Below are 87066 nucleotides of genomic sequence, written 5' to 3' on the forward strand. Positions count from 1 at the left end.
CGATACAACCTGCCGCATAAAAGTTTGATCATACTTAAAGGCCCTACCGCCCTTTTTACGAACTAATACTGTGTTTTTATCCATGTTTTACACTTTTGAAGGTGTAAACCTTTTTTAGGACGTGACCTAGTATACAGGGCAGATAAATGGCTTAATTATAGTGGCTGAAGAGGGAGATGCTGTTGAAGGGAGTGACACAACGGGGGTTGAACAGAAATACTTTTGCTGGTGCCCCTATTGCCTGTTTTATACCCTTAGCCAGTCACAATCAACAGCATAGGCATATACCCAATCTTAATACAGTGTAGCAGTATTGCACAAAGGTTTTTGGGGTTTTGTAGGATATATTCGTTTATATCGTATTTTTATGCCCATTTTAATAACTACATCATAAGCTATATGAGTAAAATTACAGCCGCCATTACAGCGGTGGGTGGATATGTTCCGGAATACGTACTGACGAATAAGGAACTCGAAAAAATGGTTGATACGACGGACGAGTGGATCATGACGAGGACCGGCATCAAGGAAAGACATATCCTGAAAGGTGAAGGCAAAGGTACATCCGACCTCTGTGTTCCCGTAGCTTTGGAGATCTGTAAGAAGAGGGGCATTGAGCCCGACGAGATCGACCTCTTGATTGTGGCTACTGTAACGCCCGACATGGTTTTCCCCAGCACAGCTAACGTAGTTACTGATAAAATAGGTGCTAAAAAAGCCTTTGGCTTCGACATCGGCGCAGCCTGTTCAGGCTTCCTGTATGCGCTGGACACTGGCGCACGTTTCATCGAGAGTGGCCGTTACAAAAAAGTAATGGTTATTGGCGCCGACAAAATGAGTTCTATCATTGATTATACAGACAGAACTACCTGCATCATCTTTGGCGACGGCGCCGGCGGCGTACTGCTGGAGCCAAACGAAGAAGGGCTGGGCCTTGTAGACAGCATCCTGCGCAGCGATGGCCATGGCCGGGAGTACCTGCACATGAAAGCTGGTGGCTCTGTTAAACCAGCCAGCCACGACACGATCGATGCACGCGAACACTTCGTTTACCAGGAAGGTAAAATGGTGTTTAAGTATGCGGTATCTAACATGGCCGGTGCTGCTTCCGAAATCATGGAGCGTAACCAACTGAAAGGCGAAGACGTAGCATGGCTGGTACCTCACCAGGCCAACATGCGCATCATCAGCGCCACGGCAGCCTACCTCAACGTTCCGGAAGAGAAGGTGATGGTAAACATTCACCGTTACGGCAACACTACCGCAGGTACTATTCCTTTATGCCTGTGGGATTGGGAAAAACAACTGAAAAAGGGCGACAACCTGGTACTGGCTGCATTTGGTGGCGGTTTTACCTGGGGCGCGAGCTACATTAAATGGGCTTACGATTCTAAATAATAATACGCAAAACATCATATTTAAAAAGACCTCCGTCGCGTTAAGCCATGGAGGTCTTTTTTTTGTGCTAAAAGAAGCCGGGAGCCTCGTTAATGAAATCGTCGGTCTGGTAAAACTCATACAGATCTGTTCCGCAAAAGGGGCAGAAGCGGATGTTGATGTGCATCACCTTCGTATCGTCGTGATCGTAGCCCGGGGTAAAGTAAAAACGGTATAGGTTCGTTTTGTCCAGCCTCCCCTCCGGACTATACTTTACTACCCTGAAATTCATACCGGTCTCTCTTGGGGCATTGTGCCTGATGCCCAGCCTGGCGCAACAAAAATTCTCCATCGATTAAGTGCTTTGGGTTAGGATTAAATGGCGTGATCTGGTATACAAGCGTATATCTTATGCTTCCACCAGCCACCTCCCGGTTCTGCGGGGATGGGTGTAACAGGTGGTAAATAAGGGGTTTACTCTAAAACAAGATCCGTAACAGTTTGCGTTTATAATTGAGTGAAAACATTCTAATTTAACTAAAATACGTTTTTTACAATACAAAACACATAGCTATATCAACTTATGGCAGGGTTTGTTACCAGCGGGGGAGATATGAAGGAATCCTAACGGAAGAGGGTTGAGTTAGTGGGGTGATGACAGGTAACAATCAGTAAGAACTGGCAACGTAGATATATTGGGGGCACTGGTGGTGTTAACACAAACTCACGCTCTGTCTATGGTGCAAAAAAATGGCGGTGTATACACCGCCACTCTGCTATTCTATCAATTTCTGTTTTTCAAATGTTCGTATCATCCCGTTATCAACCTTCGCCGCCTCGGGTACATACCGTGTTTCTACCGGCGTGCCCTGTGCCATACGGCCAGTAGTGGCTAATGCCGCCAGGGCTTTCTTTACGCCATCCTCATTCTCGTTCCCGAAGTCGTACCGGGGATCATCCTGCGCGGCTACCTCTGCCTCCATGCCCTCAAAGTATTCTGCATTACCGGCGCTGTTCTTAATCAGGAAGCTCGACATGTATACGGAGTACTTATCGATATTGATGGCGAAGAAGCCTACCGGTTTGCCGTAAGTTTTGGAGCCGATGGTTTTAACGTTCAGGTAAGGTTTTAAGGCATTGATTACCAGCTCGCTGGCCGATGCTGTATTGCGGGTTACGATGAAGTACACATGGGTAACACCTTCCAGCGCTCCTGCTTTGGCAAACTTCATGGTATTATCTGCTACCGAAAACGATACGTTGTAGTAGGTAGCGGTTTCGCCGTTGCTCAGTTTCCTGGGGGTACCATCCTCATTATACAGTATCTGCTGTTTAAGGATAGGTGCTTTTTTGGTACGGAGCAGTTCATTATAGGACTCTGTATATGCCACTTTATCGTTCAGACTTGCGGGCGCTATCAGGTTTAACAGGTGTTCCGCGGTGTTAACATAACCGCCGCCATTATAACGAAGGTCTATGATCAGCTTTTTCACACCTTTCTGACTAAAGTTGGCAAACGCCGCATCCAGCGATGCCTGAGCTTTAGACAGGCGCGAGAAACGGGCTATGGCAATATAACCAACGTTGCCCGTCAGCACGGCCGACTTTAACACCGGGTTACTGGTATAACTGGCCTTAGACAAATTATAAGCCGCTACGCTGTTATCAGCTTTCTGCACGGTAAGCGCCATCGAGGGATTATTAAACGCGGTCGTCAGCGATGAACTGGATGAAGTAACGGGTACACCATTAATTGTAAGTATCTTATCTCCCCTTACCAAACCTGCACTGGAAGCGGGCGATGCGGGATTTACGAATAACACCCGGATATCGGTAGTGGCTACTGCGCCCAGTTCAAATCCAAAGTCATCCCCCTTTTCCTCGAGGCTTACACTGCCCATACGACCACCGTTAACGCCTTCTTTATTAACCACATAGGAATATTTGGCGTTCGCAGGCGAGAAGGTATTGTATTCGTATGGTTTATTGGTAGCAGGGTTCACGGCCAGTTGGGAAATGGCGAACATCTCCTTGGTCAGGCTGGCCAGGTCGGTGCTTTCGGTATTATATTTCCGGGGAGTAAAATCACTGTAGTTGGCGGGTATCTTATCATACCACAAGTACACTTCTCTGGCATAGAGGTAAAGGGAATCCAGCGAAAGTTCGCTCCGTGTGCCTGTTGTTGGCGCTCCGCCGCCTCCATTGCTGTCATCGTCGCCCGGTCCGCTCTTTCCTTTCTTACAGGCTATGGCCGCGCTTAATAACAGGAAGCACAGGCCGGTCTTAAAAGACTTCATTTTCAGTCGGTTTAAATAAATCATATTAACCTTTATAAAGATAAGGTATCCGGGGCATATTACTCCTCTCGTAATACGGGAAAGCCTCCCCAACAGTTGCTCTCCGTTAATAACGCAGAATTACGGCAAAAAATATATGCAGAAAGGCCCCGTTTAAACCAGGGCCCTTCTGCTTGGGGTAACAGCTAAAAAAGTACAGAATAAATCTACTACTGCCTGTAATACCTGAAGGTCAGGTAAGGGTAGTTAGTAGGCAGGTAAGTAGCGTTCGGCGTGCCGCCAGAGTAAATGTCCTGCAGCTCTACAATGTAGATCCTGCTTGGAGAATACGTGATCCTAAGCGTCAAAGGCTGACCGTTTTCTACGAGTGGCAGCGCTTTGTGATTGGAAAAATCGTAGTTATACCAGCCTGGTGTGGTGGTGTTAACCGTGAAATTTGTGGTAGATGTACGGTTGAAGCCGATTTTTGCTCCAGTACCGATAAGGGTCCAACTGGTGCTGCCGCTGATGCTGCCAAAAGCAGTAGTAGTATACTCCAGGGTAGCAGTAGTATCTACATACACGTCAGCATTAGCTGTACCGGTAAAACGGAGGTCCCAGTCTACAGCGTTAGTACCATCATTGGTAGCAAAGCTGTAGTAGTAAACCTGGTTAGCATTGTGGGGAGGGTTACCTGTACCGCCGGCAGTACCCTGCAGGAAGTCGGTTACCTGGTAAACTTCACCATCGCAATCAAGCGCCAGTGTACCGAAAGTATTGGTGTAAGTAAACGCTGCACTTCCGCAGGGTGATACGGATACGGCTGTTTCATCGGATAAACGCAGGCTCTCGGGGGTAGCATCGCTCTCTTTTTGACAGGAAGCGGAGAATACCATAATTGCGCTAACTGCGATTACACTAAACAGTCCGCCAGCTTTTTTTGTAGTTTTGCCCGCTGATACGGGGGCTTTTTCCAGGATTTGCATTTTTTTGAGAAATTTTAATGTTTAAATTCAGGTGATGTTCGCCCGGATCAATCCGGGAATCCTGCACTGCAATGCGGGGTTCCTTTTTTATTTCCGGGTAAATGGTTCTTCGCTGTTACCACCGGGGTATATTGATTTTACTGTACGCTTAGGTTAACCTCGTTTTTCGATAAGGGTTACTGAGGTTCTCAAAAATCCCGGCAGCCGGAGCCGCCGGGCTATTAAATGTCTATTCTATTACTGTTAATATTGGTCCGGGACCAGTTACACGCACCCACGTAAGTACGTCTTTTATTTTATACCCTATTTCTACCCTATTGTAAGCACCAACCGGCGAACCAGCGGATATACGATAGGTAAGAGAAGTGGCCGATGCGCTCACCAGTTCCAGCGGGTAATACACGAAATCATTGATGTTCCTCACCTGCCCGTTGGTTACGTTTTCCAGGCCGGTGCCGGTTACGGTAAAGGTTTCGCCTACTTTCAGCCTTAATGAGGCGGGCAGTGCGGCGGGTACTGGTACGGGCGGGGGAACTTCATCCAGATAAATGAAGCTGCGGGCGCTGGTTGCACTACGGCCACCGCTTACGATTTTCAGTTTATACCAGCCTGTATCCAGCCCTGTAGCCGGTACATCGGCCGTAAGGGTTACCGCTTCGAGGTTGCTGTTGCTGATGGTTAATATTTTCAACTGTTTCATGTCGCCTTCAGCAGGCACCAGGTAAACTTTGGTCACATTGGTATCCGGCAATACACCTGTAAGGTAACTGCCCAGATTAAGTACCGACTTCAGCGTGCCCTTAATATCGGCACCTTCTTTAATCGTTATATCAGGCTGACTTACTACCAACTGCAATGTATACGTAGCGGTTTCGCCGTTTTCGGCAGTAACGGTATACACCACGCCACTGGCAGGTACTATGTTTTTACCGGAAGCCGGGCTGATCACCGCATTCTCCGATACGGTAATTTGCGGGGCCAGCGAGTCGGGCAGGGGCAAATGTGATGGCCAGTAGAGATAAATTTTACCATCACTTACACCACCAGTTAATTTGGTGCTGGCATTGGCATTTACACTAAAAGCCGTTATCTCTTTAAAAGGATATTTTTCGTATTCGGTTTCCTTTGTGCAGGCGGCCACTATCAGTAACGAAAAGGCCAGGAGCGCAATATACTTGTTCATGGAAAATGTGTTAAGGGGCGATGATTTTTACTTTGTTTTTTAACGTTACTTCCCTGGCGTAGTTACGCACTTTAACGGTGTATAATCCGGGAGCGGCTTTGTCCTGCATAGGCATAATGAACGTAAACTCGGACAGGTTATAACCGCTGGTGTTTACGCCAGAGTGACCGTACATCGGCACTTCCACACCCGCACTATTTATAAAAATCACCTCTGGCCTGATATAAGGAGCCGCCAGTTGCAGAAAGTTCTTACCAGTAAGCTTCACATTCGTTTTTACATCGGACGATACACTTGCTTTTAGTTCCACCGGGTTAGCCGCATCAGGCGACAGTTCATCTACCGCAATATCCGGCTGATGCACTTCCACAAACAAGGTGTAGTCGGTTGATCCCCCATTTTTACCTGTCACCTTGTATTTAAACGTACCGGGGTTAAACACCTGGAACAACACACTGTCTACGATAGTGCTGCTGCCTGGAGTTACAGTGGCGCCTTCAGACACTTTAATTTCCGGCTGCAGGATGTTCATAAAGAGGTGATACGGCAGGTATACTTTTACTGATTTCTCCGCATCATTAATCACGCCGTAGATCGGATCGCCGGAGAGGTTCACGATCTTATACTCCAGCATCCTGCTGGTAGAAGGAGCTGGCGGCTCTACCACATCTGTTTTGGTGCAGGCGGAAAATATACAGGCCGCCAGTACGAAAAAGAGATATTTACAATACTTCATGAATGAAATTGGTTTTTATTTGATATCCAGAATCTTAGTGCCATCCTTTTGTATGGCATACTTAAAAGAAATGTAACCAGGTTTGTAAGAACGGGTAGGCAACATGGGCGCGCCTTTGTACACGCTGTACACCACCAGTTTTGCGTAGTTGCCTTTTGCAGTACGTACAATCACTGTACGGGGCAAAGTGTAGGATACGTGGCCAACAGAATCTGCTGGTTTATCAGGAAATAGTTGTCCGTAAAAATCATAGTACGCCCAGCCATCTTCACTGCCGCTGAAATAATCCAGTCCTATTACTTTATTCGTCTGGAACTGATCGTCCGCAGGCGCTACTTTTACTTTCGTAAATGCTTCGTCGAACAGGCTGCGTGCCGGTACGTTTTTGATGGGCTTATTAGGTGCATCATAATACTGCGCATCAATCTCCGCATCTTTTACCAGGTATATACCACCTTTTCCGGGACCGCCATAACCTGGCGAGTACAATGCTTTACCGTTATTGCAGGCAATATTGCTATTGTAAGTACCATTAAAGGCGATGTCCCAGTTCGCTGTTTGCAGCTGGTTTTCCGGTATCACTTTGTTATCCTCCAGGCTATAGTATAAAGGTTTCGCCTGCGATCCTGAATTAGCCACAGTATCTGCCGCTACGTTCGCAAGTGTGTATACGCCGGTTTTTACGATCGTGGTATCTACCGGACCCGTACCTGGTTCTATTTCGTCTTTATCACCACTGGAACAGGCGCTCAGGGAGATAATAGCCCATAGAAGTAAAGGGAGTGTTCTTAAATTCATCTTATCAGCATTTATATTTTTACTACGGTGTTTTAAGATTGCGGCTGCCATCTTCCTGTACAAAATACCGGAAGGTGAAATAAGGCGCGGGCCAATGCAGATCTGTAACTGCAGGCGGATTGCCCTTATACACATTGATCAGTTCCAGTTTGGCGAACTTACCTTCTGCTGTAAGCAACACGAACGTGCGGTTGCGGATAGCAATGGCGAGGTGTGTTTGCAGCGAATAGAAATACCAGCCATCGTTATACGGTTGTGGATATCCGTCCCATCCCACAAAACCGAGATTGTTCGTTTTCATTTCTGCTTCGGTGGGCGCTTGTGTTACCGAGGCGTAGGGCTTATCTACCATCACTATTAAACCTTTGCCCGCACCACCATAACCAGGGTTACGGCCATCGGTGCCACTGTTGGGATACACCAGTGCATTGTATACGTCGGTAAAGGCAATGTCCCAGCTATTGCTTTGCCGGTTGGTGGCGCTGCTGTCCCACGACTGTTGTTTGCCATTAAAGCGGAAGAAAAAGGGCTTGAAGGGGCGCATCACTTTACCATCGGCGCCTTCGCCAACAGAGGCTTCTGTATCACCCGCGAGGTCGTATATCACCGTGCTTACGCCATCTTCGTAAGTATCTTTTTTAACATTATTATCTTCTTTTTTGCAGGCCGCAAACAGGAGGAGTGTTGCCAGCAAAGCTGTTCTGGTATGCATATTTTATTCTTTTATCTGGTTGATCCGTTGGGTGTTACCCGTAAAGCGCCATTTGGCTCCCAGCATTACGATGCGGCCGGGTTGTGCGGGCATCAGCATATCGGTATAATCCATCAGGTTGTCTACCGTCAACTGTACCGATAGTTTATCTTTCACCAGTTTCTTTTCCAGCGATGCGTTCAGCAGGTAATATCCATCGATGAACGTATCGTATTTGTCGAGAAAGCGGTTGTTATTTGCGTCGTCGTACCCGGCCTTACCACGATAGTTCACACGAAAGGTGGCGCTCATACCCAGTGGCGCGTATTCATAAAACACACGCACATTGCCCATGTGCCGCGAGCGGTTTTCGAGACCGATATAATCAGACGCTTTTGAGGCGCGGGTTTCACCGGTTTCGTTGTTGCGAACTTTATTATAGGGATAACGGCCGCTCTTCACAGAATCGATCATGCCCCTGTCTTTTGCATATAATAACTGGTAACCGGCGCTTACTTCAAGACCTTTAATACCCGCCCAGCTAACATTGGCTTCCATCCCACCAGTAAATGATTTCTTCAGGTTGATGTACGACCATACCGGCTGAAAGTTCGTTTGCGTAGCCACCTGCACCGTATTAATAAAGTTGCTCAGATCGTTGTAAAATCCGCTCACCTCTATTTTCACCATTTTAACCGGCGTGAGTGTAATACCCAGGTTGTACGATACAGATGTTTCGGGCTTGAGGTCGTTACTGATCGTTTTGGCAATGGGCCTGATCTCACTGATTTGTCCATTTGCCTGCATACTGGCCAGCACACTTGCTGCCTGCTCTACCCCCACTACCGTGTAACCCGCCTGTGGATTGGTAAACACCTGGAAACGTTCTTTAAAACCGGGTGTTTTGTATCCCGTACCTACCGCTGCTTTAATGTCTAAAAAGGAGAAGGGCGAATAATTAAATCCAATACCTGGGTTGATGCGCCCTCCGTAATAATTATGATAATCGTAGCGGAAACCCAGCCTGGCGCCGGCTTTAACGCCAGGCTTCCAGTCGCCCTGCATATAGGCAAAAGCGGCTGACATAGCGTTCCCATTTATGAATTCGTTGTGCGCCATGGTTTCCAGGTTGCCGCCTACGCCGCCTGTTACCGAAACCGTGTTGCTGATGTTATTAACCGTTTGTACTTCGAGCCGGTGGAAATATTGGGCAAACTCGTTGCGCTGCAAAGTAGCTTTGCCGTTGCTTACCCGCTGGTTGCTTTCATAACGCGTAAGGTAGTACTGCGTTTTCAGCTTCCAGTTGTTACTGATGGACGATAACAACGCTACCGATCCATTCAGGTCACTTTCGTTCATTTTGTCTTTGTTCGCCGCCATGCCTGTGCCATACACCGATTCGTTTACCGAGGTACGTAAAGCACCCCTGCCCGTAAAACTTAACGTGTGTGCCGGCCCCAGTTTATAGCGCATGCGCCCCTGCATACTGTAACTATTGTAAGGCGGGGCTGTTACACCCTGGGTCAGGTACGGGTTTACATTAAACCCATCGGTATGAAAGAAGTTAAGTGATAACGAGGCATCCGCTTTACCAGCCGCAAAAGGTGTTTCTCCTTCCAGCGTGATATCGGTATTATTCTGCGTTCCATACCTTACCTGCGCCATTGCCTGGCGGCCATTGGTAATGTTTTGTCTGGTGATGATATTGATAACGCCTCCCAGCGCTTCGCTGCCGAACAAACAGGAAGAGGCGCCCTTTACGATCTCGATCCGTTCGATTTCCGATACAGTAATGCGCGACAAATCAAAGTTGCCACTGTTACGCCCGATCATGGGCTGCCCGTCGATGAGCACCATGATATAGGCCGAACCTAAGCCCTGCATTTGCACGCCCACTGCTCTGGAACCAGCGCCAATGTCGCTTACCAGGGCAAGGCCCGTTTGTTCGCGCAACACTTCGTCCAGCCGGCGGCTGCCCATCATGTCGAGCGCTTTTTTACTGATAACAGTTACTGGCATGGAGGCTTTACTGGTAAGAGGCTCCATACGCACAGCCCTAACATCAACCCCCTGCAATGTTTTCACATGCAGAGAACTGTCCTGGGCATACGTTTGGAAGCAAACCAAGCAAAGCAACATGCATTGCAGAGATTTGTCAATACGCATTATGTCGGAAATTACAACCGGCGGAGGCTGGGCTAAATTGAAATTCCAGAATAGCAGGCGGATGCTACAATGGTCTTATCGGGTGTTCGGGGCGGAGTATTTGAACGATGCAAAAATAGGAAGCAGGTTATATAGATCCTATGCGAAACGGGAAAACGATTTACGCGATCGGGAAATCTTTGTCGTAAATTAGTAACCTATTATTTCTTTTATGACAAAAACAGACGCTCCCAAACCCGCAAAACTCTGCTACAATCATATTGGTGGCAAACTAGGTACCCTGCTACTCGAAAACTTCATCGAAAAAGGCTGGATTGCCAAAGGCAATTCGGAGGATAAACATTATGAGATAACGCCTGAAGGCGAAAAGGGCTTCAAGAAACTGGGGATTGACCTGGCGGAGGTGAAGTAGCGTATGTGCGGTATGCTTCGCTTAGACGTGGGTTGCAGAAGCCTTAGATGACCGGTGTATACATGGCGTGATGCCTAATGTCTTTGACTAGATGATGAATCTTTAGGAACAGGCGGTGTATACATCACGGTAATATATAAAGACCGGCGCCACTCAACAGCACCGGCCGTATAAATGATCTTAAATCTCAAACACCATCCCGCGCTGCATCAGCTCACCATACTTCGACTTGTCGAACCGGTAAAGGTTCGCTCCTTTTTTGGAAGTACTCTTATCCTTCTCATCCAGCTTCTCTAAAATATCCATCGCTAATATCTTTTTTCTGAAGTTACGTTTATCCAGCGGGCGCTGGTAAATCTCTTCGTAAAGGTTACGCAGCTGTGGTAAACTGAATTTCTCTGGTAATAATTCAAACCCGATCGGATGGAAATGGGCTTTGTCGCGCAGTTTCATCAATGCATCGGTTATCATCTGCCCATGATCAAATATCAGATCGGGGATTTCCTGTAAAGTAAGCCAGTGCGCATCATATTCAGCCGATAGCTGTGGTAAATGTTCGCTGATACGGATTAAAGCATAGTAGGCAACAGATATTACCCGGCCGCCTGTATCGCGGTTTACGTCGCCATAGCAATGCAGCTGGTCCATGTAGATATTGTCAAGCCCTGTATTTACCTGTAGTACGCGGGCGGCGGCATCGTTTAAGCTTTCGCCATCGTGTACAAACCCACCCATCAGCGACCAGGCGCCATGGTAAGGGGCAGGCAAACGCTTTACGATCAGCAGTTTAAGCTGGCCATTCTCAAACCCAAAAATGATACAATCTACTGCCACCATGTGCCGGGGCGCACCGGTGTAAAACGAGGTAACACTCATACGTGGTAATTATAAAATTCAAATTAGTTATTATGGTTGATAAATTATCCTCAGATCCTCACTTTACTCCGCGAAAACTCAATATAATCGGTATTAGGCACTTTAACAACACCGGCCTGCCTTAACAGGGTGATTACCTGCCCGCGGTGATAGGTAGAATGGTTAAAGAGGTGGTATAAAGACTGCCATACCAGCGACTTACAATTCACCAGCCTGCCGTTACGGTACTCCATCGTATGCTCCAGCCGCACCTGTGTAGCCTTGTCGGTAAAATCACGCAATGCTTTTGACTGCAATAAGAACTTATCTGCAAACCCGGCGAAGCTGCCCTCGTATTGCGGTATCAGCGAACGCTCGGCCATCATGAACCGCTGGTACCATAACGCCTCTATGCCCCATATATGGTACACCGTTAGCCGTAACGAAGGATAACTGCTGACAAAGGGCTTATCCAGTATCTCATCCGGCAATACGAGTAATGCTTTGCAAATACACTGGTTGGCCCAAATGTTATAAACTGCGGCCTGTTGAAGTAGTTCCTTCATGTATATTTGTGTTTTATCAGCATTCTCTATAAATGTAAGCGTTCCCCCTGTAAATCCGGAACCCTTATTCATAGTGACTAAAATTTTGTTTATGGCCGATCTCCATCTTAACGGGTTTAGTTCTGTTTGCATACATGGCGGACATACAAACGATCCCAATTACTCGCACCTCACGCCCATTTATGCCTCTTCTACCTTTACCTACGACTCGGCCGAACAAGGTATGCGCCGGTTTGCAGGTACCGAAGAGGGGTATATATACACCCGTATGGGTAATCCCAACTTCACGGAAGCGGAGCGTAAAATAGCGGCCCTGGAAGCTTTCGGACTGGCTTTGCCTGACGGTACGCCACTGCAGCTCAAAGCGATCCTGCACGCCTCCGGCATGGCGGCACTCACCACGCTGTTCCTGGGCAACCTGAAGGCGGGCGATAAGATCGTTACACACCTTTCTCTTTACGGTGGCACCGACGAACTATTCCAGAAAATACTGCCCGGCCTGGGCATTACGGCCCTGGTCATTGATATGCACGATATCGCAGCTACTGAAACGGCCATTAAGGCGGATAGTTCGATCAAAATGATGTATATCGAAACGCCATCCAATCCAACCCTGCGCTGCGTCGACCTGGAAGAACTGATTGCGCTGGCAACTGAGTATGACCTTATAACAGCGGTCGATAATACATTCGCCACACCCTACCTGCAACAGCCTTTCGCGTTTGGCGCCGATTACGTATTTCATTCCACCACTAAATTCCTGAACGGCCATGGGTCCGCTATCGGCGGGGTGATTATTGGGCGTGATATAGCGCATATGAATAAGGGCATGCTTAAAACTCACCACCTGTTGGGTGGCAACAGTAACCCCTTCGACGCGTACCTGCTCACCATGGGCATCAAAACCCTGGAAGTTCGTATGGAGCGCCATTGCCATAATGCAATGGAAGTAGCGGGCTTCCTGGAACAACATCCGGCAATCTCGCAGGTAAACTACCTGGGCCTGCCCTCTCACCCCGACTTTGCCATTGCAGCCAAACAAATGAAACATGCAGGTGCTATGATGAGCTTTGAACTGAAAGGTGGCATGGAGGCTGGCGTTAAATTCATCAACAAACTGCAAATGTGTATCAGGGCCGTTTCGCTTGGCACCTGCGATACGCTTATTTGTCACCCGGCCAGCATGACGCACTTCGGTGTTCCGAAGGAAACCCGGGAACAATATGGCATCACCGATGGATTAATCCGCATGAGCGTAGGCATCGAATCTATAGAAGATATTATCAACGACCTTGAACAGGCATTACAAGCATAAATATGAATAACAACATGATAATCAGGGAAGCCCGGCGCGAAGACTGCGCCGCACTGCTGGAGCTGGTACGGGAGCTGGCTGTTTATGAGAAAGCACCGGACGAGGTGACTGTTACGCTCGAACACTTCGAAGAGTCGGGCTTCGGTCCTAACCCGGTATGGAAGGCCTTTGTAGCCGAAGATGGGGATAAGATCGTCGGCTTTGCGCTTTATTACATCCGTTACTCTACCTGGAAGGGGTGCCGCATGTACCTCGAAGACCTGCTGGTAACGGAAAGCTATCGGGGCCAGGGCATTGGCCGCCTGTTATTCGACAAGCTGATAGCGGAGGCCAAAGAGAAAAAGTTCAGTGGTATGGTTTGGCAGGTGCTGGAATGGAATGAGCCGGGCATCAACTTCTATAAAAAATATGATGCAAAGTTTGACCCCGGGTGGTGGAACGCCAGCATAGATATCATGTAAATGAGAACGGGCAGGTCATAAAGACCTGCCCGCATCATTTATTATTATTCCTAAATCACACTCGTCGTACTATAACTTCGTAAATTCCAATATGTCTGGCAGGTCAATCCGGTGGTAAAAGTTGCCTACCTGGAAACTTGTCTTCGAATCGTTCAGTTTAAAGAAATACTTTTCACCGTAACGGCTTGAAGATAACAGATTTGATACCTGTATGCTATCACCGCTAAGCTCATATACATAACTTGAATTAAAATGCCTGGAATCGAATGGTTCCAGTCCCACCCTCAGTTCCAGGATATATAACTGAGTACCGGCACTCTTACCGTCCGGCGAAGCCATCGGGAAAGTGATCGTATCTTTTCTTAAGGATGTTTCAACCCACCTGGTACGCCTGTCCGGCCCGGCGGAGTCGGATTTGGAACAGGATGAAAACAGGGCCAGAAGCAGTAGCGGTAACAACCATTTCATATTGTTATAGGTTTTTGTAATCGTGTAACGGGACATGCCCCTGAAAAGTTACTTTTTCTGCCGGAAAAGCCACTGCGCTTTTACAGCTGTCCACAAAAAGAGGCTGTCGCCAGCCGGACCACAGGCAACCATATTTTATTTCCCCTTATTATACTCAGCCTGCTCGTACCGCGAGCGCAGTACCAGCAAATGCCCACTGCGCGCAGGCACCAGCGGCTCGGCAAGGGTCACTTCCGACAGTGTTTCCTCCTTTACAAGATAATTATCCCTCTCTCTTTCACAACTCACCATCACTACTAACAGCACTATCAGTGTTATTGTAAATCTCATGATGTTAAAGCGTTTGAATATAGAACGCCTTCATCCCCAAAAAGTTACCGGCCCTCCAGGAATAAATCGCCAAACACGTCTGCCGTTATCCAGGCAAGATTCCTGTTCTGCCCGTCGATGTATACACTGCCGATCATATTTTCACGCATGGGACTGCGGTCGTTGTCGTTATAGGCAATGGCAAAACCGATGCGTTTACCGTCGAATAAGTTTACCGGTTTATCTTTCACATCCCCTTTATACGTATGCGGAAACAGGCGAAAGGCCAGTTCCCATGTGGCGGTATCGCCACGGGTGTCGATTTTTACGTTACAATGTGTGGGGTAAAGTTGCGCGGTACTGTCTGGCCCCATATCCACAATACGGCCATCAAGGCCAATGTGGTAAGCGAACGCATTGTAGGTATATTGGTGATCGCCGCCAGAATGGTCCTCGTCGAGGTATACCGTCAGGCAGTCGTCGTCCCAATAGTTATCGAGCGGTTTATGGGTGTTTAGCAGTGTATCGTCCTTAATTTCCGCCAATATGTACAGGTATTCCTTATCCCAGGCCACTTTGTACCGGCCCGCAAAGTCAATACTGTCGTACTTCGGGCCTATCCAGTTGTGATCGATGGCGTGCCAGGTGGTTTGGTTCCAGCAGCTGTCATCCCCTACTCCATCTATGCGGGGCTGTGTAGTGGCCTGCGGGGCGACTATCTTAGCCGGCAGTATGTTCGTGGCAGTCGGCACAGAACTGGTATCCGGCCGGTCGCGGGGTACACCCGCACGCTGGCGGCAGGCCGAAGCGAGTAGTACAAACAGGAAAACAGTCAACAGGTTTCTCATAGCACATCATCTGGATTAATAAAAAAAGCCGGGTAATGCGTAAACATTACCCGGCCAGTATTATTACAAACGTTGTGCTTAATTCACCCCGTCGGCTGTTACAGTTTTGTCAATTTTACCTACCAATCCCTGCAATACTTTCCCAGGACCTACTTCTGTAAAACGACCCGCACCATCGGCTACCATTGCCTGAACCGACTGTGTCCATCTTACGGCACCGGTAAGTTGAGAGATAAGGTTTTGTTTGATTTCAGCCGCTTCCGTTACCGCTTTTGCTACCACATTTTGGTAAACCGGGCAGATAGGCGTGCTGAAGGTAGTAGATTCAATCGCTTTTTGCAGTTCTTCCTGTGCAGGTGCCATTAACGGAGAGTGGAAAGCGCCGCCTACAGGCAGTACCAGTGCTCTTTTAGCACCAGCAGCTTTCATTTTTTCGCAGGCCACATCAATACCTTTGATAGAGCCGGAAATCACCAGCTGGCCGGGACAATTATAGTTAGCGGCCACTACTACCTCGTCAGTGATAGAAGCGCAGATCTCTTCTACTTTTGCATCTTCCAAACCTAAAACCGCTGCCATAGTGGAAGGGTTTAGTTCGCAGGCCTTTTGCATGGCGTTAGCGCGAATGGCTACCAGTTTCAGCGCATCTTCGAACGACAACACCTTGTTAGCCACGAGTGCAGAAAATTCGCCAAGAGAGTGACCCGCTACCATTTCAGGCTTCGCATCTTCCAAACAAAGGAAAGCGATCACCGAGTGGAGGAATACGGCAGGCTGTGTTACATTCGTTTGTTTCAGCTGCTCTTCCGTGCCTTCGAACATAATGTCCGAAATACGGAAGCCTAATATATCATTTGCCTTTTCGAATAAAGATTTAGCCTTTTCGCTGGTCTCATAGAGATTTTTGCCCATACCCGGAAACTGGGAACCCTGTCCGGGGAATACGTATGCATGCTTCATGGTTAATGTTTTTTTTGCATTTGTCGGGCAAAGAAACGGAAAAAAAGATGATATCCAACTTATTGGATCAGTTTCATGAACTCCGAGCGGGTAGCTACGTGTTCGAACTGGCCCGAAAATGCAGAAGTGGTGGTGGTAGAGTTTTGTTTCTGAACACCACGCATCATCATACAAAGGTGCTGCGCTTCGATCACCACCGCTACGCCAAGGGGCTGCAGCGTTTCCTGGATGGCGTCCAGTATCTGGTGTGTAAGGCGCTCCTGCACCTGCAAGCGGCGGGCAAATACATCTACCACGCGGGCTATTTTGCTAAGACCGGTAATGTATCCATTGGGAATGTAAGCCACGTGTGCTTTACCAAAGAAAGGCAACATATGATGTTCGCACATCGAATACAGTTCTATATCCTTTACGATCACCATTTCGCTGTACGCTTCGGTGAACTTGGCACCGTTCAGTATTGCCCTGGCGTCCTGCTGGTAGCCTTGTGTAAGGAACTGCATCGCTTTAGCCATCCGTTCCGGAGTTTTTAACAGGCCTTCCCGGGTGGAGTCCTCACCCAGCAATTCAATGCTGCTCTTATAATTCGCTATCAGTCCTTCGGTGATGTGCTCGTCGTAATGCTCCTCTTTGTTATAAGCCATTGTTCGTGGTTTTAAATCAAGGTATTATTTACCGCCGTAGTATTCTACGTAAATGCGCGGTGTTTCGTACAGTTTAATGCAATGCAGCAGTACTGTTTCGGGCAGGTGTTTTTCCAGTTCTTCCCAGATGGCGATGGCGAAGTTTTCGGCAGAGGTAAATTTACCAGCCATAAACGGCACGTCCACATTCAGGTTACGATGGTCTACCTGTTCAATAATCACATCTTTTATCAGCACGCCCAATGTTTTGGCGTTGTATACGAAACCAGTTTCCGGATCGGGATTACCTTTAACGGTTACATGCAGCTCATAGTTGTGCCCATGCCAGTTATCGTTCGCGCATTTGCCAAACACTTCCGTATTCTGTTCCTTAGTCCAGTTCGGGTTCGATAACTTGTGCGCCGCATTAAAATGCTCCACTCGCGTTAAATAGATCATTATATCTTAAAATTTGCCGCAAAGTTACCACATATCCGGGAATTTAAGGGGCTTTGAGATATGATGAAGATCAGTGTAATGTACGATAACGCTCAGTTAGCAGTTTTGCTGTAAGTTTACACTATGAAAATACTCGTAACAGCGGCTACAGCAGCCGAAATCGGGCCATTTACCGCCTTCCTGGAAGAAAAAGGGACTAAAACAGGGCCGGACACTTACACATTATTCAAAAACGAAATACAGATACTGGCAGCAGGTATAGGCATGATGCATACGGCTTATCACGTAAGTAAAGCCCTGTTCACTTACCAGCCACAACTGGCTATTCAGGCGGGCATAGCCGGTTGTTTTCACCATAGCTGGCCCTTGGGCGAGGTAGTGGTTATTTATGAAGAAGTGATGGGCGATTTAGGGGTGGAAGAGCAGGATGCGTACAAAGACTTGTTCGATACAGGCCTTTGGAAAGAAGATACGGCTCCGTTCCGCGGCCGCAGTCTGTTTAATGATGGTATACTGCCAGCGTACAGAAAGGCTAAAGGAGTGACAATCAATACCGTAACCGGTACGCAGGCCACCGTCGATAACCTACAGCAAAAGTACAACCCCGATATGGAGAGCATGGAAGGCGCGGCCTTTCACTATCTTTGCCTGAACGAAAGGGTACCCTTTATACAGTTGCGCAGCATTTCCAATTACGTGGAGGTGCGCGACAAAAGCAAGTGGAACATTCCCCTGGCGATTAAAAACCTTAACCAGGCACTCATCCATACCCTGCAGGAAATAACAGATCAAAAAGACGAATCATGGAGCTGACATTAGGATTTTCGCCCTGCCCGAACGACACGTTCATTTTCGATGCCCTCGTAAATAATAAGATAGATACGAAGGGATATACTTTTAAAACACAACTGGAAGATGTGGAAACTTTAAACCAGTGGGCCTTACAAGGTAAACTGGATATTACGAAGCTGAGCTTCGGGGTGTACTTTAAAGTGATGGACCAATACGAATTACTGAACAGCGGCAGCGCACTGGGCAGAGGTTGTGGCCCGCTACTGATCTCCAAAACGCCATTGGATACCGACAAGATGGATACCTATAAAATTGCCATCCCCGGTTTTAACACCACTGCCAATTTACTTTTCTCTACCGCTTTCCCGAAAGCAGAAAACAAAGAACTCGTCATTTTCTCCGATATAGAAAAAGCCGTACTGGATGGCCGTGTAGATGCGGGCGTTATTATCCACGAAAGCCGCTTTACCTACCAGCAGAAAGGTCTGCATAAACTCATGGACCTTGGCGAATACTGGGAGCAAACCACCGGCCACGCTATTCCGCTGGGCGGCATTGTAATACGCAAAGACCTGCCAGCGGAAACCCGCCGGCAGATCGATGCGTTAATACGACAAAGCCTTGAGTTTGGTTTTGACCACTACCCCGCCCTTTCTGAATACGTAACGGCACATGCGCAGGAAATGGATGAGCAGGTAATGCGCCAGCACATCGACCTTTACGTGAACCAGTTTTCGCTTGATTTGGGTGAGGAAGGCAAAAGGGCCATTGCCAGGTTACAGCAGGCAGTTTAGCGTACAGCGATGCTGTTAAGAAGTGCCAGCGTTGCGGGACTAAGCCCCTTGCCGCTGGTCACTTCCCACACTGCTAACTGAATCTGGCCTATATTTTCCATCTTTTTATAGTCCAGTTTTTTGCCCGATCCGTCGGTGATGTGGCTGCTGGTCAATCCTTTACTGCGCGCTATATCTGTAACGGTTTTTAGTGCGGCAGGCACCTCGCCCGGCCCAAATCTGAACGACAACAGGTTGCCCTCGTAGTCATAAGCGCCCGGCACTGCCCGTTTTTCGTTGATGCAAAATGCATTTGCGTATACCTTTTGCGCTTCGCCGGCAGCCAGTGTAACAGAGCCGATTCCCATTAATAATCCATTCTGATAATTCGTATTGGTACTCTGAATAAGCAGGTCGTCGGGAAAGTTGATGGTGACAGGTTGTGAAGTACTGTTCCTCAATTCGAAACACACGTTAAACACGCCGCCCGGCACACCTTTCACAGTAGCATAATCGAAATTACCTTTGGAGTTGCCCGTGCAGAAACTGTATTCGTGAATACCTCCGGAAGTAAGTTCCACGCCCGCGGGCAATTGCCAGGCAGCGCTGCGAAATGGTTTGCCCGAAGGCCCGAAACCAGGCTCACTATGCCATGCAGTGATGATAGATGCGGTGTCTGCGGAGGCCTTCTCCGCGTCTTTACTACAAGCTGCCAGCGATAACGATGCCAGCAGCAGTACAAACAATATCTTTTTCATTTTCTGGGGTTTAAATTCTGTTGCAATATTACGTGCGCCTACGCTGCCCGGCAATGCGGGAGGGCATCAATTGTATGATTGGATGTATTAAACAGGTAAAAACCGGAACTATTGGTAAAAAGGTACGGGGGCAGGAGTGTTGCTGGCGGTATATAAACCGCCGTAATAGCAGGTACATCGCGTGAATCCCATGTACCGCAAATGACGCCCGAAAGCAGTGCTTAGCCCACTACTCATGTAGGCACTAACATGGAGGATAGATATAACGTGGATATAATCTGAGCGGCACATGAGCGGAGGATGAGCGGACGATGAGCGGACGATGAGGCATGCTTTAGCACCCGCGGGTGTGTTTGCGACAATAGTCTAAAAAACGCCCATAAATGAAACAGGCGCTGAAGGGAGTGACACAACGGCGGCCCAATAGTATTACTAATGCCTGTTCCCTACTATTTTTTTAACGCCTTCCCATACACTTCCAGCGCACGTTTGCGCGCCATTTCATGTACCACCATCGGCTGCACGTATTGCAGGCCATCATACTCGGGCACCCATTTGCGGATATATTTAAGGTCTTTATCGAACTTCTGCGTTTGCAGGTGCGGATTGAACACCCGGAAATAGGGCGCCGCATCGTTACCGCAACCCGCCGCCCATTGCCAGCCGCCGTTATTCGCGGCCAGGTCGTAGTCGAGCAGTTTCACCGCGAAGTAAGCCTCCCCCCAGCGCCAGTCGATCAGCAAATGTTTGGTGAGGAAACTCGCCACCACCATTCGCACGCGGTTGTGCATAAACCCGGTAGCATTCAGTTCGCGCATCCCTGCATCCACAATTGGGTAGCCGGTTTGACCTTCACACCAGCGCGCGAACTCCTGTTCGTTATTACGCCACTGTATACCATCGTACTCTTTCCGGAACGAGTTTTCCACCACCTGCGGATAATGCCAGAGGATGGTCATATAAAACTCGCGCCAGATAAGCTCTTTAAGATAGGTTTGGTTAAGCGACTTCGCTGTAGTTGCCAGTTCGCGGATGCTGATAGTACCAAAACGCAGGTGTATACCCAGTCTTGAAGTACCATTAATTCCCGGAAAATCGCGCGTCTGGTCGTAATGCCTGATGATCTCTTCCTTCACGCTTTTGGCAGGAAAATGTTTCTCCGTTTCCTTAAAGTTCATCTGTTTCAGCGTAGGGGACTTTATAGGCTTTTGCTGGTGGAAATGCTTTTTATATTTCTCTACCGGGTAGGATTTAAGGTAAAAATCGTTCAGTTTGTCGAGCCACCTGCGGCTGTAAGGTGTAAACACCGAATACGGCTCCCCATTGTCTTTCACGATCTCGTTCTTCTCGAATATCACCTGGTCTTTGTAAGTCTGAAAAGTAATTTCCTTTTTACCGAGATAGGCACGAATTTCCTCATCGCGCTTACGGGCGTAGGGTTCGTAGTCGTGATTGGTATATACACCGCGAACTTCATACCTCGTGGTATAATGCTCAAATGCTTCCTGCGGTGTTCCGAAATATATATCGAGAGTACTGCCCAGCTTCTCCAGTTCGGTTTGTATCTCCTCCAGCGCTTCGTAAATAAATGTTACCCGTTTATCCTCCCTGTTCTCCAGGTCGTTGAGAATATTGGAATCGAACACAAACACAGGCACCACAGGATCTCCGGCCTTTAATGCATAATAAAGCGCCGCATTATCGTGCAGGCGCAGGTCGCGGCGAAGCCAGCAAATATTTACCATATCTTTCATTGAAGCTTAAAAGTTTTACCACAAGCCTTCGTGCAGCAATTCGTGCAGAATAGCAGCGGTTGCATTGCCATAACTGCTGTCGCGGAAGAGGCCTACCCAGCGTAAGCCGTAAATAGCGTTTGTGAGAAAAATCTCATCTGCATTTTCCAGGTCTTCTATGGTTAGCGGCTGCTCTTCTATACGGAAAGGCAATTCCATTTGTAACAGGTGTTTACGCATAACGCCGCAAACACAACCCTCCGCTAACGGTGGTGTATACACCATTTTACCTTTTACGGCAAAGATGTTCGCAATGGTTGTATCGGCCACGCGACCATAAGTATTGAGCAACACCACCTCGTTTAACTGATGCTGTTTGGCGTACATACTGGCCAGCACGTACGGCAGTGCGTTGTTCGACTTAATGTTGGAAAGTTTATCTGTAGCCTTGCGTGCTTCGGGGTACACGTCAATTTGCAGCCCCATTTCGTTCAGTTCAAAAACGGTGCCCGGCAGCTCCCAGCATTGAATAACGAACTCCGGCGCATTGGATTCGGGGATGTATAAACCGCTTCCGCCGCGATATACCGTAAACCTTACGCGGGCGCCCTGGCTCAGGCCGTTCTGGCTACAAAGCTCCAGCACCAGGCCAGTTATATACTCCTTTGTAAATTGTGCGGGATCGATGTGCAGTATATGCAGGCTCGCCATAAGACGCTCGAAATGCAAGTCTGCAAGCATGAGCTGCCCCTGGTACACTTTCATGGTCTCGAAACATCCATCGCCATATCGGAACGAACGGTTGTCGGCCATAAGAAAAGGCTTATCCGCCGGAATAAATTTTCCGTTATAACACAACAGCATAACCCTAATTTACGATTTATTGCGCGGAAGCGGTGAATTGTTAATGACTATTATATCTTCATTTCGGGAACTTCCGAAGGAACGATCAGACGTCCGGCGGTTTTTGCTACTATTTCCTCTACAGTTACGCCTGGCGCACGTTCCAGCAGGCGAAAACCTTCGGGAACAATGTCGAGTACGGCTAGTTCGGTCACTATTTTCTTTACACATTTAACGCCGGTTAAGGGCAGACCGCACTGTGGCAATAACTTGCTTTCTCCTTTGGGATTGGTATGCATCATGGCCACGATGATATTCTTAGCCGCGGCTACCAGGTCCATGGCGCCACCCATGCCTTTTACCATTTTACCAGGGATTTTCCAGTTGGCAATATCGCCTGTGTCCGACACTTCCATGGCGCCCAACACGGTAAGATCTACCTTACCTGCGCGGATCATTCCAAAACTTTCGGCGCTATCGAAGTAACAACCGCCTGGCAGCACTGTCACCGTTTCTTTACCGGCATTTATCAGGTCGGCGTCCATTTCTTCTTCAGTAGGATAAGGCCCCATGCCCAACATCCCGTTTTCGGACTGCAACATGATAGAAATGCCGGCGGGTACGAAGTTGGACACCAGGGTGGGAATACCAATGCCCAGGTTTACATACATACCGTCCTGCAGTTCCTGCGCAATCCTTTTGGCAATACCGTATTTATCGAGAGACATGTTTTTTCTTTTTTGGATGATGGGATTACATTTTTACCGTGCGTTTTTCAATACGCTTTTCATAACCGCCGCCCTGGAAAATACGGTGCACGTAAATGCCGGGCACATGCACCTGGTCGGGATCAATTTCTCCCGGCTGTACCAGTTCTTCCACTTCAACAATGGTAATATTACCTGCCTTAGCCATAGAAGTACTGAAGTTGCGGGTAGTTTTGCGGAATTGAAGGTTGCCCATCGTATCACCCTTCCAGGCTTTTACGATCGTGAAGTCGGCATGCAATGCCAGCTCCATCAGGTATTTGCGGCCATTGAACTCGCGCACTTCTTTACCCTCGGCTATTTCAGTACCGTAACCAGCCGGTGTAAAAAAAGCAGGAATGCCCATGCCCGCCATTTGTATGCGAGTGACCAACGTGCCTTGTGGAATAAGGTCTACCTCCAGCTCGCCGGACAGCAACTGCCTTTCAAATTCAGCATTCTCTCCCACGTAACTCGACATCATTTTTTTTATTTGCCTGGTCTGCAGTAACAGCCCAAGGCCAAAATCATCTACGCCCGCATTGTTGGAAATACAGGTAAGCTCTTTAATCCCCTTTTTTACGAGGGCTGTAATGCAATTTTCCGGAATACCGCACAAGCCAAATCCTCCCAGCATTATAGTTGCACCGTCCGGAATATCATGTATAGCCTCGTTAGCATCTGCAACGACTTTGTGCATAAAGCGTTTTTGTTTTGGTGTGAATAAAAGTTGATAATGAGCAAATATAGGTTTTCTCTGTCTTAAGATGTGGGAGCTAAAAAACTCCGTGCCGGGGTAGGCACGGAGCTAACTATTGTTGTTTGATGATTGGTTTGCTGCGTAAAACCTTCCTTAACGAGTCCTGCCGCTTTTTACGGGCCAGCGAATCCAGGAGCCGCTTTTGTGCATTCTTCGCCGTGGTTTCTATCAGGAGACGCTTGCGTAAAAGTGAATCCATTTTACGTCTGGCGGAAATAGAATCCAGTTTATGTTTACCGGCAATTGAATCGATTTTATGCTTTTTCGCCAATGAATCGAGGCGGTGTTTGTTAGCAATCGAATCTGCCTTATTACCGCTCTTACCCGCAATAGAATCCGCTTTCTGCACGGCTTTGAGGGAATCGTCCACCATCTTCTGAATTTTATTGAGCGAGTCGGTAATCTTCTGTTGCTTGCGTGTTTCGAGCGTATCGAGGTAAGCTTTTTTTGATGCAAGTTCAGATTCCATTTTCTTAAATACTTCCTCCAAAACGTCGGGGTGCGATTCGTAGAAAGCGTAACTATCCATAAACTCTTTTACGGATACTTTATGCAGGCTGAGTATTTGTGAGTAGTAAGTTTTAACACGTAATTCACGTATCGAATCTGTAATAGGAATGGTATCTTCCTGTACAATATCATTACCGTACACCTGCGCCACCGTCATATCCGTCAGGATATCTTTCATTTTATCCTTCCCGATAATTCCTTTCGGCACTTTACCCGCATCTCCACATGCTATTGCAAAGGCGGTAAATATGAATAACAGAAAAGCTGTTCTCCTCATAATTTTTTGTTGGAAGGCAAAGTTACTTTAATTGCGCATACTTCTGCGCGTTAGGCACGTCCATGCGCTGCAACATGGCAGAAGCGCGCTGTTTTTCCTGCGGGGGCGCTTTAGAAAATACACGGAGCAACTCATCGGCCTTTGCGTTAAAGAAGGTGGCCAGCAACATGGTGTTGGGCGTATCTTCATGAATGGCGAGCAGTAAACCGAGTGCATTCAGAATAGCTGCACGGCCTTTGGTCACATCGTCGTACATAACGTCCAATCCCTGGCGGTGGTACAGGTACATGGCTTCATGAAAGCGGGTGAACTTAGTATTCAGAATATTATCCTGCAGCCAGTAGCGGTTACGGTTGCCTTCAAAGGCTTTCCAGCCAGAAATTTCTTTGCCATCCGGCGCGCCGTTTACGATGGTCTGCGCTTTCTTAAAGTAAGGATCACCGCCACGTAATGAAAAGGAATCATTGTCCATACCCAGTATCATGTACACATAGTAAGCCAGTGTGGCGGGCAGGTTAGATACCAGCGCGTCGTTGCCGGCTACCCGGTTTTCATTGAACTCGATGCTTTGAAACTCCACGTACTTGAATGCCACGTTACCGTCCAGCGTGTTAAAAGTGCTGGTAATATAGCTGGAATTAAACACGGGGCGGGTGGCCTGAACGGTGATCTGTGCTTTGTAAATATTGTTGCCTGCGGTGGATTGTACGTTTATGATAAAATTACAGTCGATGCGTTCTGCCTGGGTATAAGAATCGTCCGTCCAGCGGCGGTTGTTGAGGAATTCGTTGAGCTGGTTTTGCAGGGTCACAAAAACTTTGCGGTCTACCGAGGTACCCACCTGGTTGGCCACCACGCTTACATTAGCGCGCAACTCCTGGGCACCGGCGTACAGGCTGCTACAGAGGGCGATGAATAATAATGGAATGAAACGGAATGATTTACGCATGTTGCAGTGCTATTATTGCCTTTACGATATCTTTTGCTACTTCCTGTTTGCTTTTCAGCGGCAGTTGCTGCTCGCCGCCCAGGCGGTCCAGCAGTACTACTTTATTGGTATCATGACCAAAACCTGCGCCCTGATCGCGTAGAGAATTCAATACGATCATATCCAGGTTTTTGGTTTGTAACTTCTTTAACGCAAATTCCTTTTCATTATTCGTTTCCAATGCAAAGCCTACCAGCAGTTGACCTTTTTTCTTCTGCCCGCCGAGCGTTTTAAGGATATCTGTCGTTTTTTCGAGCTGAAGCGTCAATACGTCTTCATCCTTTTTAATCTTCTGGTCAGCGGCATTTGCCGGTCGGTAATCGGCTACGGCTGCAGCCATTACGGCAATATTAGTTTGGGGAAAAATGGCAGTGCATTGCTCCAGCATGTCGGCCGCAGTTTGAACGGGAATAGTAGTAATACCCCGATGACTGGCCTTTAAAGAAGTAGGGCCAAGCACCAGTTTTACATCGGCGCCGGCTTCTGCCAGCGCTTCTGCAATCGCAATACCCATTTTACCACTGGAGTGATTGCTGATAAACCTTACCGGGTCGATAAGTTCCACTGTGGGACCGGCACTTACCATGGCGGTTGTACCGGCGAGTGGTTTATTTTCAGAAAAGTGTTGTTCGAGGAAAGCTACTATATCTTCCGGTTCGGACATGCGTCCTTCGCCAAAAAGCCCGCTGGCCAGCTCGCCCTTATTTACAGGCAGTTGGCTGTAACCAAAGCCAAGCAGCTTTGTTACGTTGGCGCGGGTAGCGGGGTGATGCCACATATCTTCGTCCATAGCCGGGGCAAAAAACACCGGGCAGGTGGCCGACAGATAAACGGCTAGCAGGAGGTTATCGCAAAGGCCGTTGGCCATTTTAGCAATGGTGTTGGCGGTGGCGGGGGCAACCAGCATTACATCGGCCCAGCGGCCCATCATTACGTGGTTGTTCCAGCTGCTGCCTTCGCTAATAGCGGCACCCACCTCGTTTTTAGACAGGGTGGAAAGGGTAAGCGGGGTAATAAAGTGAGCCGCATCGGGCGTCATCACTACTTTTACTTCCGCGCCGGCTTTCACCAGCAGGCGTACCAGTATGGCCGATTTATAAGCGGCAATACTTCCCGAAACGCCCAGTAGGATCTTTTTTCCTTGTAACATGCTATAAAACAAAAACGGCAGAATAATATTCTGCCGCTATGAAGTTAGTATTTTTCGCAATATTAGCTGAACAGGTCGTCGTCGTTCTTACGGAAATAAATTTTGTTATCCAGGAACTCCTGAGTTGCCTGAATAGGAGAATTTGCCATGCGCTCATAAAAACGGGAGATTTCGATCTGCTCCTTGTTCTCGTGCACTTCCTCCAGGTTATCGGTGTGGCTGGCGAACTCCTCCAGTTTAGAGTGGAGCTCTTCCTTTACAGATATATTGATCTGGTTAGCCCTTTTGGCGATAATGGCAATAGATTCGTACAGGTTACCAGTTCTGTTCTTGATATCAGTAGTATTTTTAGTTTCAACCCAAGGGTTAAGACTACTGGTTAGACTTCTCTTTAATTTGCTCATTTTCCAGCGTTTTTAAATTATTCTTAGCTAAGGTATAAAATTTCTCGGCATCGTCGTGAAATTTACTTTTCGGGTACCTTTCGTTAAACTCCAGGTATTCGGAAAGAACGGTTTCAAAACGGTCCCTTTGTTTTTCGAAGATGCTGTTCTTAGCGTACAGGTAATAAGACTTGATAGCCATGTACTTATAACTGTCGCTGATCTCAGAATCCGGGTAGTTACGCATCAGGTTGGTGAAAGACACGCCTGCTGCTTTAAAGTGGCCAAGGTTGTAATACAACTCGGCTGTGTTGAACTCCTTCTTTTCCAGTTTCTTACGACAAAGTTCGATAACCATGTTAGCCTCGGCCACTTTAGGGGCCTGGGGGTAGTTGTTTACGAACGTTTGCATAGCGGCAATTGCCTTACTGGTACTCGCCTGGTCAAGCGACACTTTGGGGGACAGTTTATAATAACAGTAAGCCTGCATATAATCTATCTCTACTGCCCTCGGACTGCTGGGAAACGCGTCGATGTAGTTTTTGAAGTGGAAACCCGCCTGGGTATAGTCTTTCAGGTAGTAAGAGCAGTACGCATAACGGTAGTAAAGACTGTCGAACTTCTCTGTTCCTTTATATACAGGAATCAGTTCTTCGTAAAGGGTCTGAGCCATCTGGTACTTCTTCTTGGCGTACATCCTGTCAGCAAAGGCCAGTTTCTTCTCCACGTCATTGCTCTTCTCTATCCTGCGCAGTTCCCTGTTACAAGAAGTTGCAGTAGTAATGACCAATATCCCAAAACTGATGTATAAAAGAAATTTCCGCATAAAGAAGCGCAAAGTTAAGAAATTTAAGATTGAAATGTAAATATAAGTAAGGGGCTGATTGGGAACCGTTAAAATTTTGCAAAATCGTTGACAGAAAGGGATTATCGCCGGTTTTTCACCGACAGTCCGGAAGATATTGACGACAGGCGTCATTCCTGATCTCTCCGGGCGGTACTGCGGGCAGGCATCCCGCTATTGTAAATAGCCATCCCGGTGCTGCGCGCTACCGACCCGTCACTGTAAACTTCCAAAACATTGGTAACGAACTGCTTGCTACGGCGAATGACAAACGAAGGCATGGGAAATGAACTAAAAAAAGCCCGAACCAATTCAGAATACGATACCAGCATATAGCGTAAAAGCCGGCTCTCCCACTTTCCACCACCTAAACGTCCAAAACGTCATTTTTTTGAAAAAACACCGCCTTTCCACCTCTCCCACCTTTCACCACCAAACCACAAAAAAATGCGTTAACAGGATAAAATACCGTTGCCAACCCCAATTTTATCAACCTCATCTATCTGTTCAATCATCCAGGCCGGCGGGCTACAACTCCCTGTCCTGACCGTTTTGATTTTTCTGGTCGCCCTTATCCACAATAAAACAGCTGTTTTCCACAGCCAATCCACACACTATCCACCATTAGCAACGGTTACACGCAGTTTTTGCCATGAAAAGCCCCGGTGGCAGGCACGATCCTTCCTGTGGAAAAAATTTGCAATACATTTTTTCGTTAGAAAGTGGGAAAAAGTGTTATTTTGTGTTAGAAAGTAGAATTAAATAGGATAAATCACTGAATTTGACAGGTTTTCTCGGAGAATATGAAGCAACACTGGACGCCAAAGGGCGCTTCCTGCTACCTGCTGGTTTCAAAAAGCAGATAGCGGAAAGTGCTGGCAATCAGTTTGTACTCAACCGGGGATTCGAGAAATGTCTCACGTTATACCCGATGAACGAGTGGCAGCCCATATTCGAGAAGATCAGTAAACTCAATGACTTCGATCCTAAAGCTAGGGAATTTCGTCGCTATTTTCTAAACGGCGCGACCATTCTTGAGCTGGACAGTGCAGGACGACTGCTGGTGCCAAAAAATTTGATGTCGTACGCGGGTTTAGACAAAGACCTTGTATTAACGGCGGCTACTAATAAAATTGAGATCTGGGACAAGAGTAAGTACCAGGAGTTCTTTGAAAATTTCTCACCTGCGGCCTTTAGCGACCTGGCTCAACAGGTTATGGCCGGAGAGGGTAATAACCTGGAGATATAATATAGAGGCGTATGGAAACATCCGGATATCACTTACCCGTTCTGCTGCAGGAGGTAATAGACCTGCTTCAGATCCGACCCAACGGCACCTACGTGGATGCTACGTTTGGCGGAGGGGGCCACTCCAGGGCCATCCTGGAAAAACTCGGTCCCGAAGGGCGGTTAATTGTGTTTGATCAGGATGAAGATGCCTACGCGAACAGGATACAGGACGAACGGGTAACGTTTGTACAGCAAAACTTCAGGCACCTGCAAAGGTTCCTGAGGCTGCACAAAGCCACCCCGGACGGTATACTGGCCGATCTCGGCGTATCCTCCCACCAGTTCGACACCGGCGCCCGCGGGTTTAGCACCCGCTTCGACGGTCCGCTGGATATGCGGATGGATAACCGTGGCGACAAAACCGCAGCGGATATCCTTAAAAAGTACCCCGAAAAGCAACTACAACTGCTTTTCCAGGAATTTGGAGAAGTAACGAACGCCAAAACGCTGGCCCAAACTATCGTAAGCCAGAGGAAATCCAACACACTGCGCACGATCAACGAGTTCAAATCGATGATTCAGCCGGTCGTAAAAGGAAATCCAGCCAAATACCTAGCCCAGGTTTTCCAGGCGCTGCGTATTGAAGTAAACGATGAAATGGGCGCGCTTAAAGATCTGCTGACACAGTCGGCAGAAGTGTTGCAGCCTGATGGTTTACTCGCCATCATCACTTTCCACTCGCTGGAAGACAGGCTGGTGAAGAATTTTATGAAAAATGGCGCATTTGAAACACCAGACGATCAAAACTTCCTGGCAGAAACGCCCCCGAAAGTATTTTCACTGGTCACTAAAAAACCTGTAACGGCTACAGATACGGAACTGAAGAACAATTCACGGTCGAGGAGCGCAAAGTTACGGGTAGCGAAAAAGTTGTAAAGCCGCGAGGGCACGCCTACTATCCCCTATTCTAACAGAAAAAAATATTGGAACAACAAACATAAATCATGTAACGTGTTGCAGGAAGAGGAGAAGCATATAGATAAGGAGATTGAAGGCGACGGCAAGCCGACCGACATGTTGCCCGAACCGGATACCAGGAAAGAATGGCGTTTGCGGATCAACTACAGACTGATTACGCAAAACCTGCCCTTCATCCTGTTTTTGTCCGTGCTGGCCCTTATATATATAGCGAACAGTCACCTGGCCGAAAAGAAGATCCGTAAGATCAACAAGCTAAGCCGGGATATTAAAGAACTGAAATGGGATTACCTGAACCTGAAAAGCACACTGATGTTCCAAAGCAAAATGAGCGAAGTAAGCAAAGCAGTGGAGCCTTTAGGATTAAAAGAATTAAGTACCCCGCCACAGCGGATCATTGTGAAAGAGAATACTGCGGACTAAATAAACAACACCGGACAAACATTTTTTAAGTAATAATATTCTCAACAGCCCTGCAAACGTGGAAGTAAAAAAAGACATACTCTGGCGTGTTTACCTGTGCTTTATTGGCATGGCACTCTTCGGTGTGGCTATACTGGGCAAAGTATTTTATCTCCAGAACATTACCGGCGACTACTGGCGCAAAATGAGTGACAGCATGCACACCCGTTTTGTAACCCTCGACGCAGACCGTGGCACCATCTACTCCGAAGAAGGCCGCATGTTATCTACTTCTATCCCCTACTTCAATCTATACATCGATTTTGCAGCAGACGGTTTACGTGACAAAAGCGGCAAAGTGTTTAAAGATAATGTGGACTCGCTCGCGATGACACTTTCCAGCTATTTCGGCGACAAAAGCACTTCGGAATACAAACACACGCTTGAAGAAGGATATAAAGATAAAGACCGGTATTTCCTGCTGAAACGAGACATCACTTTTGGCCAGTACCAGGACGTTCGCAAGTTCCCGATGTTCCGCCTCGGCAAAAATAAGGGTGGACTCATCGCAGAAACCAGGAACAAACGCCTTAACCCTTTTAAACTCCTCGCCAACCGTACCATCGGACTGTCCCGCGAAAATGCGCAGAACGTAGGATTGGAAAGAACTTACGACGAATACCTGAGCGGAGTAACCGGTAAAAGGCTGATGCGCCGCATTGCAGGCGGTACTTATATGCCGATGGAAGGTTACGATATCGAACCGGAAAATGGGAAAGATATCATCACCACCATCGACGTGAACATGCAGGATATTGTTGAAACAGCACTGATGCGGATGGTTTCAGAAAATGAAGCGCAATACGGTACCTGCATACTCATGGAAGTGAAAACAGGTAAAGTGAAAGCGATCGCCAACCTGGGCCGCCAGCCCGATGGCAGCTACTTCGAGGATATGAACTACGCCATACAGGTTACCGAACCCGGCTCCACGTTCAAACTCGCTACCATGATCGCTGTGCTGGAAGACCGGCACGTAACGCTGAACAATACCGTCGATATCAACGAAGGTGCCTGGCAGGTAGGACGAAGAACGGTATGGGACTCGGAGCCGCACAGGGGCATCAATCATATTACAATTAAAAAGGCCTTTGAAATCAGCTCCAATGTGGGCATGGCGAAACTGGCCTGGACATATTATCGCGAAGAGCCGAACAAATTTGTGGACCATCTGAAAAGGCTCCGGCTCGACAGGCCCACCGGTATCGATCTCATGGGAGAAGGCAAACCGGTGATCAAAACAACGGCATCAAAATCTTGGAGCGCCACCACTTTACCGTGGATGGCGTTTGGCTATGAAGTACTGGTGAGCCCGATGCAAACGTGCATGCTCTACAACGCAGTAGCCAATAACGGTAAAATGATGAAGCCCTACCTGGTAAATTCTATCATGGAGTACGGCAAACCGGTGAAAGAATTTAAACCGGAAGTACTGCAGGATTCAATTTGCTCTACGGCGACATTAAAACAACTACACACTATCCTAGAGGGCGTGGTAACAGGAGGAACTGCGAAAGCGCTTACCACGCCTTACTACCCTTTTGCCGGCAAAACCGGAACAGCACTTGTGGCCAACGGCAACCGCGGCTACACCGACCATATCTACCAATCCTCGTTTGCTGGATATTTCCCGGCAAACGATCCGCAGTATACCTGCGTGGTGATCATCAAAAACAAACCCTTTGCCGCCAAGTTCTACGGAGGTTCGGTGGCAGGACCAGTGTTCAGGGAGGTGTCGGACAAGTTGTACGCACTTTCGGTAGAAAAACAGGGATCGCTGCTGGCGGGTGGTAAAAAACTGGACTCGGTGATGGTGATGAAAAATGGCAAAGGAAGTGAGTGGAGAAGCATTGTACGCACACTTGGCCTGCCCTACCAGGGTAACCTCACGAGCAGTAACTGGGTGGTGGCAGACGTGGAGAATAGTAAAGTAGACTTCCGCCCCGTGGCCCAGCCACGCGGTTTTGTACCTAATGTAAAAGGCATGGGGTTAAAAGATGCACTTTACCTGCTGGAAAATGCAGGCTTAAGGGTAGTGGTAAAAGGTGCAGGCAGAGTGGTCAACCAATCAATAAACAGCGGTACCGCTATTGCCCAGGAACAAACGATCGTAATTGAATTAAGCTAAATGAAGTCCTTACAGGAAATATTATATAACACGCACATCGTTGCCATTCACGGAGATAACACTATCCCCGTGAATGCTTTGCATATAGATTCGAGGCAGGTGAAAAACGGTGATGTGTTTTTCGCCATCAAAGGTGTACATGCCGACGGGCACCAGTACATCGCTAAGGCGATTGAACTGGGCGCGGCTGCTGTTGTATGCGAAACATTACCGGCTGAACTGAAGGAGGATGTTTGTTATGTACAGGTGAAGGAAAGCGGCGAAGCAACTGGTATTATTGCCGGCAACTTTTACGACAACCCCTCGCAAAAGCTTACACTGGTTGGCGTTACGGGCACTAATGGTAAAACCACCATCGCTACCCTGATGTTCCGCCTTTTCAGCAAACTGGGTCACCATTGCGGCCTGCTCAGCACTGTACAGAACCAGATCGGCGATGCAGTCATCCCATCTACCCACACTACCCCCGATGCTATCAGCTTACAGGCCTTGCTCGCGGAAATGGTGAAACAGGGTTGTGATTACGCCTTCATGGAAGTAAGCTCTCACGCTATCCATCAACACAGGATAGCGGGATTGAAGTTTGCGGGTGGATTGTTCAGCAATATCACGCACGATCACCTGGACTATCACAAAACATTCGACGAATACATCAAGGTAAAAAAATCGTTTTTCGATAACCTGCCGTCTACAGCGTTTGCATTGACAAACCTCGACGACAGGCGTGGCACCGTAATGTTACAAAACACCAGGGCCCGTAAGGCTACTTACAGTCTGCGCAGCCTGGCCGATTTTAAAGGGAAGATCCTGGAGAACAATATCACAGGATTAATTCTGAATATCGCCGAAAAGGAAGTGCACTTCCGGCTTATTGGTGAATTTAATGCATACAACCTGCTGGCAGTATATGGTGCAGCGGTCCTGCTTGGTAAAGATAAAGATGACGTACTACAGGCACTGAGCGATACGCCCGGTGCAGAAGGAAGGTTCGAATACATCACATCTGCCAAGGATAGGATTATCGGCATTGTAGACTACGCACACACACCCGACGCACTACTGAACGTACTGGCAACCATTAAAAAATTACGCCAGGGGCACGAACAGGTAATTACCGTGGTAGGCTGCGGCGGCGATCGCGACACCACCAAACGACCTGTTATGGCCGAGGTGGCAGCGGAACACAGCGATAAGGTCATCTTCACTTCGGACAACCCCCGCTCTGAAGATCCTGCCGCGATCATTAAAGAAATGGAAGCCGGCGTACCTGTGCATCTGCGTAAAAAGATACTGTCGATCACCGACCGCAGAGAGGCCATTAAAACAGCCTGCTCACTCGCCGGTAAAGAAGATATTATTCTCGTTGCAGGTAAAGGCCACGAGAAGTACCAGGAAATTCACGGCGTTAAAAATCCATTCGACGATAAACAGGTACTGAAAGAAACATTCGATATACTGGAAAAATAATTCGCTCAAACAAAAGCAACACGAATACAGATCACCATTTTATGCTGTACTATTTATTTGATTATTTAAAAAGGGAATTCAATATCAGCGGTACCGGGATGTTCCAGTTCATCACGTTCCGTGTGACAATGGCTTTGCTATTGTCACTGGTGATCTCATTGATTTTTGGCAAAACACTGGTGCGCTTCCTGCAACGCAAACAGATCGGCGAAGTTATCCGCGACCTTGGCCTGCAGGGCGAAAATCAGAAGAAGGGTACACCCACCATGGGTGGTATTATTATCCTGGCAGCCATCCTCATTCCTACCCTGCTGTTTGCCCGGGTAATGAACGTGTACATCCTGCTCATCCTGCTGTGTACCATTTGGTTAGGGTTGGTTGGATTTATTGATGATTATATCAAAGTATTTAAAAAGAATAAAGAAGGTCTGGCCGGCCGTTTTAAAGTGATGGGCCAGGTAGGATTGGGACTGATTATCGGCACCACTCTTTACTTCAACGATAACGTAGTGATTTCCCGCGAGGTGCAGGGACCTAAAGCCCAGGTAGCCTCTTACGAAAAACTGATCAGCAAGGAAGAACGTGTTACGAAAGACGGTCACCGCTTCGTGGACGTTAAAACGCCGATCACCACCATCCCGTTCGTTAAAAACCATGAGTTCAATTATTCCAAACTGATCTCCTGGATGGGACCGAATGCCGAAAAGTACACCTTTATCCCCTACATCCTGATCGTGATATTCATTATCGTGTTCATATCCAACGGGGCTAACCTGACGGACGGGCTCGATGGACTAGCCTCGGGGGTGAGTGCGGTGATAGGGATTTGTTTAGGCGTGTTCGCCTATGTAAGCGGTAATATACAGTTCGCGGAGTACCTGAACATCATGTACATCCCCAACCTTGGAGAGCTGTCCATATTTATTGCAGCATTTGTGGGTGCGTGTGTAGGTTTCCTCTGGTATAACGCCTATCCGGCGCAGGTGTTCATGGGTGATACAGGAAGCCTGGCGCTCGGTGGTATTATCGCTGCACTGGCCATTATTGTACGTAAAGAAATTCTGATACCGATATTCTGCGGCGTATTCCTGGTAGAAAATGTTTCCGTGATTTTGCAGGTATCGTACTTCAAATACACCAAAAAGAAATATGGCGAAGGCAGAAGGATTTTCCGCATGTCACCGCTGCATCACCATTACCAGAAGCTCGGTTACCACGAAAGCAAAATCGCTACCCGCTTCTGGATTGCAGCTATCATGTGTGCAGTAGTATCTATCGCCACACTTAAAATGAGGTAACGGCTTATGAAACTTGTAATACTAGGCGCAGGAGAAAGTGGAATAGGGGCAGCTTTGCTGGCAAAGCAGAAAGGGTTTGAAGTATTTGTATCAGACGGTGGTACGATCAAGGATATATATAAACAGGAACTGGCAGTTAACGGCATCAATTTCGAAGAAGGCCAGCATTCCTGGAAAACAATACTGGAGGCGGACGAAGTGATAAAGAGCCCGGGCATACCGGAGAAGTCGGAACTGATGAAGAAAGTGAGAGAGAAAGGCGTTCCGGTGATCTCTGAAATTGAATTTGCCTGGCGGTACAGTAAAGATAAAAAGATCATTGCCATAACGGGAAGCAACGGTAAAAGCACGACCACGGCGCTCACCTACCACATTTTTGAACAGGCCGGCCTTAACGCCGCCATGGTTGGAAATATCGGTTTGAGTTATGCCAGGCAGGTTGCCACTGCCCCGGCCGATTATTATGTTATCGAAATAAGCAGCTTCCAGCTGGACGATATCGTGGAGTTTAAACCGGATGTAGCTATCCTCTTAAACATCACCCCCGACCACCTGGACCGCTACGATTACAAGATGGAAAACTATGTGGCCTCAAAGTTCCGCATAGCGATGAATCAGACGAAGGAAGACTACTTCATCTATTGTTTAGACGATCCTGAGATCAGGAATTACCTGATAAAGAAACCCATTTATTCAACGACAATACCTTTTACGATTATGGAACCTAAGAAAGAAGGCGGATTTATTGCGAACGAACAATTGAACATCCAGGTTAGAGATAACGACGAACCGGTAATCGTGTCGATTTATGATCTGGCGTTAAAAGGTAAACATAACCTCTATAATTCTATGGCTGCAGGGATAGCGGGTAAGACGATGGACATCAGGAAGGAGAAGATCCGTGAAAGCCTTACCTCATTCAAAAGCCTTGAGCACCGTATGGAGTACGTAGCCACTATCCGCGGCGTAGACTTCATCAACGACAGCAAGGCTACCAATGTTAACTCCGTATGGTTTGCCCTCGAAAGTATGGAACGCCCTGTAGTACTTATCATGGGCGGTGTGGACAAAGGCAATGATTACAGCGCCATCCGCGAGCTGGTAAAAGAAAAAGTAAAAGCCGTTATCTGCCTTGGTATCGACAACAGACCTATTCACGAGGCGCTGTCGAAAGATATCGAAGTAATGGTGAATACAGACAATATGGCCGATGCGGTTAAATCAGCGTTCCAGTTTGCCGATAAAGGCGATGTGGTATTGCTCTCTCCCGCTTGCGCCAGCTTCGATCTCTTCAAAAACTATGAAGAAAGAGGCCGCAAGTTTAAAGAGGAAGTGAAAGCGCTATAATACCCGGTTGGTGTATACATAGTTTTAACAATAAATGATTATCACGTGAGTAGGCTGCTAAAAACACAAGGCGATAAAGTGATCTGGACGATCGTGTTTTTCCTGTCCGCTGTCAGCTTGCTGGCCGTGTATAGCTCTACCGGTTCACTTGCTTACCGTGCCCGAAATGGTCACACGGAGTATTTCCTTGTGAAGCAGTTAACACTGCTGGGCCTGGGCGTGCTTATCATATATTTTGCGCATCGGGTGAACTACACTATTTATTCACGCGTGGCGCAGGTCGGGTTCCTGATATCCATCCCGTTACTGGTGTATACATTGGTATTTGGCTCGAACATTAACGATGCGAGCCGCTGGATCAGGCTACCGGTGATTAACCTTACTTTCCAGACATCGGATATTGCCAAGCTGGCCATATTCATGTATGTATCGCGGCAGCTTTCCAAAAAGCAGCACGTGATCACGGACTTTAAGAAAGGCTTTTTGCCCATCATCATACCGGTAGGAATTATCTGTATGTTGATTATGCCGGCCAACATGTCTACCGCATTGTTGCTCGGCGCAAGCTGCATGCTGCTGTGTTTTATCGGCCGCGTGCCTTTGAAGTATCTGATGTCGATGGTAGGCGCAGGCCTTGTACTGGTGTTGCTGATGTTTGCAATAGCACAGGTTACACCGTTCAAAATGCGCGCTGAAACGTGGAAGAACAGGTTGATGAGTTTTACGAGCGACGAGGCGCATGAAGTACCTTACCAGGTACAACAAGCCAACTTCGGTATTGCCTCCGGCGGCCTGTTTGGTAAAGGTCCCGGTAACAGTACGGCAAGAAATTTTTTGCCGCATCCGTATTCTGATTTTATATATGCGATTATTATAGAGGAGTATGGTATCTTTGGCGCCTTTTTGATCTTAGCGTGTTACATGCTACTGCTCTTACGAAGTATACGCATCTTTAAAAACTGTCCTTATGCCTTCGGAGCATTCCTGGCACTGGGATTAAGCGTTACGCTTGTAATACAGGCGCTAATGAATATGGGCGTAAATGTGGGGCTGCTGCCCGTAACCGGTGTTACGTTACCGTTAGTAAGTATGGGAGGTTCATCGGTGATATTTACAAGTCTTGCTATCGGGATTATTTTGAGTGTTTCGAGAAATGTGGAAGAAATAGAAGGCAAACAAGAGGTTACCAATGTGCCTGTTGCGGCATAAAGGAGACAATTAAAAATTATAAGAAACAGAAAAACATACATGCCACACAAAGTAATTATAGCAGGCGGAGGTACCGGGGGCCATATTTTCCCGGCAATTGCCATTGCAAATGCTTTGCGTAAGGCAGATGAAAATACAGAGATACTGTTTGTGGGCGCTGCTGGTAAAATGGAGATGGAGAAAGTACCACAGGCAGGTTATCCGATTGAAGGTCTGGAGATTGTCGGTTTTAACAGGAGCAATATCTTTAAAAATATCCTGCTCCCCTTTAAACTCCTCAAGAGTTTGAGCAAAGCACGCAGCATCCTCAAACGTTTTCAGCCCGATGTAGTGGTGGGTGTTGGCGGTTATGCCAGTTTCCCCATTTTAAGGCAGGCGCAAAGGCTGGGTATACCCACCCTTATACAGGAGCAAAACTCCTACGCCGGCAAAAGCAATAAGATATTAGGCCGGAAAGCAGTTAAGATATGTGTGGGATACGATGGGATGGATAAATTCTTTCCTGCGGATAAGATAGTATATACGGGCAACCCGGTAAGAAGTAACATCAGCCAGTCGGCGGTATCTAAACAGGATGCAATGTTCCACTTCGGACTAGATGCGAACAAACCTACTGTGTTTGCTGTAGGCGGCAGCTTAGGCGCCCGTTCTATCAACGAATCGCTGCAACCACTGTTAGCAGAATTTGTGAATAAGGATATACAACTGATCTGGCAAACAGGTAAACTGTATTACGAAACAGCGAAGGCAGCGGCAGCACAGTATTCAACACACGTAAAAGTATATGACTTCATCAACGTCATGGACTTTGCGTACAAAGCGGCAGACGTTGTTGTATCGCGCGCTGGCGCGCTGGCCATTGCAGAACTCTGTGTTGTGAAGAAGCCAACGATTTTTGTGCCCTACCCTTTTGCGGCCGAAGATCACCAGACTTCCAACGCCATGAGTCTTGTGAATAAGCAGGCAGCGTTGCTTATAAAGGATGACCAGGCACGTACCAGCTTAGGTACCGAACTGTTTAGCCTCGTGAACAACAAATCGTTACGCGAGCAATTGGAAAGAAACATTGCCACACTGGGTAACACCAATGCGGATGTAATAATAGCCGGAGAAGTTAAGAAGTTATATAAATAAGTATATGGAGCTGAAAAGCATTAAGAGTGTTTATTTCGTTGGTATAGGCGGTATTGGCATGAGCGCCATCGCCCGCTTCTTCCATGAAAAGGGCGTAACAGTAACCGGTTACGACCGCACCTCCACTGTGCTTACCAGGCAACTGGAAACCGAAGGCATCAGCATTCATTATACGGATGATGTAACCCTGCTGGACAAAACCGCCGACCTGGTGGTGTACACCCCGGCTATACCGGCCACACATAATGAACTTACCTGGTATCGCGACAATAGTTTCGAGGTAGTAAAACGTAGTGACGTACTGCAGGAAATTACCCGCGAACTGTTCGCTATCACAGTTGCCGGCACGCATGGTAAAACAACAGTGTCCACCATGATCGCACACCTGCTGCGTCATACTGGTTACGGTTGCAACGCCTTCCTGGGCGGCATTAGTGTAAACTATGACCGTAACTTCTGGAGCAGCGATAAGGCAGTAGCCGTAATTGAGGCAGATGAGTACGACCGCAGCTTCCTTAAACTAAGCCCTGACATCGCAGTGCTAACGGCTATGGATGCCGATCACCTCGACATCTACGGAACAGCAGAAGCGGTGGAAGAAGCTTTTATTCAGTATACACAAAACATCAAACCTAACGGCACTTTGCTCGCACGCTTCGGCCTGCATCGCAATAAAGACCTGAAGGCGACCAATAAACTCACGTACAGCCTGCAAAATGATGCAGCCAACGTATATGCACAGAACATCAAAATACAGAACGGCGGTTACCTCTTCGATGTGGTGCAGCAGGACTGGATGATTACGGATATACGTATGCACATTGGCGGTATGCACAACGTGGAAAATGCCGTAGTGGCTATCGCGGTAGCGCACCTCCTGGGTATAAGCCAGGATAAGATTCGCGAGGCGATGGAAGACTTCAAAGGCATTAAAAGAAGATTCGAATACCTGGTAAAGAAAGATGACCTGGTTTATATAGATGATTATGCACACCATCCCGAAGAACTGCGGGCACTGATTACCAGCGCCAAAACGCTTTTCCCCGACCTGAAGTGTACGATCATCTTCCAGCCACATCTTTTTACCCGTACCCGCGACTTTGCAGATGGCTTTGCAGAAAGTCTCTCGCTGGCAGATGAGGTGATCCTTTTGCCCATCTACCCTGCCCGCGAACTGCCAATCGAAGGTGTAACGAGCGAAATGATCGCTGCTAAGATCGAAGGCCCCTCCGTGACCATTATGCCCCGCGACAGCGTGGCAGCACTGGTAAAAGAGCATAGGCCAGAGATGCTGATAACAGCAGGTGCCGGCGACATCGACCTGTTAAGGGAACCATTAAAAGAATTATTAAGCTGATAAATAAATATGCAGTCTAAAACCAAAATAGTATTCAAACGTATCGGCAAAGCGCTGCTCTGGGCAGGAGCGCTGTCGGGCTTTGTATTCCTGTTGGTGTCGGCTGTAAATGATAAGAACAATTCGAAAGTCAAAGGCATCATCGTAAAAATGTCTGGCGACGATACGAATTTCTTTATCAGCGAAAAAGATATTAAAGCACTGGTGATCAGTGGTCCGCAGAAAAACCCGGTAGGCAAAGCAGTCAGCGAGATCAATATCGCTGGTATCGAAAAGCTGGTAGCGCGTGATCCCTGGGTGAAGTCGGCGGAGATATTCATCGACAATAACAATCAATTACGCGTAGATGTGCAACAACGCGACCCGCTGGCGCGTGTATTTACCTTCACAGGTAACAGTTTTTATCTTGATGATGAAGGCGGACGCATACCGGTAAGTAATCGTCATGCGGCAAGGGTACCAGTGTTTACAGGTTTCCCAAGTGACGCGGCGAAACCCGGCAAACAGGATAGTGCATTGCTGCGCCAGATAAGCGATATGGCGCACTACATCACAAAAGACACCTTCTGGTTAGCACAGGTAGAACAGGTGGTGATAACAGGCGATAAACGGTTTGAGATCATCCCGAAACTGGGCGATCATGTTATAGAATTTGGAGAAGGCACGGATGTTGCGAAGAAGTTTAACAAGCTGATGATCTTCTACCGCGAAGGATTAAGCAAAGTGGGGTGGAATACATACACCCGGATCAATATTGCTTATGAAGACCAGGTAGTAGGAACACGAAGAGATGGAAAATCAGCTCCTCCACCACCGCCTCCTGTAGATTCTACAGTTAACATTGATGTACATTCCGCTGCCATGGCTACCGCACCGGAACCGAAACCGGAAAAACGACCGGACAAGGAACCGGAAAAGAGGACGACTAAACCGGCACAGGCTAACAACACAGCCAAACCGGTAAAGCCCAAACCTCCGGCGAACGTCGCTTCCGGCGATAAAAAGCCGAAAGCAGTATACAAGCCTAACAACAGAAACTAAGTTAAAAACGCACCTTTTAAATATAAGTACATGAATCAGGAAGCTCCCATCATTGTAGGACTCGACATTGGAACTACGAAGATTGCTGCCATTGCAGGACGGAAGAATGAATACGGGAAATTGGAAATCCTGGGATTCGGTAAGGCCCCATCATTTGGTGTTCAGCACGGTATGGTACTGAACATCGACCAGACCATCAAGGCTATACGCCAGGCGCTTGAGAACTGCTATGCTTCCAATCCAAACCTGGAGATTAATGAAGTATATGTGGGCATCGCGGGTCACCACATTAAAAGCCTTCAAACCCGTGGCGATATCGTTCGCAACGACACCGACGCTGAAATATCTCAAAAAGATATCGACCAGTTGATCAACGACCAGTATAAAACTGTTATACCGGCCAGCGACCAGATCATCGATGTTATACCCCAGCAATATATTGTGGACGCTCTCCAGAATATCACCTACCCTATTGGTATGAGTGGTGTAAAAGTGGGCGCCAACTTCCATATTATCACCGGCGATAAAAACGCCATCCGGAATATCAACAGGAGCGTTGAAAAATCTGGTCTTAAAATACGTGACCTCGTATTACAACCACTGGCTTCTGCCGCAGCTGTAATGTGCGATATGGACTTCGAAGCAGGTGTTGCAATAGTAGACATCGGCGGTGGCACTACCGACCTCGCAGTGTTCTATGAGGGTATACTCAAACACACAGCCGTTATCCCTTATGGTGGCGAAAACATCACCAACGATATCAAAAATGGTTTGGGTGTGCTGAAAACACAGGCAGAGCAAATGAAAGTACAATTCGGTTATGCACTGGCCGATGAAGCGAAAAACAACGCTTACATCACCATTCCCGGATTGCGCGGTCAGAGCCCGAAAGAAATTTCCGTGAAGAACCTCGCACACATCATTCAGGCGCGTATGAGCGAGATACTCGATTTCGTAGTATTTCACCTGAAACAGATCGGTATGGACAATAAAATGCTCAATGGCGGCATTATACTTACTGGTGGTGGTTCACAACTTAAACACCTCATTCAGCTTACTGAATACAGCACCGGCGTTAGTGCGCGTATCGGTTATCCGAATGAACACCTCGCCAGCGGCCACATCGACGAGCTGACGAAACCAATGTACGCAACATGTATAGGTCTTATCCTGAAAGGCTACAACGATTACGAAAATGATCGCCGCGCCCTGGAAGAGAACTATGTTAAAATAAACACCAGCTACCTCGCCAAAGAGCAGGCCGCACGCAGGCAGGCAGAACAGGAGGAAGAGTGGATGGAAGATGAAGAAACAGCTACAATAGAAGAAACAGTAACCGCCACCCCACAGCAGGTACAGGACAGAAAATCGAGGGAACGTAACGCATCTTTGAAAACATTCCTGGACAGAATGAAAACAAAGATCATCGATATGTTTACGGAAGAAGAAGATGCAAAACTTTAATTCCGCGAAAAAGTAACCGAATAACTAACCCAATAAAGAGAAAGAGTCATGATACATTTTGATCTTCCAAAAGAGAAGTCATCCATCATCAAGGTAATAGGCATTGGTGGCGGAGGAAGCAATGCGGTGAATCATATGTATAGCCAGCGCATTGAAGGGGTGAATTTCATCATCTGCAATACCGATGCACAGGCTATTGCCAACAGCCCAGTACCCAACAAGGTACAGCTGGGCCCACACCTTACACAGGGTTTGGGAGCAGGCGCTAATCCCAAGATCGGCGAGCAGGCTACCGAAGAATCCTTAGAAGAGCTGAAGAAGATATTGGAGGTTAATACAAAGATGGCCTTCATCACTGCCGGTATGGGCGGTGGTACAGGTACAGGCGGCGCCCCCATCATCGCCCGCATTTGTAAAGAACTGGGTATTCTTACCGTGGGTATTGTAACCATGCCCTTTTCTTACGAGGGTAAAAAAAGGATGCTACAGGCTGAAGAGGGTATCAACAGGCTAAAAGAAAGCGTAGATACACTGCTTATTATTTCGAATGATAAACTCCGTCAGAAGTTCGGTGACCTGAAGTTCAAGGCTGCATTCGAAAAAGCAGATAACGTATTGGCCACTGCTGCTAAATGTATTACAGATGTAATTAACAGCACCGGTCAGATTAACGTGGATTTCGCAGACGTTTGTACAGTAATGCGTAATGGTGGTGTAGCCATCCTTGGCGCGGCTGTTTGCGAAGGAGAAAATCGCGCACAGATCGCTATCGAAGAAGCGCTTACTTCTCCCCTGCTTAATGACAACGACATCAAAGGAGCCAAATGGATCCTTATCAATATCTCCTCTTCCGAAGGCGAGTTTGAACACACGCTGGACGAAATGGATATCATCCAGGCATATGTACAAAGCATGGCTGGCGAAGATTGCGATGTAATTCTGGGTGTTGGCTACGACGATACGCTCGACCGCAAACTGGGTGTTACTATTATTGCTACTGGTTTTGAGCAAAAACCGATTATACAGCAAAAAGCACCTGAAGGTGGTCAAACACCATCAGCCCCAAAGGAGGAGCCGAAGATCGTTATGCAACTGGGACGTGACGGCGAAGAGAAAAAGATGAGCGCGCAGAACCAGGGCACACTCTTTAGCGAACCTGAAGATGTAATGGCTCCGCGCCTGGTAGAACCGGTGATATCTCACCCGGCCACTCCAGCTTCTTTTGTAGCGCCAACACCTCAGCCTGACGAAAGGCAGACTTACACGCTGAACATAGAACCGGTTTCGGTACCACAGGCCCCGCCTGCCCAACCAACACCCGCTTCTAACAGCATCAATGTAATTCAGCCACAGCAACAACAACAGCAGCAACAGGTACACACACCTTCTAACGGCAGCTACCTTTCGCGCCCGGCTAATATTTACGCAGAGCCTACCACACCTGGTAACCTGCCTAAAGACGAACCGGAAATGAAAATGGTGTTCCGTGAAGATCCTGCCCCAACGCCCGAACCGCAACCACAGCCACAACAGTCTGCCAACCCGCAGGCCGATGAGCAGTTGGAAGAACAAAAGCGTAAACAGGCGGAAAGGATCGCTAAACTGCGTAGCATTAGCTTTAATGTAAAAACAATGGATAGTAACCAGGAAATTGAGAATGTGCCCGCATACCTGCGCCGCAACATCAACCTGGACAACGGAGCCGGTTCAGCAGAACACTTCTATTCAGGGTACTCCGTTGGCGACAATGGTAACGACCAGGTAGAGATCAATACGATCAATACCTTCCTGGATGGTAAAAAGCCCGATTGATAGCAAGCATTTTCTATTAGAAAGTTTTTGATTGTTTTTTTAGTTGTGTTAAAAAAAAGTCCTTCGACTCTTCGAAGGACTTTTCCTTTTTATATCATTATCTGCCAAACAAAAATGCCTCCCTGTACGGAAGGCATTTTGCATCAATATATGAGAAATTAGTTAGTTCGGCGTAGTTGAAGGTTGGTAACAGGCGCCACCACCAGCGGGAACTTCTCGATCGTTACATAACTTGAGTCCAGACCAAAACCTCTTTCCTCGGAGAGGGAGATCTTTTTGAGGAAGAAATAAAAGCGCATGATCAGTCTTTCGTGCAGCGGCAGGTCGTTATCGTGCGACAGGAATTTTTCCATAACGATAAACTGGAAATCGCCTACCACGTTATTCTTACTCAACGACTCATAGCGGCTCGTAATGTTCACTTCCTTGTTGCGCACCATATCCTCCACCACCATGCGGAACATGAGGTTAATACGCTGTTCTACACGAAATCCAAGGCGGAACTCGACGCGTATCACTTCATTAGGGATAATTGTTTGTACTGAATATTCGCTTAGATAAGGCTCGTCCACTACATCCACATGCACGAACCAGTAGATATCCGCCCGTTTCGGCTTTTTATTGAGAATAGAATAGAGGATCTTATGTTCAATTTCCTTTGGATTGTCGGCACTGCTCATATACACCAGGTGCGTGGCGTACTTTGGGATGGTGGTGTCATTACTCAGCTCCTGCAGGATGCCCAGGTAATCTTCCAGCTTCACAAACTCTACATACCTGTTTTTTATCTTCCTCGATTTGAACCACACGAACATTACCAGGAACAGGATGCCACCCACGATCACCGTTACATAACCACCGTGCGTAAACTTCACCAGGTTAGCCAGCAGGAACGAGAACTCGATAGTGAGGTATACCAGCAGGTACACGCCTACCCAGGCCATCTTTACCCTTCGCGTATACAGATAGAAGGCAAAGAGACAGGAAGTCATGAGCATACAAATGGTGATCGACAGTCCATAAGCCGCCTCCATCCTCGACGATTCCTGGAATACCAGTACGATGACCACACAGCCGAACAGCAGCATCCAGTTAATACCAGGAATGAACAGTTGGCCGCGTTGCTCGGTAGGGTAGTTGATTTTGAGTTTAGGCCAGAGATTAAGGCGCATTGCCTCGGAGATAAGTGTAAAAGAGCCGGATATTAATGCCTGGCTGGCAATTACCGATGCCATAGTAGCTATTACCACACCAAAGATCACGAACCACTCCGGCATAATAGTAAAGAACGGGTTCTGGTCTTTAGGGATAATTTGCCCTCGCATCGTGAGCAACCAGGCCCCCTGGCCCAGGTAATTAAGTATAAGACAGGTTTTTACGAATATCCAGGATACCCGGATGTTGCCCCTGCCGCAATGCCCAAGGTCCGAATACAAGGCTTCGGCCCCCGTAGTACACAGAAACACCGCTCCCAGGATCAGGAAGCCGTGCGGGTAAGTAGTTAATAACTCAATAGCATAATAGGGGTTAAACGCCTTTAATACAGAGAAATCGGTACCGATGTGCGTAATACCCAACACACCCAGCATACCGAACCATACCAGCATAATCGGCCCGAACATTTTACCGATAGACATGGTACCGAACTGTTGCATGAAGAACATCAGTGCGATAATACCCAGAACAATTTTTACGATAGTGAACTGCTCCAGGTCTTTAAAGATGGGCAACGTTCGTAAGCCTTCGATAGCGGAGGTTACCGTGATAGGCGGCGTAATGATACCATCAGCCAGCAGTGCTGCGCCGCCGATCATACCGAGTATTACCGTCCATCTCCCATGCCGTCGCACCAGCGCGTAGAGGGAGAAAATGCCACCTTCGCCCTTATTATCCGCTTTGAGGGTAAGAATAACGTATTTGACGGTGGTTTGCAGGGTAAGTGTCCATATAATACAGGAGATCGCCCCGATAACGAGCTGGTCGCTTACAGGATTACCGCCAACAATTGCTTTGAACACGTAAAGTGGGGAGGTGCCGATGTCGCCATAAATGATGCCTAGCGCCACGATCAGACCGGCCAGTGTAACTTTATTGAAATCTTTTAACACACATAATGATTAAAGGCATGTCAAATGTAGGAGGAAAAAATCAGATCGCGAAGTATAAATATCGGCAATGGCCAATAGCTACTAAAAAAAGAACAGGCCACCTAGTAGGCAGCCTGTTCAGTTATTTTACCAGTGTGTGGTATTGATTAGTTAGCAGGAGCTATATCAACAGTACCAGCATCACCAGGAGTGTTTTGTTTGATGAAGCGGCCGCGATCGATACCTTGCTTGTCAGCCAGGTAATCAACTACTGCGTCAACACGGCGTGAGCTCAGGTCAACACCACCTTTCTTAGCTTTCTCACCAGCGTGGCCAGTGATCAGCACGTTACAAGAAGGGTTAGCTTTCAGAGAAGCAGCTACGCTAGCCAGGATGGCTTCGTTGTCGCTGCTAACTTTGGTAGAAGAACCTTTGAAGGTAACGCTAGGCAGAACCAGTGAAGCACATGGAGTCTGCTGAACCATGTTTTTGCAGCACTCAGGATCTGGGCATTTACCAACACCGTCTGCATCAACTGGGAAGCAGTAAGTAGGCGTGATCAGCTGTTTGTCTTTGTAGTCAGGAACACCGTCACCGTCAGTATCTTTAGCAACACCGTTCACGTCAACTGGAGCACCAGCAGGAGTGTTAGGCTCGCGATCGAACTGGTCAGTTACGCCATCGCCATCAGCGTCAGGCAGAACTGGAGTTGGGATTTTCATACGACGAGGTGAAGTCAGCTCGTTGTAGGCGAAATCCAGCGGGTTAACCCACCACAGTGGCTCAACGCGTTTAGAAGTTTTACCCAGGTTGAAGTTCAGACGAAGGCTGGTGTAGCTGATGAAGTCTTTATTCTGGTCTGAAGCACCACCGAAGAAGCCGTCCAGATAATCATCGAAAGGCAGGGTGATTTTTTCTTCAACACCAATGTTAAAGCGTTTTGATACTTTGAAAGAGAGACCAGTACCAGTTTCCAGTGCATGACGCAGGAGCTGGTTGTCGTCTTTACGACCAATGGTAACCCTGTTACCCTGAGAAGGAGCATTTTGCTCATAATCCAGGTCATACAGATCTTTCAACTGATCTCTGATGTCTTTACGTTTACCGCCAAAGTCAATACCAGAGTAGTTGTAAGCAGCACCGCCGTTCAGGGCATCAACGTCTACGTCAGCAAGCAGCAGACCGTAACCCATGAATACATACCAGTTTACTTTAGGCTGTGATTTGTAGAAGAGGATGTTGCTCAGGGACGCGATCATATCCAAAGACAGTGCGTGTGTAGCTGTTTTGTAGTTTGCAACGATGTTACCACCATTTGCAGCTGCAGTTGTAGCCCATGGGTTACCACCTACAGTGCTTGAAGTCACCGGACGCAGTTTGTAATCCAGACCGTAGTCAAAAGAACCTGTGTACTCACCACGGATAGAGAATACGTGACCCAGCGATTTTCTGATTGACAGACCGCCACCGAAACCTGGTCTTGCAGCAACGTCACCTACGATGAAGTGAAGACCGCCATGGAAACCCAGTTCCCACATATCCCTTGGTTTCGCAGGATAATCAGATTGATGATTTTTGAATGCGTTAAATTGCGCCATTTTGGACGGGGCTACTTTGGAAGAGTCCAGAACATCCAGGTTGGGCTTAACTTGCGCAAAACTGGTAGAAGCCAGAAGGCTCATAGCACCTGCCAGTAATAAGTACTTTTTGCTTGCCATAATTGTTTTTTTATTTAAAAACTGTTAAAAATTTACTATTAACTCGTTTTTTACCAAGCAAAGGTAAAAATCCTTAATGAATATACAAATTTTTATTGCGATTTTATTTTCATTGATAAGTGCCTCAAAATTAAGTATTATTCAATGTTCTATACCATTGCAATTTCAGCATTATTAGCAAATTCGGGGCCAAATTATCAAAATGTGGTATTTTAAGCCTAGCTTAGCAATCCTTTTTTATTTTAACAAATGGAGGAAATTAAATATCTGATCAGGAAGGAATTACACGATTTCGAGAGCAAGTTTGCTGACTCGGTGAAGAGCCATGTGCCTCTGCTGGACAGGATCATGCATTACATCGTGAAGAGAAAGGGAAAACAGATCCGTCCCATGTTTGTGTTACTTTCTGCCAGATTATTTACAGATAAGATCGAAGAAAGTTCATTCAGGGCCGCCGCGCTTGTGGAATTATTGCACACTGCCTCCCTGGTACACGACGATGTGGTGGACGATGCCCTTGAACGAAGGGGCTTTTTCTCCGTAAACGCCTTGTGGAAGAATAAAATAGCCGTTTTAGTCGGCGACTACCTCCTTTCTAAGGGACTTTTGTTATCTTTAAATAACAAGGACTTCCGCTCGCTGGAAATTCTTACCGAAGCTGTCAGGGAAATGAGCGAAGGCGAACTCCTGCAAATGGAGAAAGCCAGGCGACTTAATATTAAAGAAGATGTTTACTTTGATATTATCCGCCGCAAAACCGCCTCCCTGCTGGCTGCTGCCTGCGCTGCCGGAGCCTGGAGCGCCAGCGGTGACGAGCGATCCACAGCACTCATGCACAAATTCGGTGAGAAAGTAGGCGTGGCCTTCCAGATTAAAGACGATCTTTTTGATTACGGGACTGCCAACATCGGTAAACCTACCGGGATAGATATAAGGGAAAAGAAAATGACCCTCCCTCTTATTTATACTCTCCAAAATGCCGATTCAGACACACGTAAGCAAATTATTAATATTGTCAAGAATCATAATACTGACAAAGACAAAGTTGCGCAGGTAATCGAACTGGTGAAAACCAGCGGAGGCATCAAATATGCCCAGGAAAAAATGCTGCAATACCGTGATGAAGCATTAGAGATCTTACATCAGCTGCCAGACAATGAAATCAGAGGTGGCCTTGAGTCACTCGTGCGATATACAACCGATCGCACGTTCTAAAATTGCAAGCATCTTTCATGCAGAAACGTTGGACAGTAAAAAAATATGAACCGGGGCCCGAACGGTCGCTTCAGGCTGCGCTACGCATTCATCACATACTATGCCGCCTGCTCGTGCAACGCGGTATAAAAACTTTTGATGCCGCCAGACACTTCTTCCGCCCTACCCTCAACGATCTCGTAGATCCATGGCTGATGAAGGATATGGACATTGCCATTTCCCGCCTGGAAGAAGCTTTCTTCCGCAGGGAAAAAATACTGGTATATGGCGATTATGATGTAGACGGCACCACCGCCGTTGCCACCGTATATACTTTCCTCGAATCTATTTACAGTAATATTGAATTTTACCTGCCGCACCGCTACCGCGAAGGCTACGGTATTTCGCAACAAGGTATCGACTACGCGGTTGAAAATGATATCAGCCTTATTATAGCGCTGGACTGCGGTATTAAATCGGTAGAACTGATAGCCCAGGCCAAAACCAAAGGCATCGACTTCATTATATGCGATCACCACCTGCCGGATGCAATATTGCCGGAAGCCGTGGCCATCCTTAATCCCAAGCAACGCGACTGCCCTTATCCTTATAAAGAACTAAGTGGCTGTGGTATTGGTTTTAAGCTGATAAGCGCACTCGCCCAAAAACGAGGCATGCCCATGGAAAAGGTGTATCCTTTCCTCGACCTCGTTGCTACCAGCATAGCCGCCGATATTGTACCCATGACCGGCGAAAACCGCGTACTGGCCTTCTTCGGCATCAAAAAAGTGAATGAAGACCCCAGCCCTGCTATCAAATCGCTGGTGCAGTTAAGCGGATTGAAAGAAAAACTGACTACTTCTAACCTTGTATTCGTTATCGCCCCGCGCGTAAATGCCGCCGGCCGTATGGACGATGCCCGTAAAGCCGTAAACCTTTTCATAGAAAAGGATTTCGATAAAGCGATGGCAATCGCCGAAATACTGCACTCCGACAATTTCGACCGCAAGGAAATTGACATGACGATTACCAAAGAAGCTGTTGAACTCATTCAAAACGACGACACGCAGGCATCCCGGAAATCTACGGTCTTATTTCAACCACACTGGCATAAAGGCGTGGTAGGTATTGTGGCTTCGAGACTGATCGATAAATACTATTACCGTCCCACTATCATTCTTACTCAATCAAACGATAAAGTGGCGGGCTCCGCACGTTCGGTGTCTGGCTTCAATGTATACGAAGCTATTCACCGCTGCAAAGACCTGCTGGAAAACTACGGCGGCCACTTTTATGCGGCCGGTATGACACTGAAGCCGGAAAACGTGAAAGCTTTCCAGGAAAAGTTCGAAGAAGTGGTGTCGTCTACCATCAGTCCTGACCAACTGATCCCTGAAATTGTAATCGACACGGAAATCAGTTTCGCTGATATCACACCGGCGTTCTTTAACATACTCAAACAATTTGAACCGCTGGGCCCGGAAAACCTGCGCCCCGTTTTTATTGCAAAATATGTAATCGATACCGGCCACTCCTGTATAGTAAAAGAACACCTGAAGATATCTGTGAAACAACGCTACGGACCGTCTTTCTCCGGCATCGGTTTTTATATGGCTGATAAGTACCCGATCGTGAGCAGCAAAAAACCTTTCGACATCGTATTTACTATCGAAGAAAATGAATGGAATGGCGCCACTACCCTTCAACTGAAGGTGATAGACATTCGCCCCTCCTGATTGATATGAAAACAAAAGGGCTGGCTATACGTGGTGTAGCCAGCCCTTTTTAATTCGACTATCTTTTATTTAGACTGCTTCAGCAGCCATTCGTAAAACTTCACATCGTAATAGGGAGTAGACCAGGCATCGTGCCCGCCGGTTGGTTTCTCTATGTACTCCAGCATTTTTCCGCCACAGGCTTTGATCGCATTTACCAGTTTCCTTGAACCGGTAACCGGCACGGTATCGTCATCGGTATTGTGATATACTTTCATGGGCTTGTCTTTCAGCGCGCAGGCCCTAGCCGGATTGCCCCAGCCACACATGGGCGCGAGCGCGGCGAATTTATCAGGATCGTTCATGCCCCACATCCAGGTGCCGTTACCGCCCATGCTCAGGCCAGTAAGGTATACGCGGTTGGTATCTATGCGGTACAGACGTACAATGTCGGGCCACAAAGCGTTGAGGCTCGCCACATCCCAGGTGTTGACGTTTAGTTTACACTGCGGCGCAATCACCACAAATGGAAAATTACTCATATCGCGAAGGCGATGCGGAATCCCCATTTGCTTCACCAGGTTTATATTATCACCCCGCTCTCCTTTTCCATGCAGGAAAATGAGTACCGGCCAACGTTTACTGGTATTGGTATTATAGGTAGATGGTGTATACAGCACATACTGATCGATACTTTTGCCCGGCAACCTTACTTTTTTCACGGAAATACCCGGAGGCTGCTTCGTATAATAATAAGTCGTATCTGGCTCAGTAAAAGCATATAGGGGGGAGGTGCCCATGCATATAAGCAGGCAGCAGCATAGCAGTCGGTGTATAGATCTAAATAGCACGATGGTTAGTTTCCGGTATAAATGTATCAAAAAAAAATCCCCGGACATAACATCATTGATAAACGTTATATACCGGGGAAATAGTTTCGTTGTCACTTCTACTTTTTATACTGCAGCATCCACTCATAAAAAGCCGGATCGTTGTATACTTTCGTCCAGGCATCGTGGCCGCCGGTAGGATTTTCAGTGTATTTGAATTTGGTAGCATTACATTTCATAATGGCCGTGTCCATAAAACGCGCATCCGCCACACGCACCTGCTCATCGTTCGCATTGTGAAAAGTCCATATCGGGCGGCTGCTGGTTTTACATACATCGGCCCAGTTGTCTGGCTTAGGCGCACTAATTGGTGCGATGGCCGCGAAACGGTCCTGGCGCATAATAGCCCAGGTCCAGGAGGCAAAACCGCCCATGCTGTTGCCAGTAAGGTACATACGCGACTGATCGATATTATAGATTTTAATCACCTCGTCATATAACCTCGCTACGCTCGGCAAATCCCACCAGGTGCCCTTATTACACTGTGGCGCAATAACAATAAAATTCAGGTCGGTGGTGCCATTTACTCTTTTGGCAAGACCGGTATTTCTCACCAGTTCAATATCATTACCTCGCTCGCCCAGGCCATGCAGGTAAATGATCGTGGGCCACAACTTTTCTTTATTGTCGTTATAACCCTGCGGAATGTAAAGAACGTATTGGGAACTGATACCTCCGGTATCCCTGTTTGTCATTTTCTTCACCAATAAGCCGGAAGTTTGTGGTACAAAGGTTACAGGTTTGGTGCCACCACCACCGCCGCCGGGGTTAGTGATCGTGTCTGTCGGATTTTTATCCGGATCAACATTGTTTTTTCCGCAGGATAACATACACATTACGCCCAGGAACATAGTAAGGGCAGCCACTACCAGTGGCATACGGGTCAATTTGCTGTACATAGATATTTAGATAATCGGTATAAAAACACGGCCCGCGCTTGTCATAACAAGCCGGTTGCGTAGGTTATAAAGGCGGTTAAAATCAGTATGAGATGGATAAAGCGGGCGCTGAGTTTCACTGCATTACTCAATAGCCTTTTCGTTTAATTTTTTTCTGCTGCTAAAATACTAACTTGTTTTTCTACCTCAGGTTAAACGTAATACACAGGTATCTCGAACTTGTATTAATGCAAAAGTGCAAAATGATCGCGTACTAAACAATAGCACGTTTTTCATTTTGCACTTTCGCGTTTCCCTTCTAATATAATTTTCAGGGACTTATCTGGCAATGATGATTACTTTTTATACTGCAACAGCCAGGTATACAATTCGGGCGTGTTGTAAGCTTTAGTCCAGGCATCGTGGCCACCGGTGGCGTTTTCGGTATATTTAACCCGGGTGTTGCCCAGCCCCTTCAATTCGGCCACAATGTTACGGCTATGCTCTACTCCTACCGTTGGGTCGTTTGCGTTATGAAAGGCCCAAACTGGTGTGTTTTTAAGGTTCTTTATTTTATCGGGGTAATCGGTGGCACCGCAAATAGGAACAATGGCTGCAAATTTATCTGGATAAAGCGCTCCCCAGTTCCAGGTACCGTAACCACCCATGCTTAAACCGGTAAGGTACACGCGACTGGGATCTACGTTGTAATCGGCCAGCGCCTCGGTAAGCAGTGTATTCAGGCTTGGCATATCCCACCAGCTATCGATATTACATTGTGGTGCGATCATCACGAACTGGAAATCTTTATCGTTGGCCAGTTTCTTCGCCAGTCCAACATTTTTTACGGAATTAATATTGCTACCCCGCTCTCCTACTCCATGCAGGAATATAATAAGCGGCCATTTTTTAGTTTTATCGGTGTTGTAGGTCGACGGTGTATACAGCACATATTGTTTGTTAATCGCCGGTGCTGAACGTACCAGGGTTTTAACGGATATACCTGGTGTTTGCTGCGCAAAGTCGTCTTTAGCCCCGCCGGTATTGGTCGTATCTTTACCGCCGCCGGTGCTGGTGGTATCCTTGCCTCCGCCTGTGCCGGTGGTATCTACATTACCATGCCCATCTGTAATAGGCGTGATACTGTTTTCTTTACCGCATGATGTAATGGAAATCCACGCTGCAAAAAAGAACGTGGCTAGTGTCATAGGTCTGGTAAACCATTGGTTTTGTGTTGTTATCATTAGTTTTCCTTGATATGGTGTAAAAATGGCCTTCGGAGGCGTTCCTCTAAAACTCGATTCGTTGGATTTTATTTTGATATAGGTTCCCAATCTGTAGAAAAAATTGCGCCAAATTTGGTAGCAGAGGGGCTTACCACGGATGAGACTGACACCTGACCGCGCTATTAGTGCGTTGTATTTTTAGAGCATTCTTTTAATTATCAGCTATATAGATCGATTTAATTATCACACTTTATAAAAAAACAAAATGGGGGAAATATTCGAAAATATTTCCCCCAGGGCTAAAAATCAGTGTTCTCTGTTTACTTGCGATAAGATTTAAACCAGCTGTAAAGGTCGTTGTTGGCGTAAGCTTTGGTCCAGGCATCGTGACCTCCGGTTGGGTTTTCGGTGTATTTCACGCGGGTATTACCTGCATTACGCAATACACGTACTATCTCCCTGGTGTTTTCTACGCCCACAGTTGGGTCATTGGCATTATGGAACGTCCATGCGGGCACATTTTTCATGTTAGCCGCTTTGTCCAGGTAGTCGGCACCGCCACAAATAGGTGCTACTGCCGCAAACTTCTCCGGATTCAGCATGGCCCAATCCCATGCACCGTAACCGCCCATGCTTAAACCGGTGAGGTAAATGCGCTGAGGATCAACGTTGTACTTTTCAATCACTTCTGCATACAATGCGTTCAGACTACGAATGTCCCACCAGGTGTCGGGCTTACACTGTGGCGCAATTACCAGGAACATGAAATCGGTTTGGTTGCCTATTTTCTTAGGCAGACCAACGTTTTTAATGACATTGATGTTGGTGCCACGCTCTCCAATTCCATGCAGGAAGATAATTACCGGCCATTTGGAACTGGTGTGTGTGTTGTAGGTGGAAGTGGTGTACAGCAGGTACTGCGGATTAATACCGCCGGCTTCTGAAGCCCTCGATCCGGTAAGGGTTTTAACCGACCATAATGCGGGCTGTTTTACGAAACCTGCCTGGTTGGGTGCTACCAGTACCTCATCGTCAGTAGTAATTGGTGCAGTACTATCTTCTTTAGAACACGATGCAAAAAACATCGTTAAACTGGCCGCCATGGGCACGAACATTCTTTTTACTGCAATAGCAGTCATGCTTTTAATGGTAAACATAAAAGAGGTTTTAAGTGATATGGTAAATAAATGTCCAGAAAAGGATGCCCTCTCGAAAAGCACCCGGGTTTTCATATCAGCGAACGCGGTTTACTAAGGCTGTATTGTATAAGGGAAAAACTTATGCCAGAAACCAACTGCTGTGCTGATGCACAACAGGCTCCGCAATCCTTTTACAGACGAGGATTTAGGGGGAAACGTAAAAGCTATCTATTATTAAAACAAATATATTATTAGAAAAAAGATAAATTAAAAAAATACGGCATAAAAGAATATTTTCTTCTATGCCGTAATATGCTATTTTAAACGTAATTACGCTTTTAATAATTCCACACTGCGATGCACAAATGCGGTAAGGTCTGCGCCGGTGAGCAGGTTCTGCGATAACAAAGCAAGGTCGGCGAGGTTACGCACCAGCTTCTGCTGGCGACCACCATCTGCCTCTTTCAGCACGTCCTGGTAAATGGGATGGTTCGCGTTTACGGTCATCGTAATTTCATCGGGCAACTGGGAATACCAGTTGTTGGCCTGACCGCTTACTGCCGCCATATCTTTCATACGGCGCATGAACTCGGAACGGGTTACGATTACTGGTTGCGCGTCGGCCTGCAAACCTTTGAGGTCCACTTTAATATTTGGCTGCGACTGCAACTGGAAGGTGAATATTTCTTTCAGTTGTGTAGTCTGGTCTTCGGTCAACACGCTGTCGGTGTTTTCGTTGCTGTCGATCAGGTTGTCCGCAATATCGGCGTCTACACGGGTAAACTGCACATTATCCCACTTCTGCTCAATGGTGTTAATGAAGGCCGCATCCACAATGGTTTCGAGCTTAATTACCTTATACCCTTTTGATTTGGCTCCCCATATGTAACTGTCCTGCTGCACGGGATTGGTGGTGTACAGGATGACCAGTTTACCTTCTTTATTGGTTTGTAACGCTTTACTGGCTTCACGCAGTTCGTCAAGAGTATAAAAGGTGCCACCGTCCACGTCTTCCATCAGCAAAAACTTATTTGCTTTCTCATAGAACTTATCGTCGGTCATCATACCGTATTTCACGAACAGGCCGGTATGCTCCCATTTCTCTTCAAACGATTTGCGGTCGTTGCGGAATATCTCGTCCAGCTTGTCGGCTACTTTTTTGGTGATATGTGAGTTGATCTTACGCACGTTCGGATCGCCCTGCAGGTAACTGCGGCTAACGTTCAGCGGAATGTCCGGACTGTCGATCACACCGTGTAACAGCATCAGGAACTCGGGTACAATGTCTTTTACCTCGTCGGTTACATATACCTGGTTGCTGTAGAGGTTGATCTTATCCTTCTGCATTTCGAACGTCTTTTTGATCGTCGGGAAATACAGGATGCCGGTAAGGTTGAACGGATAGTCTACGTTCAGGTGAATCCAGAACAGCGGTGGTTCGGAGTACGGGTACAGCTCTTTGTAAAAGTTCTGGTAATCTTCTGTAGTCAGTTCGCTGGGTTTCTTTGTCCAGGCGGGACTAGGATTATTTACCTGGTTACCTTCAAATTTTATAGGCACTGGCAGGAAGCGGCAGAACTTTTCGAGGATGCTGCGGATGCGGCCTTCGTCCAGGAACTCCTGGCTTTCTTCATTCACGTACATCACGATGTCGGTACCACGGTCTTCTTTTTCGGTTTCTTCCAGTTCAAATTCCGGGCTGCCATCGCATTCCCAACGAACCGCAGGGGCATCTTTCCAGGATTTGGTGCGGATCTCCACTTTTTCGCTCACCATAAAGGAAGAATAGAAGCCCAGGCCAAAGTGACCGATAATGTTGGCGCTGTTTTCCTGTCCTTTATATTTATTCACGAACTCTTCGGCACCCGAAAAGGCTACCTGGTTAATGTATTTATCCACTTCCTCGCCGGTCATACCAATACCATGGTCGGAAATTGTGATGGTTTTAGCTTCTTTGTCCAGCTTGATCTCAATGTCGATATTACCGACTTCGCCCTTGAATTCGCCAACACTGGCAAGGGTTTTCAGTTTTTGGGTGGCGTCTACAGCGTTACTCACCAGCTCACGGATAAAAATCTCGTGATCTGAGTAGAGGAATTTCTTAATGATGGGGAATATATTTTCCGTTTGAACGCGGATGGCTCCTTTCTGCATAATGAATTAATTTTTTTGGCTAGACCTTATGATTTTCAAAGTATGTGCCATTGGCGGCAGGCTGACAAGATGACGGGATAAGAAGGATGGGACCAGCAACAGTACTACTATTCAGCCGCCGTTGTGTCACTCCCTTCAACTTCAGCTACAACATTGGGCAAAAAAACTGTCGCAATCTGCCCCTGAAAGCCGGAATTCCCCAACATTTGCATTACGGTTGAAACCCGCTGTGGATACGGATCTATTTAAGATCCTTCGTACATCCTTCGTAATTTGTTGTTGAAACCCTCGTAAATCAGGCACTTTTTAAGAAGGATGTAAGAAGGATGTTCGAATGATCTACGAACGACGCCGGGAGAACGAGCGAACTGGTAATAACCTACAATACCACCTTGTGCCCCAGCAAGCGTTCCTCTTCTGGCGACACGGCGAAACCGGCCACCATAGCGCCCCCCTTTACCGAAGGTATATCGATCCTTTATCCATCCTATAATAGCCACCACCACCACAAAGGGTTTCAGAAGATTTGGATATAGGATGGATAAAGGATCGATATAGGATGGCCGGACGGTCGATAGGCCAAAGATGATATTATTTTCTCCTATCGCCCGGCCAGCGGTTTGCGGTTGAAGAGAGTGACACAACGGCGGCTTAATATTGTTACTATTCCTTGTTAACCAAAATATTACAATTCCATTATATAGAAACCTCGTCAAATTGGGTGAACTGTTATAAATTGCGCTCATTATCAGAAAATGATGCCTGCTAACCACGTAAGCATTAAACATTTTGATAATACAGAAGCCAATGAGGCACCCGAAAACATGTTAACCGGACAATCTTTTTTGAAAAAACCATGCAATTAGGAAGGCTGTCCGGGTGGATGGCCTTTTTTCTTTGAAATACAAGGCAGACAAGGCTTGGAATTGAGAAAATACCCCTATCTTTGCACTCCAATTTTAATTTTTTTATCATTTACAAACAAATCAGGGAATTATGTCAAACTACGAATTGATGGTGATTTTTACCCCTGTGCTGTCTGAAGAAGATGCAAAATCCATTCAGAAGAAATTTGCTGACGTTATCAGAGATAACGGCGGTGTGATTGGGCACGAAAATCCCTGGGGATTAAAATCACTGGCGTATCCGATCCAGAAGAAAACCACGGGCATGTACCTGGTTCTGGAGTTCACTGCGCCATCCGACCTCAATGAGAAGCTGAAGATCCAGCTTAATCGCGATGAAAATGTATTGCGTTACATGGTTACTAAACTTGACAAGCACGCAGTAGCGTACAATGCAAGGAAAAAAGGTAGCCTGAATGCTGAATCAAAAACCGTTGAAGCTTAAAAGTTATGGCAGTTAAACAAGAAATTAAGTACTTAACGGCTGTTAAGACTGAGAAACGCCAGAAGAAATACTGCCGTTTCAAGAAACTGGGCATCAAGTATATCGATTACAAAGATGCTGAGTTCCTTAAGAAGTTCCTGAACGACCAGGGTAAGATGTTGCCCCGCCGTATCACCGGTAACTCTCTGAAATTCCAGAGAAAAGTAGCCGAGGCTATTAAAAAAGCCCGTCAAATGGCTCTGTTGCCTTATGTTACTGACCTTTTAAAGTAAGAAAGTTATGCAAGTTATCTTAATACAAGACGTTGATAATCTGGGCCAGAAGAATGAGCTGGTAGCCGTAAAAAATGGTTACGCCAGGAACTTCCTGATCCCTCAGAAATTTGCCGTAGAAGCCAGCCCTTCTAACCTGAAGCAACTGGACGAGCGCGTGAAAGTACAGAAAGTGAAGGAAGAGAAAATGCTTGCCGAAATCGCGAAAGTGGTTGAGGTACTGAAAGCTTCTCCTGTTAAAATCGGTGCTAAAACCGGTACTTCCGGTAAAATTTTCGGTAGCGTAACTGGCGTTCAGATCGCCCGCGCTATCAAAGAACAGAAAGGTTATGAGATCGACCGTCGTCGTATCCACATCCTGGATGATGTTAAAGAACTGGGTACTTACAAAGCGAAACTTGATTTCGGTAAAGGCAACGAAGCTGAACTGGAATTTGAAGTAGTGGCTGAGTAGTTCACTCCATAAAACATTACGTTTAAACAGGCTGCCCTCACCGGCGGCCTGTTTTTTTATGCCTACCTGAACTATTAGCATGCGCTGCCTGTTATACAAACACTAAAATCAGCATTGCTATGTTAAAATGTATTCCCCTCCTTTTGCTACTGGCCTTTTCGCCATTAATCTCCTCCGCCCAGGTTACACTGGATAAAGCCAAAAGCGCTGCACAAGCCGGCGGTATCGACGTAAACAGTGCGGCCAATGCCATACTCGGAAAACTAACACCGGCGCTGGGCCTCTCCGCCGCGCAAAAGCCGAACGTACTTACCGCGGTTACCGGTTTCCTGAAAGATAAATCGGGGATTATGGGATTGCTTAATACAGACAAAGCGGCCTATACTTCTAAACTTACCGGCTTACAAAACGGACTTTTCGGTAAACTGAAAGGGATATTGTCCCTGGCGCAGTACACGAAATTCCTGGGCCTTAAACCTAAGGCGGCGGATGCGGCGAATGTGCTTACGCAGTTATTTTATTAAATACGAAAACGCCTCCTGTACGGGAGGCGTTTTCTTTATTACTTCAGCAACTCTTCGAGTCCTTCTTTCCTTAACGTATACAACCCTATCCGGTCGCGGGCCACACCTTCTTTTAGTTTGTAAGTACAGATAATTTCTTCGCCCTCGTGTAACACCTCGAGGTAGCGGCGCTGCACGTGCTGCATATGCGGCAGTTCGTCCAGGATGGCGGCGAGATGTGAGGTGAACACAAAAAATCCGTTACGGCGTTTGGCCATACCGTTTAATACAATGCTCAGGCAGGCTGCGGCATCTTCTGTATTGGTGCCGGAAAACAATTCGTCGAATACAGCGAATACTTTTCTGCCTTCATTTACTTTTTCTACTGCCAGTTTCACTCTTTTGATCTCACTCATAAAATGGCTGTAACCGCGCTGCAGGTCGTCGGTTTTATTGATGGCGATCACAATATCGGCGAATAAAGGGATACGCGCTGCTGCTGCCGGAACACCTATGCCCAGGTGAGCGAAATACACCGACAGGCAAATAGCGCGGATGAGGGTCGACTTACCGGTCATGTTAGCGCCGGTGAGGAACAGGCAGTGCGCTTCGTTAAAATCTATATCATTGGGAATGGCATGTCTTACCTGCAAATGGTAAAGGCCTTTCAGCTCAAACTTATCTTCGGTAATTTCCGGGAACACTAAATTATAACGATGACTGAACTTTGCCAGCGAACATAAAGCATCGAGTTCGTACAGTATTTCCAGGAACTCAGATACCTGTTTTTTGTAGGTTGCCCGAAACGCATGGTCGAACACGAACATGGAGGTTTCACTCACTTCATCGTCCAGCTTCAGACTTTGCAGGCCGAACATATTGATGGTATCGTCCATCTGGTCCAACAGCCTTTTTAAAACATCGGGCACTTCTGGTTTTATTACAGTTGTGAGGAACTGCTGTAGCGAGAACATGAAGTAGGCAGCACGTTTGGCGGAACTGGTAATATAGAAGTAATTGCTTTTATCGGTGAGTTGCCGGCTCACGATCTGCATAGTGCGTTTTACTTTGTTATGAACGTTCACCGGTACGATGTTCGACTCGAGGTATCGTTCGAGGTAATACATATCGTCGTTGGCTACGGGCAGGTTAAACTGCTGTATGTTAGCCTGCAGATAACGGATGGCCTCTTGTGTTTTAAGCAAGGTTTCGCGGTCGCTGATGGGTTGTTTGAGGCGGGCTTTAAGTCGCTCCATACCATTATCAGTGCGGGTATGATCTATCAGTTTAAATAATGCGCGGTCGGGATGCAGCTGATCGAAGATACCGAGGTCGCCCAGACTTTGTAAATCGAGCATAATAAAATTATGATTTATAGCCTATTCGTAGCGCAGCGCTACAATCGGGTCGAGGCGGGATGCCTTTATAGCCGGATATAAACCGGAAATGAGGCCAACGGAAGCGCACAATAAAATCCCAAGGCTTATCCATAACCAGGGAACGATAAAGGCCGTTTTGAGCAGCAACGACATAACGTTACCAACGGTCATACCCAGCAACACGCCCAGTATGCCGCCCATTACGCTGATCAATATGGCTTCCAGCAAAAATTGCATGCGGATGGCGGAGGCGGTTGCCCCTAAAGCTTTGTTTACCCCTATTTCACGGGTGCGTTCGGCAACCGATACCAGCATAATATTCATTAATCCAATAGCAGAACCAAACAAGGTGATAAAACCAATGAGGATGGCAGCATAGGTAACCATACCCAAACTTCGGAACAGCACTTCAGCCACGCTGTCGCTCTTGGCGATGTAGAAGTTATTCTCTTCATCAAGCGCCAGTTTACGGATGATGCGCATTGTGCCGGTGGCTTCGCCAATAGCCACATCCATCTGTTTGATGTCATTTACATTTACGCCAATGTTATAAGAAGCGTTAGGCCGTATAAACACGCGGCGGGTGTTACTCACCGTGGTAAGCACCACGTTATCTGCACTCATAAAACCACTGTTACCCTTCGACTTCAGTACACCTATCACCCTGTACCGCACATTGCCCACGCGAATGCTGCTACCGTCCACATTCTTCAGGTCCTCCCCGAACAACTTCTTCGCCACGTCCACCCCCAATACAGCCACGTTACGGCCCGACTCTACATCGAGTGAGTTAAAGTCGCGGCCCTGCTGCAGATCGTAGCCTGAGAACCGGAGATAGTTTTCATCACCGCCAATTACCTGTACGTTCGGGTTCGTTTTTTTATCACCATTATACACCGTAATACCTCCACCCGCGCGGAACGATACTGTTACCATCGACGGGAAGGCGAAACGGTTCTTAAAGGCCATCGCCTCTTCGAATTTGATGATCTTGTTCCTGTTAGATACTTTTACCTTGCGCCGGGTGGTCGTATTACCCTTGGTGGCTCCGCCCCCGCCGCCGCCTACACGGATAATCATTTCGCGGTTACGGATGGTAAACCCGTTGGCGCCCATACTGGCAAAACTGCTGTAGATACCCGATTTGATACTTTCAATGGCCGTAAAGATGCCCACCAGCGCCATAATACCCAGGGCTATAATAGCCACAGTAAGGAATGTACGCAGGCGGTTGCCCAATACAGAACGGAGTGCGAGAAAGAAAGTATCGAAGAATTTCATAAAAACCGGGTTACCCTAAAGTTAAGATAAATCGCTTATGTAACCGGCGCATAAATATATGAGAGGTAGCCGGTTTAAAGAAAAAGGGAGGAATGCAGTGCATCCCTCCCTTTAAATATCGTTTACAAGCTGTATTACAACCAGTTGAGCAGGATGTTCGGATAAACGCCCAACACCACCACAATGATCACTGCGAATATCAGTCCGGCTTTAAAGCCAGTGCTAACGGCGGCTACCTGCGGAGTACCTGGTTTGAAGTACATGGCCATAATTACGCGGAAGTAATAGTAAACACTGATAGCAGCGCAAAGTACGGCCAGTATTACGAGCCACAGCAAACCGCCCTGCTGCACGGCTGCTGCCAGTACAAAGTACTTGGCGAAGAAACCGGCTGTAAGCGGGATACCTGCCAGAGAGAGTAAAAATACGGTGGTAACGAAGGCCAGCAGCGGTTCAGATTTAGCCAGGCCGTTAAAACCATCTAATGTATAATCTTCCAGTTTAAGCAGCACGGCGAAAATACCGATGCTCGCCACACTGTAAGCAGCTGCGTACAGGATAATACCCTGAGTGGCAGTAGCATTTAAAGCGATGATGGCGAACAGCATAAAACCTGCCTGCGCAATACTGGAATAGGCCAGCATACGTTTTACACTCTGCTGGAATACGGCGGTAATGTTACCGATAAGCAGGGTAAGGGCGGTGATGATAGCGATAATAAGTATCCAGTGCTGGCTGAGTGCGCCAGTGGAGAATGCGTTGTGGAAGAGGCGTGCAAAGGCGATGAAGCTACCAGCCTTAACCACCGTGGCCATAAAAGCGGTGAATACGGTAGGAGAACCATCGTACACGTCGGGCGTCCAGAAGTGGAAAGGAGCAGCGGATACCTTGAATGAAAGCGCGAAGGCCATCATCAGTATGCCACAAAGTGTGAGCGGATGCAGTTCACCGGTACCCAGGCCTATTTCGGTAATGTTGAAAGTACCGGATGCCCCGTAGATCAGCGCAATACCCATCAACAAAATACCTGTAGAGAAAGAGCCCATCAGGAAATACTTGAGGGCAGCTTCGTTACTCTTCTGGTTCCTTTTATCGGCGCCCGCGAGAATGTACTGCGGGATAGAGATAATTTCTATAGCGAGGAACAGTATCAGCAAATTACTGAAAGAGGATGCCAGCGTAATACCTGCAAGGATAAAGAATATCAGCGCAAAGTAATCGGCCACATGCTCTCCCACTTTTGCAAACGAACTGCCGCATAATATGAAATAAACAAGGGTGGCGCCAATGGCTACTGCGTTAAAGAGTACCGAAAACCGGCTTACCTCTATCATGTTGTACAGCGTAGTGCTGCCTGTTTCGGTAAGACGAAGGTCCAGCAGGTTAGCTGCAAAAGCGATAATAGCTCCTGCGATGGCGAAATATTTAATGCTTTGCTTGTTCTTCACGAATAACCCGACAAACATCAGGAAAACACCAAACAGAGCAGAAGAGATTAATGCGTTCATATTTTTGCGTTACAAAATCCTTTTAGTATGAATGCAGTTGAGTAAACTGCCTCGTTTCTTCAATATCAAATCACTTTATCGAGCCAGGCAGTTGTCTGCGACACCAGCTCCAGCAATGGTTTGGGATAAACACCCAGTACCAGTATAATCGCCACGATGATGCTCAGCGAAATAGTTTCACCGGTTTTCAGATCAGTGATGGTGCTGGTAAGACTATTCGCCTCACCGAAAATCACTTTCTGGATCATGTTAAGCGTGTATACGGCAGAAAGGATGATACCCAGTCCGGCGATAGCTGCAAACCACACATTATACTCGAACAAACCGGCGAACATCAGGAACTCGCCAATAAACCCGTTGGTTAAAGGCAGTGCGATGTTGGCCAGGCTGATGATTACCAGGAAAGTAGCCAGGCGTGGCGCATACGTTGCGATACCGCCCATTTCGTTCAGGTTTTTGATATTCAGCCTTTGCTGAATGATCTCTACGATGATCCACAACCCTATGATGTTGATACCGTGGTTGAACATTTGTACCTGTAAACCCTGCAGGCTTTCTTCGTTGTTAGCGAATATAGAAGCGGCCATTAAGCCGATGTGCGCGATAGACGAGTAAGCGATCAGCTTCTTGATATCCTGCTGCAGCATGGCGATGCAGGAAGCGTAGATGATACCGATGATAGAAAGCACCATTACCACTTCTGACCACATGTAAGCGCCCTGTGGCAATACCGGCAACAGCCAGCGTACTACACCAAAGAGGCCCATCTTCACCATTATACCCGAAAGCACCATGGTTACAGGAGTAGGTGATTGCTCGTAAGTATCCGGCTGCCAGGTATGGAACGGGAACACCGGCATCTTAATCGCAAATGCCACAAAGAAGAGCCAGAACAACCAGCTTTGTTCACCCTGCGGAAGGGTGAGCGAAGTAAACACGCTCCAGCTGAAGGAATGTGTTTGGTTATAGATGTAAATCAGTCCCACCAGCATTAGCAGGGAACCGAGGAAAGTATACACAAAGAATTTGAACGTAACTGCAATACGTTTCTCACCACCCCACATAGAGCAGAGGAAGTATACAGGAATAAGCGCCAACTCCCAGAATACGTAGAACAGCAGGGCATCATAAGCAGTAAATACGCCCATCAAACCTGCCTGCGACAGCAGCATTAAGCCGTAAAAGCTGTTTTGCTGTTCATACTGGCGGGTGTAAATAGTAATAAAAATGAGGGGGAAAGAGATAGCGGTGAGCAGGCACAACATGAGGCCCATACCATCCAACCCAACATTGAACTGGCTACCCAGTTGCGGTATCCATTCAGCGGTGAACTGAAGGCTTTCGGCCCCCTGCGACCGGAACTGCAACCATGCGCCGATGCCTACTGCAAGTGTTGCAATAGAGGCAATCAAACTCAGCACCCTGGCGCCTGCGCCTTTCAGACCGAATGCTATCAGGCCTGCTACCAAGGGGATCAATATTAGTAATACTGTCAACATAATTTATCTTACGCTTGTAAATCCGCTACCAACTTTTATAAAAACAAACTGATCACCAATAATATGATCATACCTAATACCATGGCAAAAATGTAGAAGCCCACAAGACCATTCTGTAACAACCTTGCCTGGCGGCTTCCCCACTTAACGCTTCTACCTACGCCATTTACCAGTCCATCAATACCCGAACGTTCAATTACATCCTGGAAGAAGCCGGAAAGGGCGATCAGTGGTTTCACGATAATGGCATCATAAATTTCATCTACATACCATTTGTTCTCCAGCACCTTCGCCAATCCAGTATTTTCTTTACCATCGTTCTGGTAATTAATGAATTTGCTGCGGGCGAAAAGGATTACCACGATCACCAGGCCAGAGCTGATACCCATCAGTATCCATTCCATGGAATGACTGAGGTGTTCGGCATGGTCGCCAAGGTGTGCATGTGCAAATATCGGTGCCAGGTATCCTTCCAGGAGGTTAGGAAGACCAAATGCCGGGGGCAGGCCTACATAACCGCCAATTACGGACAACACGGCCAGTACGATCAGCGGGAAAGTAATAGCTGCGGGACTTTCGTGCAGGTGGTGTTCCTGTTCGTGTGTACCGCGGAACTGTCCGCAGAAGGTAATGTAATACAGGCGGAACATATAGAAGGCAGTCATTAACGCACCTACCAGGGCAAGCGCATAAATAACCTTATTGCTAACAAATGCGTGCGCTAATATTTCATCTTTAGAAAAGAAGCCCGATAAACCGGGTATACCAGCAATGGCCAAACAGCCAATCAGGAAAGTAATGTTGGTGATGGGCATCCACTTTTTGAGGTTACCCATTTTACGGATGTCCTGCTCGCCGCCCATAGCGTGAATAACGCTACCAGAACCAAGGAACAGCAGGGCTTTAAAGAAAGCGTGCGTCATTACATGGAAAACAGCCGCAGTATAAGCACCAACGCCCAGGGCGATGAACATATAACCCAACTGGCTCACTGTAGAATAGGCCAGTACTTTCTTTATATCGTTTTGTTTAAGCGCGATGGAAGCCGCCAGCAAAGCGGTAACCAAACCCACGATCGCTACAACGGCCTGTACACATGGAGAGAGAGAATAAATCACGTTGCTGCGCGCCACCATATAAATACCTGCGGTAACCATGGTTGCAGCGTGGATGAGGGCCGATACAGGGGTAGGACCCGCCATTGCATCGGGCAGCCAGGTATACAAAGGCACCTGCGCCGATTTACCCATAGCACCTACGAAAAGCAGGGCAGCTATGGCCATCAGTATACCGCTATTTAATCCCAGTGCAGCAGCTTTTTCAAATACTTCAGGGAAAGTAACCGTTCCAAAATGCGTGATCATTAAGAAGATACCGAGTAAAAAGCCGAGGTCACCGATACGGTTCATCACGAAAGCTTTTTTAGCGGCTTTATTGTAGCTGGTGTTTTTAAACCAGAAACCAATCAACAGGTACGAACACAAACCTACACCTTCCCAGCCGATGAACATCATCACGTAGTTGGCGCCCAGCACCAGCAACAGCATGGAGAATACGAAGAGGTTGAGGTAAGCGAAGTAACGGGCAAAACCTTCGTTACTCTCCTCGTGCATGTAAGAAGTAGAATAAATGTGGATGAGCGAACCTACGCCGGTAATGATCAGCAGGAACAAAGCGCTCAGCTGGTCTACCTGGAAAGCGAACGGAATGCTCAGGCTACCCACAGTGATAAAGTCGAACAGGGGAACTACCTGTGCGGTAAAGCCAGGCGTTTTCACCTCGAGGAATATGAGCAGGCTGATCACAAAACCGGCGATAATAGTGCCGCTACCAATAATGCCTACCAACGATTTGGATAAACTTTTCCTTCCCAATCCATTGATCAGAAAACCTAACAGTGGCAGAAAAGGAACCAGCCAAACAAGATGTATCATTTGCTCAAATACTAATTAACGAATTACAGTAAAGGTTAAGAATTCCGCCCGGCCGAACATTCACGTACGGGCAACAGAATATTAGTTCTTTAACCTGTTTAAAATGTTGATGTCTACAGAATGCGAGTTACGGTACATCATTACAATTACCGCCAAACCTACAGTTACTTCGGCCGCGGCCACTACCATGACAAAGAACACGAATAGCTGTGCAGACGCTGCGTCGGTACGACCCGCATCTACCCACATTTTTGAAAAAGCTACCAGCAAAAGGTTTACGGCATTAAGCATCAACTCAATGCACATAAAAATAATGATGGCATTTCTGCGGATCAACACTCCCATCACACCAATACAAAACAACGCAATGCTTAAAAAGATATAATACTGAACCGGCATATACAGTTACCCTTGCGGGCGTTTATTTTCTGTTGATTAATTCTAGTCTTTTTTACCCAGTACCACTGCACCGATCATGGCGCTAAGGAACAGGATGCTGCTGATCTCGAACGGTACCACATATTGTTTGAACAATACGTTACCCAGGTTTTTGATCAACCCGATATCGCTGGCAGTGTTCATATCCAGCGACGCCATGCTGGCCGAACGCAGGATGCCTGTAATCACCAGCAACAATGCACCACCACTAACAGCGCCTGCATACTTTAACCAGTTGCGTTTCTGTGGCTCCAGTTCGGAGTTGAGGTTCAGCAACATGATCACGAACAGGAACAGTACCATGATGGCACCCATGTAAACGATGAAGTTCACAATGGCGAGGAACTGCGCATTCAGCATCACATAATGGCAGGTAATGGAAAAGAACAGTACGATCAGCGATAACACACTATTCACCGGGTTCTTACTAATGATCACACCCAACGCCGTAACGATGGACACAACCGACAGAATGATAAAGATTATCTCGTGTAAACTCATTTCTGGCTTATAATTTTTCAGTTACGCTTTTTCTTTAGGATTGGGGATCAGCAGATCGTCTTTTCCATATATAAAACCTTTACGCTGGTAGTTAGCCGGTGCAAATGTTTCGGTCATGTAAATCGCATCTTTAGGGCAGGCTTCTTCGCAGAAACCGCAGAAGATGCAACGAAGCATGTTAATCTCGTAACGGGCAGCGTACTTCTCTTCACGGTACAGGTGTTCTTCACCTTCTTTACGTTCCGCCGCTTCCATAGTAATGGCCTCTGCCGGACAGGCAACTGCGCACAAACCACAGGCTGTACAGTTCTCACGTCCTTCCTCATCCCGGTTCAATACGTGCAGGCCGCGAAATACGGGGCTGAACTGTCTTGTTTCCTCAGGGAACCGTACGGTGGCCTTCTTCCTGAACAGGTGTTTAAACGTAATGCCCAGGCCTTTCATAATGGCAGGGATGTAAATCCGCTCCCAGAAGTTCATTGGCCTCCTGTCTACTGCCTGCGCCCTGTTAGTTAATGCTTCCATATCAATTAGTTTATTTAACGACCCTCTTGGTCTGATTATATTTTAATTAGCTCTGCTGCCACAGTATTAATGCTCCGGTAATGAGCATGTTTACTAATGCCAGCGGTATCAATACCTTCCATCCCAGTTTCATCAGCTGATCATAACGGAACCTTGGTAAGGTCCAGCGCACCCACATAAAGAAGAAGATGAAACAGATGGTTTTAAAGAACAGCGCGCCCATACCCAATATGGTAAGCCAGTTGCCGTCCAGTCCTATCTGGTCCATGTAAGGGAAGCTGTAACCGCCGAAGTACAATGTAGCCATCAGCGCAGAGCTGATAAACATGTTGATATACTCGGCGAACAGGAAGAAACCCAGTTTCATGGAAGAATATTCCAGGTGATAACCACCGTTCAATTCGTTCTCCGCCTCCGGAAGGTCAAAAGGAGCACGGTTACATTCTGCGAACGCACAGATCAGGAACAGGAAAAACCCGAGTGGCTGGTATACCACGTTCCAGTAACCGGCACGTTGTTGTTCTACGATCTCTTTCAGGCTAAGTGTACCGGTAAGCATCAGCAGCGCGATCAGGGAAAGCCCCATCGCCAGTTCGTAACTGATGATCTGTGAAGCACCACGTACTGCCGCCAGCAGGGAGAACTTGTTATTCGAAGCCCATCCGCCTATCATAATACCATATACACCCAGGCCTACAACACCAAATATGTAAAGAATACCTACGTTAATGTCGGCCACCTGCAGCGATACCTGCGTATTTCCAAAGGTGAGCGTGTCGCCCCATGGTAACACCGCACCGGTCATACATGCTGTTAACATTGCCAGCGAAGGACCGAGTATGAACAGGCCACGGTTGGCGTTGGTAGGGATAATCTCTTCTTTAAAGAACAGTTTACCGCCATCCGCCAAAGGTTGTAATAAACCCAGCGGACCCGCACGGTCGGGACCAATACGGTCCTGAATCCAGCCGGCTACTTTACGCTCGCCCCAGGTACAATACATGGCAACTACGAGCGATACAGCCAGTACGGCGGATATCAGCAATATCTTTTCAAGAGCAAATAATAAATCTATTCCCAGGAACGTCATAATTCAATTATTGAACACCTTTCTTGTTAAAGTCATCGGAATGCGCAGGCCCGTCGATCTTCGACAGGTCTACGTTTGGCTGGTTTACCTGGCTTACTGAATGAATGTCCATCAGCAGTTTAGGCTGGCGGCCATCCAATACTTTCTGGATCGTTTCCTGCGGTTTCACGGTGCCTACATAGTGGCCCTGTGAAATAACGCTGGTACGGCTAATCTTCCGCGGACCTTCCACTACCCAGTCTTTCGCTTCTTTTTTCTCGAAACGGCAAACATCGCAGATAAAGGCTTCTACTTCCCCGTACTCGTCTTTACGGGCAGTTACGCGAAACACCTCTTCTCCTCTCATCCACAAGGTGGTTTTACCACAACATTTAGGATTCTCGCAGTTACGGTGTGCATCAACCGGTTTCAGGAACCATACGCGGTTTTTGAAACGGAAGGTTTTATCGGTAAGGGCGCCTACAGGGCAAACGTCGATTACGTTGCCGATAAAGTCGTTGTCCAGTGATTCTTTAATATAGGTGCTGATCTCTGCATGTTCACCACGGCCCAGGATACCATGCTCGCGCTTTTCGGTAAGCTGGTCGGCGGTAAATACGCAACGGTAGCAAAGTATGCAACGCGTCATGTGCAACTGGATGTGTTCACCCAGGTCGATCTTATCGAACGTACGGCGTTTGAATTCGTAACGGGTGGCACTTACACCATGCTCGTAGCTAAGGTCCTGCAGGTGACATTCACCCGCCTGGTCGCACACGGGGCAATCCAGGGGATGGTTGAGCAGCAGGAATTCCACCACACCTTTACGTGCTTCAATTACTTCGGGAGAAGTAATGTTGGCTACTTCCATACCGTCCATTACCGTTGTGCGGCAACTGGCCACCAGCTTTGGCATAGGGCGTGGGTCTGCTTCAGAACCTTTGCTCACCTTTACCAGACAGGTACGGCATTTACCACCGCTTCCCTGCAACTTGCTATAGTAGCACATTGCCGGGGGCACTATATCTCCTCCAATCTGTCGGGCAGCATTCAAAATAGTGGTGCCCGGCTCTACCTCTACCGAGATATTGTCGATCGTTACTTTAAATAATTTCTTCTCGTCCGCCATGGTTATGACTATATTTTTTCGCGCTTTGCTGCACGTAATGTTTTCAATGTTAGGCTACAGGCTGTGGTACTGGCAAAGGATCTGCATAATGTGCCAGACCGAAGTTGCGTTTAACCGCTTCTTCCGGGTTGTTCACGTGCCATTCAAACTCGTCGCGGAAGTGACGGATAGCTGCTGCTACCGGCCAGGCTGCTGCGTCGCCGAGCGGACAGATGGTGTTACCTTCTATCTTACGCTGGATGTCCCACAGCAGGTCTATATCGCTCATTTTACCTTTACCGTTCTCGAGGTTCGACAGTACTCGCTTCATCCAGCCGGTACCTTCACGGCATGGGCTACACTGTCCGCAGCTTTCATGGTGATAGAAGCGGGCCAGGCTCAAAGTGTGGCGAACCACGCACTGGTCTTCGTCCAATACAATAAATCCACCCGATCCCATCATAGTGCCGGTGGCAAAACCGCCATCGTTCAGGCTTTCATAGTTCATCAACCTTTTCTCTCCTTTTGCGGTGGTCAGCAACAGGTTAGCAGGCAGAATGGGAACCGATGAACCGCCGGGGATGCAGGCTTTCAGGCGTTTCCCGTTGGGGATACCGCCACAGTATTCTTCAGAATAAATAAACTCCTCTACGCTGATGGTCATGTCAATTTCATACACACCAGGTTTGTTGATATTACCGCATGCAGAGATCAGCTTCGTTCCGGTTGATTTACCAACACCGATTTTCGCATACTCTTCGCCGCCGATATTAATGATAGGCACTACTGCAGCCAGCGTTTCCACGTTGTTTACTACAGTTGGGCTTTGCCATAAACCCTTCACAGCCGGGAATGGTGGTTTCAGGCGTGGGTTACCGCGTTTGCCTTCGAGCGACTCGATCAGGGCAGTTTCCTCACCACAGATATAAGCGCCGCCACCGCGTTGTACATATATTTCAAGGTCGAAACCAGTGCCCTGGATGTTTTTACCCAGCCAGCCGGCTTTCTTCGCTTCTGCAATGGCTTCTTCCAGGATGTCCGGGATCCATGCATACTCGCCGCGGATGTATATATAAGTAGCGTTGGCGCCAAGTGTATAGCTGGAAATCAGCAGCCCTTCTATCAGCAAATGGGGCAAAAACTCCATCAGGTAGCGGTCTTTAAAAGTACCAGGCTCCGATTCGTCCGCATTACAAACTAAGTAACGCGGTACGCCTTCCGGTTTGGCAATAAAACTCCACTTAAGGCCAGTAGGAAAACCAGCACCACCACGGCCACGCAGGCCACTCTTCTTCACTTCGTCCAGCACCTGGTCGGTGGTCATGGATTTCAGGGCTTTTTCGGCCGCTGCATAACCGCCATTTTTCCGGTATACATCGTAATACCGGATGCCTTCAATATGAGCTTTGTCTAGTAATAATTTTCGTCCCATTGTCGCGCTTTTAGCCTTCGCTGTTAGCTGTTTATGTATCTACAGGCCGTTTTCGGCGTTCGTTTTTTCTTTATGTTCCGGGCGGCAGTAAGGCTGTTCAACATCCGTTGCGTCGCACACTTCAACCGCAGGAATACTGACCCGGCTTTCTTTTAGTTCTTCACCGCAGCCCTGCATTCGTCGATGATAGCATCCACTTTGGCAGGCGTAAGATGTTCGCGGTAATGTTTACCCAGCTGCATCATCGGCGCATACCCACAAGCGCCGAGGCATTCCACGGTCTTTAAAGTAAAAAGGCCATCAGCAGTAGTTTCACCAACGCCAATGCCCAGTTTCTGTTTAATGTAATCAATGATCTGGTCCGAACCGTTTACCATACAGGGGCCCGTTTGACATACCTCGAAAAGGTATTTGCCTACCGGCTGCATGTTAAACATGCTGTAAAAGGTGGCCACCTCATACACTTCAATATTGGTAATGCTCAGCAGGCTCGCCACATAATCCATCGTATCGGAACTCAGCCAGCCGCCAAATTCTTCCTGCGCCAGGTGCAACACCGGTATCAATGCACTTTTTTGCTTCCCTTCCGGATAGCGTGCCATGATCTCCTTTACTTTATTCAGCTTCTCTTCAGAAAATTGTATCATAAGTAAACCCCTTCGAGTTTGTAATTTATTGTTTCGCTTTGTTATTCCTGCTTATGCATCCAGCTCACCTGCAATCAGGTTCAGGCTACTCATACAAATAATCGCATCACTCAGCATCGCACCTTTCACTAATTCAGGATATGCCTGGTAGTAAATAAAGCACGGACGGCGGAAGTGTAAACGATAAGGAGCGCGGCCGCCATCGCTGATCAGGTAATATCCCAGTTCGCCATTGCCACCTTCTACTGCATGGTAAACTTCGCCGGGCAGGATTTCAGTTTCACCCATCACAATTTTAAAGTGATAGATCAGCGCTTCCATTTTGTTATATACATCTTCCTTATCAGGCAGGTAATAAGCAGGAACGTCTGCGTGGAAAATATCTTCCGGCAGGGTCTTCAGTTTATCCATCGCCTGGCGTATAATGCCCAGGCTCTGCCACATTTCACCATTCCTTACCAGGAACCGGTCGTACGTATCGCCGGTAGAACCAACAGGGATGGAGAAATCGAAGTCCTGGTAAGAACTATATGGCTGGGAAATACGCACATCGTAATCCACACCGGTAGCACGCAGGTTAGGACCTGTAAAACCATAGTTCAACGCCCTTTCACCTGTTATAGCACCAACGCCGATAGTACGTTCCATGAAAATACGGTTGCGGTTAAACAGGTTTTCAAACTCCTTCAACACCGCAGGATACTCCTTCAGGAACTTTTCTATTTTCTGGAAAGCCACCGGCGTAAAGTTTCTTTCGAAACCACCGATACGGCCAATGTTAGTAGTTAAGCGGGAGCCGCATACTTCTTCGTAAATCTCGTATATCAGCTCACGGTACTGCATTACGTACAGGAAGCCGGTAAACGCACCGCTATCCACTCCAATTACCGAGTTACAGATAAGGTGGTCTGCAATACGCGCCAGTTCCATGATAATAACACGCAGGTAATCCACCCGTTTAGGTGTTTCGATACCCAGCAGTTTTTCTACAGTAAGGTGCCAGCCAATATTGTTGATAGGAGAAGAACAGTAGTTAAGCCTGTCTGTAAGCGGTGTAATCTGGTAGTAAGGCCTTCTTTCGGCTATCTTTTCAAAAGCCCTGTGAATATAGCCTACTGTTGGAACGGTCGATACCACCCTTTCACCGTCCAGCTCCATGATATTCTGGAACACCCCGTGCGTAGCCGGGTGGGTAGGACCCAGGTTAAGCGTTGTTGTCTGCTTTTCAATCGAGCCTTCCGGCAGGTTTATATGTTGCTGCTCTGACATAGCCTTTATTATGATATAAAAAGGAAATGGAAACCAGATGCGGCGGCCACGGGGTGTGCTTTACCACAACTCCATCGGTGCAACTCCATCTGTTTTCCATTACTCATTTTGTGTCTTATTTCAATTCTGTGATTAATTACTTGGCGATCTCTCCCCTTCCAAACATCTCATCATCCTTATCTATACGTGTCTGGTCTTCCAGTGGAAATTCCTTACGCATAGGAAAGTAGTCCATTTCATCCACGTTCAGGATACGTTTCAGGTTCGGGTGGCCTACGAAGTCTATACCATAGAAATCGAAAGTTTCCCTTTCCATCCAGTTAGCAGCTTCAAACAGCCTCGTAGCTGTAAAAACCTGTGGAGTGGCAACGGCTGTAAATACCTTGAAACGGATTCTTACGTTCTCCCTCATGTTATGCAGGTGGTACACTACGCCCAACTCAGCTCCCTGCTGGTCGGGGAAATGTACGCCCGTGAGGTCAGTCATAAACCTGAATTGCAGGTCTTGCTCATCGTACAGGAACTGGAGCACTTTCAGATTTAAATCTTTAGGTGCGGTGAAGGAAAGCATGCCATACGGCTCTTCCATGTTGGTAATTGCATCACCAAACTTCTCTACCAGCCTGCTTTTTATATGCTCGTTCGTCAAAGACATTACAATATACAATTACTGTTTACTTAGCTTAAACGCCGGGTATAGGTCCGGCAATGGGCATTACTGAATTCCGTAAGAGTTCATCAGCTCCTTATATTTATCGGAGTGACGGCGGCGCAGGCTTTCCTGGCCAACCAGGTCCTGTACCTTCATAAAACCATCCAGGATAGCTTCGGGACGGGGTGGGCAACCTGGTACATAAACATCCACAGGAATTACCTGGTCAATGCCCTGTAGTACTGAATAGGTATCGAAAATACCACCGCTGCTCGCACAGGCGCCAACGGCTATTACCCAACGGGGTTCGGCCATTTGCAGGTAAACCTGACGTAAAACAGGTCCCATCTTTTTAGAGATAGTACCCATTACCAGCAGTACATCGCACTGGCGCGGGGTAAAGCCCATACGTTCTGCACCAAAACGGGCCAAATCGTAGTGCGCACCCATAGTCGCCATAAACTCAATACCACAGCAGGATGTTGCAAACGGAAGCGGCCAGATGGAGTTTTTCCTGGCCAAACCAATAATATTATTTAAAGAGGTGGCAAAAAAGCCCTCGCCGCCGTAACCTTCCGGCGCCTCCACCATCTTCACTTTGTTGTTAAATTGAACCGGACGTGACATATTTACCTCCTAGCCTCCCGGAACGGGAGATTTATATAAGTTTCAAAAACATTCCTTATCAGACTAATACCTGCAACTACAATGCCCTAATCTTCCCACATGAGTGCGCCTTTCTTCCAGATGTAAATGAAGCCCATTACGAAAAAGGCAACAAACATCAACATCGCCAAAAAGCCTTCCCAACCAAGTTCCCTGAAATTAACAGCGTACGGATAGAAAAAGATCACTTCCACATCAAACAACACAAAAAGGATCGCCGTCAGAAAATACTTGATCGCTACCGGCTGACGGGCATTACCCTTTTGCTCGATACCGCTCTCGAAGTTGATCAGTTTGTCACTTGTTTTACGTTTGGGCCCAAGAAAATGCGTGCCCACCATCGTTATCGCTACAAATCCCAGTGCCGCAACCATTTGAAGCACAATAGGAAAATAACTAAATGGAGTGTTCGTAGCTGTTAAAAATTCAGTTCCAAATAACATAAGCTTCCCCTAAAAAGTTGAAATATAATTCCAAGCAGGCAAAAATACTGATAGTATGGCAAAATACAAATCAACAACGGGGAAAATCTAATTATTTTTTTGCATATGTAATATTCTCAGATATGAATGAGTTTCTATTAGAAACGAAAAGGAGCTTTCACAGCATCCAAAAAACTGTGAAAACTCCTTAAGATTTATGTTACAACAGCTAGTTTGCCGTGTAAAATGCTATTTCGTCGACTTTCCGGTAGTGGTTTTTGAGGCCAGGTTTTCTTTGATAGCCTTGGCGGCCTCGTTATTTGGATCGAGCGGAAGTACTTTATCCATGAATTTCTGCATGTTAGCCTTATCGTCGGTGTTATAGTAGTATACCATTATATAGGTATACGCCTTTACCAGACCGGCTTTGTTCTTTTCAGGCTCGCCTTCGGCCATGGAGATATATTTTTCGAAGTAAGGCCTTGCCACGCCCGTTTTTGCCTCTACGTCCTTACCAGCATTAGCCATACCTCTCCAGTAATGCCCCGTCGTAATGTCGGGGAATTTCTCGGCAAGGGCGCCAAAGGCTAAATCGGCCTTGTTAAGGTACGTGGTATCTGTGCCTGTTTCGCTGGCAGAACCACGGTAGTAATTAAGGCCTACATTATAGTAGTCAACTGCTGTTGGGTTTTCCTTTTTCTCAATTTTCAGGTCAAGCAGTTTCTGGTACCATTCGCCGGCTTTACCATAAACCCTGGCGGCTGCGTAAGCTTTGGCCACGCTTTCGAAACGTTCAGCATCTTTAGCAGTATCAGAAGTAGCGTATTTCTCAAGGTACGTAAGTGCCTTGGCATCGTTAGCGGCCTGGGCAGCAGAATCGCTAAGCTTCAAACGGCCATAAATTTCACTAAGTAATTTATAGTCATTCACTTCCAGTTTAGCTTCACCAACTTTCGCCGCATATTCATCCATTGTTTTTTGTGCGGTCAGCGAATCTCCTTTCTGCAGGTAAGCATCCCCGATCAACCGGTTAAGTTTGCCCTGAAACGCCTCGTTTGCTACAGGTAACAGACTTTTAGCCTTGTCAATGGCAGCATCATAATCTTTATTAAAGAAAGTAATGGCGGCCAGGTAGTATTCATTGCCCACCTTATCGGTAGGATCAGCAACAGCCAGGTATTTCTGCAGGTACTCTTTCGCTTTCGGAATATCGAACTGGTCGGCGCGTTGGGTAAAGTAAAATGAATACAATTCAAAGAAAGCCGGGGCATACTGAGGATCGGTTGTGGTTGCCCTTACCCAATCGCCCAGCGCCTGCTGCTTCAGTTTCGCATTGTAGTTCACGAGACCTTGTTTCATGATCGCCTCTGCATTCTTAGGGTCTACTTCGAGCGCTTTCTCGTAAGCTGCAATCGCCTTACCTCCGTTCTCACCTCCCAGCATCCTTAACGCATCACCTAGTTCTATATAATCTGCCGCAGTGGCATTGTACACGTCTTTCTTCTTGGCACCTTCATTATTCATCAATGTTTCCATTGTTTTCAATGCATAAGCCCTGTCGCCCGCCTTCACTTCCGTGTTAGCATCGGCAATGGCGCGCGCCACCTCTCCGTTCTTTCCCTTCGTTGCGGCAGTAGCGGTCTCAAACTTTTGTTTGGCCGCTGCTGCATCGCCCTTCAGCAAATCAATACGACCTGCCCCCACTGTTAGTAACGGCGAAGTTGGAACTGCCTGTAGTCCTTTCTGGAACGTAGCTGCAGCAGCTATTTCGTTCTCAAGGCCTAACTCGGCCAGGCCCAGGTAGTAATATCCTCTATCGTCAGTAGCTTTTGCAGCTACTACTTTCTCAAAGTCTTGTTTTGCAGATTGGTACTTTCCATAATACAGATGCTTAAGGCCATCGTCCACAGACTGGGCCATAACTCCTGTTGCCAGTGCCAGCAACGCTATGGTTAAACTTTTCCTTTTCATGAACTAATCGGTTTAATGGTTTCTCGTTTAAAGTCCTTTTTTCACGTGGTACAAGTTCTTCCTATCTACCCTTAATTTAACGTTTTTTCAAAAGCTGGTCAAATAGGCCGGAAGATTTTAATTATATCTAAAAAAACATGCCAAAATGCTGGGACAGCTGGCTTAAAAGGTTGAGGTTTCGTTAAATTTTAAAGATAAACGGTAATGGGACAAAAAAAGAGCAGCGCTTATACAGCACTGCTCTCAATAATGGAATAGTTATCGTACTTATTTGCTCTTTGTACCAGCAGCCGCTGTTTTAGCAGGTGCTGCGGTGCTTTTGTTCATTACTTCGGTAATCTGTTTTACAGTACCATTTTCAGGATCAAGTGGCAGTACTTTATCGATATAAGTTTTCAGGTTCGCTTTATCTTCAATATTGTAGTAATACACCATGATATAGGTGTAAGCGGTTACCAGGCCACTTTTATTTTTCTGAGGCTCGCCTTCTGCCATCGAGATGTATTTCTCGAAGTAAGGTCTGGCAATACCAGATTTGGCTTCCGGATCTTTAGCCGCAAAAGCTCTTCCAGCCCAATAGTGACCGGTAGTAATATCAGGATATTTTTCAGCAAGTACCAGGAAGGCAGCTGCGGCTTTGTTCAGCGATACTGTATCGGTACCACCTGCGCTACCAAAGAAGTAGCTATTGCCGGGATAGTAGTAATCTGCTGCGCTTACGCTTTCTTTGTTTGCCACTTTAGCTTCCACTGCTTTAGTGTACCAGTCGCCTGCTTTAGCCAACTGGTTGGCCGCTTTGTAAGCTTCCGCTACGGTGGTGTATTTGTCAGCTTCTTTTGATGTGTCGGCGGCTGCATATTTTTCCAGGTAAACCAGGGATTTTGCAGTGTGACCAGCCTGTGTAACTGAATCAGCAGATTTCAGTTTAGCGTAAATCTGGTATAGCAATTTAAAGTCTGGTGCTTCCAGCTTTTCTTCGCCTACAGTTGCTGCATAATCTTCCGCTACTTTCTGGGCCGACAGAGAATCGCCTTTCAGCAGGTGAGAGAGGCCTACAAGCCTGGTGAATTTAGCTTTATATGCATCATTTGCTTCTGGCAATACTGCGGTAGATTTAGCGATCGCGTCAGCATAATCGTTACTCAGGTAGCTCATATAAGCCAGCCAGTACTGATTTTTCAGCTTATCTGCCTGGTCAGCCACCTTCAGGTATTTTTCCAGGAACTCTTTTGCATATTGAACAGAGAACTGATTAGGTTTAGGAGTGAAGTAATACTCGAACAGTTCCTGGAAAGCAGGCGCATAATTCGGATCCATCGCAGTTGCATTAGACCAGGCTGTGAGCGCGTCTTTATTCAGGCGGGCGTTGTAGTTAACGATACCCTGTTTGGTTACTGCTTCAGCATTTTTAGGATCAAGCTCCAGTGCTTTTTCGTAAGTCGTGATAGCTTTACCGCCATTTTCACCACCGAGCATCCTGTAAGCATCACCCAGTTCGATATAATCAGCTGCAGTTGCAGTGTATACCTCTTTCTTTTTACGGCCTTCGTTGTTCAGGAGTTTTTCCATTACAACAAGTGCGTAACCTCTGTCGCCACCAGCTACTTCAGAGTTAGCATCGGCAATAGCGCGGGCTACATCACCATTACGACCTTCTGTTGCAGTGCTGGCCACTTCGAATTTCTGTTTGGCGGCATCCACTTTGCCGTCGATCAGGTCGATACGTCCGAGACCGGCCGTAAGCAAAGGTGAGTTAGGCACTGCCTGTAAACCTTTTTGGAAAGCGGCAACGGCACCGGCTTTGTTTTCCAGGCCAAGTTCAGCGATACCCAGATAATAGTAAGCCTTGTCTTCTGTAGGTTTGGCGGCTATCACCTTTTCAAAATCCTGCTTCGCAGATTGGTACTTTTCGTAGTACAAATTTTTCATCCCCTCTTCTACAGATTGGGCCATCGCGCTACCGGAAAAGCAGAGCAACGCAGCAATCAAACAGTTCCTTCTGTTCATGAGCAATCGGTTTTTTAAAGTTGTGTTTATGTGTTTAGCTTATTTGATTGTTGCGTTCCTGAACACTACATTCGAGCGGGCAGGAAATAGTTTAAAACGCCTGATCAGTAACTGGCCTTCCTGGCTTCCTAGAAAAGTGGCAAATCCGGAACCGAGGCCCTGGTGCGGCTCTTTGAGGATGAAAAACATCCCTCTCACCAGTGGATACGATCTTGCAGCAATATAAAGTTGGTAAGGTTGTACAAATTCGGATCCATAGTCGGCACGCAATTTTGCTACATTAACCCTGTTCGTAAAGTCGACAGATTTATAATCATCCGTATCTGAAATCCAGTTTACACCGATCACACCCATCGCATCCTTATTCTTAGCTACGTAATCTATCACTTCAGGGTTTCCTTTAGCCGACATTGTTGTAGGCGGCAACGGTTTCCCTTTATTAATAGAGTCGATAATATATCTCACCGTGCTTGAATTTTCATTATCAAACACCAACTGCCATTTGCGATCACTTTTACCAGCCATAATATCGCGTACCTGGTCCATCGTAAAGATAGAATCAGGGTTTTCGTTATTGGTTACCAGCGCCAGTGCATCCCACGCAAGCAGCAAACTTTTGGGAGTAATGTTCACCTTTTTAAAATACTCTTTCTCTTCCGGCTTCAGTTCACGCGTAACGATCACCAAACGAGCACTATCATTAAAAAGATCTTTGAAACATTCCGCCTCCGGTTTGTACTCAACGATGATGTTTGTTTTCGGATAAAGGGAATGAAACACCTTTAACTCAGAGTCTATCAGCGGCTTGTATGTTTCATCCACAGAAATATGAATACTTCCGGTTGTTGGCGTATCCAGCTTCTTCCCCGATTTATTCTCAGCACATGAATTCAACAAAAAAACAGTCGCTAACAGCAATACGATGCCCGTATGGTATTTAGACCTTAGTTTCATACTCGTCTCCCCTTTGCTTATTTAGATAAAATTTTCCTGGCACCGTTGATCACACGGAACAGGCCATAGACAATCAATGCTCCTCCACCAACGTACATTACAATTGGCGGTAGGGAAAATTCACCCACTCCTAGTCTCTCTGCAAAAAAGATAAATAAAGCGAAGAGAATAAAAAATATTCCCCTGATCACTTCACCTACCGGACGGTATTGCAGGTTTCTCCTTTCGTTGTTATATGTTTCTTCGTTCTGCATAGTTCTGCGAGTTACAAGTATACAAAAAAATAGTTTTAATCTGGAAGTATAAAGTTTACAGGAAGGTTAAAATTTTTTAGCCGGGACTGCCTTGCGGACCGCTCTCACCCTCAATTTGCGGTTATATCCCATAAGTTCCTGTATAACAAAGAAGTCTGGGTATTGCGTTTCTCAGGCCCGTACTTCTTAAGCATATCAATTTTAATACAAGCGTAAGGACCTGTCATTAAAAGTATCAGCAATACAGCAAGCATTCCTGTTATCGAACGCCTGTACATAAGGTTGCGATAAAAATTATGCAGGTTAAAAAGGCGCAACAAACGCCAATTCCCCGGTTTGCGTTTTTCTTTACTATGTAGTGCTTTTATTTCCATTATCTGTAGTAAGTAAAGTAGCGGTTTCTTTGCATAATATAGATGCGGAGGAGCTGATTTTCCATAAAACACGTTGGAGGAGAATAAGCTGGCCCTATGCACTTCCCTGAAAAACATGTAGGTTTGCGGCTGGAAAAAAGCTGCTACCAGGCGGCTCAAAATAATAGCAAATGAGAATTCTGATGGTGTGCCTGGGAAATATTTGCCGTTCGCCGCTGGCGGAAGGTATTATGAGGCACCTGGCGGCAGAGAAACACCTGGATTGGACAATTGATTCGGCCGGGACGGGCAGCTGGCATGTAGGAGATCCGCCCGATGCCAGGTCGGTACGCGTAGCCAGGAAGTATGGCATAGATATATCGGGCTTACGTGGTCGCCAATTTCAAACTACCGATTTTGATGCGTTCGATCGCATTTTCGTAATGGATCTCGATAACTACCGGGATGTGTTGCGTAAAGCACGTACAGAAGCCGATCGTAGCAAGGTGCAATTGTTGCTGGAGCGGCAACAACCAGTGCCTGATCCATGGTACGATGATGCACTTTTTGAACCGGTATTCAAACTCATTCTGAATGGCTGTGAGCGTATTGTCGCTGCTACTGGTTTATCTAAATAAATAATATAACGTCATACAATTTAACAATAATGGTAAAACCCAGTATTCCTAAAGGCACCCGTGATTTTGGTCCTGCGGTGGTAAGGAAAAGGAACTATATACTGCAAACGATACGTAATACATTCGAGTTGTTCGGCTTTCAACCGCTGGAAACGCCGGCAATGGAAAACCTTACTACACTTAATGGTAAGTACGGGGAAGAAGGTGATAAACTGATTTTTAAGATACTGGACAACGGTGATATTCTTGGAAGAGCGCAACAGGCAAAAGACAGTCGGGAGTTGGGTAACCTGCTTTGCGAAAAAGCACTGAAGTACGATCTTACCATTCCCTTTGCCCGTTACGTGGTAATGAATCAAAACGAACTTACGTTTCCTTTCAAACGTTACCAGATACAACCTGTTTGGCGCGGCGATCGCCCGGCCCGCGGACGTTACCGTGAATTCTATCAATGTGATGCAGACGTTGTTGGCAGTACATCTTTGATCAACGAAATAGAACTGCTCAAAATATACGATACTGTATTTACAAAGCTTGGCCTCAGCGGTTACGCACTTCGTGTAAATAACCGCAAAATACTGGCTGGCCTCGCCGAACTGGTGAAACGCCCCGACCTTATTATAGACATCACAATATCTATCGATAAGCTGGATAAAGTTGGTATCGAAGGTGTGAGAAAAGAATTAAGTGAAAGAGGATTGAACGATGAAGAAATTTCCATCGTAGAAAATTTCATTTCGATCACTGGCAGTAATGATGAAAAGCTGGAGAGGCTGAAAGTAGTTTTGAAAGATTCTCCAACCGGTCTAAAAGGTGTAGAAGAATTATCGTTCGTACTCAACAACCAGCTTGTTAACTACAACGAACACCCACAAATCGACCTGACACTGGCCCGTGGCTTAAACTATTATACAGGTATCATTATCGAAGCCCGGGCACCGGAAGTGGTGAAGATAGGTAGTATCGGTGGTGGTGGGCGTTACGACGATCTTACTGGTTTGTTTGGTCTTCCAGGCCTTTCCGGCGTAGGTGTTTCTTTCGGTGTAGATCGTATCTATGATGTGTTGGAAGAAATGGGCTTATTCCCGGCAACTGCACAACAATCTACTAAGGTTATATTTCTTTACACTGGTGAAGAGAATATTAAACTTGCGTACAAACACATCCTTGCTTTACGTGAGCGTGGTGTAGCTGCCGAATTGTTTCATGAAAATGCGAAGATGGATAAGCAGATGAAATATGCAAACAAACGCGAAATACCCTATGTAGCTATTATCGGAGAGAGTGAGTTGCAGGATAATGTCGTTAGTTTAAAAAACATGGTTACCGGCGAACAGGTTAAAGTTGCCGCGGACGAGATAGCCAATTTCGACTTTAAATAGATTGAACTGAATATTGCTAAGAGGCACGGTTGCAGTAATGCGATCGTGCCTTTTTTATTAGACCATATTACCTTTGGTGTACTCCCATCCGCGGATGAAATAAAAAATACCCGACTAATCGTTTGAGGAAAATTATCCTTGCAGCCCTTTTGTCTTTGTAGCATAAAAGAAAGCAGGGGCGTCTTTTATTATTGGGGGTTCATCCCGTAGCTATAATCATAATGCCGCTGCAGATGAATTCCCTTAACAACATATTCTCCAGGTGTGTAAATACGCGGTTAATACTACATCACCCTGTCCCTATCAGCGGCAACACTTGTAACAATCAACACATTTCCTGCTAATTGTAAATCAAAATCGTCTCCATGCTAACGCCAAACACCGTTATGCCCGGTACATCTAAGTGTGTCCCACTTCAAATTGGCAACAACGCATAGTTTTTTTGCAATTTCACTCCTCACCTAACAATACGCTTCTTCCGCCTCATGATCAGAGGCATATACCGAGGTAAAAAGACATCGTTCATCCCCATATTTTACTAATGAAGGCTTTATACGTATGATGACAGATGGCATAAAAACTGCGAATATTCATCTGCAGTTTGGGTATTTGCCTCACGTATAAGAATTATACTCCGCTTCCGGCGTCGTAACACACCGGCTGTTTTCTCGCAATAGTGACACTTACATACATTCTTTCATTCCGGACCAATCCTTAATTAAAGGAGTATCTCACGGACACACGTCATTGCCAGATCTTTTAACACCAACACATCTACTCCAGATACGGTTCGGTAACAAAAAGAGACGTTGGAAACTATGACGGCAATAGATACAGGTTGGTCTGGAGACTATCATCGCAGTCATCACAGCAGTTTAAAATACCCTAACCATAAGCTGAATCCCCTCAAACTTCCATCCTTAATCATGAAAGCCCGACAGCCCGTAGTTGAATTTCGATATCACCAAGTTCTCTGTCCGTTTACTCATCCTCCCTGAGATATCTCCAATAACTGTAAAAGCCCTCATCACACTTCTTCGACCGGAAAGCCCTTGCATTATTCTCCACATATTCATCCCATATTGGCTGGTTTCCATCCACATCTTTAAATCCATACTCCCGCACCAACGACCAGGACCCGAACACTCTTCCTGTTTTCAGGAATACATTGGGGTCAGCGACCAGTGCGGCAATTCCCCGGCCAACATAGAACGGTGTTTCCGATGCAATGAAATGTGGCTCCTTCTTCGCGCCCTCCTTCCAGTTTTCCTCCGTTACACCAAAGTGAGCTAACATCTCCTCTGAACGAAGAAACCCAGGTGTTACGGCTATAGCACTAATATTATGCTCCTTTAATTCATGCGCCATGGTAAAAGCGATCCTGATAATACTGGTCTTAACAAGGTCATAAAAGAAACTACCGCGATAAAAATACCCGTCGCCATCCGTGATTTCTATTATGGTTCCTGATCTGTTTGACAGCATCAGTGGAGTAGCATACTTACTGGTGATAACATGAGTATTAATTGCCTGTTGCAACATCGCAAATCCCTTATCCATAGCGAGTTCCCAGAATGGTTTCCCCCATTCGGTGAGCTTTTCGCCGCCCCATATATCATTAACCAGTATATCCAGTTTTCCCTGTTCTGTAGAAATTCTATCAAATAATGCCTTTACTTCCTCCTCTTTACTATGGTCCACCTTTACCGGGATGCCAATTCCGCCATAACTGGTTACCATTTCCGCCGTTTCCTCAATGGTTTCTGGCCGGCCAGGGTTAACGACGCCAAGGCGGCTACTCCGCCCAGTACAATAAACTGTTGCACCAGCCTCCCCCAGCATACAGGCAATACCGCGGCCCGCTCCTCTGGTAGCACCGGCAACAACGGCAATTTTTCCGCTTAATGATTTCATAAAGTAAATTTCGTGTGCTGTAAGATCAGTCGCTACTACGCATTGTATTTGCGTTTAGATCCGAGATAGTAAAATAGAGGGCTGGGCTGGGAAACGAATTGAGGATAGGATATAAAACAAAAAAGCCTCACCGTAAAACGATGAGGCTTCTAATAAATACGGCGGCTACCTACTCTCCCGCATTGTGGTGCAGTACCATCGGCCATGAGGGGCTTAACTTCTCTGTTCGGAATGGGAAGAGGTGAACACCCTCGGCAAAACCACCATAAGATCTTGCGTCTTGTTCAGACTAATAATTTACATATTGGGAATAGTTGTACTTCGATATCAAAATAAAATTAAAGCTTACGGGCAATTAGTACTACTCGGCTTTGATGTTACCACCTTTACACCTGTAGCCTATCAACGTCGTAGTCTCCGACGACCCTTAAAAGTAAACTCATCTTAAGGAAGGTTTCACGCTTAGATGCTTTCAGCGTTTATCCTGTCCGTACATAGCTACTCTGCACTGCACCTGGCGGCACAACAGATACACCAGCGGTACGTACGACCCGGTCCTCTCGTACTAAGGTCATGTCCTCTCAATTTACTAACGATCACAACAGATAGGGACCGAACTGTCTTGCGACGTTCTGAACCTGTCTCTTATACACATCTCCGAGCCCACGAGACTCCTGAGCATCTCGTATGCCGTCTTCTGCTTGAAAAAA

Annotated in this window: 81 protein-coding genes and 1 rRNA gene; 27 read left to right on the forward strand and 55 right to left on the reverse strand. The window is 46.9% G+C overall.

Features of this window, described 5'->3' with window-relative positions; genetic code table 11:
- Positions 1-399: 399 nt before the first annotated feature.
- Positions 400-1398, forward strand: a complete 999-nt coding sequence (locus QZT80_RS16770; RefSeq protein WP_295124475.1) for a beta-ketoacyl-ACP synthase III — start codon at positions 400-402, stop codon at positions 1396-1398.
- Positions 1399-1465: 67 nt separating this feature from the next.
- Here the strand turns inward: QZT80_RS16770 and QZT80_RS16775 are convergent, their stop codons facing one another.
- The 8 genes from QZT80_RS16775 to QZT80_RS16810 form a co-directional block, all read right to left on the reverse strand.
- Entirely contained in the window at positions 1466-1729 is a 264-nt protein-coding gene (locus QZT80_RS16775) for a hypothetical protein (protein WP_295124478.1), read from the reverse strand.
- 424 nt (positions 1730-2153) lie between these two features.
- Entirely contained in the window at positions 2154-3674 is a 1521-nt protein-coding gene (locus tag QZT80_RS16780) for a S41 family peptidase (RefSeq protein WP_295124481.1), read from the reverse strand.
- A 209-nt stretch (positions 3675-3883) separates the two neighbouring features.
- Entirely contained in the window at positions 3884-4639 is a 756-nt protein-coding gene (locus QZT80_RS16785) for a hypothetical protein (RefSeq protein ID WP_295124483.1), read from the reverse strand.
- 229 nt (positions 4640-4868) lie between these two features.
- Positions 4869-5822 (reverse strand): hypothetical protein, encoded by a 954-nt coding sequence (locus tag QZT80_RS16790; RefSeq protein WP_295124486.1) that lies wholly within the window; start codon positions 5820-5822, stop codon positions 4869-4871.
- A gap of 10 nt (positions 5823-5832) precedes the next feature.
- Positions 5833-6558, reverse strand: a complete 726-nt coding sequence (locus tag QZT80_RS16795) for a hypothetical protein (protein WP_295124489.1) — start codon at positions 6556-6558, stop codon at positions 5833-5835.
- 15 nt (positions 6559-6573) lie between these two features.
- Positions 6574-7356: an HmuY family protein gene (locus tag QZT80_RS16800; protein WP_295124492.1), complete on the reverse strand. Its 783-nt coding sequence runs from the start codon at positions 7354-7356 to the stop codon at positions 6574-6576.
- 22 nt (positions 7357-7378) lie between these two features.
- Complete coding sequence (locus QZT80_RS16805; RefSeq protein ID WP_295124495.1) at positions 7379-8068, reverse strand: HmuY family protein; 690 nt, start codon at positions 8066-8068, stop codon at positions 7379-7381.
- 3 nt (positions 8069-8071) lie between these two features.
- Positions 8072-10186, reverse strand: coding sequence for a TonB-dependent receptor (locus tag QZT80_RS16810; protein ID WP_295124498.1), 2115 nt, complete (start codon positions 10184-10186; stop codon positions 8072-8074).
- A 238-nt stretch (positions 10187-10424) separates the two neighbouring features.
- Between QZT80_RS16810 and QZT80_RS16815 the strand changes: the two genes are divergently transcribed.
- On the forward strand, positions 10425-10625 hold the full coding sequence (locus QZT80_RS16815) for a hypothetical protein (RefSeq protein ID WP_295124501.1): 201 nt from the start codon (positions 10425-10427) through the stop codon (positions 10623-10625).
- Positions 10626-10805: 180 nt separating this feature from the next.
- Here the strand turns inward: QZT80_RS16815 and QZT80_RS16820 are convergent, their stop codons facing one another.
- Both QZT80_RS16820 and QZT80_RS16825 read right to left on the reverse strand, forming a co-directional pair.
- Entirely contained in the window at positions 10806-11501 is a 696-nt protein-coding gene (locus QZT80_RS16820; RefSeq protein ID WP_295124504.1) for an NUDIX domain-containing protein, read from the reverse strand.
- A gap of 50 nt (positions 11502-11551) precedes the next feature.
- Positions 11552-12046 carry a DinB family protein gene (locus tag QZT80_RS16825; protein WP_295124507.1) on the reverse strand — a complete coding sequence of 165 codons (495 nt, stop codon included), beginning with the start codon at positions 12044-12046 and terminating at the stop codon, positions 11552-11554.
- Positions 12047-12137: 91 nt separating this feature from the next.
- Between QZT80_RS16825 and QZT80_RS16830 the strand changes: the two genes are divergently transcribed.
- Entirely contained in the window at positions 12138-13361 is a 1224-nt protein-coding gene (locus tag QZT80_RS16830; protein ID WP_295124510.1) for an aminotransferase class I/II-fold pyridoxal phosphate-dependent enzyme, read from the forward strand.
- Between the two features lie 14 nt (positions 13362-13375).
- The gene (locus tag QZT80_RS16835) at positions 13376-13822 is read left to right on the forward strand and encodes a GNAT family N-acetyltransferase (protein WP_295124513.1); all 447 of its coding nucleotides are present in this window, start codon (positions 13376-13378) and stop codon (positions 13820-13822) included.
- 69 nt (positions 13823-13891) lie between these two features.
- Here the strand turns inward: QZT80_RS16835 and QZT80_RS16840 are convergent, their stop codons facing one another.
- The 6 genes from QZT80_RS16840 to QZT80_RS16865 form a co-directional block, all read right to left on the reverse strand.
- On the reverse strand, positions 13892-14290 hold the full coding sequence (locus tag QZT80_RS16840) for a hypothetical protein (protein WP_295124515.1): 399 nt from the start codon (positions 14288-14290) through the stop codon (positions 13892-13894).
- A gap of 135 nt (positions 14291-14425) precedes the next feature.
- Positions 14426-14620, reverse strand: a complete 195-nt coding sequence (locus QZT80_RS16845; protein ID WP_295124518.1) for a hypothetical protein — start codon at positions 14618-14620, stop codon at positions 14426-14428.
- A gap of 44 nt (positions 14621-14664) precedes the next feature.
- Positions 14665-15447 carry a sugar-binding protein gene (locus tag QZT80_RS16850; RefSeq protein ID WP_295124521.1) on the reverse strand — a complete coding sequence of 261 codons (783 nt, stop codon included), beginning with the start codon at positions 15445-15447 and terminating at the stop codon, positions 14665-14667.
- A 78-nt stretch (positions 15448-15525) separates the two neighbouring features.
- Positions 15526-16407, reverse strand: a complete 882-nt coding sequence (gene fabD / locus QZT80_RS16855; RefSeq protein WP_295124524.1) for an ACP S-malonyltransferase — start codon at positions 16405-16407, stop codon at positions 15526-15528.
- A gap of 59 nt (positions 16408-16466) precedes the next feature.
- On the reverse strand, positions 16467-17051 hold the full coding sequence (gene folE / locus QZT80_RS16860; RefSeq protein WP_295124527.1) for a GTP cyclohydrolase I FolE: 585 nt from the start codon (positions 17049-17051) through the stop codon (positions 16467-16469).
- A 24-nt stretch (positions 17052-17075) separates the two neighbouring features.
- Positions 17076-17489, reverse strand: a complete 414-nt coding sequence (locus tag QZT80_RS16865) for a 6-carboxytetrahydropterin synthase (protein ID WP_295124530.1) — start codon at positions 17487-17489, stop codon at positions 17076-17078.
- A 123-nt stretch (positions 17490-17612) separates the two neighbouring features.
- On the opposite strand from QZT80_RS16865, the gene mqnB reads away from it, so the two are divergent.
- Both mqnB and QZT80_RS16875 read left to right on the forward strand, forming a co-directional pair.
- Positions 17613-18302: a futalosine hydrolase gene (gene mqnB / locus QZT80_RS16870; protein WP_295124533.1), complete on the forward strand. Its 690-nt coding sequence runs from the start codon at positions 17613-17615 to the stop codon at positions 18300-18302.
- Entirely contained in the window at positions 18293-19075 is a 783-nt protein-coding gene (locus QZT80_RS16875; protein WP_295124536.1) for a 1,4-dihydroxy-6-naphthoate synthase, read from the forward strand. The genes mqnB and QZT80_RS16875 overlap by 10 nt, the downstream gene beginning before the upstream one ends.
- Here the strand turns inward: QZT80_RS16875 and QZT80_RS16880 are convergent.
- The 10 genes from QZT80_RS16880 to QZT80_RS16925 all read right to left on the reverse strand — a co-directional run bounded on the left by QZT80_RS16880 (position 19072) and on the right by QZT80_RS16925 (position 28028).
- Positions 19072-19812, reverse strand: a complete 741-nt coding sequence (locus tag QZT80_RS16880) for a thioester domain-containing protein (RefSeq protein WP_295124539.1) — start codon at positions 19810-19812, stop codon at positions 19072-19074. The two genes, QZT80_RS16875 and QZT80_RS16880, sit on opposite strands and share 4 nt — an antisense overlap.
- Before the next feature lie 449 nt (positions 19813-20261).
- Complete coding sequence (locus QZT80_RS16885; RefSeq protein WP_295124542.1) at positions 20262-21566, reverse strand: deoxyribodipyrimidine photo-lyase; 1305 nt, start codon at positions 21564-21566, stop codon at positions 20262-20264.
- A gap of 15 nt (positions 21567-21581) precedes the next feature.
- The gene (locus tag QZT80_RS16890; RefSeq protein WP_295124545.1) at positions 21582-22358 is read right to left on the reverse strand and encodes an aminotransferase class IV; all 777 of its coding nucleotides are present in this window, start codon (positions 22356-22358) and stop codon (positions 21582-21584) included.
- Between the two features lie 101 nt (positions 22359-22459).
- Positions 22460-23116, reverse strand: coding sequence for a 3-oxoacid CoA-transferase subunit B (locus QZT80_RS16895; protein WP_295124548.1), 657 nt, complete (start codon positions 23114-23116; stop codon positions 22460-22462).
- Between the two features lie 25 nt (positions 23117-23141).
- The gene (locus tag QZT80_RS16900) at positions 23142-23834 is read right to left on the reverse strand and encodes a CoA transferase subunit A (RefSeq protein ID WP_295124551.1); all 693 of its coding nucleotides are present in this window, start codon (positions 23832-23834) and stop codon (positions 23142-23144) included.
- 112 nt (positions 23835-23946) lie between these two features.
- The gene (locus tag QZT80_RS16905; protein ID WP_295124555.1) at positions 23947-24681 is read right to left on the reverse strand and encodes a DUF4296 domain-containing protein; all 735 of its coding nucleotides are present in this window, start codon (positions 24679-24681) and stop codon (positions 23947-23949) included.
- A gap of 22 nt (positions 24682-24703) precedes the next feature.
- On the reverse strand, positions 24704-25630 hold the full coding sequence (locus tag QZT80_RS16910; protein ID WP_295124558.1) for a DUF4835 family protein: 927 nt from the start codon (positions 25628-25630) through the stop codon (positions 24704-24706).
- Complete coding sequence (gene coaBC, locus QZT80_RS16915; protein WP_295124561.1) at positions 25623-26819, reverse strand: bifunctional phosphopantothenoylcysteine decarboxylase/phosphopantothenate--cysteine ligase CoaBC; 1197 nt, start codon at positions 26817-26819, stop codon at positions 25623-25625. The genes QZT80_RS16910 and coaBC overlap by 8 nt, the downstream gene beginning before the upstream one ends.
- Before the next feature lie 62 nt (positions 26820-26881).
- On the reverse strand, positions 26882-27223 hold the full coding sequence (locus tag QZT80_RS16920; RefSeq protein ID WP_295124564.1) for a DNA-directed RNA polymerase subunit omega: 342 nt from the start codon (positions 27221-27223) through the stop codon (positions 26882-26884).
- Positions 27192-28028, reverse strand: coding sequence for an outer membrane protein assembly factor BamD (locus QZT80_RS16925; protein ID WP_295124567.1), 837 nt, complete (start codon positions 28026-28028; stop codon positions 27192-27194). Before QZT80_RS16925 ends, QZT80_RS16920 begins: the two co-directional genes overlap by 32 nt.
- A gap of 799 nt (positions 28029-28827) precedes the next feature.
- Between QZT80_RS16925 and mraZ the strand changes: the two genes are divergently transcribed.
- From mraZ to ftsZ, 13 genes are all read left to right on the forward strand, one after another.
- A complete protein-coding gene (gene mraZ, locus QZT80_RS16930; RefSeq protein ID WP_295124568.1) occupies positions 28828-29295 on the forward strand; it encodes a division/cell wall cluster transcriptional repressor MraZ in 468 nt (155 codons plus the stop codon).
- An 11-nt stretch (positions 29296-29306) separates the two neighbouring features.
- Positions 29307-30212 (forward strand): 16S rRNA (cytosine(1402)-N(4))-methyltransferase RsmH, encoded by a 906-nt coding sequence (gene rsmH / locus QZT80_RS16935; protein WP_295124571.1) that lies wholly within the window; start codon positions 29307-29309, stop codon positions 30210-30212.
- 75 nt (positions 30213-30287) lie between these two features.
- Positions 30288-30677, forward strand: a complete 390-nt coding sequence (locus QZT80_RS16940; RefSeq protein ID WP_295124574.1) for an FtsL-like putative cell division protein — start codon at positions 30288-30290, stop codon at positions 30675-30677.
- A gap of 58 nt (positions 30678-30735) precedes the next feature.
- Positions 30736-32844, forward strand: coding sequence for a penicillin-binding protein (locus tag QZT80_RS16945; RefSeq protein WP_295124577.1), 2109 nt, complete (start codon positions 30736-30738; stop codon positions 32842-32844).
- Positions 32845-34311 carry a UDP-N-acetylmuramoyl-L-alanyl-D-glutamate--2,6-diaminopimelate ligase gene (locus QZT80_RS16950; RefSeq protein ID WP_295124579.1) on the forward strand — a complete coding sequence of 489 codons (1467 nt, stop codon included), beginning with the start codon at positions 32845-32847 and terminating at the stop codon, positions 34309-34311.
- A gap of 41 nt (positions 34312-34352) precedes the next feature.
- A complete protein-coding gene (gene mraY / locus QZT80_RS16955) occupies positions 34353-35609 on the forward strand; it encodes a phospho-N-acetylmuramoyl-pentapeptide-transferase (protein ID WP_295124581.1) in 1257 nt (418 codons plus the stop codon).
- Positions 35610-35615: 6 nt separating this feature from the next.
- Positions 35616-36956, forward strand: coding sequence for a UDP-N-acetylmuramoyl-L-alanine--D-glutamate ligase (gene murD / locus QZT80_RS16960; protein WP_295124584.1), 1341 nt, complete (start codon positions 35616-35618; stop codon positions 36954-36956).
- 45 nt (positions 36957-37001) lie between these two features.
- Positions 37002-38165: an FtsW/RodA/SpoVE family cell cycle protein gene (locus tag QZT80_RS16965; RefSeq protein WP_295124587.1), complete on the forward strand. Its 1164-nt coding sequence runs from the start codon at positions 37002-37004 to the stop codon at positions 38163-38165.
- Between the two features lie 39 nt (positions 38166-38204).
- The gene (gene murG, locus QZT80_RS16970) at positions 38205-39299 is read left to right on the forward strand and encodes an undecaprenyldiphospho-muramoylpentapeptide beta-N-acetylglucosaminyltransferase (protein WP_295124589.1); all 1095 of its coding nucleotides are present in this window, start codon (positions 38205-38207) and stop codon (positions 39297-39299) included.
- Between the two features lie 4 nt (positions 39300-39303).
- Positions 39304-40656: a UDP-N-acetylmuramate--L-alanine ligase gene (gene murC / locus QZT80_RS16975; protein WP_295124592.1), complete on the forward strand. Its 1353-nt coding sequence runs from the start codon at positions 39304-39306 to the stop codon at positions 40654-40656.
- A 9-nt stretch (positions 40657-40665) separates the two neighbouring features.
- Entirely contained in the window at positions 40666-41697 is a 1032-nt protein-coding gene (locus QZT80_RS16980; RefSeq protein ID WP_295124595.1) for a hypothetical protein, read from the forward strand.
- Positions 41698-41727: 30 nt separating this feature from the next.
- Complete coding sequence (gene ftsA, locus QZT80_RS16985; protein WP_295124598.1) at positions 41728-43161, forward strand: cell division protein FtsA; 1434 nt, start codon at positions 41728-41730, stop codon at positions 43159-43161.
- Positions 43162-43209: 48 nt separating this feature from the next.
- The gene (ftsZ, locus tag QZT80_RS16990; RefSeq protein WP_295124602.1) at positions 43210-44973 is read left to right on the forward strand and encodes a cell division protein FtsZ; all 1764 of its coding nucleotides are present in this window, start codon (positions 43210-43212) and stop codon (positions 44971-44973) included.
- Positions 44974-45131: 158 nt separating this feature from the next.
- Here ftsZ and QZT80_RS16995 read toward each other — a convergent pair whose 3' ends face one another.
- Positions 45132-47081 carry a KUP/HAK/KT family potassium transporter gene (locus QZT80_RS16995; protein ID WP_295124604.1) on the reverse strand — a complete coding sequence of 650 codons (1950 nt, stop codon included), beginning with the start codon at positions 47079-47081 and terminating at the stop codon, positions 45132-45134.
- Between the two features lie 146 nt (positions 47082-47227).
- Positions 47228-48778, reverse strand: a complete 1551-nt coding sequence (locus QZT80_RS17000) for an OmpA family protein (RefSeq protein WP_295124607.1) — start codon at positions 48776-48778, stop codon at positions 47228-47230.
- A gap of 249 nt (positions 48779-49027) precedes the next feature.
- Between QZT80_RS17000 and QZT80_RS17005 the strand changes: the two genes are divergently transcribed.
- Positions 49028-49993: a polyprenyl synthetase family protein gene (locus tag QZT80_RS17005; protein ID WP_295124611.1), complete on the forward strand. Its 966-nt coding sequence runs from the start codon at positions 49028-49030 to the stop codon at positions 49991-49993.
- 17 nt (positions 49994-50010) lie between these two features.
- On the forward strand, positions 50011-51708 hold the full coding sequence (gene recJ, locus QZT80_RS17010; RefSeq protein WP_295124614.1) for a single-stranded-DNA-specific exonuclease RecJ: 1698 nt from the start codon (positions 50011-50013) through the stop codon (positions 51706-51708).
- A gap of 65 nt (positions 51709-51773) precedes the next feature.
- Here the strand turns inward: recJ and QZT80_RS17015 are convergent, their stop codons facing one another.
- The 5 genes from QZT80_RS17015 to htpG all read right to left on the reverse strand — a co-directional run bounded on the left by QZT80_RS17015 (position 51774) and on the right by htpG (position 57974).
- Complete coding sequence (locus tag QZT80_RS17015; protein ID WP_295124617.1) at positions 51774-52409, reverse strand: PHB depolymerase family esterase; 636 nt, start codon at positions 52407-52409, stop codon at positions 51774-51776.
- Between the two features lie 227 nt (positions 52410-52636).
- Positions 52637-53476 carry an alpha/beta hydrolase-fold protein gene (locus QZT80_RS17020; protein ID WP_295124620.1) on the reverse strand — a complete coding sequence of 280 codons (840 nt, stop codon included), beginning with the start codon at positions 53474-53476 and terminating at the stop codon, positions 52637-52639.
- 335 nt (positions 53477-53811) lie between these two features.
- A complete protein-coding gene (locus QZT80_RS17025; RefSeq protein ID WP_295124623.1) occupies positions 53812-54699 on the reverse strand; it encodes a hypothetical protein in 888 nt (295 codons plus the stop codon).
- A 302-nt stretch (positions 54700-55001) separates the two neighbouring features.
- Positions 55002-55838, reverse strand: a complete 837-nt coding sequence (locus QZT80_RS17030; RefSeq protein ID WP_295124626.1) for a hypothetical protein — start codon at positions 55836-55838, stop codon at positions 55002-55004.
- 312 nt (positions 55839-56150) lie between these two features.
- Positions 56151-57974 carry a molecular chaperone HtpG gene (htpG, locus tag QZT80_RS17035; protein ID WP_367112875.1) on the reverse strand — a complete coding sequence of 608 codons (1824 nt, stop codon included), beginning with the start codon at positions 57972-57974 and terminating at the stop codon, positions 56151-56153.
- Between the two features lie 996 nt (positions 57975-58970).
- On the opposite strand from htpG, the gene rpsF reads away from it, so the two are divergent.
- The 4 genes from rpsF to QZT80_RS17055 all read left to right on the forward strand — a co-directional run bounded on the left by rpsF (position 58971) and on the right by QZT80_RS17055 (position 60574).
- Positions 58971-59324: a 30S ribosomal protein S6 gene (gene rpsF, locus QZT80_RS17040; protein WP_295124628.1), complete on the forward strand. Its 354-nt coding sequence runs from the start codon at positions 58971-58973 to the stop codon at positions 59322-59324.
- A 5-nt stretch (positions 59325-59329) separates the two neighbouring features.
- On the forward strand, positions 59330-59596 hold the full coding sequence (gene rpsR, locus QZT80_RS17045) for a 30S ribosomal protein S18 (protein ID WP_295124630.1): 267 nt from the start codon (positions 59330-59332) through the stop codon (positions 59594-59596).
- A gap of 7 nt (positions 59597-59603) precedes the next feature.
- Positions 59604-60050 (forward strand): 50S ribosomal protein L9, encoded by a 447-nt coding sequence (gene rplI / locus QZT80_RS17050; protein ID WP_295124633.1) that lies wholly within the window; start codon positions 59604-59606, stop codon positions 60048-60050.
- Between the two features lie 119 nt (positions 60051-60169).
- Entirely contained in the window at positions 60170-60574 is a 405-nt protein-coding gene (locus tag QZT80_RS17055; protein ID WP_295124636.1) for a hypothetical protein, read from the forward strand.
- A 38-nt stretch (positions 60575-60612) separates the two neighbouring features.
- On the opposite strand, the gene QZT80_RS17060 is transcribed toward QZT80_RS17055, so the two are convergent.
- From QZT80_RS17060 to QZT80_RS17155, 20 genes are all read right to left on the reverse strand, one after another.
- Positions 60613-61911: a hypothetical protein gene (locus tag QZT80_RS17060; protein ID WP_295124639.1), complete on the reverse strand. Its 1299-nt coding sequence runs from the start codon at positions 61909-61911 to the stop codon at positions 60613-60615.
- Positions 61912-61932: 21 nt separating this feature from the next.
- Positions 61933-63213, reverse strand: coding sequence for an ABC transporter permease (locus QZT80_RS17065; protein WP_295124643.1), 1281 nt, complete (start codon positions 63211-63213; stop codon positions 61933-61935).
- 134 nt (positions 63214-63347) lie between these two features.
- Positions 63348-64721 carry an NADH-quinone oxidoreductase subunit N gene (locus QZT80_RS17070; protein WP_295124646.1) on the reverse strand — a complete coding sequence of 458 codons (1374 nt, stop codon included), beginning with the start codon at positions 64719-64721 and terminating at the stop codon, positions 63348-63350.
- Between the two features lie 65 nt (positions 64722-64786).
- Entirely contained in the window at positions 64787-66220 is a 1434-nt protein-coding gene (locus tag QZT80_RS17075; RefSeq protein ID WP_295124649.1) for a NuoM family protein, read from the reverse strand.
- A 35-nt stretch (positions 66221-66255) separates the two neighbouring features.
- Complete coding sequence (gene nuoL, locus QZT80_RS17080; RefSeq protein ID WP_295124652.1) at positions 66256-68154, reverse strand: NADH-quinone oxidoreductase subunit L; 1899 nt, start codon at positions 68152-68154, stop codon at positions 66256-66258.
- An 81-nt stretch (positions 68155-68235) separates the two neighbouring features.
- A complete protein-coding gene (nuoK, locus tag QZT80_RS17085) occupies positions 68236-68553 on the reverse strand; it encodes an NADH-quinone oxidoreductase subunit NuoK (protein ID WP_295124655.1) in 318 nt (105 codons plus the stop codon).
- Between the two features lie 42 nt (positions 68554-68595).
- Entirely contained in the window at positions 68596-69093 is a 498-nt protein-coding gene (locus tag QZT80_RS17090) for an NADH-quinone oxidoreductase subunit J (RefSeq protein ID WP_295124658.1), read from the reverse strand.
- A gap of 21 nt (positions 69094-69114) precedes the next feature.
- Positions 69115-69618: an NADH-quinone oxidoreductase subunit NuoI gene (nuoI, locus tag QZT80_RS17095; protein WP_295124661.1), complete on the reverse strand. Its 504-nt coding sequence runs from the start codon at positions 69616-69618 to the stop codon at positions 69115-69117.
- A gap of 46 nt (positions 69619-69664) precedes the next feature.
- A complete protein-coding gene (gene nuoH / locus QZT80_RS17100) occupies positions 69665-70708 on the reverse strand; it encodes an NADH-quinone oxidoreductase subunit NuoH (protein ID WP_295124664.1) in 1044 nt (347 codons plus the stop codon).
- A gap of 7 nt (positions 70709-70715) precedes the next feature.
- Positions 70716-71816, reverse strand: coding sequence for a 2Fe-2S iron-sulfur cluster-binding protein (locus QZT80_RS17105; protein ID WP_295124667.1), 1101 nt, complete (start codon positions 71814-71816; stop codon positions 70716-70718).
- Between the two features lie 49 nt (positions 71817-71865).
- Complete coding sequence (gene nuoF, locus QZT80_RS17110) at positions 71866-73227, reverse strand: NADH-quinone oxidoreductase subunit NuoF (protein ID WP_295124670.1); 1362 nt, start codon at positions 73225-73227, stop codon at positions 71866-71868.
- 152 nt (positions 73228-73379) lie between these two features.
- Positions 73380-73874, reverse strand: a complete 495-nt coding sequence (nuoE, locus tag QZT80_RS17115; protein WP_295124673.1) for an NADH-quinone oxidoreductase subunit NuoE — start codon at positions 73872-73874, stop codon at positions 73380-73382.
- Between the two features lie 51 nt (positions 73875-73925).
- Positions 73926-75143 carry an NADH-quinone oxidoreductase subunit D gene (locus tag QZT80_RS17120; protein WP_295124676.1) on the reverse strand — a complete coding sequence of 406 codons (1218 nt, stop codon included), beginning with the start codon at positions 75141-75143 and terminating at the stop codon, positions 73926-73928.
- A 136-nt stretch (positions 75144-75279) separates the two neighbouring features.
- Positions 75280-75798: an NADH-quinone oxidoreductase subunit C gene (locus tag QZT80_RS17125; protein ID WP_295124679.1), complete on the reverse strand. Its 519-nt coding sequence runs from the start codon at positions 75796-75798 to the stop codon at positions 75280-75282.
- Positions 75799-75858: 60 nt separating this feature from the next.
- A complete protein-coding gene (locus tag QZT80_RS17130; protein ID WP_295124682.1) occupies positions 75859-76422 on the reverse strand; it encodes an NADH-quinone oxidoreductase subunit B in 564 nt (187 codons plus the stop codon).
- Positions 76423-76508: 86 nt separating this feature from the next.
- The gene (locus QZT80_RS17135; RefSeq protein WP_295124710.1) at positions 76509-76835 is read right to left on the reverse strand and encodes an NADH-quinone oxidoreductase subunit A; all 327 of its coding nucleotides are present in this window, start codon (positions 76833-76835) and stop codon (positions 76509-76511) included.
- A gap of 297 nt (positions 76836-77132) precedes the next feature.
- The gene (locus QZT80_RS17140; protein ID WP_295124685.1) at positions 77133-78854 is read right to left on the reverse strand and encodes a hypothetical protein; all 1722 of its coding nucleotides are present in this window, start codon (positions 78852-78854) and stop codon (positions 77133-77135) included.
- A 267-nt stretch (positions 78855-79121) separates the two neighbouring features.
- A complete protein-coding gene (locus tag QZT80_RS17145; protein ID WP_295124689.1) occupies positions 79122-80861 on the reverse strand; it encodes a hypothetical protein in 1740 nt (579 codons plus the stop codon).
- A 39-nt stretch (positions 80862-80900) separates the two neighbouring features.
- Positions 80901-81815, reverse strand: a complete 915-nt coding sequence (locus QZT80_RS17150; protein ID WP_295124692.1) for a PstS family phosphate ABC transporter substrate-binding protein — start codon at positions 81813-81815, stop codon at positions 80901-80903.
- Positions 81816-81832: 17 nt separating this feature from the next.
- On the reverse strand, positions 81833-82069 hold the full coding sequence (locus QZT80_RS17155) for a hypothetical protein (RefSeq protein ID WP_295124695.1): 237 nt from the start codon (positions 82067-82069) through the stop codon (positions 81833-81835).
- Between the two features lie 544 nt (positions 82070-82613).
- Between QZT80_RS17155 and QZT80_RS17160 the strand changes: the two genes are divergently transcribed.
- A complete protein-coding gene (locus tag QZT80_RS17160; protein WP_295124698.1) occupies positions 82614-83060 on the forward strand; it encodes a low molecular weight protein-tyrosine-phosphatase in 447 nt (148 codons plus the stop codon).
- Positions 83061-83089: 29 nt separating this feature from the next.
- Positions 83090-84442 carry a histidine--tRNA ligase gene (hisS, locus tag QZT80_RS17165; RefSeq protein ID WP_295124701.1) on the forward strand — a complete coding sequence of 451 codons (1353 nt, stop codon included), beginning with the start codon at positions 83090-83092 and terminating at the stop codon, positions 84440-84442.
- A gap of 981 nt (positions 84443-85423) precedes the next feature.
- Here the strand turns inward: hisS and QZT80_RS17170 are convergent.
- Positions 85424-86356: an SDR family oxidoreductase gene (locus tag QZT80_RS17170; RefSeq protein ID WP_295124704.1), complete on the reverse strand. Its 933-nt coding sequence runs from the start codon at positions 86354-86356 to the stop codon at positions 85424-85426.
- 156 nt (positions 86357-86512) lie between these two features.
- Positions 86513-86624: ribosomal RNA gene (gene rrf / locus QZT80_RS17175) — 5S ribosomal RNA — on the reverse strand.
- Between the last annotated feature and the right edge of the window lie 442 nt (positions 86625-87066).

The sequence above is a fragment of the uncultured Chitinophaga sp. genome (assembly GCF_902168175.1).
Classification (GTDB): Bacteria; Bacteroidota; Bacteroidia; order Chitinophagales; family Chitinophagaceae; genus Chitinophaga.

Excerpts from the sequence above, each read along its gene's own strand:
- QZT80_RS16770 (WP_295124475.1), top strand. The coding sequence starts at position 400 with ATGAGTAAAATTACAGCCGCCATTACAGCGGTGGGTGGATATGTTCCG.
- QZT80_RS16775 (WP_295124478.1), bottom strand. The coding sequence starts at position 1,729 with ATGGAGAATTTTTGTTGCGCCAGGCTGGGCATCAGGCACAATGCCCCA.
- QZT80_RS16780 (WP_295124481.1), bottom strand. The coding sequence starts at position 3,674 with ATGAAGTCTTTTAAGACCGGCCTGTGCTTCCTGTTATTAAGCGCGGCC.
- QZT80_RS16785 (WP_295124483.1), bottom strand. The coding sequence starts at position 4,639 with ATGCAAATCCTGGAAAAAGCCCCCGTATCAGCGGGCAAAACTACAAAA.
- QZT80_RS16790 (WP_295124486.1), bottom strand. The coding sequence starts at position 5,822 with ATGAACAAGTATATTGCGCTCCTGGCCTTTTCGTTACTGATAGTGGCC.
- QZT80_RS16795 (WP_295124489.1), bottom strand. The coding sequence starts at position 6,558 with ATGAAGTATTGTAAATATCTCTTTTTCGTACTGGCGGCCTGTATATTT.
- QZT80_RS16800 (WP_295124492.1), bottom strand. The coding sequence starts at position 7,356 with ATGAATTTAAGAACACTCCCTTTACTTCTATGGGCTATTATCTCCCTG.
- QZT80_RS16805 (WP_295124495.1), bottom strand. The coding sequence starts at position 8,068 with ATGCATACCAGAACAGCTTTGCTGGCAACACTCCTCCTGTTTGCGGCC.
- QZT80_RS16810 (WP_295124498.1), bottom strand. The coding sequence starts at position 10,186 with ATGTTGCTTTGCTTGGTTTGCTTCCAAACGTATGCCCAGGACAGTTCT.
- QZT80_RS16815 (WP_295124501.1), top strand. The coding sequence starts at position 10,425 with ATGACAAAAACAGACGCTCCCAAACCCGCAAAACTCTGCTACAATCAT.
- QZT80_RS16820 (WP_295124504.1), bottom strand. The coding sequence starts at position 11,501 with ATGAGTGTTACCTCGTTTTACACCGGTGCGCCCCGGCACATGGTGGCA.
- QZT80_RS16825 (WP_295124507.1), bottom strand. The coding sequence starts at position 12,046 with ATGAAGGAACTACTTCAACAGGCCGCAGTTTATAACATTTGGGCCAAC.
- QZT80_RS16830 (WP_295124510.1), top strand. The coding sequence starts at position 12,138 with ATGGCCGATCTCCATCTTAACGGGTTTAGTTCTGTTTGCATACATGGC.
- QZT80_RS16835 (WP_295124513.1), top strand. The coding sequence starts at position 13,376 with ATGATAATCAGGGAAGCCCGGCGCGAAGACTGCGCCGCACTGCTGGAG.
- QZT80_RS16840 (WP_295124515.1), bottom strand. The coding sequence starts at position 14,290 with ATGAAATGGTTGTTACCGCTACTGCTTCTGGCCCTGTTTTCATCCTGT.
- QZT80_RS16845 (WP_295124518.1), bottom strand. The coding sequence starts at position 14,620 with ATGAGATTTACAATAACACTGATAGTGCTGTTAGTAGTGATGGTGAGT.
- QZT80_RS16850 (WP_295124521.1), bottom strand. The coding sequence starts at position 15,447 with ATGAGAAACCTGTTGACTGTTTTCCTGTTTGTACTACTCGCTTCGGCC.
- fabD (WP_295124524.1), bottom strand. The coding sequence starts at position 16,407 with ATGAAGCATGCATACGTATTCCCCGGACAGGGTTCCCAGTTTCCGGGT.
- folE (WP_295124527.1), bottom strand. The coding sequence starts at position 17,051 with ATGGCTTATAACAAAGAGGAGCATTACGACGAGCACATCACCGAAGGA.
- QZT80_RS16865 (WP_295124530.1), bottom strand. The coding sequence starts at position 17,489 with ATGATCTATTTAACGCGAGTGGAGCATTTTAATGCGGCGCACAAGTTA.
- mqnB (WP_295124533.1), top strand. The coding sequence starts at position 17,613 with ATGAAAATACTCGTAACAGCGGCTACAGCAGCCGAAATCGGGCCATTT.
- QZT80_RS16875 (WP_295124536.1), top strand. The coding sequence starts at position 18,293 with ATGGAGCTGACATTAGGATTTTCGCCCTGCCCGAACGACACGTTCATT.
- QZT80_RS16880 (WP_295124539.1), bottom strand. The coding sequence starts at position 19,812 with ATGAAAAAGATATTGTTTGTACTGCTGCTGGCATCGTTATCGCTGGCA.
- QZT80_RS16885 (WP_295124542.1), bottom strand. The coding sequence starts at position 21,566 with ATGAAAGATATGGTAAATATTTGCTGGCTTCGCCGCGACCTGCGCCTG.
- QZT80_RS16890 (WP_295124545.1), bottom strand. The coding sequence starts at position 22,358 with ATGGCCGACAACCGTTCGTTCCGATATGGCGATGGATGTTTCGAGACC.
- QZT80_RS16895 (WP_295124548.1), bottom strand. The coding sequence starts at position 23,116 with ATGTCTCTCGATAAATACGGTATTGCCAAAAGGATTGCGCAGGAACTG.
- QZT80_RS16900 (WP_295124551.1), bottom strand. The coding sequence starts at position 23,834 with ATGCACAAAGTCGTTGCAGATGCTAACGAGGCTATACATGATATTCCG.
- QZT80_RS16905 (WP_295124555.1), bottom strand. The coding sequence starts at position 24,681 with ATGAGGAGAACAGCTTTTCTGTTATTCATATTTACCGCCTTTGCAATA.
- QZT80_RS16910 (WP_295124558.1), bottom strand. The coding sequence starts at position 25,630 with ATGCGTAAATCATTCCGTTTCATTCCATTATTATTCATCGCCCTCTGT.
- coaBC (WP_295124561.1), bottom strand. The coding sequence starts at position 26,819 with ATGTTACAAGGAAAAAAGATCCTACTGGGCGTTTCGGGAAGTATTGCC.
- QZT80_RS16920 (WP_295124564.1), bottom strand. The coding sequence starts at position 27,223 with ATGAGCAAATTAAAGAGAAGTCTAACCAGTAGTCTTAACCCTTGGGTT.
- QZT80_RS16925 (WP_295124567.1), bottom strand. The coding sequence starts at position 28,028 with ATGCGGAAATTTCTTTTATACATCAGTTTTGGGATATTGGTCATTACT.
- rsmH (WP_295124571.1), top strand. The coding sequence starts at position 29,307 with ATGGAAACATCCGGATATCACTTACCCGTTCTGCTGCAGGAGGTAATA.
- QZT80_RS16950 (WP_295124579.1), top strand. The coding sequence starts at position 32,845 with ATGAAGTCCTTACAGGAAATATTATATAACACGCACATCGTTGCCATT.
- mraY (WP_295124581.1), top strand. The coding sequence starts at position 34,353 with ATGCTGTACTATTTATTTGATTATTTAAAAAGGGAATTCAATATCAGC.
- murD (WP_295124584.1), top strand. The coding sequence starts at position 35,616 with ATGAAACTTGTAATACTAGGCGCAGGAGAAAGTGGAATAGGGGCAGCT.
- murG (WP_295124589.1), top strand. The coding sequence starts at position 38,205 with ATGCCACACAAAGTAATTATAGCAGGCGGAGGTACCGGGGGCCATATT.
- murC (WP_295124592.1), top strand. The coding sequence starts at position 39,304 with ATGGAGCTGAAAAGCATTAAGAGTGTTTATTTCGTTGGTATAGGCGGT.
- QZT80_RS16980 (WP_295124595.1), top strand. The coding sequence starts at position 40,666 with ATGCAGTCTAAAACCAAAATAGTATTCAAACGTATCGGCAAAGCGCTG.
- ftsA (WP_295124598.1), top strand. The coding sequence starts at position 41,728 with ATGAATCAGGAAGCTCCCATCATTGTAGGACTCGACATTGGAACTACG.
- ftsZ (WP_295124602.1), top strand. The coding sequence starts at position 43,210 with ATGATACATTTTGATCTTCCAAAAGAGAAGTCATCCATCATCAAGGTA.
- QZT80_RS17000 (WP_295124607.1), bottom strand. The coding sequence starts at position 48,778 with ATGGCAAGCAAAAAGTACTTATTACTGGCAGGTGCTATGAGCCTTCTG.
- QZT80_RS17005 (WP_295124611.1), top strand. The coding sequence starts at position 49,028 with ATGGAGGAAATTAAATATCTGATCAGGAAGGAATTACACGATTTCGAG.
- recJ (WP_295124614.1), top strand. The coding sequence starts at position 50,011 with ATGCAGAAACGTTGGACAGTAAAAAAATATGAACCGGGGCCCGAACGG.
- QZT80_RS17020 (WP_295124620.1), bottom strand. The coding sequence starts at position 53,476 with ATGTACAGCAAATTGACCCGTATGCCACTGGTAGTGGCTGCCCTTACT.
- QZT80_RS17025 (WP_295124623.1), bottom strand. The coding sequence starts at position 54,699 with ATGATAACAACACAAAACCAATGGTTTACCAGACCTATGACACTAGCC.
- QZT80_RS17030 (WP_295124626.1), bottom strand. The coding sequence starts at position 55,838 with ATGTTTACCATTAAAAGCATGACTGCTATTGCAGTAAAAAGAATGTTC.
- htpG (WP_367112875.1), bottom strand. The coding sequence starts at position 57,974 with ATGCAGAAAGGAGCCATCCGCGTTCAAACGGAAAATATATTCCCCATC.
- rpsF (WP_295124628.1), top strand. The coding sequence starts at position 58,971 with ATGTCAAACTACGAATTGATGGTGATTTTTACCCCTGTGCTGTCTGAA.
- rpsR (WP_295124630.1), top strand. The coding sequence starts at position 59,330 with ATGGCAGTTAAACAAGAAATTAAGTACTTAACGGCTGTTAAGACTGAG.
- rplI (WP_295124633.1), top strand. The coding sequence starts at position 59,604 with ATGCAAGTTATCTTAATACAAGACGTTGATAATCTGGGCCAGAAGAAT.
- QZT80_RS17055 (WP_295124636.1), top strand. The coding sequence starts at position 60,170 with ATGTTAAAATGTATTCCCCTCCTTTTGCTACTGGCCTTTTCGCCATTA.
- QZT80_RS17060 (WP_295124639.1), bottom strand. The coding sequence starts at position 61,911 with ATGCTCGATTTACAAAGTCTGGGCGACCTCGGTATCTTCGATCAGCTG.
- QZT80_RS17065 (WP_295124643.1), bottom strand. The coding sequence starts at position 63,213 with ATGAAATTCTTCGATACTTTCTTTCTCGCACTCCGTTCTGTATTGGGC.
- QZT80_RS17070 (WP_295124646.1), bottom strand. The coding sequence starts at position 64,721 with ATGAACGCATTAATCTCTTCTGCTCTGTTTGGTGTTTTCCTGATGTTT.
- QZT80_RS17075 (WP_295124649.1), bottom strand. The coding sequence starts at position 66,220 with ATGTTGACAGTATTACTAATATTGATCCCCTTGGTAGCAGGCCTGATA.
- nuoL (WP_295124652.1), bottom strand. The coding sequence starts at position 68,154 with ATGATACATCTTGTTTGGCTGGTTCCTTTTCTGCCACTGTTAGGTTTT.
- nuoK (WP_295124655.1), bottom strand. The coding sequence starts at position 68,553 with ATGCCGGTTCAGTATTATATCTTTTTAAGCATTGCGTTGTTTTGTATT.
- QZT80_RS17090 (WP_295124658.1), bottom strand. The coding sequence starts at position 69,093 with ATGAGTTTACACGAGATAATCTTTATCATTCTGTCGGTTGTGTCCATC.
- nuoI (WP_295124661.1), bottom strand. The coding sequence starts at position 69,618 with ATGGAAGCATTAACTAACAGGGCGCAGGCAGTAGACAGGAGGCCAATG.
- nuoH (WP_295124664.1), bottom strand. The coding sequence starts at position 70,708 with ATGACGTTCCTGGGAATAGATTTATTATTTGCTCTTGAAAAGATATTG.
- QZT80_RS17105 (WP_295124667.1), bottom strand. The coding sequence starts at position 71,816 with ATGGCGGACGAGAAGAAATTATTTAAAGTAACGATCGACAATATCTCG.
- nuoF (WP_295124670.1), bottom strand. The coding sequence starts at position 73,227 with ATGGGACGAAAATTATTACTAGACAAAGCTCATATTGAAGGCATCCGG.
- nuoE (WP_295124673.1), bottom strand. The coding sequence starts at position 73,874 with ATGATACAATTTTCTGAAGAGAAGCTGAATAAAGTAAAGGAGATCATG.
- QZT80_RS17120 (WP_295124676.1), bottom strand. The coding sequence starts at position 75,143 with ATGTCAGAGCAGCAACATATAAACCTGCCGGAAGGCTCGATTGAAAAG.
- QZT80_RS17125 (WP_295124679.1), bottom strand. The coding sequence starts at position 75,798 with ATGTCTTTGACGAACGAGCATATAAAAAGCAGGCTGGTAGAGAAGTTT.
- QZT80_RS17130 (WP_295124682.1), bottom strand. The coding sequence starts at position 76,422 with ATGTCACGTCCGGTTCAATTTAACAACAAAGTGAAGATGGTGGAGGCG.
- QZT80_RS17135 (WP_295124710.1), bottom strand. The coding sequence starts at position 76,835 with ATGGTTGCGGCACTGGGATTTGTAGCGATAACGATGGTGGGCACGCAT.
- QZT80_RS17140 (WP_295124685.1), bottom strand. The coding sequence starts at position 78,854 with ATGAAAAGGAAAAGTTTAACCATAGCGTTGCTGGCACTGGCAACAGGA.
- QZT80_RS17145 (WP_295124689.1), bottom strand. The coding sequence starts at position 80,861 with ATGAACAGAAGGAACTGTTTGATTGCTGCGTTGCTCTGCTTTTCCGGT.
- QZT80_RS17150 (WP_295124692.1), bottom strand. The coding sequence starts at position 81,815 with ATGAAACTAAGGTCTAAATACCATACGGGCATCGTATTGCTGTTAGCG.
- QZT80_RS17155 (WP_295124695.1), bottom strand. The coding sequence starts at position 82,069 with ATGCAGAACGAAGAAACATATAACAACGAAAGGAGAAACCTGCAATAC.
- QZT80_RS17160 (WP_295124698.1), top strand. The coding sequence starts at position 82,614 with ATGAGAATTCTGATGGTGTGCCTGGGAAATATTTGCCGTTCGCCGCTG.
- hisS (WP_295124701.1), top strand. The coding sequence starts at position 83,090 with ATGGTAAAACCCAGTATTCCTAAAGGCACCCGTGATTTTGGTCCTGCG.
- QZT80_RS17170 (WP_295124704.1), bottom strand. The coding sequence starts at position 86,356 with ATGAAATCATTAAGCGGAAAAATTGCCGTTGTTGCCGGTGCTACCAGA.